The 113,016-nt window shown below is 69.4% G+C and carries 108 protein-coding genes, 1 tRNA gene, 1 pseudogene and 1 riboswitch (1 of these 111 only partly in view); of the genes and pseudogenes, 50 read left to right on the top strand and 60 right to left on the bottom strand.

Annotation, left to right across the window (positions count from 1 at the left end):
* Positions 1-1,772, top strand: the 3' portion of a protein-coding gene (locus tag PH203_RS12050; protein ID WP_289919688.1) for a glycosyltransferase family 2 protein. Its footprint begins 202 nt before the window's first position; 1,772 of the gene's 1,974 nt are visible here — the last part of the coding sequence; the start codon falls outside the window, past its left edge; it ends in the stop codon at positions 1,770-1,772.
* Positions 1,769-3,706: a galactose oxidase-like domain-containing protein gene (locus PH203_RS12045; protein ID WP_289919686.1), complete on the top strand. Its 1,938-nt coding sequence runs from the start codon at positions 1,769-1,771 to the stop codon at positions 3,704-3,706. The genes PH203_RS12050 and PH203_RS12045 overlap by 4 nt, the downstream gene beginning before the upstream one ends.
* 54 nt (positions 3,707-3,760) lie before the next feature.
* On the opposite strand, the gene PH203_RS12040 is transcribed toward PH203_RS12045, so the two are convergent.
* Positions 3,761-4,780 (bottom strand): glycoside hydrolase family 6 protein, encoded by a 1,020-nt coding sequence (locus PH203_RS12040; protein WP_289919684.1) that lies wholly within the window; start codon positions 4,778-4,780, stop codon positions 3,761-3,763.
* Positions 4,781-4,943: 163 nt separating this feature from the next.
* Here PH203_RS12040 and PH203_RS12035 point away from each other — a divergent pair, with 163 nt between their 5' ends.
* Positions 4,944-5,687, top strand: a complete 744-nt coding sequence (locus tag PH203_RS12035; protein ID WP_289919682.1) for a GAF and ANTAR domain-containing protein — start codon at positions 4,944-4,946, stop codon at positions 5,685-5,687.
* A gap of 287 nt (positions 5,688-5,974) precedes the next feature.
* Here the strand turns inward: PH203_RS12035 and PH203_RS12030 are convergent, their stop codons facing one another.
* Both PH203_RS12030 and PH203_RS12025 read right to left on the bottom strand, forming a co-directional pair.
* On the bottom strand, positions 5,975-6,628 hold the full coding sequence (locus PH203_RS12030) for a class F sortase (protein WP_289919681.1): 654 nt from the start codon (positions 6,626-6,628) through the stop codon (positions 5,975-5,977).
* Between the two features lies 1 nt (position 6,629).
* Positions 6,630-7,187, bottom strand: coding sequence for a hypothetical protein (locus PH203_RS12025; RefSeq protein ID WP_289919680.1), 558 nt, complete (start codon positions 7,185-7,187; stop codon positions 6,630-6,632).
* A 217-nt stretch (positions 7,188-7,404) separates the two neighbouring features.
* On the opposite strand from PH203_RS12025, the gene PH203_RS12020 reads away from it, so the two are divergent.
* The gene (locus PH203_RS12020) at positions 7,405-8,184 is read left to right on the top strand and encodes an HAD-IIA family hydrolase (RefSeq protein ID WP_289919678.1); all 780 of its coding nucleotides are present in this window, start codon (positions 7,405-7,407) and stop codon (positions 8,182-8,184) included.
* Here PH203_RS12020 and PH203_RS12015 read toward each other — a convergent pair.
* Complete coding sequence (locus PH203_RS12015; protein WP_289919676.1) at positions 8,150-8,899, bottom strand: hypothetical protein; 750 nt, start codon at positions 8,897-8,899, stop codon at positions 8,150-8,152. The two genes, PH203_RS12020 and PH203_RS12015, sit on opposite strands and share 35 nt — an antisense overlap.
* Before the next feature lie 133 nt (positions 8,900-9,032).
* Entirely contained in the window at positions 9,033-10,127 is a 1,095-nt protein-coding gene (locus PH203_RS12010; protein WP_289920205.1) for an ROK family transcriptional regulator, read from the bottom strand.
* A gap of 90 nt (positions 10,128-10,217) precedes the next feature.
* Between PH203_RS12010 and PH203_RS12005 the strand changes: the two genes are divergently transcribed.
* Positions 10,218-11,303, top strand: a complete 1,086-nt coding sequence (locus PH203_RS12005) for a Gfo/Idh/MocA family oxidoreductase (RefSeq protein WP_289919674.1) — start codon at positions 10,218-10,220, stop codon at positions 11,301-11,303.
* A 94-nt stretch (positions 11,304-11,397) separates the two neighbouring features.
* Positions 11,398-11,910: a heme-degrading domain-containing protein gene (locus tag PH203_RS12000; RefSeq protein ID WP_289919672.1), complete on the top strand. Its 513-nt coding sequence runs from the start codon at positions 11,398-11,400 to the stop codon at positions 11,908-11,910.
* A gap of 135 nt (positions 11,911-12,045) precedes the next feature.
* Here PH203_RS12000 and PH203_RS11995 read toward each other — a convergent pair whose 3' ends face one another.
* The 4 genes from PH203_RS11995 to PH203_RS11980 form a co-directional block, all read right to left on the bottom strand.
* Positions 12,046-12,903: a fumarylacetoacetate hydrolase family protein gene (locus PH203_RS11995; RefSeq protein WP_289919670.1), complete on the bottom strand. Its 858-nt coding sequence runs from the start codon at positions 12,901-12,903 to the stop codon at positions 12,046-12,048.
* Between the two features lie 140 nt (positions 12,904-13,043).
* A complete protein-coding gene (locus PH203_RS11990; RefSeq protein ID WP_289919668.1) occupies positions 13,044-13,757 on the bottom strand; it encodes a YidC/Oxa1 family membrane protein insertase in 714 nt (237 codons plus the stop codon).
* A gap of 129 nt (positions 13,758-13,886) precedes the next feature.
* A complete protein-coding gene (locus tag PH203_RS11985) occupies positions 13,887-14,189 on the bottom strand; it encodes a DUF6412 domain-containing protein (RefSeq protein WP_289919665.1) in 303 nt (100 codons plus the stop codon).
* Positions 14,190-14,268: 79 nt separating this feature from the next.
* Positions 14,269-14,796: a helix-turn-helix domain-containing protein gene (locus PH203_RS11980; RefSeq protein WP_289919663.1), complete on the bottom strand. Its 528-nt coding sequence runs from the start codon at positions 14,794-14,796 to the stop codon at positions 14,269-14,271.
* 68 nt (positions 14,797-14,864) lie between these two features.
* On the opposite strand from PH203_RS11980, the gene PH203_RS11975 reads away from it, so the two are divergent.
* Positions 14,865-16,259, top strand: coding sequence for an MFS transporter (locus tag PH203_RS11975; protein ID WP_289919660.1), 1,395 nt, complete (start codon positions 14,865-14,867; stop codon positions 16,257-16,259).
* 309 nt (positions 16,260-16,568) lie between these two features.
* Here PH203_RS11975 and PH203_RS11970 read toward each other — a convergent pair whose 3' ends face one another.
* Together PH203_RS11970 and PH203_RS11965 are read right to left on the bottom strand one after the other, a co-directional pair.
* Positions 16,569-17,108, bottom strand: a complete 540-nt coding sequence (locus tag PH203_RS11970) for a DUF1707 domain-containing protein (RefSeq protein WP_289919658.1) — start codon at positions 17,106-17,108, stop codon at positions 16,569-16,571.
* A gap of 82 nt (positions 17,109-17,190) precedes the next feature.
* Positions 17,191-18,018: a class E sortase gene (locus PH203_RS11965; RefSeq protein ID WP_289919655.1), complete on the bottom strand. Its 828-nt coding sequence runs from the start codon at positions 18,016-18,018 to the stop codon at positions 17,191-17,193.
* Between the two features lie 601 nt (positions 18,019-18,619).
* Between PH203_RS11965 and PH203_RS11960 the strand changes: the two genes are divergently transcribed.
* The gene (locus PH203_RS11960) at positions 18,620-20,092 is read left to right on the top strand and encodes a beta-1,6-galactanase (protein WP_289919651.1); all 1,473 of its coding nucleotides are present in this window, start codon (positions 18,620-18,622) and stop codon (positions 20,090-20,092) included.
* Between the two features lie 78 nt (positions 20,093-20,170).
* Here the strand turns inward: PH203_RS11960 and PH203_RS11955 are convergent, their stop codons facing one another.
* Positions 20,171-20,950: a hypothetical protein gene (locus PH203_RS11955; protein ID WP_289919647.1), complete on the bottom strand. Its 780-nt coding sequence runs from the start codon at positions 20,948-20,950 to the stop codon at positions 20,171-20,173.
* 192 nt (positions 20,951-21,142) lie between these two features.
* Here PH203_RS11955 and PH203_RS11950 point away from each other — a divergent pair, with 192 nt between their 5' ends.
* Complete coding sequence (locus PH203_RS11950) at positions 21,143-22,159, top strand: SEC-C domain-containing protein (RefSeq protein ID WP_289919645.1); 1,017 nt, start codon at positions 21,143-21,145, stop codon at positions 22,157-22,159.
* 156 nt (positions 22,160-22,315) lie between these two features.
* Positions 22,316-22,738, top strand: a complete 423-nt coding sequence (locus PH203_RS11945; RefSeq protein ID WP_289919644.1) for a DUF3592 domain-containing protein — start codon at positions 22,316-22,318, stop codon at positions 22,736-22,738.
* Between the two features lie 19 nt (positions 22,739-22,757).
* On the opposite strand, the gene PH203_RS11940 is transcribed toward PH203_RS11945, so the two are convergent.
* On the bottom strand, positions 22,758-24,098 hold the full coding sequence (locus PH203_RS11940; protein ID WP_289919642.1) for an HNH endonuclease signature motif containing protein: 1,341 nt from the start codon (positions 24,096-24,098) through the stop codon (positions 22,758-22,760).
* 734 nt (positions 24,099-24,832) lie between these two features.
* Between PH203_RS11940 and PH203_RS11935 the strand changes: the two genes are divergently transcribed.
* Genes PH203_RS11935 through PH203_RS11915 form a run of 5 tightly spaced genes read left to right on the top strand, consistent with a single transcriptional unit; the run spans position 24,833 to position 32,199 of the window.
* A complete protein-coding gene (locus PH203_RS11935) occupies positions 24,833-26,386 on the top strand; it encodes an ATP-binding protein (protein ID WP_289919641.1) in 1,554 nt (517 codons plus the stop codon).
* A 59-nt stretch (positions 26,387-26,445) separates the two neighbouring features.
* Complete coding sequence (locus PH203_RS11930; RefSeq protein WP_289919639.1) at positions 26,446-29,385, top strand: Z1 domain-containing protein; 2,940 nt, start codon at positions 26,446-26,448, stop codon at positions 29,383-29,385.
* A gap of 54 nt (positions 29,386-29,439) precedes the next feature.
* Positions 29,440-29,832: a very short patch repair endonuclease gene (locus PH203_RS11925; RefSeq protein ID WP_289920204.1), complete on the top strand. Its 393-nt coding sequence runs from the start codon at positions 29,440-29,442 to the stop codon at positions 29,830-29,832.
* Positions 29,825-30,826, top strand: coding sequence for a DNA cytosine methyltransferase (locus PH203_RS11920; protein WP_289919637.1), 1,002 nt, complete (start codon positions 29,825-29,827; stop codon positions 30,824-30,826). The genes PH203_RS11925 and PH203_RS11920 overlap by 8 nt, the downstream gene beginning before the upstream one ends.
* Positions 30,827-30,837: 11 nt before the next feature.
* Positions 30,838-32,199 (top strand): DNA cytosine methyltransferase, encoded by a 1,362-nt coding sequence (locus PH203_RS11915; RefSeq protein WP_289919631.1) that lies wholly within the window; start codon positions 30,838-30,840, stop codon positions 32,197-32,199.
* A 21-nt stretch (positions 32,200-32,220) separates the two neighbouring features.
* Here PH203_RS11915 and PH203_RS11910 read toward each other — a convergent pair whose 3' ends face one another.
* The 3 genes from PH203_RS11910 to PH203_RS11900 are packed head-to-tail and all read right to left on the bottom strand — an operon-like array spanning position 32,221 to position 36,272.
* Positions 32,221-33,105, bottom strand: coding sequence for a DUF6339 family protein (locus PH203_RS11910; RefSeq protein ID WP_289919629.1), 885 nt, complete (start codon positions 33,103-33,105; stop codon positions 32,221-32,223).
* Complete coding sequence (locus tag PH203_RS11905) at positions 33,102-34,100, bottom strand: hypothetical protein (RefSeq protein WP_289919627.1); 999 nt, start codon at positions 34,098-34,100, stop codon at positions 33,102-33,104. Before PH203_RS11905 ends, PH203_RS11910 begins: the two co-directional genes overlap by 4 nt.
* 3 nt (positions 34,101-34,103) lie before the next feature.
* Positions 34,104-36,272, bottom strand: a complete 2,169-nt coding sequence (locus PH203_RS11900) for a helix-turn-helix transcriptional regulator (protein ID WP_289919626.1) — start codon at positions 36,270-36,272, stop codon at positions 34,104-34,106.
* A 517-nt stretch (positions 36,273-36,789) separates the two neighbouring features.
* On the opposite strand from PH203_RS11900, the gene PH203_RS11895 reads away from it, so the two are divergent.
* The 5 genes from PH203_RS11895 (at position 36,790) to PH203_RS11875 (ending at position 48,904) form a co-directional block, all read left to right on the top strand.
* Complete coding sequence (locus PH203_RS11895) at positions 36,790-37,008, top strand: hypothetical protein (RefSeq protein WP_289919625.1); 219 nt, start codon at positions 36,790-36,792, stop codon at positions 37,006-37,008.
* 118 nt (positions 37,009-37,126) lie between these two features.
* Positions 37,127-41,896, top strand: coding sequence for a DEAD/DEAH box helicase (locus PH203_RS11890; protein WP_289919624.1), 4,770 nt, complete (start codon positions 37,127-37,129; stop codon positions 41,894-41,896).
* The gene (locus PH203_RS11885) at positions 41,893-43,797 is read left to right on the top strand and encodes a UvrD-helicase domain-containing protein (protein ID WP_289919622.1); all 1,905 of its coding nucleotides are present in this window, start codon (positions 41,893-41,895) and stop codon (positions 43,795-43,797) included. Before PH203_RS11890 ends, PH203_RS11885 begins: the two co-directional genes overlap by 4 nt.
* Positions 43,794-47,045 (top strand): helicase-related protein, encoded by a 3,252-nt coding sequence (locus PH203_RS11880; protein ID WP_289919620.1) that lies wholly within the window; start codon positions 43,794-43,796, stop codon positions 47,043-47,045. Before PH203_RS11885 ends, PH203_RS11880 begins: the two co-directional genes overlap by 4 nt.
* A complete protein-coding gene (locus PH203_RS11875) occupies positions 47,042-48,904 on the top strand; it encodes a DUF1998 domain-containing protein (RefSeq protein WP_289919618.1) in 1,863 nt (620 codons plus the stop codon). Before PH203_RS11880 ends, PH203_RS11875 begins: the two co-directional genes overlap by 4 nt.
* 80 nt (positions 48,905-48,984) lie before the next feature.
* Here the strand turns inward: PH203_RS11875 and PH203_RS11870 are convergent, their stop codons facing one another.
* A complete protein-coding gene (locus PH203_RS11870; RefSeq protein ID WP_289919616.1) occupies positions 48,985-49,614 on the bottom strand; it encodes an ATP-binding protein in 630 nt (209 codons plus the stop codon).
* A 216-nt stretch (positions 49,615-49,830) separates the two neighbouring features.
* Between PH203_RS11870 and PH203_RS11865 the strand changes: the two genes are divergently transcribed.
* From PH203_RS11865 to PH203_RS11855, 3 genes are all read left to right on the top strand, one after another.
* A complete protein-coding gene (locus PH203_RS11865; protein WP_289919614.1) occupies positions 49,831-50,676 on the top strand; it encodes a helix-turn-helix transcriptional regulator in 846 nt (281 codons plus the stop codon).
* Positions 50,677-50,880, top strand: a complete 204-nt coding sequence (locus PH203_RS11860) for a DUF397 domain-containing protein (RefSeq protein WP_289919611.1) — start codon at positions 50,677-50,679, stop codon at positions 50,878-50,880.
* A gap of 92 nt (positions 50,881-50,972) precedes the next feature.
* The gene (locus tag PH203_RS11855) at positions 50,973-51,449 is read left to right on the top strand and encodes a DUF4231 domain-containing protein (protein WP_289919609.1); all 477 of its coding nucleotides are present in this window, start codon (positions 50,973-50,975) and stop codon (positions 51,447-51,449) included.
* A gap of 185 nt (positions 51,450-51,634) precedes the next feature.
* Here PH203_RS11855 and PH203_RS11850 read toward each other — a convergent pair whose 3' ends face one another.
* Genes PH203_RS11850 through PH203_RS11840 form a run of 3 tightly spaced genes read right to left on the bottom strand, consistent with a single transcriptional unit; the run spans position 51,635 to position 53,522 of the window.
* Complete coding sequence (locus PH203_RS11850) at positions 51,635-52,093, bottom strand: DUF6069 family protein (RefSeq protein WP_289919608.1); 459 nt, start codon at positions 52,091-52,093, stop codon at positions 51,635-51,637.
* Positions 52,094-52,131: 38 nt separating this feature from the next.
* Positions 52,132-52,395, bottom strand: a complete 264-nt coding sequence (locus PH203_RS11845; protein WP_289919605.1) for a hypothetical protein — start codon at positions 52,393-52,395, stop codon at positions 52,132-52,134.
* A gap of 5 nt (positions 52,396-52,400) precedes the next feature.
* Entirely contained in the window at positions 52,401-53,522 is a 1,122-nt protein-coding gene (locus tag PH203_RS11840; protein ID WP_289919603.1) for an RNA polymerase subunit sigma-70, read from the bottom strand.
* A gap of 408 nt (positions 53,523-53,930) precedes the next feature.
* Between PH203_RS11840 and PH203_RS11835 the strand changes: the two genes are divergently transcribed.
* Together PH203_RS11835 and PH203_RS11830 are read left to right on the top strand one after the other, a co-directional pair.
* On the top strand, positions 53,931-54,428 hold the full coding sequence (locus tag PH203_RS11835; protein WP_289919602.1) for a peptidylprolyl isomerase: 498 nt from the start codon (positions 53,931-53,933) through the stop codon (positions 54,426-54,428).
* A gap of 169 nt (positions 54,429-54,597) precedes the next feature.
* Entirely contained in the window at positions 54,598-55,416 is an 819-nt protein-coding gene (locus tag PH203_RS11830; RefSeq protein ID WP_289919600.1) for a hypothetical protein, read from the top strand.
* 22 nt (positions 55,417-55,438) lie between these two features.
* Here PH203_RS11830 and PH203_RS11825 read toward each other — a convergent pair whose 3' ends face one another.
* On the bottom strand, positions 55,439-56,008 hold the full coding sequence (locus PH203_RS11825) for a GNAT family N-acetyltransferase (RefSeq protein WP_289919598.1): 570 nt from the start codon (positions 56,006-56,008) through the stop codon (positions 55,439-55,441).
* 32 nt (positions 56,009-56,040) lie between these two features.
* Positions 56,041-56,862 carry an alpha/beta hydrolase gene (locus tag PH203_RS11820; RefSeq protein WP_289919596.1) on the bottom strand — a complete coding sequence of 274 codons (822 nt, stop codon included), beginning with the start codon at positions 56,860-56,862 and terminating at the stop codon, positions 56,041-56,043.
* Positions 56,863-57,011: 149 nt separating this feature from the next.
* On the opposite strand from PH203_RS11820, the gene PH203_RS11815 reads away from it, so the two are divergent.
* From PH203_RS11815 to PH203_RS11805, 3 genes are all read left to right on the top strand, one after another.
* Positions 57,012-57,314: a hypothetical protein gene (locus PH203_RS11815; protein ID WP_289919593.1), complete on the top strand. Its 303-nt coding sequence runs from the start codon at positions 57,012-57,014 to the stop codon at positions 57,312-57,314.
* Between the two features lie 33 nt (positions 57,315-57,347).
* Positions 57,348-58,055, top strand: a complete 708-nt coding sequence (locus PH203_RS11810) for a hypothetical protein (protein WP_289919592.1) — start codon at positions 57,348-57,350, stop codon at positions 58,053-58,055.
* Between the two features lie 167 nt (positions 58,056-58,222).
* Complete coding sequence (locus PH203_RS11805; protein ID WP_289919590.1) at positions 58,223-59,452, top strand: GNAT family N-acetyltransferase; 1,230 nt, start codon at positions 58,223-58,225, stop codon at positions 59,450-59,452.
* 143 nt (positions 59,453-59,595) lie between these two features.
* On the opposite strand, the gene PH203_RS11800 is transcribed toward PH203_RS11805, so the two are convergent.
* Together PH203_RS11800 and PH203_RS11795 are read right to left on the bottom strand one after the other, a co-directional pair.
* Positions 59,596-61,158 (bottom strand): MFS transporter, encoded by a 1,563-nt coding sequence (locus PH203_RS11800; RefSeq protein ID WP_289919589.1) that lies wholly within the window; start codon positions 61,156-61,158, stop codon positions 59,596-59,598.
* 96 nt (positions 61,159-61,254) lie between these two features.
* Positions 61,255-62,631: a DUF445 domain-containing protein gene (locus PH203_RS11795; RefSeq protein ID WP_289919587.1), complete on the bottom strand. Its 1,377-nt coding sequence runs from the start codon at positions 62,629-62,631 to the stop codon at positions 61,255-61,257.
* Between PH203_RS11795 and PH203_RS11790 the strand changes: the two genes are divergently transcribed.
* Entirely contained in the window at positions 62,548-62,781 is a 234-nt protein-coding gene (locus PH203_RS11790) for a hypothetical protein (protein WP_289920233.1), read from the top strand. The genes PH203_RS11795 and PH203_RS11790 overlap by 84 nt on opposite strands.
* 63 nt (positions 62,782-62,844) lie before the next feature.
* Positions 62,845-64,179: an SGNH/GDSL hydrolase family protein gene (locus PH203_RS11785; protein WP_289919585.1), complete on the top strand. Its 1,335-nt coding sequence runs from the start codon at positions 62,845-62,847 to the stop codon at positions 64,177-64,179.
* Between the two features lie 144 nt (positions 64,180-64,323).
* Here PH203_RS11785 and PH203_RS11780 read toward each other — a convergent pair whose 3' ends face one another.
* From PH203_RS11780 to PH203_RS11765, 4 genes are all read right to left on the bottom strand, one after another.
* Complete coding sequence (locus PH203_RS11780; protein WP_289919583.1) at positions 64,324-65,127, bottom strand: DUF1707 domain-containing protein; 804 nt, start codon at positions 65,125-65,127, stop codon at positions 64,324-64,326.
* A gap of 33 nt (positions 65,128-65,160) precedes the next feature.
* Positions 65,161-66,129, bottom strand: a complete 969-nt coding sequence (locus PH203_RS11775; RefSeq protein ID WP_289919582.1) for an ATP-binding cassette domain-containing protein — start codon at positions 66,127-66,129, stop codon at positions 65,161-65,163.
* Positions 66,130-66,189: 60 nt separating this feature from the next.
* Positions 66,190-66,966, bottom strand: a complete 777-nt coding sequence (locus tag PH203_RS11770; RefSeq protein WP_354671242.1) for an ABC transporter permease — start codon at positions 66,964-66,966, stop codon at positions 66,190-66,192.
* 94 nt (positions 66,967-67,060) lie between these two features.
* Entirely contained in the window at positions 67,061-67,861 is an 801-nt protein-coding gene (locus tag PH203_RS11765; RefSeq protein ID WP_289919580.1) for an ABC-2 family transporter protein, read from the bottom strand.
* A 210-nt stretch (positions 67,862-68,071) separates the two neighbouring features.
* Here PH203_RS11765 and PH203_RS11760 point away from each other — a divergent pair, with 210 nt between their 5' ends.
* Positions 68,072-70,462: a transglycosylase domain-containing protein gene (locus PH203_RS11760; RefSeq protein ID WP_289919579.1), complete on the top strand. Its 2,391-nt coding sequence runs from the start codon at positions 68,072-68,074 to the stop codon at positions 70,460-70,462.
* Positions 70,463-70,476: 14 nt separating this feature from the next.
* Here the strand turns inward: PH203_RS11760 and PH203_RS11755 are convergent, their stop codons facing one another.
* The 3 genes from PH203_RS11755 to PH203_RS11745 all read right to left on the bottom strand — a co-directional run bounded on the left by PH203_RS11755 (position 70,477) and on the right by PH203_RS11745 (position 71,683).
* Positions 70,477-70,797 (bottom strand): multidrug efflux SMR transporter, encoded by a 321-nt coding sequence (locus tag PH203_RS11755; protein ID WP_289919576.1) that lies wholly within the window; start codon positions 70,795-70,797, stop codon positions 70,477-70,479.
* A gap of 32 nt (positions 70,798-70,829) precedes the next feature.
* Positions 70,830-70,900: riboswitch (guanidine-III (ykkC-III) riboswitch) on the bottom strand.
* Positions 70,901-70,952: 52 nt separating this feature from the next.
* Complete coding sequence (locus tag PH203_RS11750; RefSeq protein ID WP_289919573.1) at positions 70,953-71,309, bottom strand: co-chaperone GroES; 357 nt, start codon at positions 71,307-71,309, stop codon at positions 70,953-70,955.
* Between the two features lie 44 nt (positions 71,310-71,353).
* The gene (locus PH203_RS11745) at positions 71,354-71,683 is read right to left on the bottom strand and encodes a DUF3618 domain-containing protein (protein ID WP_289919571.1); all 330 of its coding nucleotides are present in this window, start codon (positions 71,681-71,683) and stop codon (positions 71,354-71,356) included.
* Between the two features lie 95 nt (positions 71,684-71,778).
* On the opposite strand from PH203_RS11745, the gene bcp reads away from it, so the two are divergent.
* The 4 genes and pseudogenes from bcp to PH203_RS11725 all read left to right on the top strand — a co-directional run bounded on the left by bcp (position 71,779) and on the right by PH203_RS11725 (position 73,729).
* Complete coding sequence (gene bcp / locus PH203_RS11740; RefSeq protein WP_289919570.1) at positions 71,779-72,246, top strand: thioredoxin-dependent thiol peroxidase; 468 nt, start codon at positions 71,779-71,781, stop codon at positions 72,244-72,246.
* 151 nt (positions 72,247-72,397) lie between these two features.
* On the top strand, positions 72,398-73,039 hold the full coding sequence (locus PH203_RS11735; protein ID WP_289919567.1) for an HNH endonuclease signature motif containing protein: 642 nt from the start codon (positions 72,398-72,400) through the stop codon (positions 73,037-73,039).
* Positions 73,036-73,663: pseudogene (locus tag PH203_RS11730) on the top strand (HNH endonuclease). The gene PH203_RS11735 and the pseudogene PH203_RS11730 overlap by 4 nt, the downstream one beginning before the upstream one ends.
* Positions 73,654-73,729: transfer RNA gene (locus tag PH203_RS11725), tRNA-Leu, on the top strand. The pseudogene PH203_RS11730 and the gene PH203_RS11725 overlap by 10 nt, the downstream one beginning before the upstream one ends.
* 44 nt (positions 73,730-73,773) lie before the next feature.
* Here PH203_RS11725 and rdgB read toward each other — a convergent pair.
* The 4 genes from rdgB to PH203_RS11705 form a co-directional block, all read right to left on the bottom strand.
* A complete protein-coding gene (rdgB, locus tag PH203_RS11720) occupies positions 73,774-74,376 on the bottom strand; it encodes an RdgB/HAM1 family non-canonical purine NTP pyrophosphatase (RefSeq protein ID WP_289919565.1) in 603 nt (200 codons plus the stop codon).
* Between the two features lie 65 nt (positions 74,377-74,441).
* Entirely contained in the window at positions 74,442-74,840 is a 399-nt protein-coding gene (locus PH203_RS11715) for a hypothetical protein (protein WP_289919564.1), read from the bottom strand.
* Between the two features lie 143 nt (positions 74,841-74,983).
* Positions 74,984-75,721 carry a ribonuclease PH gene (gene rph, locus PH203_RS11710; RefSeq protein WP_289919563.1) on the bottom strand — a complete coding sequence of 246 codons (738 nt, stop codon included), beginning with the start codon at positions 75,719-75,721 and terminating at the stop codon, positions 74,984-74,986.
* Between the two features lie 78 nt (positions 75,722-75,799).
* A complete protein-coding gene (locus tag PH203_RS11705; protein ID WP_073793892.1) occupies positions 75,800-76,033 on the bottom strand; it encodes a PTS glucose/sucrose transporter subunit IIB in 234 nt (77 codons plus the stop codon).
* A gap of 127 nt (positions 76,034-76,160) precedes the next feature.
* Here PH203_RS11705 and PH203_RS11700 point away from each other — a divergent pair, with 127 nt between their 5' ends.
* Positions 76,161-77,447, top strand: coding sequence for a PTS transporter subunit EIIC (locus PH203_RS11700; protein ID WP_289919557.1), 1,287 nt, complete (start codon positions 76,161-76,163; stop codon positions 77,445-77,447).
* A gap of 111 nt (positions 77,448-77,558) precedes the next feature.
* Positions 77,559-78,809 carry a PTS transporter subunit EIIC gene (locus tag PH203_RS11695; RefSeq protein WP_289919555.1) on the top strand — a complete coding sequence of 417 codons (1,251 nt, stop codon included), beginning with the start codon at positions 77,559-77,561 and terminating at the stop codon, positions 78,807-78,809.
* Between the two features lie 72 nt (positions 78,810-78,881).
* On the opposite strand, the gene PH203_RS11690 is transcribed toward PH203_RS11695, so the two are convergent.
* Positions 78,882-79,634, bottom strand: a complete 753-nt coding sequence (locus tag PH203_RS11690; protein WP_289919553.1) for an MBL fold metallo-hydrolase — start codon at positions 79,632-79,634, stop codon at positions 78,882-78,884.
* A gap of 231 nt (positions 79,635-79,865) precedes the next feature.
* Between PH203_RS11690 and PH203_RS11685 the strand changes: the two genes are divergently transcribed.
* Positions 79,866-80,294 (top strand): type II toxin-antitoxin system PemK/MazF family toxin, encoded by a 429-nt coding sequence (locus PH203_RS11685; protein ID WP_289919551.1) that lies wholly within the window; start codon positions 79,866-79,868, stop codon positions 80,292-80,294.
* A 4-nt stretch (positions 80,295-80,298) separates the two neighbouring features.
* Here PH203_RS11685 and PH203_RS11680 read toward each other — a convergent pair whose 3' ends face one another.
* From PH203_RS11680 to clpS, 8 genes are all read right to left on the bottom strand, one after another.
* Positions 80,299-81,249, bottom strand: coding sequence for a cysteine synthase (locus PH203_RS11680; RefSeq protein ID WP_289919549.1), 951 nt, complete (start codon positions 81,247-81,249; stop codon positions 80,299-80,301).
* A 5-nt stretch (positions 81,250-81,254) separates the two neighbouring features.
* Positions 81,255-81,533, bottom strand: a complete 279-nt coding sequence (locus PH203_RS11675; RefSeq protein ID WP_289919545.1) for a MoaD/ThiS family protein — start codon at positions 81,531-81,533, stop codon at positions 81,255-81,257.
* A 113-nt stretch (positions 81,534-81,646) separates the two neighbouring features.
* Positions 81,647-81,742 (bottom strand): putative leader peptide, encoded by a 96-nt coding sequence (locus PH203_RS49660; RefSeq protein WP_310736469.1) that lies wholly within the window; start codon positions 81,740-81,742, stop codon positions 81,647-81,649.
* Positions 81,743-81,844: 102 nt separating this feature from the next.
* The gene (locus tag PH203_RS11670; RefSeq protein ID WP_289919543.1) at positions 81,845-82,867 is read right to left on the bottom strand and encodes a LacI family DNA-binding transcriptional regulator; all 1,023 of its coding nucleotides are present in this window, start codon (positions 82,865-82,867) and stop codon (positions 81,845-81,847) included.
* Positions 82,868-82,934: 67 nt separating this feature from the next.
* Positions 82,935-83,357, bottom strand: a complete 423-nt coding sequence (locus PH203_RS11665; RefSeq protein WP_289919541.1) for a M67 family metallopeptidase — start codon at positions 83,355-83,357, stop codon at positions 82,935-82,937.
* Positions 83,358-83,534: 177 nt separating this feature from the next.
* Positions 83,535-84,950 (bottom strand): amino acid permease, encoded by a 1,416-nt coding sequence (locus PH203_RS11660; RefSeq protein ID WP_289919539.1) that lies wholly within the window; start codon positions 84,948-84,950, stop codon positions 83,535-83,537.
* A 345-nt stretch (positions 84,951-85,295) separates the two neighbouring features.
* Positions 85,296-85,898, bottom strand: a complete 603-nt coding sequence (locus tag PH203_RS11655) for a DUF2017 domain-containing protein (protein ID WP_289919538.1) — start codon at positions 85,896-85,898, stop codon at positions 85,296-85,298.
* 14 nt (positions 85,899-85,912) lie between these two features.
* Positions 85,913-86,230: an ATP-dependent Clp protease adapter ClpS gene (clpS, locus tag PH203_RS11650; RefSeq protein ID WP_095754611.1), complete on the bottom strand. Its 318-nt coding sequence runs from the start codon at positions 86,228-86,230 to the stop codon at positions 85,913-85,915.
* A 57-nt stretch (positions 86,231-86,287) separates the two neighbouring features.
* On the opposite strand from clpS, the gene PH203_RS11645 reads away from it, so the two are divergent.
* Both PH203_RS11645 and PH203_RS11640 read left to right on the top strand, forming a co-directional pair.
* Complete coding sequence (locus tag PH203_RS11645) at positions 86,288-87,634, top strand: nicotinate phosphoribosyltransferase (protein ID WP_289919531.1); 1,347 nt, start codon at positions 86,288-86,290, stop codon at positions 87,632-87,634.
* Positions 87,635-87,709: 75 nt separating this feature from the next.
* The gene (locus PH203_RS11640; RefSeq protein WP_289919528.1) at positions 87,710-88,300 is read left to right on the top strand and encodes an isochorismatase family protein; all 591 of its coding nucleotides are present in this window, start codon (positions 87,710-87,712) and stop codon (positions 88,298-88,300) included.
* Between the two features lie 36 nt (positions 88,301-88,336).
* Here PH203_RS11640 and PH203_RS11635 read toward each other — a convergent pair whose 3' ends face one another.
* Entirely contained in the window at positions 88,337-88,699 is a 363-nt protein-coding gene (locus tag PH203_RS11635; RefSeq protein WP_289919527.1) for a hypothetical protein, read from the bottom strand.
* Positions 88,700-88,821: 122 nt separating this feature from the next.
* Entirely contained in the window at positions 88,822-91,164 is a 2,343-nt protein-coding gene (locus PH203_RS11630; RefSeq protein ID WP_289919525.1) for an immune inhibitor A domain-containing protein, read from the bottom strand.
* 451 nt (positions 91,165-91,615) lie between these two features.
* On the opposite strand from PH203_RS11630, the gene PH203_RS11625 reads away from it, so the two are divergent.
* On the top strand, positions 91,616-91,885 hold the full coding sequence (locus tag PH203_RS11625) for a hypothetical protein (RefSeq protein ID WP_289919522.1): 270 nt from the start codon (positions 91,616-91,618) through the stop codon (positions 91,883-91,885).
* A gap of 22 nt (positions 91,886-91,907) precedes the next feature.
* On the opposite strand, the gene PH203_RS11620 is transcribed toward PH203_RS11625, so the two are convergent.
* Together PH203_RS11620 and PH203_RS11615 are read right to left on the bottom strand one after the other, a co-directional pair.
* Positions 91,908-92,561, bottom strand: coding sequence for an RDD family protein (locus PH203_RS11620; RefSeq protein WP_289919521.1), 654 nt, complete (start codon positions 92,559-92,561; stop codon positions 91,908-91,910).
* Positions 92,562-92,650: 89 nt separating this feature from the next.
* Positions 92,651-94,387, bottom strand: a complete 1,737-nt coding sequence (locus tag PH203_RS11615) for an RDD family protein (RefSeq protein ID WP_289919520.1) — start codon at positions 94,385-94,387, stop codon at positions 92,651-92,653.
* 224 nt (positions 94,388-94,611) lie between these two features.
* Here PH203_RS11615 and PH203_RS11610 point away from each other — a divergent pair, with 224 nt between their 5' ends.
* On the top strand, positions 94,612-95,085 hold the full coding sequence (locus PH203_RS11610; RefSeq protein WP_289919518.1) for an SsgA family sporulation/cell division regulator: 474 nt from the start codon (positions 94,612-94,614) through the stop codon (positions 95,083-95,085).
* Between the two features lie 64 nt (positions 95,086-95,149).
* Here the strand turns inward: PH203_RS11610 and PH203_RS11605 are convergent, their stop codons facing one another.
* The gene (locus PH203_RS11605; RefSeq protein WP_289919516.1) at positions 95,150-96,556 is read right to left on the bottom strand and encodes an FAD-linked oxidase C-terminal domain-containing protein; all 1,407 of its coding nucleotides are present in this window, start codon (positions 96,554-96,556) and stop codon (positions 95,150-95,152) included.
* Between the two features lie 92 nt (positions 96,557-96,648).
* Here PH203_RS11605 and PH203_RS11600 point away from each other — a divergent pair, with 92 nt between their 5' ends.
* On the top strand, positions 96,649-98,136 hold the full coding sequence (locus tag PH203_RS11600; protein WP_289919514.1) for a tetratricopeptide repeat protein: 1,488 nt from the start codon (positions 96,649-96,651) through the stop codon (positions 98,134-98,136).
* Between the two features lie 34 nt (positions 98,137-98,170).
* Here the strand turns inward: PH203_RS11600 and nthA are convergent, their stop codons facing one another.
* From nthA to hppD, 5 genes are all read right to left on the bottom strand, one after another.
* Positions 98,171-98,755 (bottom strand): nitrile hydratase subunit alpha, encoded by a 585-nt coding sequence (gene nthA / locus PH203_RS11595; protein ID WP_289919512.1) that lies wholly within the window; start codon positions 98,753-98,755, stop codon positions 98,171-98,173.
* A complete protein-coding gene (locus PH203_RS11590) occupies positions 98,745-99,113 on the bottom strand; it encodes an SH3-like domain-containing protein (RefSeq protein WP_289919510.1) in 369 nt (122 codons plus the stop codon). Before PH203_RS11590 ends, nthA begins: the two co-directional genes overlap by 11 nt.
* Positions 99,106-99,387 (bottom strand): SH3-like domain-containing protein, encoded by a 282-nt coding sequence (locus tag PH203_RS11585; RefSeq protein WP_289919508.1) that lies wholly within the window; start codon positions 99,385-99,387, stop codon positions 99,106-99,108. Before PH203_RS11585 ends, PH203_RS11590 begins: the two co-directional genes overlap by 8 nt.
* Before the next feature lie 23 nt (positions 99,388-99,410).
* Complete coding sequence (locus tag PH203_RS11580; protein ID WP_289919505.1) at positions 99,411-100,265, bottom strand: Teichoic acid biosynthesis protein C (Precursor); 855 nt, start codon at positions 100,263-100,265, stop codon at positions 99,411-99,413.
* Between the two features lie 130 nt (positions 100,266-100,395).
* Positions 100,396-101,541, bottom strand: a complete 1,146-nt coding sequence (hppD, locus tag PH203_RS11575; RefSeq protein ID WP_289919503.1) for a 4-hydroxyphenylpyruvate dioxygenase — start codon at positions 101,539-101,541, stop codon at positions 100,396-100,398.
* A gap of 126 nt (positions 101,542-101,667) precedes the next feature.
* Here hppD and PH203_RS11570 point away from each other — a divergent pair, with 126 nt between their 5' ends.
* From PH203_RS11570 to PH203_RS11540, 7 genes are all read left to right on the top strand, one after another.
* Positions 101,668-102,147, top strand: a complete 480-nt coding sequence (locus PH203_RS11570; protein WP_289919502.1) for an Lrp/AsnC family transcriptional regulator — start codon at positions 101,668-101,670, stop codon at positions 102,145-102,147.
* A 71-nt stretch (positions 102,148-102,218) separates the two neighbouring features.
* On the top strand, positions 102,219-102,866 hold the full coding sequence (locus PH203_RS11565; protein ID WP_289919500.1) for an ABC transporter permease: 648 nt from the start codon (positions 102,219-102,221) through the stop codon (positions 102,864-102,866).
* Complete coding sequence (locus PH203_RS11560) at positions 102,859-104,103, top strand: betaine/proline/choline family ABC transporter ATP-binding protein (protein WP_289919498.1); 1,245 nt, start codon at positions 102,859-102,861, stop codon at positions 104,101-104,103. Before PH203_RS11565 ends, PH203_RS11560 begins: the two co-directional genes overlap by 8 nt.
* An 83-nt stretch (positions 104,104-104,186) precedes the next feature.
* Positions 104,187-104,930, top strand: a complete 744-nt coding sequence (locus PH203_RS11555; RefSeq protein ID WP_289920202.1) for an ABC transporter permease — start codon at positions 104,187-104,189, stop codon at positions 104,928-104,930.
* Positions 104,931-104,971: 41 nt separating this feature from the next.
* A complete protein-coding gene (locus PH203_RS11550) occupies positions 104,972-105,931 on the top strand; it encodes a glycine betaine ABC transporter substrate-binding protein (protein WP_289919496.1) in 960 nt (319 codons plus the stop codon).
* Between the two features lie 61 nt (positions 105,932-105,992).
* Positions 105,993-106,571: a metalloregulator ArsR/SmtB family transcription factor gene (locus PH203_RS11545; RefSeq protein WP_289919494.1), complete on the top strand. Its 579-nt coding sequence runs from the start codon at positions 105,993-105,995 to the stop codon at positions 106,569-106,571.
* Between the two features lie 14 nt (positions 106,572-106,585).
* On the top strand, positions 106,586-106,765 hold the full coding sequence (locus tag PH203_RS11540; RefSeq protein WP_289919492.1) for a hypothetical protein: 180 nt from the start codon (positions 106,586-106,588) through the stop codon (positions 106,763-106,765).
* Positions 106,766-106,768: 3 nt separating this feature from the next.
* Here PH203_RS11540 and PH203_RS11535 read toward each other — a convergent pair whose 3' ends face one another.
* The 6 genes from PH203_RS11535 to PH203_RS11510 all read right to left on the bottom strand — a co-directional run bounded on the left by PH203_RS11535 (position 106,769) and on the right by PH203_RS11510 (position 112,791).
* Complete coding sequence (locus PH203_RS11535; RefSeq protein WP_289919490.1) at positions 106,769-107,560, bottom strand: S16 family serine protease; 792 nt, start codon at positions 107,558-107,560, stop codon at positions 106,769-106,771.
* Between the two features lie 269 nt (positions 107,561-107,829).
* Positions 107,830-108,471 carry a helix-turn-helix domain-containing protein gene (locus PH203_RS11530; RefSeq protein WP_289919486.1) on the bottom strand — a complete coding sequence of 214 codons (642 nt, stop codon included), beginning with the start codon at positions 108,469-108,471 and terminating at the stop codon, positions 107,830-107,832.
* 322 nt (positions 108,472-108,793) lie between these two features.
* Positions 108,794-110,590: a DEAD/DEAH box helicase gene (locus PH203_RS11525; RefSeq protein WP_289919484.1), complete on the bottom strand. Its 1,797-nt coding sequence runs from the start codon at positions 110,588-110,590 to the stop codon at positions 108,794-108,796.
* A gap of 142 nt (positions 110,591-110,732) precedes the next feature.
* Complete coding sequence (locus tag PH203_RS11520) at positions 110,733-111,101, bottom strand: Fic family protein (RefSeq protein WP_289919482.1); 369 nt, start codon at positions 111,099-111,101, stop codon at positions 110,733-110,735.
* Positions 111,101-111,298 (bottom strand): hypothetical protein, encoded by a 198-nt coding sequence (locus tag PH203_RS11515; protein WP_289919480.1) that lies wholly within the window; start codon positions 111,296-111,298, stop codon positions 111,101-111,103. Before PH203_RS11515 ends, PH203_RS11520 begins: the two co-directional genes overlap by 1 nt.
* A 32-nt stretch (positions 111,299-111,330) precedes the next feature.
* A complete protein-coding gene (locus PH203_RS11510; RefSeq protein WP_289919477.1) occupies positions 111,331-112,791 on the bottom strand; it encodes an MFS transporter in 1,461 nt (486 codons plus the stop codon).
* Positions 112,792-113,016: the final 225 nt, after the last annotated feature.

Genomic DNA, 113,016 nt, shown 5'->3' with positions numbered 1-113,016 from the left:
CGTTGATCTCGCAGGAGACGCACCGCATAAGGGTCGCCCTGATGCTGGCCGCCGCGCCGGTGCTCTCCCTGGTCCTGCTGTTCTGGCTGCTGCAGCCCGAGCACTGGACCGAGCGCGACTACCCGGCCTTCGACTGGCTGCCCGCGCTCGACATCGTGATGCTCGTCTCGATCGGCCTGATCGAGTTCTTCCGCTGCATGAACGTGCTGTCCAACGCGCACGCCACCCTGGTCGCCCGCGACCCCGTCCCGGTGGTGCCCGAGACCGGCACGAGAGTGGCCTTCCTGACCTCCTTCGTGCCCGGGAAGGAGCCGTTGGAGATGGTCACGAAGACCCTGGAGGCGGCGGTCAAGCTGCGCCACCGGGGCCTTCTGCATGTATGGCTGCTCGACGAGGGCGACGACCCCGAGGTCAAGGAGGTCTGCGCCCGGCTCGGCGTGCACCACTTCTCCCGCAAGGGCATCGCGAAGTGGAACCAGGCCAAGGGCCCGCACCGCGCCAAGACCAAGCACGGCAACTACAACGCCTGGCTCGACGCGCACGGCGACGACTACGACTACTTCGCCTCCGTCGACACCGACCATGTGCCGCTGCCCAACTACCTGGAGCGGATGCTCGGTTTCTTCCGCGACCCGAACGTCGGCTTCGTCATCGGCCCGCAGGTCTACGGCAACTACGACAACTTCGTCACCAAGGCCGCCGAGTCCCAGCAGTTCCTCTTCCACGCGCTCATCCAGCGCGCGGGCAACTACTACGGCGCCCCGATGTTCGTGGGTACGTCGAACGCCGTACGGATCAAGGCGCTCAAGCAGATCGGCGGCCTGTACGACTCGATCACCGAGGACATGGCCACCGGCTTCGAGATCCACCGCCACAAGAACCCGGCGACCGGCAAGAAGTGGCGCTCGGTGTACACCCCGGACGTGCTCGCGGTCGGTGAAGGGCCCAGCGCCTGGACCGACTTCTTCACCCAGCAGATGCGCTGGTCGCGAGGGACGTACGAGACGATCCTCAAGCAGTACTGGAAGGGCTGGTACTCGCTGCCTCCGGGCAAGCTCTTCAACTACACGATGATGATCATCTTCTACCCGATGTCCGCCCTCAACTGGATCCTCGCGGCGCTGAGTTGCGCGCTGTTCCTGGGCCTGGGCGCCTCGGGTGTGAACATCGACCCGACCGTGTGGCTGATGCTCTACGGCAACGCCTCCGCCCTCCAGATCGGCCTCTACGTCTGGAACCGCCGGCACAACGTCTCCCCGCACGAGCCGGAGGGCTCCGGCGGCGTCGCCGGCATGGTGATGTCCGCGCTCTCCGCGCCGCTCTACGCCAAGGCGCTGATCGACTCCGCCCTGCGCCGCAAGAGCAAGTTCGTGGTCACCCCCAAGGGCGACTCGGCCAGCCCCGACCGCTGGTTCGGCACCTTCCGCTACCACTGGTACTTCATCACGATCTTCGGCGCCTCGATCGCCGCCGGCTTCGTCTACGGCCACTCGCACCCTGCGATGATCATCTGGGCGACCTTCGCCATGCTGATCACCGCACTGCCGATCTTCGTCTGGCGGCACATGCTGCGCCAGGAGAAGAAGAAGCCCGCGGGTGAGGCGCAGCAGCAGGACCCGGTGGTCCCGGCCCAGACGCCGTACCAGCCGCAGCCGGCCGCGCCGCACAGCCCTGCCCAGAAACCGAGTTGGGCGGCCTCTCAGACCAGCGGCGGGGGCACCGACCAGACCATGCAAATCGCCCTGGGTGGACTTGGGGGACGTAAGGAATGAACGACCAGGCTGGACGCCGCCGTGCCCGTCGGCTCGCGATAGGCACGGTGGTGGTACTCGCGCTGGCCGGGATGAACGGTCCGTGGCTCTACCGCTTCGGCACCGAGAAATACCACCAGTACCAGATCAACAAGCCGGAGTACAAAGCCGAGAACGGCAAGTGGGAAGTCGTCGATTTCCCCGAGGAGTTCAGACAGAACACGATCCACGCGGCGCTGCTGCGCACCGGCAAGGTGCTGCTCGTCGCGGGGTCGGGCAACAACCAGGACAACTTCGACGCGAAGAAGTTCGACACCCGTATCTGGGACCCGGTCAAGGGCACCATCAAGAAGGTGCCCACGCCCAGCGACCTGTTCTGCACGGGCCACACCCAGCTGGCCAACGGCAATCTGCTGATCGCGGGCGGCACCAAGCGGTACGAGAAGCTCAAGGGCGATGTCACCAAGGCCGGCGGCCTGATGATCGTCCACAACGAGAACCCGGACAAGCCGATCACCCTGCCGGCGGGCACCAAGTTCACCGGCAAGGAGAACGGCCAGACCTTCGTGTCGAAGGACCCGGTCGTCGTGGAGCGGGCCACCAAGAAGTTCGACAAGAAGACCGGCAAGTTCCTGGGCAACGACCCGGGGCTCGGCCGTATCTACGTCGAGGCGCAGAAGTCCGGCGACAAGTACGAGACCGGCACCCAGGACAACTACCGCATCCAGGGACTGTCCGGCGCCGACGCGCGCAACACGTACGGCATCGCGCAGAAGCTCGCCCTCGACAAGAAGGACTTCCAAGGCATCAGGGACGCCTACGAGTTCGACCCGGTCGCCGAGAAGTACATCAAGGTCGACCCGATGAACGAGGCCCGCTGGTACCCGACGCTCACCACCCTGAGCGACGGAAAGATCCTCAGCGTCTCCGGGCTCGACGACATCGGCCAGCTGGTGCCGGGCAAGAACGAGATCTTCGACCCGAAGACCAAGACCTGGACGTACACCGAGAAGATCCGCCAGTTCCCGACCTACCCCGCGCTGTTCCTGATGCAGAACGGCAAGATCTTCTACTCGGGGTCCAACGCGGGCTACGGGCCGGACAACGTCGGCCGTGACCCCGGTGTCTGGGACGTCGACACCAACAAGTTCAGCAAGCTGCCCGGCATGAGCGATCCGAAGCTGCTGGAGACCTCCGGCACGGTGCTGCTCCCGCCGGCGCAGGACGAGAAGTACATGGTGGTCGGCGGCGGCGGGGTCGGCGAGTCCAAGAACTCCAGCAACAAGACCCGGATCATCGATCTGAAGGCGGACGAGCCGTCGTTCGCCGACGGGCCGACGCTGGAGAAGGGCACCCGGTACCCGAACATCTCGATCCTGCCCGACGACTCCGTCCTGGTGTCGGGCGGTTCGGAGGACTACCGCGGGCGCAGCGACTCCAACATCCTCCAGGCGCGGCTCTACCACCCGGAGACCAACACCTTCGAGCAGGTGGCGGATCCGCTGGTGGGCCGCAACTACCACTCCGGGTCCATCCTGCTGCCCGACGGCCGGGTGATGTTCTTCGGCTCCGACTCGCTCTACAGCGACAAGGCCAACACCAAGCCGGGCAAGTTCGAGCAGCGCATCGAGATCTACACCCCGCCGTATCTCTACCGGGACTCCCGGCCGTCGCTGTCCGGCGGTCCGCAGACCATCGAGCGCGGCGAGTCCGGGACGTTCACCTCGCAGCACGCCTCGACGGTCAAGAAGGTCCGGCTGATCCGGCCGAGCGCGGCGACGCATGTCACGGACGTGGACCAGCGGTCGATCGAGCTGGACTACAAGGTGTCCGGGGACAAGATCACGGTGACGGTGCCGAAGAACAGGAACCTGGTGCAGTCCGGGTGGTACATGCTGTTCGTGGGCGACGACCAGGGGACGCCGAGCGAGGCGCAGTGGGTCAGGGTTCCCTAGGCGGCCGGTAGTGCACGATTGAGGGCGTCCTCCGTCACGGAGGACGCCCTCAGGTCATTTACTGGCCTTGGCGAGGTTGAGCGCGTACTCCGCCCACCATTCGCCCGCCTTCGGCCCGCCCTTGCACTCGCCGTCCGACTCCCCCGGGCGCTTGACCCACACATACGCGTCGACCAGCGGGTCGGCCGTCTTCGTCGTCGGGGTCTCCCCCAGCGCGCGGCCCGGCGGGTTGCACCAGCGTTCGTCGGCCTTGCCGGCGGTGTAGGGGCCGTTGCCGTTGCGGCTGGTGTCGATCACGAAGGGCTTGTTGCCGACCTTCGCCGAGAGCTGCTTGCCGTAGGCGATGGAGTCCGGCGTGGAGTAGAAGTTGGAGACATTGACCGAGAAGCCGTCGGCCTTGTCGATGCCCGCCCACTGCAGCGGTTCGAAGATCTGGTCCGGATGGCCCCAGCCGGCGTTGCCCGCGTCCAGGTAGACCTTGGTGTTCTTCAGGGACTTGAGCTTCTCGACGGCCCCGGTGAGCAGGTCGTAGCGCTCCTCGTGGAACTCGCCCTGGGTGCAGCCGTCGACCAGGTGCAGTACGGCGTCCGGCTCCAGGATGACCGTCGCCGGGCGGTCCCCGATGCCCGCGGCCACCCCGTCGATCCAGCTCCGGTAGGCGTTGCCGTCGGCAGCGCCGCCCTGGGAGTACTGCCCGCAGTCGCGGTGCGGGATGTTGTAGAGGACCAGCAGGGCCGTACGGCCCGCCTTGTCGGCGGCCTCGGTGAAGCCGCGCGCCTCCGCCTCCGGGTTCTCGGTGCCGATCCACTGCCCGGTGGGCTGCTCGGCGATCTTGCGGATCTGTTCGGCGTCCGCGTCCTTGCCGGCCTTCTCGTACTCCGCGACCTGCTGGGCCGCGGTCCCGTCCGGATTGACCCAGAACGGGTCGGTCTCCTTGGGCTGTTGAGAGATCCTGGCGCCGGCCGAATCCTCCGGCTCGTCCTTGTCCCCGGAGGAAGAGCATCCCGCGATCAGCAGTGCCGCCCCCAGCACCATCGCGGACGTCCTCATCCCGGCCCCCCTCGTGCCGTACATCCCACTCCCCCTCGGGTGCAGCGATCCAAGTCTCAATCCTGACATACGTGTCGTGGGGCACACGAGATCGCCCGGGCCTTGTCGGAGAGCTGTTACAGCCCTCACGGTCTGGGTAGGCGCGCGTCTGGACGGGGCGGGCGGAGGGGGAAGGAAGTGCGCGGTCATGGACCACACCACCCGGGAGGTGCGGCTGGCGGCGGCGCTCGTTGAGGCGGCGGACACCCTGACCGACGGGTTCGACACCGCCGGGTACTTACGCCGGGTCTCCGACAACTGCGTGGCCCTGCTGGGCGCACGGGCCGCCGGGATCATGCTGATCGACGGCGGCCGGGCGGTCTCGCTCACCGCGAGCAGCCTCGGGGCGGACGTGGCCCTCGACCTGCTGGAGGCCCAGACCGGCGGCGGGCCCTGTCTGGACAGCTACGGCACCGGCAGGCCCGTGCCGCCCGTCTCGATCCGGGTCGCCCACGCGGACTCCCGCTGGCCCGACTTCACCGAACGGGCCCTGCGCCATGACATCGTCTCGACGTTCGCGGTCCCGCTGCGCCGCCGCGAGACGCTGCTGGGCGCGCTCAACGTGTTCGTCCCCACCCTGCCGCCCCTCAACGAGTCCGAGCTGCTGCTCGCCCAGGCTCTCGCCGACGCGGCCGCCGTCGGTCTGCAGAACCACCGCGCCTACGCCCAATACCGCACACTCTCCGCGCAGTTGCAGGAAGCGCTGTCCAGCCGGGTCCGCATCGAACAGGCCAAGGGCATGCTCGCCGAGCGCTGGGACACCACCGCCGACCAGGCGTTCGTCGCCCTGCGGCAGTTCGCGCGACGGCATCAGCTGCCGCTGGACCGGGTGGCGCGCGCGGTCATCGAACGCGTGCTGGACGACGCGCGGCTGCGGCCGGAAGGCGACTGAACGGCCGGTGGACCTTCGTGGAACAGGGCACCACCTGGGTGGATGACACAGAGCCACCAGCTTTCGACTTGGCGTCAAACAGCCTCTAGGCCCAGGAGCGCATCCGTTCTACAGTCTTCCTCAGAAGGCCCCAGCCCCCGGCCTGTCAGGTTCTACCAGGGCTGCCCAAACCTCCCGCGCAGGACGCCGGGTTACTCCCGCAGCCCGTGCGCGCGCGGTTGAGGACCAGCCCGGTCGACGGCTTCGGGGGGAGCGGGCCGTCGACCGGGCCAGGTGGGCGACCGCCCCTAGAGGCCGGTGCCGGTGAGATACGCGGACACGATCACATTCGCGGTGTAGCTGCGGCTGGCCCGGTCAAAGGTCCCGCCGCACGTGATGAGCCGCAGCTCGGCCCGTCCGCGCTCACGAGGCCCGTACGCCTGCCGGGCGTCGAAGTGCTCCCGGGTGACGACCTCGACGTCGTCGACGGTGAACTCCGCGACCCTGCCGTCGTCACGGATCACCCTGACCGTCTCGCCCGGTTTCACCATGCTGAGCTTGTAGAACACCGCGGGGCGGGTCTCGGTGTCGACATGGCCCACCATCAGCGCCGTCCCGGCGGCCCCGGGGCGCACCCCGGCGGCGTACCAGCCGACGACGCCCGCCTGGTCGTACGGCGGCGCATCGACGGCCCCTTCCCGGTCCAGGCCGCGGGCCACCACGGGGGCCTGCACGCCGAGTCCGGGGATGTCGATGCGCTGGGGCAGGGCGGGGGTCAACGGCTTGGTGGCGGGCGGGAGTTCGACCTCGGGCGGGCGGCCCACCGCCGCCACGTCGCCGGTGGTCGGTGCGGATATCCCGTGGCGTACGTCCGTCACTTCCCGGCCCCAGAGCCACAGGCCCAGCAGCAGTACCACCCAGGCCACCCCGGTGAGGAGCCGGCCTCTGCCCGGTGTGCGCACGTCAGCCGGTCCCGGTCCCGGTCCCGCGGTTCCTGCGTGCCCTGCGGAACAGGACGGCGGCGGCCGCCACCCCCGCCAGCACCAGGCCGGTCACCGCCTGACCCGTGCCGGGGCCGGCGGCGCGGGCGTCCACGGCGGCGAGATGCGGTGCCGTACCTCCGCCGCCCGCGTGGACGGGTGCGACGGGGGAGGTGTGCGGGGACGGGTTCGTGGCTGAGCCTGCGTCCCCGCCCACGACGGTGAGGGCGGCCTTGCGGGAGGTGTCGCCGCAGGTGATCTGGACGTCGTAGGAGCCCGCCCTGAGCTCGGTGCGGACCCGGGTCTCGCCGACGAGGGTGTCCTCGGCGCCGGTGAGGCGTGCGTCGGCGACGAACGCGGCGGAGACCGCGGTGGCGGTTCTGGTCGCGCAGCCGCTCACCCTCAGGGCGATGTCGGTGCCCGGGGCGGGGGACGACGGGGTGACCGCCACGCCGCCGCTGTCGGCCGCGTGTGCCGCCGGGGCGAGGCAGGCGGTGACGGCGAGCAGTCCTGTGCAGAGCGTGAGGCGTAGTGAACCCATCGTGAACCTCCAGATATGTGGAGGGTCTCCCGGGGGCGGCGGCCCCGCATCTTCTGGGGGCCGACGCTGCTCCGTACGGGTCGGGACCGTGGTCGCCGGCGGGTGCTCGGAGGGGCGGGTTGCGCCCCGGTCTCATCGAGATCGCGTGGAAGCGATCGGAGCAACCCGCCGCATACCATGGCCGTCCGGCAGATCGATCGTGTAGGAGTCCGCACCCATGACAGAGCACAAGCCCATCGAGTCGTGGCTGACCGACATGGACGGTGTCCTCATGCACGAGGGCGTTCCGATCCCCGGCGCGGATGCCTTCATCAAGAAGCTGCGCGACTCCGGCAAGCCCTTCCTCGTCCTCACGAACAACTCGATCTACACGGCTCGTGATCTGCATGCGCGCCTGAACCGCATAGGCCTCGAGGTCCCGGTCGAGAACATCTGGACCTCGGCTCTGGCCACCGCGAAGTTCGTCGACAGCCAGCGGCCGAACGGAACGGCCTATGTGATCGGCGAGGCCGGTCTCACGACCGCCCTGCACGAAGCGGGCTACATCCTCACCGACTCCGACCCTGATTTCGTGATTTTGGGCGAAACGCGCACTTATTCCTTCGAGGCCCTCACCAAGGCGATCCGGCTCATCAACAGCGGTGCGCGTTTCATCGCCACCAACCCGGACAACACCGGCCCCTCGCACGAAGGCGTCCTGCCCGCGACCGGCTCGGTGGCGGCGCTGATCACCAAGGCCACCGGCAAGGAACCGTACTTCGTCGGAAAGCCGAACCCGCTGATGATGCGCACCGGACTCAATGCCATCGGTGCGCACTCCGAGTCCAGCGCCATGATCGGCGACCGTATGGACACCGACGTACTGGCCGGCCTGGAAGCGGGGATGACCACCTTCCTCGTGCTGACGGGGCTCACGACCGAGGCGGACATGGACCGGTTCCCGTTCCGCCCGACCAAGGTGGTCAACTCGATCGCGGACCTCGTCGACCTCGTCTGACCCGGCCCGTCGCAGCGGACCTGCACAGAGCGGACGCTCCCGTGAGCAGGAGCGCGGCTGCCGCGGCGGCCAGCGTGCCGACGGGTGCGGTGAGGCCGGTGCGGGCGAGTTCCCCGGCTCCGTCGGCGTACCGGAGTCCGTCCTCGGCGACACCCGGCGCCTTGGGACCGGCGTCGACCGCGAACCGGTAGTCGTTGGACTGGCCCACCCAGTCCCCGTCGTCGTCATGACGCTGTACGACGGCGGCGTTGGCGGTGACCTCGTTCGCGACGGTGTCCGAGGTGAGGGCGAGGCGGATCCGCACGGTGCGGGTCTGGCGGGGGCCGACGGTCAGGCCGCTCGGAAACGCGCCGACGAGCTCGTCCTCGTCGGTGACCTCGAAGCGGACGGGGCGGGCGCGCGGGCCGTCGTAGAACTCGAGCTGGGGCTGGCCCGGTTCGAGGGCTCGCTCGCGGTCGACGAGCACGACGACCGGGTGGATGTCCTCGCAGGTCCGGTCCGTGGTGTTGGTCAGGTCGAGATACCAGGTGCCGTATCCGCCGCCGGCTTCGTAGGTGTCGGGGCCGCCGTGGATGCGGGTGGTGAGGGGGAAGGAGCGGGCGTCGGGGCCGGCACAGGCATGGGTGGGAGCGGGGGCCGCGTGGGCCGGCGCCGGGGGGAGGAGGAGGGCGGCTGCCGCGGCGAGGGTGACAGGAGCGGGCGTGAACAGTCGCATGAACACATGACCATGGCGGGTCGGGGCGCGATATCGGCGGCGCCATTCCGGGCGTACCCCCACCTGGCCCCGATCGGAGCACTCGCCGGTCAGGCCTCGGTCAGCCGCCGATCCGCCGCCGGTCAGCCGCCGATCAGCCGTCGCTCCGCCCGAACAGCGGCGCGAGCAGCAGCTGGGCGGCGCCCTCCGCAACCCCCCGGGCCCCGCCGGGAGCGACCCGCACGGGCACGGCACCCTCGCCCCGCGCCCGTTCGTCCAGCACCGCCCGGACCCCGCGCACGAAGATCTCCGGCATCGCGGCGACCGTACGGCCGCCCAGCAGCACGACGTCGATGTCGAGCAGCCCTACGAGATTGGCGGCCCCGGCGCCCAGGACCCGGGCCGCCTCCGTCACGTCTCCGCGCGCCACGGCCGCGAGACACAGCGCCTCGATGCAGCCCCGGTTCCCGCAACCGCACAGCGGCCCGTCCAGCTGGATCACCTGATGCCCGAACTCGCCCGCTCCGGTGCGGGCGCCCCGGTGGACGGTTCCACCGATGACCAGACCGGCGCCGAGGCCCGTACCGAGGTGCAGATACGCGAAGGAGCCGCCCTCGTCGCCCACGGCCAGGCGCAGGGCCGCCGCGTTGGTGTCCTTGTCCACCACGACCGGTACGGCCAGTCGTCGGGCCAGGGCGTCCCGGAGGGGGAAGCCGTCCCACTCCGGGAAGCCGGTGACGCGGTGCAGTACGCCGCGGTGGTGGTCGAGGGGGCCGGGCAGCGCGATTCCCAGGCCCAGGACGGAGCGTGGCCGCAGCTCCGCGAGCAGCGTCCCGGCGAGTACGGCCACCCCCTTCACCACGGCCTGCGCGCCCGAGCCGAGGTCCATCGGGACGCGGCGCTCCCCCACCACCGTCCCGTCCAGGTCCACCAGGACCGCCCGCAGCTCGTCCCGGTCCAGATGCACTCCCAGTGCGTGCCCCGCCTCCGGCACCAGGCGCAGTACCGTGCGCGGCTTGCCGCCCGTCGATGCCCGGCGGCCCGCCTCCGCCGCCAGGCCCTCCTCCCGGAGACGGGCGGTGATCTTGCTGACGGCCTGGGGGGTGAGGCCGGTGCGGTCGGCGAGTTCGAGGCGGCTGATGCCCTCCGGGCCCGCGGTGCGCAGCAGGTCCAGCACCAGGGCGGTGTTGTGGCTGCGCAGGGCCAGCAGGTTGGCGCCGCCGGGGGCGCTCCGCAGGGCGCTCGTCATCCCTGTGCCCGTCTCGCCGTTCGTCCTGTTCACGTGGTCCATTGTCGCCCGCGCTTGCACTTTGGCAACAGCGTTGCGAAAGTGGAGGGCATGACTGGTACGGCTGTTACCCCTCTCCGCGTGGGCCTCATCGGCTACGGCCTCGCGGGCTCCGTCTTCCACGCCCCGCTGATCGCCGCCACCGAGGGCCTCGTCCTCGACACGGTGGTCACCTCGAACCCCGAGCGCCAGGAGCAGGCCCGCGCCGAGTTCCCGGACGTGCGCGTCGCCGCCACGCCCGAGGAACTGTTCGAGCAGCGGGCCGGTGAGCTGGACCTCGTCGTCATCGCCTCGCCCAACAAGACGCATGTCGCGCTCGCGACCGCGGCTCTGAAGGCCGGCCTGGCCGTTGTGGTCGACAAGCCCGTCGCCGGTACCGCCGCCGAGGCCCGGGAGCTGGCCGCGCTCGCCGAGGAGCGGGGGCTGCTCCTCTCCGTCTTCCAGAACCGGCGCTGGGACAGCGACTTCCTGACGCTGCGGAAGCTTCTCGCCGAGGGCGAGCTGGGCGACGTATGGCGCTTCGAGTCGCGTTTCGAGCGGTGGCGGCCGCAGCCCAAGGGCGGATGGCGGGAGTCCGGGGATCCGGCAGAGATCGGAGGTCTGCTGTACGACCTCGGGAGCCATCTCGTGGATCAGGCGCTCGTCCTCTTCGGACCCGTGACGGCTGTCTACGCCGAGTCGGACATCCGGCGGCCGGGGGCTTCCGTCGACGACGACACGTTCATCGCGCTCACGCATGCGAGCGGGGTGCGGACCCAGCTGTACGCCACCGCCACCACCGCCCAACTCGGGCCCCGTTTCCGGGTGCTGGGCTCGCAGGCCGGCTATGTGAAGTACGGGCTCGACCCGCAGGAGCCGGCACTGAAGGACGGTGAGCGGCCGGCCGCCGGCAAGGAGTGGGGGCTTGAGCCCGAGTCCATGTGGGGTCGGATCGGGGCCGGTGAGTCGCCGCTCACGGGTGGCGGGCGGCCCGTTCCGACCCTTCCGGGCGACTACCCCGCTTACTATGCGGCCGTGGCGAAAGCCCTGCTCGACGGCGGTCCCAACCCGGTGACCGCACTGGAGGCGGCCGCCGCCCTCGACGTACTGGAGGCGGCCCGCCGTTCGGCCCGCGAGGGAGTGGTGGTGACGCTGTGACGCCGGACGCCCGTGAAGCTGTGGCGCCGGACGCCCGGCAATCCCCAGTTCCGGATCATCATCTGGCCCCGAGAGAACGTGTGGTGGTGACGCTGTGACGCACAGTGGTGAGTTGACTCCGAAGTTCCACCCGGAACTGACCCCGCCGATCGAGGAGTTGGAGGCTCAGGAACGCCGCCTGGTCTTCCGCCAGTTCACGCACGAGGACGCGTGGAACCTGGGGTCCCTGCTGGTGGACATGGCCCGTGAGCGCCAGGCGCCCGTCGCCATCGACATCCACCGCTCCGGCCAGCAGCTCTTCCATGCGGCCCTGCCGGGCTCCGCCCCGGACAACGACGCCTGGATCAACCGCAAGCGCCGGGTCGTCGAGCGCTACGGCTCCGCCTCGTATCTGGTCGGCGCCCGTTTCCGCGCCAAGGGCACGACCTTCGAGGAGTCCTCCCGCCTCGACCCCGACGAGTACGCGGCCCACGGCGGCTCCTTCCCGATCACGGTGGAGGGCGTGGGGGTGGTGGGCTCGGTGACGGTGAGCGGGCTGCCGCAGCTGCAGGACCACAAGTTCGTGGTGGAGGCGCTGGAAGAGTTCCTGACCAAGCAGACCAGGTAGCACTGCACCTACCTAGGGGCGCGGGGCTGTATCGATGTGCGGCTACCACCGCGTGAGCGCGACCAGCCACGCACGGCCCGCGGCCGGTCGCGCTCACGCACAAGCCGCAGTTCCCCGGCTCTCCCAGCGGAGCGGCTACGCGTCCTTGAACTCCTGCCGCTGACGGCCGAGTCCCTCGATCTCCAGCTCCACCACATCCCCCGCCCGCAGGTACGGCTTCGGCTCGGGCCGCCCCATGGCCACCCCCGCCGGTGTCCCCGTGTTGATCACGTCACCGGGGTAGAGGGTCATGAACTGGCTGACGTACCGCACCACTTCCGCCACCGGGAAGATCTGCTCGGCCGTGGTCCCGTCCTGCTTCAGCTCGCCGTTGACCCAGAGCCTGAGGGACAGGTTCTGGGGATCCGGCACCTCGTCCGCCGTGACGAGCCAGGGCCCCAGCGGGTTGAACGTCTCGCAGTTCTTGCCCTTGTCCCAGGTCCCGCCCCGCTCGATCTGGAACTCCCGCTCGGACACGTCGTGCGCCACCGCGTACCCGGCGACATGCGCGAGCGCCTCCTCGTGGGACTCCAGGTAGCGGGCCGTACGTCCGATGACGACCGCCAGCTCGACCTCCCAGTCGGTCTTCACCGACCTGCGCGGGACGAGCACGGTGTCGTCCGGGCCCACGACCGTGTCCGCGGCCTTGAAGAAGACGACGGGCTCGGCGGGCGGCTCGGCGCCGGTCTCGCGGGCGTGGTCGTGGTAGTTCAGGCCGATGCACACGATCTTGCCGATGCGGGCGAGCGGCGGTCCGACACGCAGGCCGGTGGCGTCCAGCGCGGGCAGTTCGCCGCTCTCCGCGGCCGTGCGGATCCGCCCGAGCGCAAAGTCGTCGGCGAGCAGCGCTCCGTCGATGTCCGGGACGAGACCGCTCAGGTCCCGCAGCGTCCCTTCGGCGTCGAGCAGTGCGGGCGTCTCCGCTCCCGCCGTACCGACTCGCAACAGCTTCATGATCACAATCTCCCTCGATCGCGCGGCGCCATCCCATGGGTGCAGCCATCGGATGACTGGTCGATCGTCCAAGCTCGGCGTCCAGTCCGCAATACCCGGTTCACGGACTGGACCGGTGCCCTCCGGGAGACGGCGACGGCTCAGCGGTACAGGACCGCCCGCTCCACCGCGCTCCACGTCGTACTGGTCACGACGTACAGCGCGGCCGCCAGCGGTACCACCGCCACGGTGAAGAGGGTGAAGAAGGACATGAACGGCATGGCCTTGGTCATCGCCCCCATCCCGGGCACGGGCTGCCCGTCGGCCACGGGTACCGCCGGGTTCGCGGCCATCATCCGCTTCGTACGGCGGAAGTTGAAGGCGGCGACCGTCGCGACGAGCGCGAACAGGGCGACGTAGACCAGTCCCGCGCCGCCGAGGAGGCCGCCGTGGGCGAGCGCGTCCGCCCAGTGGTCGCCGAGGGGGGCGGCGAAGAGCTCGTGGGTCAGCAGTTCGTTCGCGCGGCCGCCGATCGTGGTGTTGGAGAACAGGTGGTAGAGGAGGAAGAAGGCGGGCAGCTGGAACAGGCTGGGCAGGCAGCCGGACAGCGGTGACACCTTCTCCTCGGCATGCAGTTCCAGTACGGCCTTCTGCAGCTTCTCGGGGTTCTTCGCGTGCTTCTTCCGCAGTTCGGCGATCTTCGGCTGGAGTGCCGTGCGGGCCTTCTGGCCGCGCGCCGCCGCCCGGGACAGGGGGTGCACGAGGAGTCGTACGAACGCGGTGAACAGGACGATCGCGCCGGCCGCGGCGGAAGCGCCGAGCAGCGGGTGGAGGAGGTCGGCGAGCTGCTCGACCAGGTTGGCGAAAACGGACATGGGTGAGCCCTCCGGGGGTCTCGTCGGTGCCGGGGTGCCGGGAGTCCGGATACGTCGATCCACGTCGATCCGGGACGGGTGTGGCGGCATGACGACCCGCGCGGGGGCAGGGTGAGTGAGCCGGATGCCCTACGCGGTGGCCGTCAAGAGGGCGTGTCCGGGGGCGCGGGGCCTGGTGCGGCCCCTGGCGTCGGGATCGCGCTGCGGCAGGAAGGCCGTACGGCGGGCGCGGTCGCGGATGGCCGTACGGACCCGGGTGGGCGGTACGGCGGGGGCGCAGCGCGCGACGAGGAGCGAGCAGGCGGCGAAGGCGGAGCCGGCCGCGGCGGTCGCCGCGAGGGCGACGGCGGCGGAGAGGCTGCCGGTGTCGAGGACGGCGATCTGGAGGAACAGCAGGAGGAGGGGCACGACGGTGCGCGGGCCGCGGATCATCGGCCACCCCTCCCCTCGCTCACCGGACGGCATCTGTGAGGACGGCATCCGTGATTCGTGTGATTCGTACTGCTGTCGGTTATACCTGATCCGTCATGACCGGCTCCAGCAGCCGCTTGGGCTTCAGCAGCGCCCGGCCGACCGGATCCGCCGGGTCCGGATCGAGTCCGGGGCCGGGTTCCATGAGGACGTCGGCGGGGGGTACGAAGGTGGCGCAGGCGGGGCATTCGCCGTACGGGCCGAGTTCGGTGCCGCACTCCGCGTGCCGGAAGACACGCACCACCGCCCTGTCGTAGTGCACGCGGCCCCAGCGGCCGAGCGAGCGGAGGACGGGCCACAGCTCGGTGCCGCGTTCGGTGATGACGTACTCGTCGCGGGGCGGGGACTCCTGGTAGCGGCGCTTTTCGAGGATGCCCTCCTCGGTGAGCATCTGGAGGCGGGCGGCGAGGACGGCCCGGGGGATGCCGAGGTGGGTGAGGAAGTCGTTGTAGCGCCGTACGCCGTAGAGCGCGTCGCGGACGACGAGGAGCGTCCAGCGCTCGCCGACGATCTCCAGCGCGCGGGCGATCGAGCACTCCTGTGTCGCGTAGTCCTTGCCCAGTGCCATGTCCTCCACCTCAGCCAGCTTGCGACAGGTTAGTTCAATGACCGAACCGACCTGCTACGGTACTCCACATGACTAGGTTCAATGAACGAACCCTCCCCGAGGTGCGTAGTACGCCACCCGGGCAGAAGCCGGTACGGGCAACCGCGACCCTCGCCCTGACCAGCGCCGCCACCGCCGTGGCCCTCATGACGTACACCGCGCCGATGGTCACGCTCCCCGACATCGCCGCCGCCCTGCACACCCCGCTCTCCGCGCAGGCCTGGCTCCTCAACGGCACCCCGCTCGGCCTCGCCGCCCTCCTGCTGGTGGCCGGCAGCCTCGCCGACGACTACGGCCGCCGCCGGATCTTCGTCGCCGGCACCCTCGCCCTCGGCCTCACCACGATCCTCGGCGCCTTCACCTCCACGACCTGGCTGTTCACCCTGGCTCGCATCACCCAGGGCGCCGCCAGCGCGGCCCTCCTCGCCAGCAGCCTCGGCCTCCTCGTCCACGCTTTCCCGACCCCGGCCGGACGGCTGCGGGCGACCGGCGTGTGGGGCGCGTTCGTCAGCGGCGGTATCGCGGTGGGGCCGCTCGTCGTCGGCGCGATACCGGACTGGCGGGTGGCATACGTCGTTCTCGGCGCCGCCGCTCTCGTCGTCGGCGCCCTGTCGGTGCGGGCCCTGTCCGAGTCCCGCGCCCCGCGCGACGGCCGCCCCGACCTCGCGGGCGCCGTCACGTTCGGGCTGGCCCTGGTCTCCCTGGTCGCCGCGCTGACCCTGGGCCGGGACGGCTGGCTGCGGGCGCCCGTGGGGCTGTTGCTGCTGGCCACCGTCGCCCTGCTGGCCCTCTTCGTCGCCGTCGAACGGCGTACCGCGACGCCGATGATCGACCTCGGGCTGCTGCGCCGTCCCGGTTTCCTCGCCTCCTCCTCCGGCGGACTGTTCACGGGCCTCGCGGTGATCGGCCTGTTCAGCTTCCTGCCCGCCCTGCTCCAGAACACCCTGGGCATGTCCGCGATGGACACGGCCTGGCTGTTCCTGCTGTGGTCCGGGCTGTCCTTCGCGGTGGCGCTGCAGGCACGCCGACTGTCGGGACGGGTGGCCCCGCGGCACCAACTCGCCCTCGGTTTCCTGCTGCACGCGGCCGGAGTCCTCGCCATGCTGGGCGCGCTCGACGCGGGCTCCTGGACACGACTGCTGCCGGGCCTCGTGGTCGCGGGCGTGGGCAGCGGCCTGCTGAACGCCGCGCTGCCCCTGCTCGCCGTCGAGTCGGTACCGGCTCAACGGGCGGCCATGGGGTCGGGCGCACAGCAGACCTTCCGGTACATCGGATCGTGCGCGGGGGTGGCCCTGACCATCGCCGTCGCCACGTCGTCGGGGGCGGGGCTGGCGCGGGGTGCGGATGTGGCGATGGGGGTTTCGGCGGGGCTCGCGGTGGTGGCGGGGGTGTTGGTGGGGGTGCTGCGGGAGAAGGTGGCCTAGAGGGGCCGGGGAAGATCCGGGGGAAGATCCGGAGGCGGGTCGAGGTGGGTCCCTCTGGGGTTCGGGAGCGGTCGGGAGTCGTGCGTGGTCTTCCAGGCCGACCTCGGAGCACGGCCCTCTGCGGTCCCCTTCTCCTCCTGGCAGCCCACGGCAGTCACGGGCGGTCCCAGGGCAATCCTGAGGAGCGGCCCTCGACGGCTCGTTCCGGATGTCGGCGGCCCACGCCAGTCACGGGCGGCGACCCAAGGCGGTCCTACGGCAGGGAGCTCAACCCGGCGATGGCCGCCCGGAGTCGCCGGCTCACGTCAGTCACCAGCGCCGTTCGACGATCTTCGCGTGCAGGAGCGTGCCGGCGAGTTCGATGCGCGGACGCGACTCGGCCGCGGTGTTCCTGGGGCGGATCCTGACCTCGGCGTAGGTGAGGTTGAGCCCGTCCGTGTCGATCACGATGTCCCGCGCGCCGACGATGACCAGCTTGCCGTGCACCATGTCCGTCTGGATGCGCAGGACGTCCGAGGTGATCGCCGCGTGGGTGAAGTCGAGGGTGACGCGGCACAGTTGCGTGCGCAGCTCGATGCGTGCGGGCACCGACCAGACCCCCCGCCGTACGAACTTGCCGCCGTGCTGCTCGACCACGAGCACGTCCTTGCCCCGGACCGCGGGCGGGACCGGCAGATCGGCGGTGAGCTCCGCCAGCTCGCCGAGCGTCCGGGCCGACAGCGCGCTCTCCAGCCGGCTGTCGAGTTCCTCGGCGTCGAGACGGCCGTCCCCGGCGGCGACCCGCAGCACCTCCACGACACGGTCCCGGTCCTCGTGCGAGGCCCGCAGATGGGGCAGGTCGTCCGGCATGCGGCCACGTTAGCGACACCGCGCGGGGGCCGACCAGCCGTCGGCGACCGCTGCCGGCCGTTCCCGGCGGGCGCATGTGTGTCTAGCGGGGCCGCATCGACGTGAGCTTGCCCCAGACCACCAGCCGGTACCGGGACGTGTACTCCGGTGTGCAGGTGGTGAGCGTGAGGTAGTAGCCGGGCTGGCCGTACCCGCGGGAGGGGTGGACCGTCGAGCGGGGGATCTCGCTCAGCACTCCCGAGTCGCGGGCCGAGGTCTGGGCGAGGGTCTTGTCCACGGCGTACGTGTAGACGGCGTCCCTGGTCTCGACCTCGATGGTGTCCCGGGGCGCGAGCCGGTTGAGGTACCGGAAGGGCTCGCCGTGGGTGTTGCGATGCCCGGCGAGCGCGAAGTTGCCTGCCTGGCCCGGCTGTTGGGTGCCGGGGTAGTGGCCGACGTATCCCTTGTTGAGGACGTCCCTTTTCCCGATGCCCTCGGCCACGGGGACACGGAGGCCGAGACGGGGGATGGTGAGGATGGCGTAGGCCCGGGACCAACTGGGCTGCGTCCGGCGGGTGGTGGCCGACCGGCCGTCCGGTGAGGTGCCCGTGCGGGAGGTCTCCTCGGACGCGGCCCCGGGATCGGGAGCTTCGGGATCGAGGGCTTCGGGATCAACGGCTTCAGGATCGGAGCCCTCGGGCCCGGAGACGGCATGTGAGCCGCCCGCCCCGCTCCCCCACTCCCGCTCTAGCGCCTCCACCTGGCGCTCGGCGCCCCGCCTCGCCTCCTGATTGGTCCACCACAGCTGGTGCACGACGAGGAGCAGCAGCAACACCCCTGCGGTGACGAGGAGTTCGCCCCCGGTCCACAGCACGCGCCGCCGACGGGCGTTCCGGCGCCGGGTGCTGTGCTGCACGACGGGGACCCTCATGGCCGTACACCGCCCTCCGCCCGTGCACGCCGAACCTCACCGGGCCGCACCATAAGCGCTGCCCCCTCAAGTCACCAGAGCTGCGACGGGACGCCGTCGGGACCCTCAGGACGGTCGCGGATGCGAAGGCAGTGGTGGCGCCCCTCGTGGCAACCGTGCCGTACTGACACCGCGGGCCTGGATGCTTCCTGGCGGCCTCGGTCTCGATGATCGGCCTCCCGGGCGCCGGGATCGCCGCGACGCTGCCGGGCGGCGGCGGTGGCGATGCCCTCGCTGCCGGAGAAATGCGTCAGATCCGTGCACCGGATGAAAGACCCGCGGCCCGCGACCCGCAACCCCGGCCCGCCCCGGCCGGTCGGTTGGCCGGCCGGCCGGCCGTCACCAACCACCACCCCTTCTCATAACCGTTGGAGAAATAGAAATCCGGATAGAAAGAAAGCGCTGTCACACCTCTCGACAACCCCACGCACCACACCCGATGCTTCGTGATGGCACGCGGGGGAGGCGAGGGCGAGCCACTACGTCTTCAGCTCGACTTCAGCTCGACTCCCTGTTCAGGGACAGGGAGTCGGGCCCCACGGAGAGGCGGAGAAGGACAGCCATGATCCGACGCAGAACGCTGCTGACAGCCGCAGGAGGCACCCTCCTCGGCAGCGCGCTGGCGACGGGCACCGCACGCGCGGACGCCACGATCGCCGTCAACCCCGGCACGTCATACGGCACTTGGGAGGGCTGGGGCACCTCCCTCGCCTGGTGGGCCAACGTCTTCGGTGCCCGGGACGACTTCGCCGACCTGTTCTTCACCACCAGGTCGACGACGTACAACGGCACTTCGCTCCCCGGCCTCGGCATGAACATCGCCCGCTACAACCTGGGCGCGTGCAGCTGGAACACGGTGAGCGGCGAGTCGATGGTGACCTCCGCCAACATCCCCGCCTTCAAGCAGATCGAGGGCTACTGGCAGGACTGGAACAACGAGGACCCCGCCTCCTCCGCCTGGGACTGGACCGCGGACGCCACCCAGCGCGCGATGCTGACCAAGGCGGTGGCGCGCGGAGCGACGACCGAGCTGTTCGCCAACTCGCCGATGTGGTGGATGTGCCTGAACCACAACCCCTCCGGCGCCTCCGACGGCGGCAACAACCTCCAGTCCTGGAACTACCGCCAGCACGCCTCCCACCTCGCCGCCGTCGCCCTGTACGCCAGGAACAACTGGGGCGTGAACTTCGCGACCGTCGACCCCTTCAACGAGCCCTCGTCGTCCTGGTGGACCGCCACCGGCACCCAGGAGGGCTGCCACATGGACGCGACGGTCCAGGCGGCCGTACTGCCCTACCTGCGCAGCGAGTTGAACAACCGCGGCCTGTCGGGCGTCCGGATCTCGGCCTCGGACGAGACGAGTTACGACCTCGCCCGCACCACCTGGAACTCCTTCAGCGCCACGACCAAGGGGTACGTCAACCAGGTCAACGTCCACGGCTACCAGGGCTCGGGCGGCCGCCGCGACCTGCTCTACACGGACGTCGTCACCACTTCCGGCAAGAAGCTGTGGAACTCCGAGACCGGCGACAGCGACGGCACCGGCTACACCATGGCCTTCAACCTCCTCTACGACTTCCGCTGGCTGCACCCGACGGCCTGGGTCTACTGGCAGGTCATGGACCCGACCGCGGGCTGGGGCGTGATCAAGTACGACGCGAGCACCCTGCAGGCAGGCGCGATCGAGCGGAAGTACTACGTGCTGGCCCAGTTCAGCCGCCACATCCGCCCCGGCATGCGCATCCTGGACACCGGCGTCAGCTATGCGACGGCGGCATACGACGCGACGGCGAAGCGCCTGGTCATCGTGGCCCTCAACACCTCGACCTCGGCCCAGACCCTGACCTTCAACCTCTCCAACTTCACCACGGTGACCGGCGGGACGGGCGGCCTGGTCCCCCGCTGGAACACGGTGACGACGGGCGGGGACGCGTACCGGTCGTACTCGGACACGTATCTGAGCGGGAAGTCGGTGGCGGTGCCGTTCGCGGCGAAGGCGGTGCAGACGATCCAGATCGACGGGGTGACGATCTAGCCCGGTCAGCCTCGTCTCCGGTCGGAGCGCTCGGGGACCTGACCCCCGGCCGCTCCGACCGGCACCACGAAGGTCCGCTCACCCATCGGCCCCGGGCACCGCACCCTCCTGCCGGTGGTGCTTGTACAACTGCCAGGCCGTGACCCCCACGATCGCCACGAGAACACCGGGCACGACCCAGTACGGAACACCGATCCACACGGACACCAGCGCCACGACGAGACCGGCGATCCCCGTGACGATCAGCAGCGTCCTGCCCAGCGGCCGCCAGGTGAGGGGCGCGACATCGCGAGGCCGGACGATCCGCACCGCACCGAACCAGAGCCCCAGAGCGGCGACCAGTTCCAGGAACGTGCCGACGCCGACCCCGAACTGCGGCTCGTCACGAGGCGCGTCGGAGGTGTTCTGCCGCAACTCCCCCTTGCCGACCGTCATGACCTGCCCCCGCCAGACGGTGCCGGTCACCCGGTCCCCCGGCACGAGCCGCTCGAGCACCGGGTCCGGGTCACCGAAGGACACGGTCCCGTTCCAGACGGAAGAGCTCAGGGTCGCCGTATAGCTGGAACCCTTCCCCCGCTTGTCGTTCTTCGTCCGCTCGACGACAAAGGCAACGGTGAGCACACAGTCCTCCGCTGCCTCCGCCCTCGCTCCCGCCTCCGTCTCCGTCTCCGTCTCCGCCGGACCGAGGCACGGCTCGGCGGCCAGATAGTCCTGACGCCGCTCCATGTCGGAGGGCACCCAGACGGAGAGCACGAGATACCCGCCGAGAGCCGGCACCAGCGACAACAGGACGAGCAGCAACCCGGCACCCCGCACCCGCGCCGCAGACCGCGGCTCCGTGCCTGAAACTCCCGTCACTGCCACGCCGCACCCCCGAGCCCGTACGTCATCGTCGTACCCCCCCGTGTCATGCCCGCGCCCAATGCCTGCACCCTACAGAGACCGGCTCGGCCCCGACCGAGCACGAGACCGGACCGGACTCCCCCTCCCCGAACGTCCTGGCCTGCGTATATCTCTCCTCTGTCAGCCAACGGCAGTACGGTGTCCCCCATGCGCCCCGACACGCCTGCCGAGAACGTCGACCACACCGCCGAAGCGGCACGCCTGGAGCGAACCGCCGGCCTGTATCCCGAGGACGCCGAAGCCCTGCTCCTGCAGGCCGCGGCCCACCTGGAACTCTCCGGCGACCGCCCCGCGGCAACCGCCCTCTACGACCGCCTCCTGGCAACGCAGACCGGCCTGGAGAACCCCTATCTGGTACGGGCCCTCAAGGCCTCCAACCTCTGGGAGTACGGCCACGAGGCGGAGGCCCGCGCCATCATCGACGGCGTCCGGGCGGCATCCCCCCAGGACCCGGCACCCTGGGTGATCGTCGCCGAGGCCCTGGAGGCGCACGACGAGCTGGAAGCGGCCCAGGAGACCTTCACGGAGGGCGCCCGAGCACTCCTGACGGAGGGCACTGAAGCCCCGTACTCCACCCACCCCCTCCTCTTCGGCCGCCACCGCGTCCGCCGCATGCTCGGCGTCGGCCACGACGAGTGGGACATGCTGGCGGACACCCTCCACACCTCCCCCGTCCCCCTGGACGAACTCCACGACCCCAAGCGAGTCTGGTCCCTGGGCTCCGACAACCCGGCGGAACTGGCGGCGGAGATCTCCCGCATCCGCGCGGAACTGGGCACCTACCGCGAGGCCCTGTCCCGCCCCTTCCCGGTGGCGGTCCTCCACTGGCCCGCAGAAGAACTGACAGAACTGGTCACGGCCTACCCGTCCCTGTCCGAGGAGTACCCCTCCCACGACCAGCACCTCACGACGATAGAGGCCTCCCTACGGGAACTCGCCGCCTCCGGCACCCCCAACCTGGGCATCGTCACAGGCACGGTCCCCTCCTACGAGGCCTTCGCCGCCTCAGAGGGCGCCTCCCCGGCGGACGGGGCACTGCTCCCGCAGTACGCGACGACGCTGGCGGCCCGAGGCCGGGCGGTGGCGTGGCCGCCGCAGCGGGGGGCGGTGTGCTGGTGCGGGTCGGGGCGGGTTTATGGGGAGTGCCATGGGGTGGGGGTGTAGCGGCGGGCTCGACAGGGGGCGGTGGCTGAGGTCGGTCGGTGGGGTCGGTCGGGGAGACCGGTCGGTGGGGTTGGACGCTGAGACCGGCCGGTCGGTGAAACCGGATGGTGGGGCTGGCCGCTGAGATCGGTGGCCAGCGGGGGGAGGGGACCGCACATGTCCCAGCCGGGTCTGACAGTCGCGTTACTGTTCGCCGCCCTCTGGCTGGGCACCGGCCTGAAGATCATCCACGTGGCCCTCCACAACCACCGGGGCCTTCGCCTCCTGGGCGTCCCGGGCACCCGCGCCAAGGGCGAGGTAGTCCGGGGCCCCCGCCGCGAGGGCCCCACGCTCCACCCCGCCCAGGTCCGCTACCAGGCAGGCCCGAGGGCCCAGACCTACCGCCGGGCTCCACTCAACGCGGAGTACGTACTCGACCTGGAGGTCGGCCTCCAGGTCACGGTCCGCTACGACCCGGAGGACCCCCGCCGCATGGTGGTGACGGGCACACACAAAACAGCCGGCCCGGTCTCCAGCCTGTGGAGCGGGGTGGGCCTGTGCCTCTTCGGCGTCGTCCTGGCGATATGGGCGTTTGTGTGACGCGAAGGCCCTTCCGGGCTCACTCCCGATAAACGGGCGGGGTGTTCGCGTATGTGTGCCCGGTCGGGGAGGTCCAACTCGCAATCCCACTATGGGGATCCCGGGTGACTCGCCACCCCGGATGATGAGTCTTGAGCCGATGATGCCTACGACACAACGGCTGCAGATTCTCCGGGGTGGTCTGTCCACCACGCTCCGGATGCCGATGATCAAACGGCTGCACATGATCCAGATCGCACCGATGGGCGGGCATCCGACAGCTGGGGAAGGCGCAGTACTGATCCCGGGAAAGAACATGCCGCTCCGTCTCAGCGGTGGGCCGATAGCTGGTCGGATCGGTCTTCACCAGCAACCCGGTCTCAGGCTGGGTCAACAACCGCCGCCACACACTCCCCGGCGCGAAGGCCAACTCCCGTGCCTGTCCAGCGGCGATGGGCCCGTACCCCTTGAGCTCAGCAGGCCCGTCCTCCGCCCCCGACAAGATGTCGAAGGGAACGGTCACCTGCACCACCACCGAGGAACGCCCACCCCGAGCCTCCCCGGCAACCGAAGCCCCAGGCTGATTGACGACCAGGTCGAACAGGGCATCGGCCCGCTTCTGCTCCAGAGTCCGACCGTCCCGCTCGTACCCCAGCGCACGCGCATCCACGGCCTGCTCCATGAGCGCGGCCTGCTGAGCGGGCAACACCGCACCGAACAACGCCATGCCGTCTTCGTCCGGTCGATGCGTGACCCTCCGCTCCCGCACCCTCACTTGATGCCGCGCTTCAGCCCCCTGCGGATCGGCACGATGAATCGCCCGACGCAACGCAGCCCGAGTCTGCCCGACCGCCAACGAAGGCATCTTCTCTACAAGAACGGCCTCAACCTGCCCAGCCACATCGTCGTCCACCACGTCCAGCTGCTCGGCCACAACCATGGCCTGCAGATAGGAAATCCGCCCCTCCCCCAACAACCGCGTCGTCGCCTCATGCCGCCCCACGAGCGACGTCGCGGTATTCAGCCGCTGCGCAGCGGTCTGATTGGCCAGCCTCAACGCACAGGCAACCTCTTCAACGGCCCCATCCCAGGAGGCCGAGAAGACATCACTGAGAGTCCCACCCGCATCAAGGACCACAGCCTCGGGAGTCTCGGTGGAGGCAGCGACAGCAGCCAGCACCTCAACTTGCTTGGCCTGCAACCAGGCAAGGTGCTGCTCGATCACGACGAGCGCATCAATACGCCCCCGCGCACTCATCCGTCCCGGATCAAGCCCATCAAGCTCAGCCGCAGTCAGAGCACTTGGCGACCGCTCCTGCAACGAAGCAACCCACTCATCCGAAGGACCACCGAAGCCCCCCACACCCTCAAGGTTGCTCACCCCAACCACAGACACACCACTCACCCCCCAACCAGATCAACACACCCATTATCGCTCACTCAGAGTGATAATCCCAGGTCAATCCCACACACGAACGAGTGAATCACCCCCGAACAACCACCCGCCCGCCCACCCCGACCCGCAGCCCCACCACCAACCGCCACCCGCCGAACACACCCGGCGCGCCCCCACCCCCAACCCGCAAGCCGCTAAACCAACCCGGCGTGCAGGCGAGACGAGACCGCGCCCACCCAACCCCGGACCACACCCCAACCAACCCCACCCCCAACCCACCTGGGGGCCACCCATCCCCCCAGGCCGCCCGCTCGCTTCTACCCCGTGATTCCACGGCCCGGGTCAAGGGTGGTCCGCAGGACCATCGCCGAAGGCGACGCGACCGCAGGGAGCGCCCTTGATGCGGGCCGCGGAATCACGACACTGGCAAGGAAGCGGGCGACCCAACGGCAACCACAACAAGGACAGAGGCATCCGCGCCTACTACCACCCCCAGCGCTCCACACCATCCAGACCTGGGCATCGCCGCCCGACCGCTCCGCAACTCACGCGGCGCACCCCACGCACCACAATGCGCAAGCCAGATAAGGGATTTATCGACCCACTTCAACGTTCTACCTCCTCCTATGTCCCACCTTTGCAGTACGGTCACATCCACCGTCCTTATCAAGGGGCTGACGTCTTCGGAACGGCCCTGACCTGTGCATTTCGAGGAACCAATGCCTTACGAGCCCGGCACCGTCTGGCAGTACGACGTCCCCACCACGGGCAGCACGCATCTGCCTCCGGACGCCGGCTACGGCAGAGCACTGACCAACCAGGGTTACGGCTTCGAAGTCGCCGTAGCGGACCTGATCGACAACTCGATCGACGCGGGTGCGGACAAGGTCGTCGTGCACTTCCTGCGTGACGCCGAGCGGATCCTCACCCTGCTGATCATCGATAACGGCAAAGGCATGGACGAGGCCGGCCTGGACGACGCGATGACGGTCGGAAGACGCCGCGCCTACGGCGACCACGCCCTCGGCATGTACGGCACCGGCCTGAAGGCCGCGTCCCTCTCCAACGCTTCCTCCCTCACCGTGGTCAGCCGCACGAAGCGCAGCCGCGCCGCGGGCCGCCGCCTGACCGCGAAGGGGATCGAGGACAGCTTCCGCTGTGACACGGTCGATCCCCGCTACGCCCAGGATCTCGTCGACCGGTACGACGGCATCATCGAGTGGCACGGCACGGTCGTACGGTGGGACCAGGTACGCGCCTTCGAGACCGTGGCGCCGGGCCAGAGCGACCAGTTCCTGTCCCAGGCGATCGCCCGCCTGGAAACCCACCTCGGCCTCTACCTCCACCGCTTCCTGCAGCGCGGTCTCCAACTGGACATCGCGGTGTGGGACGTGAGCAGCAGCGCGGACGAGCTCGGCGAAGAAGTGGACCACATCGCCGTGGAAGCACTGGATCCCTTCGGGTACAAGGTGCCCGGAAGGAAGGGATATCCGCGACAGTTCACGGCGCCCGTGGAGGGCATCGGGGACACGCGTCTGACCGCCCACATCTGGCCGGCCAAGTCGAAGCAGGCGGGCTTCCGGCAGATCGGCGCGCTCGCGGAACGCCAGGGTTTCTACTTCTACCGGAACGACCGCCTGGTCCAGGCAGGCGGCTGGAACGGCCTGCGCAACCCCGAAGGGCACCTCGCACTGGCCCGGGTCGCTGTGGATCTCCCCGCACACGAGAACAGCGTCCTGAGCCTCGACGTGAAGAAGGAACGGGTCACGGTCACCCCGGCTTTCACGCTCGGCGTGGACAAGGCGGTGGACTCCGAGGGCAACACCTTCCATCAGTTCCTCGGTGACGCCGAGGCCGCCTACCGGGACGGTTCAAGGCGCACCGAGATCGTCCGCAAGCCGGTCACGCCTCCCGGCAAGGGAATCGATCCGAAGGTCAAGCGGGTGATCAAGGAGGAACTGCCGGAGAAGGGAGGCGAGGAACCGATCACGTTCACCTGGGCAGCGCTTCCCCGCGATCGCTTCTTCGACCTCGACCGCGAGAACAACACCGTCATCCTCAACAAGGACTACCGCGAGGACTTCAACGACGGCAGACGCGGCGGCGCGAACGACGCTCCGGTCTCGAAAACCCTGCTGTACCTGCTTCTTGAGGACTGTTTCGGACTCGGACGCTGGGAGCGGAGCCGCCAGGACCGCGTGGACTACTGGAACACCATCCTTGTGGCTGCCGCGGAGGCACATCGCCTACGGCGCAAGCAGACGTTCTGCTGACCGCCGCACGGCACCCTCCCCGACTCCCCTCCCCGCAGACCGCTGATTGAGGCCCACCGATGAGCTACACCCCGGCCGACGTTCTCTTGGACATTCATGCCTCCGCCCTCGCGGGCATGGCCAGCAGCCCGAAGCATTTCGAACGCTGGGCCGCACTGGCCGCCGACGAGGACTACCCGGACGCCGATCTCAGCGAAGAACGCTTTCACGAGGGTCTGGTGAGCGTGGACGAGGCTCTCATCACCCTCTGGAGCCGTCATCTCACCGCATGGGACTTCGCGGAAGACCCTCAGTGGGCACTCGGCACCCCCACCCGCACCGACGAACGACGGGCGGTCGTGTACGACCGTCTGCGCTTCGGCAGCGACCTGCGGAAGGCTCTGGACAACGCGGTCCCCGTGGCAAAGCTCCCCGGCCCCACCGTGATCACCCGCGAGTTCACCCCCTGGTACACGCCGGAGCGCACGGCTGCCCGCTCCTTCTACTGGAAGTCGTACGAGGGGAAGCTGCGCGCCAAAGGCTGGCCCGAGGCAGCGATAGCCAGCCTGGACGAGGCAAGCCGAGCCGTCGTCGAACGTCTCTCCGACCCCGAACAGCCCGCCGCCCGACAGGCGAAGGGCCTGGTCGTGGGCTACGTCCAGTCGGGCAAGACAGCGAACTTCACCGGAGTCACCGCCAAGGCGATCGACGCCGGCTACCGCCTGGTCATCGTCCTCGGCGGAACCCTGAACCTCCTTCGCGCACAGACCCAGCGCCGCCTCGACATGGAACTGATCGGCCAGGAGAACATCCTGCGCGGCGCCGACATCACCGACCTGGACTCCCTCGTCGGCATCGACTACGTCAGAGACGACGACGCCGACTGGCCCGACTTCGTCCGACACGGCGGGCGCCCCTCCGCCCTGGGCTCCTTCGACATCGAGCGCCTGACGACCCGGGACAACGACTACAAGAGCCTGGCCCAGGGCATCCGAGCGCTGGAGTTCGAGAAGCGCGAACACACCCGCCCGTTGCACGATCCGGCCAACCTCCACCACACCGCGGCGCGCGTCCTGGTGGTGAAGAAGAACAAGTCCGTCCTCACCAAGCTCGTCAAGGACCTCAAGCAGATCCACGGCCTGCTCGGCGAACTCCCGGCCCTGATCATCGACGACGAGTCCGACCAGGCTTCCGTGAACACGCGGGACCCGAAGAAGTGGGAGGCGGGCAAAACCGACCGCACCGCGATCAACGGGCTGATCTCCCAGCTGCTACGGCTGCTGCCGCGGGCGCAGTACGTGGGCTATACGGCAACTCCGTTTGCCAATGTCTTCGTCGATCCCGGCGACGAAGAGGACATCTTCCCCCGCGACTTCCTCATCTCCCTTCCCCGCCCGAGCGGCTACATGGGCGTCCAGGACTTTCACGACCTGGACGACGACGGGCAGGGACAGGCCGAGGCGACCCACGTCCGCGGCATCTACGACTCCACCGGCGACCGACTCCAGGAGGCCCTGGACGCCTTCGTGCTCACCGGAGCCCTCAAGCTCTACCGAGCCGACCGCGGTGTTCCCGAAGGGCCGTTCCGTCACCACACGATGCTCGTGCACGAATCGGTCAGGATGGCCGAGCAAGCTGCGCTCGCCCTGCGCATCAGCACGATGTGGCACAGCGCTGGATACAAGGGGACGGAAGGCCACACCCGCCTCGCCGCCCTTCTCGAGAAGGACTTCCGCACCTACGCGGACGACACCGTGCCCACTCCGGAGACGTACGCGGACCTCAAGCCGTACGTCTCCCGCGCCCACCAGCTCATCTCCAAGGGCGGCACGCCGGTCATCGTCGTCAACGGCGACAGTGAACGCGACTACGACCAGCCCGACCTCGACTTCGACCGCACCCCGCACGTCTGGAAGATCCTCGTCGGCGGCACCAAGCTCTCCCGCGGCTTCACCGTCGAGGGCCTGACGATCTCGTACTACCGCCGCACGACCCAGCAGGCGGACACCCTGATGCAGATGGGCCGCTGGTTCGGCTTCCGGCCCGGGTACCGGGATCTCGTACGGCTGTACATCGGACGCGAAGAAACGCTCGGCCGCAGTCGCAACGCCAAGACCGTCGACCTGTACGAGGCCTTCGAGGCCATCTGCCGTGACGAGGAGCTCTTCCGCGAGGAGCTGGCACGGTACGCGCCACTGGTGGACGGCCGGCCTCAAGTGACGCCCGCGCAGATCCCGCCGCTGGTGGCGCAGCATCTGTCGTGGGTGAAGCCGTCGGCCCGGAACAAGATGTTCAACGCGGAGCTGGTGGAGGTTCGGTCGCCCGGAACTTGGGTGGAGCCCACGGCCTACCCTGAGCTCCCCGCGGAACTGGCCCACAACACGGAGGCATGGGAGCCGGTGCTGGCTGCCCTGGGAGACACCCCGGTTCGACTGGCGGTCGGGAACGAGGCGGGGTACGAGGCGCGGGTGGGGGCCGTCTCCCACGAGACGCTGATGCAGGTGCTGTGTGACCTGCGGTGGTCCGTCCCGAGTCAGTTCTCGCCGCACCTTGAGTTCCTGTTGCGAGCGGGGCAGCAGCCGGCGACGATCGACGACTGGTTCGTGATCACGCCTCTGCAGTCCGCCGCCGGTCGCCGCGAGGCGGGCATCCTGGGGCAGGGCCTGTTCACCCCGGCCCGACGAACGCGTCGTCGTGGTCCGCTGTTCGGCGCGATCAGCGAGCCGAAGCATCGCGCCGCCGCACTGCGGATCGCGGGAGCCGTCACGACGACGGGGACCGCGGCGGTCGAGGAGAACGTCCGTCCCCGCCGGGGCGCTCTGATGCTCTACCCGGTGGTGGAGTCCGAGCTCCGGCTCACCGCGGACGGGGCGGTGGATCCGCGCGACCTGATCATGGCCTTCTCCTTCGTCGCGCCGAAGTCGTCGGTCGGGCCGGCCAGCCCGCTGGTCCGGTTCCGCGCGATCGACTCGGGCCGGCAGGATGCAATCGTCATCGATCTAGACGACGCACGTCCCTGAGGCGCGACAGCATTGAACGACCTGAGACCTTCTTCGCCCGGCGTCTCCGCACGCATGTCCCGGCAGGTCAGCAAGGACACCGCGGCGGAGCTGGCCGTACGCCGCCTGCTGCACGCGGCCGGCCTCCGCTACCGCGTGGAGTACCGGGTGCCGGGCATGGCGCGGCGCCGGATCGACGTGGCGTTCCCCGGGGTGAAGGTGGCGGTCCTGATCGACGGGTGCTTCTGGCACGGCTGCCCCGTGCACGCGACTCATCCAAGGGCCAACGCGGAGTGGTGGCGTCAGAAGCTGGAGCGCAACATGGCCCGGGACATCGAGACCACCGAGCATCTTCGAGCCGAGGGGTGGGAGGTCTTGCGGTTCTGGGAGCACGAAGCACCGCAGGACGTGGCCGACGAGGTGCGCAGAGTCGTGACACAACGGAAGAACGGGGTGGGCAATGGGTGATCTGACATTCGTCGACGTATGCGCTGGAGCGGGTGGGCTGGCCATCGGTCTGGAACGGGCGGGGTTCACCCCGACCCTGCTACTGGACGAGGACGAGGACGCCTGCCGCACCCTCTCGACCAACCGACCGGATTGGAACGTGTTACAGGCCGACCTTGTCGACTTCGACCCGAGCGAGCATCCCGAGAGTCAGGACGTCGACCTGCTCTCGGCCGGGCTGCCACGAGTGAAATCCAACGCCACGATCACCCGGACCGAGACCGGCCGGGAGGAGCAGCTGCTGAGAGCCGCGGTCTATCTCGTGCATGCGGTCCGTCCCCGAGCCCTGCTTCTGGAGAACGTGCCCGGCCTGGCCGATTCGGACAAGTTCCAGGATTTTCGTGACTTCGCCCGCGCCGAACTGGAGCACCTCGGCTACGAGTTCAGCTGGTTCGTCCTCAACGCCGCGGACTTCGGCGTACCGCAGGACCGCAAGCAGGGCGTTCTGGTCGCCATCCAACGCCAGTGGTTCGCCGGCTTCCACCCGCCCGTGCCGACTGTGACCGAGCATGTGTCCGTCGGCGAGGCTCTGGGCCCTTCGATGCGATCCCTCGGCTGGCCGGACGCCGACCGGTGGGCAGCTCAGGCGACCTCGGTCGCGCCGACGCTGGTCGGCGGTTCGAAGAACCGCGGAGGAGCCGACCTCGGCCCAAGGGGGACGAAGCGGAAGTGGGAGACGATGGGCGTCAACGCGCACTCCCTCGGGAACGAGCTTCCGGGGCCGGAATTCCGGTGGCACCCGGAACTGGGCAGGGACGGCATGGTGCAGGTGACCGTGGACCAGGCCGCCGTCCTCCAGGGGTTCCCGGACTACTGGACGGTCACGGGCCGAAAGACACCTCGTTACCGACAGATCGGTCATGCGTCCCCTCCGCCGGTCGGAGAGGCGCTGGGTCTGGCCATCGCCGAGGCGCTCGATCGGAATCCGGATCCGGCGATCTTCGCGGCCGGCTAGACTTCCACCTCATGACCAGCACGGCGCCCCATCAGTCCATCCTCGACAAGCCCTTTGTCCTGGATCTCTTCGCGGGACCTGGGGGCCTGGACGTCGCCGGACACGCGCTCGACATCCCGAGCCTCGGCATCGAGTGGGACAAGAGCGCCTGCCTCACACGCTACGCGGCCGGGCTGGACACCCTGCACGCCGACGTGAGTGCCGTGCGCAGGGATTCCTTCGAGTCACTGCCGCCGGAGATCAACGTGCTCGCCGGTGGGCCTCCTTGCCAGACGTACTCGGTGGCGGGGCACGGCGCCGGGCGCAAGAACCTGGAAAAGGTCAAGGGGTACATCGAGAGGCTGACCGCGGGCGAGTCCGACGAGGCGATCGACGAGGATCTGAAGACCCTCAGCGACCCGCGCACCGCACTGGTCCTCGAACCGCTCCGGTACGCCATCCAGGCAACCAGGAGCCCGAACCGGGAGAACCGGCCCTACGACGTCATCGTCCTGGAACAGGTCCCCGCGGTCGAGGAGCTCTGGCACCACTACGCCAAGGTGCTGCACGAGACAGGGCTCCCCGACGGCACGAAGTACAAGGTCGTTGTGGGCGTCCTCAACACCGAGACCTACGGGGTGCCCCAGAAGCGGTCCCGCGCCGTACTGATCGCCCGGCGTGAAGGCCTCGACGCGCCTTCACTCCCCGCGCCTACCCACCGTGCCTACGACGCGAAGGGATGGAACCGGCAGGTCGACGACGGCGAACCTTCGGACCAGGCCCGGCAGCCGACTCTCGACGAGGGGTTGGCAGCGGAGCGACGGGAGACCGTGGACGAGGATCTGCAGCCCTGGAGGTCGATGGGTGACGTGCTCGCCGACCCGGTGGGCATGCACCCGGGCCGGGCCACGCCGTTCCTGGTCCGGTCGAACTACGGCAGCTCCGGAGTCCCGGGCAGGCGCGGGGTCCGTAGCGACCGGCAGCCCGCGTTCACCGTCACAGGTCGCATCTCCCGCTTCGTGGTCTTCCAGCACCTCAACGAGAACGTCGTCTACGAGGGCCCGCGGTTCAGCATGAACGAGGCGGGCATGCTGCAGAGCTTCCCGCCGGATTATCCCTGGTCCGGCAAGGCGCAGGCTCAGCAGGTGGGCAACGCCGTGCCGCCCCTGTTCGGCGCGCACCTGCTGAGCGCCGCGCTCGGACTCCCCGCGCCGGACCTGAAGGTCCTGCGGGAGCCGTGGCAGCCGGCCACGGAGGAGAAACGGGCCAAGCTGAGAAGCCACGGCTGCGGGGCCCCCGACGACTGCACCGCCCAATGCCCTCGTTCCGAGGACCAGGTGCCGCCTCCTTCTTCCGAGCGCCCTCGTAAGGGCAAGAAGGCACAGGCGAAGTAGTTCCGCGAGCACGGCGCCAGGTCAGTCCGCAGCCTTCTTGCCCCTGACTGGCGCAGTCTCGAACAGCTCGGCGAAGTAGTCAGTGATCGCGGTTACGGAATCTTCCGGGACGGGATCCTCGTCGGGGCCCTCGGGAAGTCCGTGGCGTCCAACGGGCGGCGCCGATCCCTGCTCGGCGATCGCGATCCAGTCCCGCAGACGAGAAGGATCCCTGGGCTCGTCCTGGGCGAGGACGTCGTAGATCAGAGTCGCTCCAGCCGCGTTGATCGCGATGCTGAGGCCGACAGCCTCACGTGTTGTGGAGATCAGTCCGCGCTTAACGAGTTGGACCATTGCCTGAGCGGTGGGGCGGTGGTCGATCAGGTCCATCCGCAGAATGGTGTGGATGAGCTCCTGGTTCCCGCAGGCAACCTCGACCGGTCCGTAGTCCGGTCCGTTACGGAAGAGCTCGGCCGCCCACCACAGACGGGAAAAGCACTGCCTGTCCGCGGGACCTCGGAAGCGCTCCGCAGCGATGCGCGCCGGTCCGCCCGTTTTCGGCGGCTTCGGTGGATGACGCCAAGCGACATAGTCGGGAGCCACCGCCAAGGCGATGTGGTTCCACAGACGCTTGTCTGCCGCCTCTCGCCGCGTCAGGCGCAACGTGGCATGGAGCCGCGGCGCAAGCCACGCGTCGGCTCGGGTGCGGTCCTCCCGGAACTCGAACATGGCGTCTTCCACCAGGCTCCGGACCGGTTCGACCAACCACCTGGCGTCCTCCTCGGGAAGCGGCTCGACGACCTTGGCGAGGTCGATCCCCTCGTGCACCTCTTCCGCTCTGAGCAGCTCCTCCGTGAGGAACGTGTCGGCATCCGAGGTGGCGAGCAGCGCCAGCCGTCCCGGTACGTGGTTCGGTGCGGAGATCACGTCTCACTCTCTCGGTTCATCTGTTCGAGACTGCGAATGGCGTAGGCGAGTGCCCTGCTGGCATCGGCACGGCGGGCCGCCGCGTAGTGGATACGAGTCTGAAGCTCCGCCCAGCCCGACTCGCCGGTGCGGCGACGATGCACCTGTCGCAAGGCTTCCTCGACATGTACTCCGGGGATAACGTCCGGGAGCATCTCCCGCAGCACCTCTCCCTGCCAGTCGGTCGGGAAGATCGGGCCGCCGCCGGGCTCCACCTCCAGATCACCGATGGCACCATGGAACACCGCGGTCCAGACATCGGTGGCCATCTGAGTGACGAGCAGATCGCGCACCTTGCTGTCGACACCCGAGCCGTTGCTGTCCAGCAGCCCCATGACTCCCTCGACGTCGGTGTTCACGAAGACGGTGGGGACCCTGGCCGAGACGTCCACGACCCAAGGGACGTCGGAGCAGGCCCGCAACATCTGTCGAGCACTCTTCGTGAACGAGGCCCTCTGGACGTCCAGTCGGAGTCCGTCGACCGGTTCGTCCGAAACCGTGTCGACGGTCCAGCTCCGGTCAGTCTCGGCGATCGACCGTCCTGGTACGCCTTCCACCGTCCCCACGGCCTGGACAGTGAGGGAAGCCCTACCTGCGTGATCGTCACGAAGCACCTTGAGGGAGCCGGACCAGTCAAGGCCGTCCTCCGTATCACGCGCAAGGTCCACCGACGTACGCACGTTGGTCTCGCCGTCCGTGAGCACGGCGAGGACGCGTAGGTCGGACCAGGCAACGTCCGGTGCGTTGGCCCCGGGCGGGAGTGTCGCCGAGAGGCCGATGGTGGCGCTCACCCAGTCGGTGTGGCCCGCGATGCCCAATGCGACCGCCTGCTGCTGGGTCGAGTAGGCGCTGGTCTCCAGCGAATCACGGGTGCCGTCGGGAAGGTTGAGGGCGACCAAGGCCACCCTGAGCGTGATCGGTCGGCTGAGCCTCTTGTACGGATAGAACTTCCTCACGTGTCACTCCCCCTTGCCGGCGCGGAGCTCGACGACGAGGCGCGTGAACATGGTTCTGACCGGATGGCTGGTGACGTCGGTGGCCCCTCGGAACTTCGCCCGTCGGGCACCGGGGGTGAAGCGCAGGACCGTTCCGTCCACCTCGCACCCCTCGATCGCCACGAGCTCCGCCCACTTCAGCCGCGGCCGGCCTCCGGACCGCACGTCCACCTCCGCGACCGGCACCATCGGAACGATCTCGTCGCCGCCGCGCGGAATGCTCACCTCGGTGTCGATCCGCCACTCCCCGTCGTCTCCGATCGTCGCGTGGAGGTCGGTCAGCTCCGGAACGACCGGCCCGGTGGGCACCTTGGCTCTGGGCTTCTTCTTCACTGTCAACGCCTTGCGCAGGGCTTCACCGCCTTCTCGGCCGCCACGTTTCGGCTGCCGCGCGACAAGATCCCTGACCGCCTTGTTCACCTCATAGGTGAGGGCGCTGATCCGCCGATACGCGGACGGCGACCAACGCAGGGTCAGCTCCTCCGTCTGTCCCCAACGGTCGTGCTCGGGCGGTTCCGCGGCGCGCAGGAACTCCTCGGCTTCCTGCGCGAAGGGGGCCGACTCCCCTACAGCCTCCCCCACCAGGAGAACAGCCTGAAACGGGTTGGTACCGAGCGGCAGGTTGGGGACTCCGGCTCTCTTGACGGTCATGCGGTTGCCTCGCAGCGAGTGCACCCGGTTCCTCGGGCCGTCCTTCTTCTGATCGGCATCGGTGAGAGCCTCGGTGACCAACAGGACCGCTTCATGCGTCCCGAGATTCCCTCGGGCACCTCCGAGCAGAGGCACCTTCAACGGCACGCTTCGCGCCGCCACCTGCCCGGCCTCGGTGAGCCGCTCCACCGTGGCGCCGTCGTAGTACGCCCGCAGGGCGCGAGTCCGGGAGGGCTGCTCAACCGATGGGTCCACCCGCACTTCCGGCACGACCACTTCGTCGTCGTTGCGCATGGCACGGACATAGATCTCCAGGCGAGGCGGCCTTCCGCCTCCCCCTGTCATCGCAGCCCAGAAGTCACGCCCCAGAGCCTCGACCAGACGCCGGTGCATCCTGCGGATGTCCCGGGTGTCCTCGTCACCTTCTTCTTCGGAGTCCATGGGTTCGTCATCCGCATCGGATGCCTTCTCGTCGAGGCTGGCCACGTCGTGCGCGCCGACGATGAGGAACGAGGTACCGGGTTCGTCCTTCTCCCGTGTCAAGCGCAGACGGGCCACCGTCTCCTCGTCCGCCCACCAGGAGCGGGCGACTTCAGCGCCCGGTGAGTCGGGATCGGGGCGACCGAACCAAGCGGGGCCCGCGAAGGCCTGGCCGTCGATCTCCCGCCACGGGAGCTCCAGACGGCCGATGAGTCGACGCTCTTGTCGCCCCTCATGCGGCTCGGACAGGGTGGAGTTGATCAGCACGAGCCCGAGGGCGCTGGTGGCCCACAGGGTCGCCTTGCCCAGGCCGTACGAACCACCCGCGCTGTGACCCGACTTGAGGCTTTCCAGTTGCCGCCTGACCACGGCGGCGAACTTGCCGTCCGCATAGTCGTCGCCGGTGAGTCCCGAAGCGTTGTAGTCGTCGACCCGCAGAAGAACCAGACGGTCCCTTGCAAGCATGTCACGCACCCCGGCGTCCACGACTCGCCCGACCTTCTGGTTGCCCGCCGTCTCTGAGACAGCGGAGTAGTGCGGGAGAAGATCCTCCCAGAGGATCGCCTTGCGGAAATCCTTCAGGGCATCGCCGGTCAGCTCGTGCAGGGTGTAGCAGACCCGGACCGGGCGGCCGTTGTCCAGCCGCTCGTCGAGGCTGTTCTGGCAGGTCTCGCGGGCGAGCACCTGTACGTCGGCGTCGAAGGCGAAGGCGGCGGCATTACCCAGGTCGCGACCGCCGTCGGGGTAGCCACGTCGGTGGTGCCAGAAGAGCGGGAGGCCGGCCTGGGTGTCGGTGGTGCGGGTGTGCACCGTGCCGAGGTCCGTGCCGAGAGCCTTGGCGATATCGACCATGACGGTCGGGCGAGGCGTCGACCTTCCGGTGATCCACGCGGAGACGGCCGCCCGCGTCAGACCGAGCTCCTCGGCAAGTTCAGCCTGTGTCTTCCCCGCCAGCTTGAGCTGCCGGGACAGCCAGGGCCCGAACTCCTCGCCTGTCTCCACGCGCCACCCGTTCTTCCCTTGGAGTCACATGCGGAGCTTGTGCCGCACACCATGAGGCTAATTTGACAGACTCTGGCGCGTCAACCAAAAGTTGATCGGGCTGGACGGACTCGAACGCCTTGAACTCTTGCCCGACTTGCCCTAAATCACCCATCTCGCACCACTACACCTCGCCCCCGACGAGTCTCGACAAGCGGAACGGCCAACTCCCTTAATAGGGACGGGAGTTCGACTTGCGCGTCAGAGTGACTACCGCTAACTTCGGTGACGATGGCGTGTCTCATCTCGCTCGCGACCTCGAAATCGGGGAAGGCGGGCGGCCGAGGGTGAAGTGCGTCCAAATTCAGCCCCGGACCCTGCGCAGAAACAATTCCCCAAAAATCATTGACACTCGAACAGAGTCACCCGGTAGCGTGATTTCCGGAAAAATCAGCTCAGCCACGAACAATTACTTCTAATTTTTCACGGGGGCACGTGCACCTGAAACCCCTGTGCGATCAGGGCATATCGAACAGGGGTGGACCACTTCATGGACGAGAACTGTCACAGCGATCTCCTGCACTCGTCTCGGGACTTGAGTTCGTTCTACCTGGAAATTCACACGGCCAAGAGCAAGGTCGAGATCGTGAAGATTCTCTACGGATACAACCTGTCAGAAGAGGCCTTCACGGAGGGGTTCCCTGACTTGGCCAAGGTTGTCCAGGATCTGCCGGACGACGCCTCCACCACGACCTGACCAGCCAAGTCACGCCACGGATCCAGGTCTCACAAGTGCGGGCCGGTTGTACGAAGCCGGCGGCCGGCCCGCCACTCACGATTTCGTCGAACCTCGACAACCCAGGAGCGCAGAAGCAGTGTCGTCTTCGTCCTCTCCGGTGATCCAAACTGTTCTCGAACAATCCTCCCGCGTCCTGCAGACCTACGCCGTTGACCCTGGACTCGTGGCCGAACACGCCAATGGCGAGCGACGTATCACGCAGGGCGGATATGGCGATCGGCAGCTTTTCGAACTCGTCCAGAACGCAGCGGACGAAATCGCTGATGAGCCAGGCGGTCGAGTTCACGTGGTCCTCACGGAGTCGCATCTCTACTGCGCGAACGAAGGAACTCCGGTCACGCCGGGGGGCGCCGAGACCATCCTTCGGATGAGCATGTCGAAGAAGCGCGGAGGTCAGATCGGTCGATTCGGTGTCGGCGTGAAATCTGTTCTCGTGGTGACCGACGCACCGGAATTCTTCAGCCGCACCGGAAGCTTCGGATTCGACCGCGCCTGGTCGTACGCGCAGATCAGTGCCGTCCCCGGTGTCACGGAGCGGTACGGGCCCGCGTTCGACGCACCCGTCCTGCGCATGGCCCGCCCCCTGGACGAGGCGACGGAGCGCGCGGCCGACCCCGTCCTGAACGAACTGCTGACTTGGGCGACGACGGTCGTCCGCCTCCCCCTGCTGCCGAAGGCCGACATCCGGCTGGGCAAGGACATGCACGGCGGCCGCGGCAAGGACCACGGCGAGCCCCGTGAGGAGTTCCCGGTCGGCTTCCAGCTCTTCTCGCCGCACGTCGCGAAGGTCGTGCTGGAGGATCGCCGGCCCCGTCCCCTGGCCCGCCGGGTGCTCACCGCCCAGCGGAGCGGCGACCTGCACACCGTGGTCGAGGAGCGAACCGGCAAGGCCACCGCGACCGATCGGTGGCGCGTGTTCACCACCACCCACGAGCCCGGCCCGGCGGCCCGCGCGGACGCCGGCGAACTGCACGACCGGCTTTCGCTCGATCTCGCCTGGGCTGTCCCTACCTTGGAGAAGGATCCCGACAGCGGTCTGTACGTCAGCTCAAGCTCGCGAGCGCGTGGACGCGGCAAGTTCTGGTCCTTCTTCCCCACCAAGTACGAGATGTCCCTGAGTGGCGTCCTCAACGGCGCGTGGAAGACGAACGAGGACCGCCAGAACCTCCTCGACTCCTCTCCGTTCAACCAGGAGATGATCCGGGTGGCGGCGCAGCTGGTGGTCGACTCGTTGCCCGCCCTGGCCCCCGCCGAGGATCCCGGCGCCTACCTCCCGCTGCTGCCTGGCCGTGCGAAGGAGTCCATCAGCTGGGCCGACGACTTCCTGACCCGGGAGATCTGGAGCCGCGCCGCAACCGGGCCGTCGCTGCCCGACCAGGACGGTGTCCTGCGCGCCCCGACCGAGCTGCGGGTCCACCCGCGCCCTGACAAAGACCTGAAGAGTCTGCTCCGTTGGCTGCGGATGTGGCACGAGTGCCCTGGCCGTCCCTCGAACTGGTTGCACCCGAGCGTCGAGGTCGACACGCTGCGCTCCGGAAAGGTCGTCCACGTCCTGGAAGCGGCCGGGCACGAGCGAGCCGATGTCCGCGAGTGGCTGGAGGCCCTGGTCGAGAGCGGCACCGTCGAGGCGTCGAAAGCGGCCGTCCGCATCCTGGCGGACATGATCGATGTCGGTTCCCCCCTCGCCGAGCAGGCCCGCAAGGCCCACATTGTGCTCACCGAGGAACACGGACTCGTCCCCCCGGTGCCCGGCAAGGTGTTCCGCCGCGTCGAACAGGGCGGCCTGCGCGAGTCCACCGTGTATGTGGTCGACGAACTCGCCGAGGACCCCTCGGTGGCCCACGCACTCAACCTCCTCGGCATCCAGGAGGCCCACGCCGAGGGTCGGTTCGTCAGTGTGCTCGACCAGGGGTTCGACCACTACGCCCCGTCGGACTGGGAGCGGTTCTGGGAGTTGTTCCGCCAGGCGGGTGTCCGTCGCCTTGCCCAGCGGGTGCTGGACCGGGTCCCCACCCCTCGCTCGACGCTCCGTGTCCGCACGGCCGGTGGACGGTTCCGGCCGATCGAGGACTGTATGCTGCCGGGCCCTGTGGTGAACGCCGAGCGGGACCCGAGCGTCGCCGTCGACATGGGGTTCCACTCGGACGACGTGTCCTTCTTCGCCCAGGTCGGTCTACGGGAACGACCGGTCAGCGGCGTGCGGCCCGAGGCGGACGAGGAGTGGTTCGAGGAGTACCGCGAAGCGGTTCACGCCGCCTACCTGCGCAGTCTGGCCGCCGACACACCGCGTCCCTCGTTGAATCGGACGAAGTTCGAGGGCGCTGCGATCGGCGGTCCCCTCCACATCTTCCGCTCGCTGTCCGAGAAGTCCCGTGCGGCCTTCCTGCAGGCGCTGCCCGACGACGCCGTGGTGGACAACTGGACGCTCCAGGTCGGCGCGCAGACGAGCACCCGGCAGGCGGTGATCTCACCGATCCGCTGGATGCTCAAGAAGCACGGCACGGTCTCCACCTCCCAGGGGATCAAGCCGCTCAAGGAAGCCGTTGGCCCCCAACTCACCGCCTACCGCGATGTGTTGCCCGTCGCCGACATCTCACCCGAGAAGGCCCGCAAGCTACGGCTCCCGACCACCGTCGACGAGGTTCCCGCAGACCGCTGGGACGCCCTCCTCGACGAGGTGTCCCACAGCGAGGACGACTCCTTCGTCGGCGCCACCTATGTGATGCTGACGCGCTTCGGCGCGGACTTCCCCGAGGACTCGCTCACACGCTGCCGGATCGGCGACACGTGGGGCACCCGTCCCGACGACGAGATCACCCTCGCCGTCGGCGCCGCCGAGTATCGGGCGCTCCGAGCCGAGCACCTCCCGGCGCTGCTCGTGCCGACCGTCGAGGACGCCGAGCTGATGGTCGAGAAGTGGGGGATGCTCCGCTACTCCGACGTGATCAGCAAGGAGACCCGCGAGGTCCCGGAAGGCGACCCCGTACCGCTGGTCGAGCTGTTCCCCGCTCTGCGGCAGCGCCTCAACAGCGGCAACCGGAACAGCACGGTGCAGCGGTGCACCGAGCTGGAGGAGGTCACCCGTACGCCCAACGGCACGCACGCCTCTCCCCTGGACGCCGTGCGACAGGACAGCACGGTCAAGGTCCGTGTGCCTCTGGAGGCGGAGCCGATGCTGCGGCTGATCGACCGTGAGCTCGGCCTCGGCCTGGGCGCGGCCGGCTGCCGCGCGGTGCTGGAGCACCAGGATCGCATGGCCCGCGACAGCGAGCTCAAGGCGGCACAGGCGGCGGTACGCAAGGCGGACGACGTGGTGGCCAAGGTCGAGCTGCTGATCGGGGCGGACGCTCTCCGGGCCGGGCTCCCGGAGGGGCTGATGGAGGCCGAGCTGCAGGCGACCGACGGTGTGGAGCCGTCCGGTCGTCGGATCGCCCAGATGGCGTTCAACGCGCACGGCGACGGTGTGCTTCAGCAGCACGCCCGGGACATCCAGGCCCGCTTCCCCAACGCGCCTGTGGCGTACGGGGGTTCGTCGGCCGCCATCGCCTTCGTGTCGGACCTGAGGCTGCCCGTCGCGTTCGCCGGTTCGAGGACTCCGTCCCCACCTCCCTTCGAGACCGTCGAGGGGCCTCGGGACTTCCCGAGCCTCCACGACTACCAGGAGGACCTGGTCCGGAACATCTCCACCATGCTCGACCGGCTGGCCCCTCAGCGCGGCATGCTGTCCCTGCCCACCGGCGCCGGCAAGACCCGGGTCACCGCCGAGGCCGTGATCCGCTGGGTCAAGCGGGTCGGCGATCTCAAGGGTCCGGTGCTGTGGATCGCGCAGACCGAGGAGCTGTGCGAACAGGCCGTGCAGAGCTGGAAGTTCGTCTGGAGCAAGGTCGGTGCGGAGCGCCCCCTGGCCATCAGCAGGCTCTGGAGCAGCAACGAGGTCGGTGACGTCGTCGACCATCCCCACCTCGTGGTCGCCACCGACGCCAAGCTGGAGCGCTGCCTGGGCATCGAGCAGTACGCGTGGCTACGGCAGTCGGCTCTGGTGATCGTGGACGAGGCGCACACGGCGATCTCCAAGCGGTACACCGAGATCCTGGGCCGGTTGGGGCTCACCCAGTACGAGACCGGCCGTCACCTGCTCGGGCTGACCGCCACCCCGTTCCGCAACACCAACGAGGACGAGACCCGCCGTCTGGTCAATCGCTTCGGCAACCGGCGGCTCGACCAGGGGGTCTTCCCGTCCGGCGATCCGTACCGCGACCTCCAGGACTGGGGCATGCTCGCCCAGGTCGAGCACCGCACCCTGGAAGGGGGACGGATCGAACTGACCCGGGACGAGAAGACACACGCCGACCGCATGGCGATGCTCTCCCGCGCCGCTGAGCAGCGACTCGCCGACGACCACGCGCGCAGCCGACGGATCGTGGACTCGGTGGCCGAGCTGCCGGACGACTGGCCGACGTTGCTGTTCGCCACCTCCGTCGACCACGCCAAGTACCTGGCAGCCATGCTCAACGACCGAGGGGTCCCGTCGGCCGCGGTGGACTCGACGACCAGTGCGCAGGATCGCCGTACTCGCATCGAGAAGTTCCGAAACGGACGCATTCGTGTGCTCACCAACTACGGTGTGCTCACCCAGGGATTCGACGCGCCGGCCACTCGTGCCGTGGTCGTGGCCCGGCCGGTCTACAGCACCAACGTGTACCAGCAGATGATCGGTCGGGGACTGCGCGGACCACGGAACGGCGGCAAGGACAGCTGCCTGATCCTCAACGTCAGCGACAACATCGAGAACTTCGACACCCAGCTCGCCTTCACCCAGTTCGAGCACCTCTGGAGCCGTCCGTGACCGACGTCTACCTCGACAGTCCCCCGCTCACCGACGAGCAGCGGGCCGTGGTCGAGCAGCCCTGGGACGCGCGTGTCCTGGTCACCGCGGGCGCGGGGGCGGGGAAGACGCACACGTTGGTGCGCAGGCTCGACGCGCTGTGCGGTCACGAGGACCCCGACGAGGCACTGGAGGCCGCCGAGATCCTGGTGCTCACCTTCTCCAGGGCGGCGGCCCGCGAGCTGCGTGAGCGGATCGCGCGGCACGGGGAGCGGGCGCGTCGAGTGCGTGCCCAGACGTTCGACGCCTGGGCGTACGGGGTGCTGGTCCAGGCATACCCGGACGGCGAGTGGGGCACGGTCGGCTTCGACGAGCGGATCACCGCCGCGGCCCAGGCGGTCGAGAAGGGGGCGCTGGAGGCCGGCGACGCCGTCCCGCCCGCTCATGTCGTGATCGACGAGGTGCAGGATCTGCTGGGCGGGCGCCGGGAGCTGGTGGAGACCCTGCTCGATCGGTACCAGGACAGTTGCGGCTTCACCGTCGTCGGCGATGCTGCCCAGTCCGTCTACGGCTTCCAGATCGCCGACCCGGCGGAGCGTGCCGACGAGACCGGTCGGTTCTTCGACTGGCTGCGCTGCTCGTACCCGGACGACCTGGTGGAACTGAGTCTCACTCGGAACTTCCGTGCCACCACCGCGGAGGCCCGGATCGCCCTGACCCGCGGTCCGCGGCTCCAGCGGGTCAGCGACGCGGACGAGGCGGCGGCCCTCTACACGGAGCTTCGCGACCTCCTCGTGGATCCGGCGAACGGAACCGGCGACCTCACCGACCCGTTCACGCTGGACGGTTTGCGGAATCTCACCGACACCTGCGCGATCCTCACCCGCGACAACCGCCAGGCGCTGGTGGTCTCCGGCCTGCTCCACGAGCACGGCGTCGAGCATCGGCTGCGGCGCCCCCTCGAAGAGCGGCCGGTGCCGTACTGGGTGGCCGAGTTGTTGCGCCGCACGGAGGCGACCGGCCTCACCGCGGACCGGTTCCGCTCTCTGCTCGCGGAGATCCCGCTGCCGTACGAGCCGGACGCGAGCACCTTGTGGACGGTGCTGCGGCGGGCGACTCGCTCGACCGGGCGCACCGTGCTCGATCTGGAGCGGCTGCGGCGTCTGGTCGCCGACGGCAGGTTCCCCGACGAGGCGGCCGATCCCGAGACCGCGCGGATCGTCGTCTCCACCGTGCACCGGGCCAAAGGCCTTGAGTTCGACCGTGTGATCGTGCTGACCCCGCCGACCGTCGCCGAACTGCACAAGCAGTACAAGGAGGAGGTGGACCTGCCCGCAGAGGTCCGCGCCCTGTACGTGGCGATGACACGCGTCCGCCAGGATCTCTATCACGCGAGCCCCCCCGAGCTGCCGATCGTCAAGAAAGCCGGCGGCAGAAGGAACGGCCGTCGGTACGTGGGTGGTTGGCGGCCGTACGACCGTTTTGGGATCGTCGCCGAGGCGGGCGACATCTGTCGGGACAACCCACCCGGCCACGAGAGCGACGCGGCGGCGACACAGACGTATCTCCTGGAACAGGTCCGTACCGGTGCGGAAGCCGTGCTGCGAAGGCGCCACGACCTGCCGATGGGTGAGTTCCAGAGCCCGCCGTACGCCCTGACGCACGACGGACGGGAGATCGGTGAGGCCTCGGAGCGGTTCCGCGAGGGGCTGTTCCAGGTGCAGAAGGTGAACCGGACGTGGGATCCGTGGTGGCCCGACGAGATCCACGGTCTGCGTGTCGACGTCCTGGAGACGGTGTCGGGCAGTACCGCCGCCGGCGTCAACGCCGGTCTGGGCGACCGGGGTGTGTGGATCGTCCCCCGGATCACCGGCATCGGAAGGTATCGAAGGGCCGAGAACGACGAGGAGCAGGGCGCATGACGCAGGAAGCAGGTCAGCATTCCGAGCACTATCGGGTCCGGGACGAGGAGCTCCTGGTGGGGCTCCGCCGCGAGCTCTTCGGCCCGGCGCCCGAGGCCGAGCCGAAGGACCGGGACGAGGTACTGACCCAGGAGGCACCGATCGACCGCTACCTCACCGGTGTCCTCTACCCGCGTGCGGCGAGTACCGCGGCGGCGGCGCAGCTGCGGGCGGACGAAGAGGAGCAGGACGGCCTGGACATCGCCCCGCAGCGCACCGGTGACAACATCGAGGAGTCCGGCACGGCCCAGGAGGTGGGTGCCGCCGGATCCCGCCGCCCCTCGTCCATGGGGCTCACCTTCGCGGTCGCTCCCGACACCGAGGCGATCGTCGTCTCGGCGCGCGCCGCCGTCTACGAGCCCACCGACGCGGACGGCCGGCCGATCTCCGCTCGCCGGGCCGAGGCCCGCACCACTTCCGACCAGCGGGAGCAGTGGCGCCGCAAGGAACTCGCGCTGCCGGAGCAGCGGATCGACGTGAACACGCCCGATCCCAAGTGGCAGGAGGATCTCGCCCCGGGAGTCGCGCTGCGCGCCAACGTCCGCCGCCCCGACCCGTCCACCGGCACGGTCACGATCACGGTCACCCTGGTCAACACCCACCGTGTCGGCGAGCGGGAGCTTCAGGACGCGTTCTCCCTGTTCCAGTGCGGTCTCACGATCCGCGCCGCCGACGGTTCGAGCGCCTTCGTCGAGCGTCCGGCCCCGGCCGCGGCTCATGACCCCGAGGTCGCCACCAGCCGGCTGCTGCACCGCCACGCCCCGACCTTCGCTGTCGGTCACGGCTGCGCCGCCGAGTGGGACTGGACGCCGCCGCCGGTCGGCGTGACCGACACCGTCGTGGCCGCTGTCACCGAGGTGCGGAGCGAGTTCGTGCCGACCGTCGAAGTACTGCTCACCGACTCCAACCCGGAGATCGACGACTCCACCCTGTCCATGCTCGGCCTCGCCGACGGCTCCGACGCCGAGATCCTGGCCGCCCTACGAACACTCGCCGACGGCTACGAGCGCTGGATCGACCGCAAGGAGACCGAAGCGGACGCCCTGGCCGGCGAGATGCACGAGAAGCCCGCCCGGGACCAGGTGGAAGCCTGTCGCGAGGCACTCGGGCGCATCCGTACAGGCATCGAACTCCTCGAGTCCAAGCCCGACTTGATGCGGGCGTTCCGGCTCGCCAACCACGCGATGGCCGACCAGCGCGCGCGCAGCGCGTGGGTCAAGAAGGGTCGGATCGGCTCCCCCGACCCGACCGCCGGTCGCTGGCGCCCCTTCCAGATCGCGTTCCTGCTCCTCTGCCTGGCCGGGATCGACGACCCCGAGCACGAGGACCGGGGCATCTCCGACCTGCTCTGGTTTCCCACCGGTGGCGGCAAGACGGAGGCGTACCTCGGTCTGATCGCCCTGACCTCGTTCCTTCGCCGCATCCGCAAGAAGGAGAGCGGTGGCGGCGTCACCGTGCTCATGCGCTACACGCTCCGGCTGCTCACTCTCCAGCAGTTCGAGCGGGCCGCGATCCTGATCTGCGCCATGGAGCACATGCGGCGTGCCAGGCCCGAGCTGGGCCACGAGGAGTTCTCCATCGGCATGTGGGTGGGCCGCTCGGCGACCCCCAACACCCTGGCGGAGGCCGAGAGGAGGCTCGCCGAACTCCGTGGCGACCTCGACAAGCGCCTCGCCACCGAGAACCCCGTCCAACTGCATGCCTGCCCCTGGTGCGGCACTCGCCTCGACGCCCGCGCCTACGAGGTCGACGAGGACGCCAAGCGCATGCACGTCCGCTGCCCCGGTGGCGACTGCGCCTTCGTCGACGGCCTGCCGATCCACCTGATCGACGAGGCCGTGTACGACGCCCGCCCCACGTTGGTGATCGCCACCGTCGACAAGTTCGCCTCGATGCCCTGGCGGCCCGCGACCGCGGCGCTCTTCAACCGCGACGACCCGAGCGACCGCACCCCGCCCCCGGAGCTGATCGTCCAGGACGAACTCCACCTGATCTCCGGTCCCTTGGGCACGCTCACCGGCCTCTACGAGACCGCGGTGGACGCGCTCGCCGACCGCCCCAAGGTGATCGCGTCCACGGCGACCATCCGCCGCGCCGCCGACCAGGGCCGCCACCTCTTCGCCCGAGACGTCCGCCAGTTCCCGCCCGCGGGCCTGGACTCCCGAGACTCCTGGTTCGCCGTGGAGACCCCGCGTGAGGAGAAGGCGAGCCGCCGCTACGTCGGGCTGCTGGCGCCCGGCACCAGTCAGTCCACCCTCTTGATCCGTACGTACGCCACCCTGCTGCACCGAGCCAAACAGGCTCGGACCGAGGAGGAGGTGCGCGATGCGTACTGGAGCCTCGTCGGCTATTTCAACAGCCTCCGGCTGCTGTCGGCGGCCGAACTCCAGGTCCACGACGACGTGGTGGCGTATCTGGCGGTGCTCGCACAACGCGAGGGCGTGACAGCCCGCGATGTGGCCAACTACTCGGAGCTGACGAGCCGGGTCGACGCCAGCGAGATTCCCACCCGCCTCAAGCGCATCGAGAAGAAGCGGCCCGACGAGGACGCCGTGGACGTCCTCCTCGCCACCAACATGATCGCGGTCGGGGTGGACGTGGACCGGCTCGGACTGATGGCCGTCATGGGTCAACCGCAGACCACGGCCGAGTACATCCAGGCCACCAGCCGCGTCGGTCGCGCCCACCCCGGACTGGTCGCCGTCATGCTCAACGCGACCCGATCCCGCGACCGGTCCCACTACGAGAACTTCCTGCACTTCCATTCCGCGCTCTACCGCGAGGTCGAGTCCACGTCCGTCACCCCCTTCTCCGCCCGCGCCCGCGAGCGTGGGCTCCACGCGGTGATCGTCGCCCTTGCCCGCATCCTCGTCCCGGCCGCTCGCGCCAACGACTCCGCGGGTCGGGTCGAGTCCTACGAGCACCTCCTCCGCGAAGAAGTCAGGCCCATCCTGCTGAACCGGGTCCAGGACGTCACTCCTGAGGAAGTCGACGCGGTGGGCCGCGCCTTCGACGAATTCGTCGAGTGGTGGCGCGACGAGGCCGACACGCACGGCGGCCTCCTCTTCGAACCTGTCAGGGGCAGTCGCACCCCCTCGCTCCTGAAGTCGTACGACGACGAGTCCGAGGACGCCGACGCCTGGCGCACCCTATGGAGCCTGCGTGATGTCGACGCCGAGTCCGCTCTGTTCATGGAGGCAACCCGATGACCCCGCCCCCCGCGCGTCGCCGCCGGACCGGCGCTGACGGCGCCGCGCCCGCCCGCAACCTGCCGCGGCGCGGCACGGTTCGTCGGGCTCAGGCGATCACCACGTACGGCGTCGGCTCGCTCGTCGCCGTGGACCAGGAGTCCTTCATCGTCTCCGGCCTGGACGGCGCAGACGCGCACTGGAGCAGCGACGAGTCCCCCCTGATCCATGAACGGCGCCTCGCCCGTCTTCTCGGTGTCCAGCACTTCCGGCTGCCTCCCGCGTCCGAGGACACCAGCAGGGACGGCATCCGAGTGCGTCGTTTCCCTCTCATGCACTCCTGCCCCGCGTGCGGCGACCTGCGCCGACACCGCGACTTCAATCCGCCTGCCGGCCGGAGCGTCTGCGGCACCTGCGAGGTCGACCTCGTACCCTCCCGTTTCGTGATCGCCTGCGAGGCCGGGCACCTCGACGACTTCCCGTACTGGCACTGGGTCCATCGCGCTTCCGGAGGTGGTGCCACTACCGCCGGGCAGTGCGGAGGAACGCTCAAGATGCGTACCTCCGGCCATAGTTCCTCACTCCGCTCGATCCTCGTGTCCTGTACTTGCGGGGTGCCAGAGGTCTCCATGGAGGGCTCGTTCCGCAAGAGCGCGCTCAAGGATCTGGGCCTGCGTTGCCGTGGCACTCGCCCGTGGCTCGGTACCTCCGCTCCCGCCCAGGTCTGCGGCATGACGCCGCGGACGCTCCAGCGCGGTTCCTCGGCCGTGTGGCAGCCGGTGTTGAAGTCGGCGCTCTCCATCCCGCCGTGGAGCGACGGGCGCGCCGATCCGCTCGCCGAGCACTGGGAGGAGCTGCGCAAGCTCAACTCCCGAGCGGAGGTCGAGATGTGCCTGAAGTTCGCCTTCAAGGGCGAGAGTCCGGTCCCGATCGACGAGGTGATGGCGCTCCTGGACGCGGAACGAGAAGAGGACCCGAGCAGCGAGGACGGTCCCACCTTCGACCACCGATACCGAGCGCTGCGCAACAAGGAGTACGACCGGCTCTGCGCGGGCAACGACGAGCGCGAGCGGTCGCGGGACGAGCAGTTCATCTGCGAGACCCCGCTGGGCGACACGAGCGTGCTCCGTCCTCTCGGCGTGTCGGGCCCGATGCTGGTGAAGAAGCTCCGCGAGGTGCGCGCTCTCAAAGCGTTCACCCGGCTCGCAGACCCCGACGCGACGACCGAACCCCACGAGGTCCCACTCTCCGACTCCCCTCTGCAGTGGCTCCCCGCGATGGAGGTGCGTGGCGAGGGGGTCTTCCTCCGCCTGGACGAGGAACGGCTCGGTTCCTGGGAGAAGGCCGTCGCCGTCGCCGCTCGGGTCGAGCGGATGCGCACGGCTCACCAGCGGGTGATGGAACAGCGTGCCGGGGATCCAAGTCGCGTCCCGCCGTCCCCGGCAACGCCTCGCATGGTGCTCCTGCACACGCTGGCACATGTCCTCATCAACGAGTGGAGCCTGGAGGCCGGCTACCCCGCCGCCGCCCTGCGCGAGCGCCTGTACGCGGCCGACGACATGGCGGGCGTGCTCGTCTACACCGCGACGAGCGACTCGGCGGGCAGCCTCGGCGGGCTCGTCGCCCAGGGCGAACCGGAGCTTCTCGACCGGACGATCCGCTCGGCCGTCAGGCGTGCCGAGTGGTGCTCCTCCGACCCACTCTGTGTCGAGTCCGAGGCGTCCGGCACCGGCGGAACGAACCTGGCCGCCTGCCACGCCTGCGTGATGCTCCCGGAGACGAGCTGTGAGCACAACAACATCCTGTTGGACCGTGCGCTGCTCGTCGGCACCCCGGACGACCCTGACCTGGGTTTCTTCGCGGGAACGCTGAACCACTGAGGCCTGAACGGCGGCAGGGCGCCGAGGCGGACGGGCACGGTGACGGGGATTGGTACGGCAGCTGAGGCTGCCTGCCGGTCTCACGTCTCCGTCTGGGCGTCGAAACGTCGTTGAGCCCGGTCGAGGATGTCGTCGGGATCAAGGCCACGGGCAGCAGTCCAGTGCAGCAGGTCCGCGATCAGTTCAACCGCCGACTCCTCGATCCCAATACTTCGCGAAATCCCCAGAAGCCCAGCGCTACAGCTAGGCCCCCGATAGGCCTCAAGCGCCTCAGCAGCACGCTCAATGCGTCGGCAAGCCTGGCCAGGGACGACCGGGATCTCGCACCAGACCGCCTTTCCCGCTGCCGTCATGACCGTGCCCCAGTCCACCGCCAGCGTGGAGAGCAAGTGGAGTCCCCGACCGCACTCCTCATCGCAGCCCGCAGTCTTGAGCGACGGCATCTCCCGGCTCTTGTCATGGACTTCAAGCCGGAGCCGCTCCCCCGTCCGCTCAAGAATCAGAGTCGCTGAGGTGCCCTCACCCACGTGCTTGACGACGTTCGTCGCCAGCTCGGTGACGAGCAGCTCTGTTTCGTCAGCGGCAGCAGTCACACCCCACCGGCCGAGTTGCTTTGCGGCCGCTCTCCGGAGCAGGCGCACTTCAGCCGGCGCTGCCTCGAAGGGCAACACACAGCGGAGTCGGGGTTCGGCGTCCTCGTAGCCAGGCATGGCCAGTCCTCCCTCCCAAGCCACACAAGTGCTGCGCCTGCCGTGTCCGAACGGCAACACTGCGTAGCGGTCTGCGAGCGAGCATGGCACAGAGAAGTCTCACTATGTAACTTCTCATAAAAATCCATCGGGTGAATCTGATGGTGGCTCCGCCTCTCAGCTGCCTAGCCTGAGGAGGATCTGGGGCCGGCAGCCCGGCCCGCTCGAAGGAGACGCATGTCGGAACGGACCACAACCCGCCGCCGTCAACTCGGCGCGATGATGCGCAAGTTGCGCGCCCGCAGGGGAATGACCCTTGAGGAGGCCGGGCAGCTCGTCGGCGTTTCCAAGGCGACGGTCAGCCGGTACGAAACGCAAGCCGGGCCAGTCAAGTGGGTCATCGTCGATGCGCTCTGCCGTGAGTACGGCGCGACTGACACCGAACGCAAGGCCGTTGTCGGACTCGCCAAAGACGCCAAGCAGCAAGGCTGGTGGAGTTCCTTCGCCGACTCCATCCCCGAGAGCATGAACCTGCTGCTGACACTCGAGGACGAGGCCGTACGGGAGAGCCACTTCTCCTGCGTCTACGTGCCTGGCCTGCTGCAAACGCGCGCCTACAGCACCGCGCTGCAGAAGGCGAACGAAGTCCCCCTGGAACCAGCGGAGATCGAGCGTCTGGTCGACATCCGCATGAAGCGTCAGGAGATCCTCGCCCGCCCAAAGCCACTGCACCTATGGGCGATCCTTGACGAGTCCGTGATCCGTCGTGTCGTCGGATCGCCCCAGACCACGAAGGAGCAGCTCGGCCGCCTCCTTGAGGCCAACGAGTCCCCTCACATAACGCTGCAGGTTCTGCCCTTCTCGAAAGGGGCTCACGCTGCGGCGCTTGGAAGCTTCGTCATCATCGGCGGAGCTGAGCCGACGCTCGACGTGGTCTACGTCGACTTCCACACCGGCTCCCTCTTCCTGGAGAAGGACGAAGAGCTGGACCGATACAGACTTGCGTTCGAGTACCTCCGGGCACAAGCGTTGGACATGGAGGCGTCCTCCGTCATGATCCAACGCGCCCGCAAGGAGCTCTGAATGCCTACGGCTGCTCAGCCCGTCCCCGAACCCGCCTGGTTCAAGTCGTCGTACAGCGGCGGCAACACGACCGAATGCGTCGAGGCGGCTTTCACTCCGAGCGGGGTTCTCGTCCGGGACTCGAAGTGCCCCCCACGCGGACATCTCGCGATATCCGCGGAGGCGTGGGCCGGCTTCGTGGCCCAGGAACGCCGCGTCTGCTGAGGGGCAGGTACTTGAGAGCGCGCTGACGGCTCGGCCAGGGGGTTCGTTCTGGCGAGGGCGTACGCGGGATTATTCGACACGGGGGTGGCGAGATGGCAGAGAACCCACAACCTCCGGCCGGCCTACCGCCAGCCGAGCTGGCCCGCTGGGTTCAAGGTCAGCTCACAGCCGGGATGGAGTGGTCAGAGATCCGCAGGGCCCGCTTCCGTCGGTCCGCCTCGGTGGTCAAGGTGCTTGGCCTGGCCTTGTCGATCGCCTCAACAGTGATCTTGGGTCTACAAGATCTCAATTTCTGGGCCGGTCTGGCGTTCTCCCTAGGGGCCGTTGGAGTCGCTGTAAGCGCGGTCGAACCGTTCTTCAACTGGAGAGCTCGATGGTTACTCATGGAAGAGTCGGAGGTCAGACTCCGCCGCATCAGGGACGAGCTCGACTACTTTCTCGCCCGAACAGCTCCTGACCTCATACGAGTTGAGGATGTCGATCCCTTCTTCCACCGAGCACAAGAAGTCTGGACCGACATCAGCCGTCGCTGGCTCGATCAGCGCCATACAGAGCGACGGGAAGGCTGATACGTATCCAGCCACTGTGCTTCAGGTTCCACGGCATCGGCGTCAGCCGCGGCGCGCCGCTACAGCCGCCGTATATGTCTTCCGAGTCAGATCTTCAGGCACCCGGCTCTGATGGAGGCGCAGAACCCGGTGGGCACGTCAGCGCGCTCACGCCCGCCTGGACCGCCCATCGCCCCGTAACCCGGCTACCAACCCGTCCGCTTGCGCAGACTCCACCCCACCCCAGGAATCATCACCCCCGCAGCAACAAGATGCAGCCCGATCAAAGCCCCCACCGTCGCACCGTCTCCCCCCGACAGCACAGGCGGGACCAACGACACCGCCGTCAGCGACACCGTCGTCCACACGAACCGTTCCGCGGGCCGAGTGCTCCACCGGAGCAGGGCTACGGCGATGACGACGCCCACCACCGAGAAGGAGCCGCTCACCACCGCGAACCCGGCCAACGGGATCGTCTCGCCGCCCTCCGGGACCTCGAAGTCGATGCCGACGGCCTGGGCGAGCGCGGCGGCAAGAGTGGTGGCCGATGTGGCCGCGAGGGTGGCGAGGAAGCCGGTGACTGCGAGCATGCGGAATCGGTGAGGGCGGCTGCGGCGGGCCGATGCCGGATCTGCGACGACCCCGCTGTCCTTCATGCCGGTCATGCCATTCCTTCCCCATTCGACGTCATTCGACGTCTGACTTACGGCTGTGTATCGACAGGCACGCGATGTTCCTGGCCCGGGGTCACCACCCGCACCCTCGCCGTCCAACGCCCGGGATTCCGCAGCGCCCGCACCCCGGTCCCCCGCAGCCAGAACCCCGCGCCGCGCCCCAGAACCGGCCCGGGCTCGCCGTCGCGCAGCTCCAGCTGGACGCGCCCGCGGGTGACGATGCCGTACGCGTCGTGCCAGTCCGCCGGGATCACCGTGAGACGCGAGCCGCCGCGCAGCACAAGCGTCCGCACCCCGACTACTCCGTGCTGTCCGCCGGGAGGCGTTCCGGCAGGTCCAGGCGTGGGAACTGGTCGTCGTGGAAGGTGGTGATCTCGGTGATCGCGCCGTCGGTGATGCGCAGGACGTCGATGGTCAGGGGCAGGTAGGCGTTCTCCTGCGGCTGCCAGAGGTAGAAGGCGACGGCGGGCTGGCGGTTGGCGGAGGTGAGGACGGGGCGCAGGCCCTTCATGTCCTCGAAGCCGCTCTCGGTCCAGTAGTCGACGACCGTGTCGCGGCCGACGTAGAGGCCCGGGGTGGGCGGCATCGACGTGCGGACGTCGTCGCGGAGCATCGCGGTCAGGGCCGGGATGTCCGTGGCGACGCTGGCGTCGGTGTAGCGGCGCACCAGTTCGCGTGTGCCGGCGTCTTCCTCGCCGCCGGTCCAGTCCTGGCGCTCGGCGGGCAGGCGTTCCCGCAGGCCGGCGCGGGCGCGTTGCAGGGCGCTGTTCACGGAGTTGACGGAGTCTCCGAGGAGCTGTGCGACCTCCTTCGCCGGCCAGCCGAGGACGTCCCGCAGGATCAGTACGGCCCGGGGGCGCGGCGCGAGGTGCTGGACGGCGACCAGGTACGCCAGTTCGATCGTCTCCCGGGCGACAGCGAGGGTCTCGGGCTCGTCCGTCTCGCCCGCGGGCAGTTCGTCGAGCAGGCGGTCCGGGTAGGGCTGGAGCCACGGCACCTCGCCGCCTGTCGCGGGTTCCGGGCGGCGTTTGGCGAGCAGGTCCAGGCAGGCGTTGGTGGCGATGCGGTACAGCCAGGCCCGGAACGTCGACCGTCCCCCGAAGGTCTCCCGCCGCCGCCAGGCCCGTAGGAACGTCTCCTGCACGGTGTCCTCGGCGTCCTCGAACGACCCGAGCATCCGGTAGCAGTGCACGTGCAGCTCCCGCCGGTGCCGCTCCGCCAGGCCCGAGAACGTCGGCTCGTCGACCTCGGCCAGGCCGCTTCCCTCCAGGCCGCTTCCCTCCAGGCCGCCGCTCTGCAGACGGCTTCCGTCCAGGCTGCTTCCCTCCAAACGGACTCCGTCCAGGCCGCCGCCGCTCTCCACACCGCCGCCGTCCAAGCCGCTTCCGCCCGGCTCCCCCCGGCTCATGTCCGTACTCATCACGTCGTCGTCCTTCCGCCTCGTCATGTCCCGTCGGAGGGCTGTCGTAGGTATGACGGGAACGGGCGCGACAACTCATCACCAGGGTCGTTCGGGGCGGAGGCCGCCTGGGGTCCGGGCCGGTGGTTCTACGGCTCGTCGAGACGCCGGAGCGCGGGCTCGGCATCGCGGAACGCGAGTGGTCTGCCCGGCTCGCCGCCCGTCAGGGGCCCCGGTGACCGATGCCACGCCCCGCAACAGCCCACGCCACGCCCCGCGACAACCCACGCCACGATCCACCGTGGCCCATGCCACGCGGGACCGTTTCCGGCGTCGGCACGACACCTCCCGGCAGGCATCACCGCAGGTCACCCCACTCACACCCACCACCTGTCCGGCACCCCGAGCCGGACAGTGCAGGATAGACTCATGACAACCAAGGTCTACTTCGACATCACGATCAACGGCGAGCCCGCGGGCCGTATCAACTTCAACCTCTTCGACGACGTCGTCCCGAAGACGGCGGAGAACTTCCGCGCGCTGGCCACCGGCGAGAAGGGCTTCGGTTTCGCCGGGTCCTCGTTCCACCGGGTCATCCCGGACTTCATGCTTCAGGGCGGCGACTTCACCGCCGGCAACGGTACGGGCGGCAAGAGCATCTACGGCGAGAAGTTCGCCGACGAGAACTTCAAGCTCAAGCACGACCGTCCGGGCCTGCTGTCCATGGCCAACGCCGGCCCGAACACCAACGGCTCGCAGTTCTTCGTCACCACGATCGTGACGGACTGGCTGGACGGCAAGCACGTCGTGTTCGGCGAGGTCGCCGACGAGGCCAGCATGGCGGTCGTGAAGAAGATCGAGTCGCTCGGCTCGCGCAGCGGTGCGACCTCGGCGAAGATCACCATCGCCGAGTCCGGTCAGCTCTGACCTCTGCGATCCCTGTGAACGGCCGGTGCGGTGTCGATCGCCCCGGCCGTCGCGTATTCCGCGCGCGCATCTCGCAGCTCGTCGTCGGAGGCGGGAACTCCTTTTAACCCGGCTCGCTTTGAGTAGCAGTACTCATGCTCGGCCCTTTGATCACGCCGATGCTTCAGGCATGAGACGACGACTTACCAGATCCGCCGGGAAGCACAGCGTTTTCGGTCGTACGACGTTGGCGGCGCTGTGTGTGCTGGGACTTGCCGCCTGTGGGAGCGAGCAGGCGGGCGACAGGGCAGCGGGAGACAGGGCGGCGGCCGCCCAAGCCCACAGCCGGGTCGCGACCTCACCCCCCGCCACAGCGCCCGACTCCAACCTCGCCTCCGACTCCAACCCCGCCCCCGACTCCGCCTCCGCCTCCGCCTCCGAGGAAACCGAAGGCCTCGCGCCCCTCGCCTACATGGAACTCCTCCTCGACATCGCCGAGCCCTGTCTGCCCTCGGACCTGCCCACCTCGTTGCCGTCGGAGGAGTTGGCGGAACTGGAGAAGGTGGAGGAGAGGGAACTCGGCGGCACGGTCCCGCCCGAGGAGCCCGCTCCGGTGCCCCTGCCGGACGAACCGGTGCCGAGCAGTGAGCCCCGCGACCCCGAGAAGGCCGCGCAGGAGACGGAACTGAGTTCCGTGGAGAAGTGCGAGGCCCCTCTCCACGCCGAGCGCGTCACTGCCGCCCTCGAGAAGACCCCCGACCCGACCCCGGCACAGGTCGCCGAGACCCTGCGCGGCCTCGGTTACATCGACGACGCCGTCCACGGACCCCAACGCGCCGACGACGCCGACACCGACACCGGCGCCGGCGCCGTCGAGTTCATCCTCGACCTGCGCATGTTCGACAGCGGGCTATGCCTGTCAGGCAGCACCACCGGCACCAGGACGACGATCGAGGCGTACGGCGGCTCCCCGGAGGTCGAGTGCGCGGACGTACGACGCACGAGCTGACCGGCGCGAGCGGCGGAAGAGCTCAGCTCCCCTGAACTTCCCAGTCGGCGCGGGTGAGTTGATACTCCACCTCTCCCGCCTCCGATCCCTCGATCATCTCCGGCCAGTCGCCGTGGAAGTTCCGTACGAAGGTCAGTCCCGCCTTCTCCATCACGCGCCGGGACCGGAGGTTCACGGACATCGTGTTCGCGGTGACCCGCTCGACGCCCAGTTCCGCGAACCCCTTGTCGATCAGCGCCCGGCAGGCCTCGGTGGCGTAACCCCGGCCCCAGGCGGCCTTGTTGAGCCGGTACCCCAGCTCCACGGTCTCGGTGCTGTGCTCCTCCAGCGGCCGGAACTCGAACCAGCCCAGGAAGACCCCCGTGTCCTTCTCCTCCGCCGCCCAGAAGCCACGGGTGCCGAGGCACGGGTAGTCGTGGAGGAAGTGCGGGAGGGTACGGGTGCGGATGGCGTCGAGGGAGGTCGGCTTGCCGCCGTTGAGGTAGCGCATGACGTCGGCGTCGTTGTCCAGCGCGAACAGGGCGGCGGAATCGGAGTCTGCCTCGGTGAAGGCGCGCAGCCGCAGCCGATCGGTGGTCAGGAAGACATGCATGGCGCGCTCCTCGTCATCGTCCGGCGGATGCGTCAGCGGCCATTTGTCTCACACTCCCGATCCAGGAGCCGCACGAACTCGTCCATCGCGACCGCCAGTTGTTCCGGCTGCTCCAGGTGTACGTCATGTCCGGCTCCCGGTACGACGGTCACCCGCACGTCCGGGCGCAGCGCCCGCATGTCCGCCGCCTCCGTCGGACGCATGGTGCCGTTCCCGCCCTGCACCACGAGTGTCGGGCAGGTGATCCGGGACCACTCCTGCCAATAGGCGTTCTCGGCCAGTTCGGCCAGCGACTCCACCATCCGGTCCGGGTCGAAGCGCGGATACCAGCCGTCCGCCCGCTGCTCCAGCCCTCGCGCCCACGCCTCGTGCCCCAGAAACCTCTCGGCCTCCGCCACCGACCCGAACGGTGTCGGCCAGCTCTCCAGCCATCCCGCGATCTGCCCCGGCACCTCCGGACTGGGCCCGGCCGGCCCCGCCTCCACGAGGACCAGCCCGGCCACCAGCTCCGGCCGTCGCGACGCCAGCAGCATCGCCGTATGCCCGCCCAGGGACTGCCCGACCAGCGTCACGGCACCCAGCCCCAGCCCCTCGATCAGGGCCGCCGCGTCATCGACGTACGCCGCTCTGGTCACCGTCGGCGGGCGGCGGGTGCTGGCGCCGTGGGCGCGGGCGTCGTAGGTCACGACGCGGAAACCGGATGCGAGGAGGTGCGGGGTGAGGGCGTCCCACTCGCCCATGTGTCCGGCGAGGCCGTGGAGGAGGACGGCGGTGCGGGAGGCGGGGTTGGAGTGGGGGCGGGGGTGGTCGCGGTAGGCGAGACGGGTGCCGTCGGGCGTGGCGATGTGACGCAAGGTGTCCCCCGTTGGTCGAACGTATCCCCGGTTCAGGAGATCACGCCGGGAAGGTTAGCCTCGGGACATATCGAACGGGCATGGGCAGCACGGGACAGCAACTCGGGACAGCAGCTCGGGACAGGCAGCTCGGAATGGGCGGAGGAGACATGGCGAAGGTTCCCAGCGCGGTGGTCGCGGCGGGTGGGCTCGTCGGGGGGTACGGCGTGGCCCGGTGGACCAGGAAGCGGCAGTTGGGCGGGGTCGTGCTCGCCGCCGCCGGGGCCGCGGCGGCGCAGCAGTGGCGGCGGCAGGCGGGCGGGAAGGCGGCGGGGGCGTTGACGGCGGCGTATGTCGCGGCGTTCGCGGGGTCGCATCCGCTGGCGAAGAAGGTGGGCGCCTGGCCGGCCGTGTTCGGGGTGGCCGGGGCGGTGGCCCTGGCTTCGTGGGCGGTGGCAGATCGGCAGGGCTGAGGGACGGGCGGTGGGGGACACGCGGGGGCGGGCTTGAGGCTCGGCATCACCGAGCACCGGGTGCGGCTCGGTGCGGAGGAGTACCGGGTGCTGCGCACCGCCGGGCTGCGCCGGGCCCGCTGCTACGACGCCGGGCGTTGGGTGGAGGTGTGGGTGGACCGGGCCGCCGCGGCCGAACTGGCGGCGGCCTGGCTGCTGGCCGCGCGGTCGCCGCGTTCGCTGGTGCATCTCCCCTTGCGCGGGCGCGGTGAGCGGCCGCGGATCGGGCGGCCGCTTCCTGAGCCGCATCAGGCCCGTGACCTGCTGCTCGTGCATCACTCACGGCAGTTTCCGACGTCCCGGTGGAAGGAGGTGCGGGGGCGGCTCGGGCACGGGAGTCCGCGCACCGTCGAGTTCCGGGCGGCCGATTTCCCCTCAGGGGCGGACCGGGCCGGGCCCGAGAGCCTGCACGCCGGGTTCCATGACCGGCTGCGGCTGACCATCGCCGCCGGGACGCTGGTGCTGACCGGGAGCGCACTCGCCTTCGCGGACGTCGCCGCGGACTTCCTCGACCTGGCCGACACCGGTCCCGCCGAACACCGCCGACGGCAGGGGAACGGCGGGCACGCGTGCGTCGAACTCCGGCCGTCGTCGGGGCTGTTGGACCGCTCGATGCCCGCGATGCATGTCGAGTACTGCCCGGACTGGGAGCCCGTACCGGCCACCGCCGGACCAGCCACCGCCGGACCAGCCACTGCCTGACTGGCCACGGTCTGACCGGTCACCGCCTGACCGGCCGGGCGGGTGGGCCCCGCCGTAATCCGCTTGACCCTGGCCCGGGTTGACGTTGCACTGTGGCGGGGCGCCGCCGGGCCATGGTGCCCGTACGGATGCCGGGGTGCCGGCAACAGGGGAAGGCAGCGGCAGCGATGGAGATCCGTCCCACGACCGACCAGGACCTCGACGTCTTCATCGACACGATGCATGCCGCGTTCGGGATGTTCCCGGAGACTCCGGCCGAGGACGGCGGCGGGGTCTGGTGGGCGGCGTTCGAGGTGGACCGCGGGCTGCTCGCGACGGCGGAGGACGGGCGGCCCGTGGGTACCGCGGCGGCGTACTCCTTCGAGCTCACGCTGCCCGGTGAGGTCGTCGTCCCGGTCGGCGGGGTGACCGCGGTCGGCGTGCTGCCCTCGCACCGGCGGCAGGGGGTTCTCGGCGCGATGATGCGGCGTCAGCTCGGCGAGCTGCGGGACCGCGGTGAGTGTCTCTCCGTGCTGCTGGCCTCCGAGGCGCTGATCTACCGCAGGTTCGGCTACGGGCCGGCGACCTACACCCAGAAGCTGACCGTGCCGCGGCATCGGGGCGCCCTCGCCCTTCCCCGGGCGGGCGGGGAGGAAGAAGCCCCCGCGGACGACGGCACGATCGAGGTGGTGCGACGGGCCGACTGCGGGCAGGTCCTGGAGGAGGTCTACGACCGGTACCGCCGCGCCCAGCCCGGCGCGCTGTCCCGGCCGCATCGCTGGTGGGAGAGGCGCGCGGGGCAGCCGCCGATCGCTCCGGCGCAGCGGTACATCGCCGTGCACCGGGATGCCGATGGTGTTCCGGACGGGTACGCCAGCTATACGGTCGGCGACCCCGACCGAACCCTGACGGTCGACGAGACGATCGCCGCCGACGACGCCGTCTTCACGGCCCTGGCCGGGTATCTGCTCCGGCACGACCTGGTCAAGCAGATCGTGTTCAAGCACCTCCCGCCCGGGCATCCGCTGCCCTGGCAGTTGGAAGACTTCCGTGGCGGGGAGGTGAGCGGCCACACGGACTGGCTCTGGGTACGGCTCCTCGACATCCCACGGGCACTGACCGCACGCGGCTGGGTCACGGACGGCGAGCTCGTCCTCGACGTCGACGACCCGTTCCTCGGCGAGCACGGCCGCTGGCTGCTCACCGTCGCGAACGGCAAGGCCGACTGCGTCCCGACGGACCGCGATCCCGACCTCTCCCTGGACGTGTCCGACCTGGGCTCGATCTACCTCGGCGGCACCACCCCGAGCACCCTCGTACGCGCCGGCCACATCCGGGCCCACCACCCGGAGGCGGCGACCGTCGCCGACGCCCTGTTCCGCGCGGAACGGCCCCCGCACTGCCTGCACTGGTTCTAGTCGGTACGGGGGCGGAGTCGGTACGGAGTCGGAGTCGATACGGGGTCGGGGCCGGAGACGGTCACCCCACGGCCGCCTCCCCGCTCCCCGCCCGACCTCACCGCCCCGCCCGACTCACCGCCCCCAAGCCATCTCAAGCCATCTCAAGCCGTAGCCGCCCGAGCCCCGGCGGACCCGTCCCCCTTCCCCTTACGCGCCCCCGCACCCGCCCCCGTCCCCGTCCCCGCGCCCGTCTTCACCACCGCCGAAGCCGCCGCAGTCAGCGGCCGGGCGATGTCCTCCAGCGACCGGCGTTCCGCCCGTACCGCCAGTGCCGCGGCCACCAGTCCCGCCGCGCACATCAGCGCGGCGCCGACCTGGAAGGCGAGCACGGTGTCGCCGACGCGGCCCGTCCCGGTCAGGTCCGCGAAGAGCATCGGTCCGCTGATGCCGCCCGCCGCGGTGCCCAGTGCGTAGAAGAAGGCGATGGACATGGCCCGGGTCTCCATCGGGAAGATCTCCGACACCGTCAGATACGCGCTCGACGCCCCCGCCGAGGCGAAGAACAGCACCGCGCACCAACAGGCCGTCAGCGTCCCCGCGTCCAGGGCCCCCCGGTCGAACAGCCAGGCCGTGCCGAAGAGCAGCAGCCCGGACAGCAGATAGGTCGACGAGATCATCACCCGCCGCCCGACCGTGTCGAACAGCTTCCCCAGCAGCAGCGGGCCCATGAAGTTGCCGATGGCGATCACCGCGAAGTAGTAACCCGTACTGCCCGTGGGGACGTCGTAGAACTTCGTCAGGATCGCGCCGAAGCCGAAGGTGATGGCGTTGTACAGGAACGCCTGCCCGATGAAGAGCGCGAACCCCAGCACCGCCCGCCGCCGGTACTTCGAGAACACGGTCCGGGCGATCTCCAGGAACGTCACGCTCCGCCGCTGGTGGATCGTGAGCTCGGCGTCCGGCGACGGCTCCGGCAGCCGCTCCCCCCGCTCCGCCTCGACCTGCCGTTCGATGCCGGAGACGATCCGTTCCGCCTCCTCCTCGCGGCCGTGGATCAGCAGCCACCTCGGGCTCTCCGGTACATGACGTCGTACGAGGAGTATCACCAGTGCCAGCACCGCGCCCAGTGCGAACGTCAGGCGCCAGCCCACGTCCTTGGCCAGTACGGACGTGTCCAGTGCGACGATCGACAGCAGCGAGCCGCCCACCGCGCCCAGCCAGAAGCTGCCGTTGATCATCAGGTCGACCCGGCCCCGGTACTGCGCCGGGATCAGCTCGTCGATGGCCGAGTTGATCGCCGCGTACTCGCCGCCGATCCCGAACCCGGTCAGGAACCGGAAGGCGAAGAACCACCAGGTGGAGAAGGAGACGGCGGTGAGTGCCGTCGCCGCGAGATACACGGCCAGCGTGATCATGAACAGCTTCTTGCGGCCCCATTTGTCCGTCAGCCGGCCCCAGAAGAGTGCCCCCGCGCACGCCCCCGCCACATACAGCGCCGCCGCGAGGCCGGTCACCTCGCCGGAGGTGATCGGCAGTCCGCTGCCCGGCTCCGACAACCTCCCCGCGATGTTGCCGACGACCGTCACCTCCAGGCCGTCGAGGATCCACACGGTGCCCAGTCCGACGACGATGGACCAGTGCCAGCGCGACCATGGGAGACGGTCGAGTCGCGCGGGGATGTTCGATGTCACGGTCCGGCCGGTCTCGGCCTCGGCGGTGGTCATGGGCTCCCTCCTCATCGAGCGGAACTCCGGAACGAGTGAGAAAACGCGTGAGAAAACGCGTGAGAACTCGTGCCGGGTGCCCAGGAGGGGCGGGGCCTACGCCCCCAGCGCCCGCGACAGCGTGTAGATCAGCAGCCCCGCGAGCGAGCCCACCACCGTGCCGTTGATCCGGATGAACTGCAGGTCCCGCCCGATGTTCGCCTCGATCTTCTTCGTGGTGTGCTCGGCGTCCCAGCTCGCCACCGTGTCCGTGATCAGCGAGGTGACCTCGCGGCGGTACGTCGTCACCACGTACACCGCCGCGCCCTCGACCCAGCCGTCCACCTTGGCCTGCAGCCGGGGCTCGACCGCCATCCGCGCCCCCAGCGACAGCAGCGACGCCCGCACCCGCAGCCGCAGCTCACTGCGCTCGTCCTCGGCCGCGGCCACGATCATCGACCGTACGGCGGTCCAGGCGGACGCGATCAGGTCCTGGACCTCGCCGCGCCCGAGCACCTCGCCCTTGAGCCGCTCGACCCGCGCGCGTGTGTCGGTGTCGGACTGGAGGTCGGAGGCGAAGTCGGTCAGGAAGCGGTCGAGCGCGCCTCGGGCCGGGTGCGAGGGCATGTCCCGCATCTCCGTCACGAACCGCAGCAGCTCCTTGTAGACGCGCTCGCCGACCCGCTTGTCCACGAACCGCGGGGTCCATCCGGGTGCACCGCCCTGGACTGCGCCCATGACCTGCTCGTCGTGCAGGACCAGCCAGTCGTGCGCCCGCGTCACGACCAGGTCCACGACCCGCTTGTGTCCGCCGTCCGCGACGACCTTCTCCAGCATCTTCCCGATGCCCGGCGCGATCTCCTGCGCGTCGGCCCGACGGGTGATCGCCTCCCCGACCACCGCCTGCACATCGGAGTCACGCAGCACGGTCAGCGCGCCGCGCAGGGCGGCCGACAGCTCGGCCGTCACCCGGTCGGCGTGCTCGGGTTCCGCCAGCCACGCACCCAGCCGGCTGCCGATGCCGACCGCCCGCAGCCGCTGCCGTACGACGTCCTCGGAGAGGAAGTTCTCCCCGACGAACTCGCCCAGCGAGACGCCCAACTGGTCCTTCTTGGTCGGGATGATCGCCGTGTGCGGGATGGGCAGGCCGAGCGGCCGCCGGAACAGGGCCGTCACCGCGAACCAGTCGGCCAGCGCGCCGACCATGCCGGCCTCCGCGGCCGCGGCGACATAGCCCGTCCACGCGCCCGCGCCCTCGTGCGAGGCCCACTTGGCGAGGACGTACACCACCGCCACGAACAGCAGCAGCCCGGCCGCCGTGAGCTTCATCCGGCGTACGCCGCGCTGCTTCTCCTCGTCCGCTGCGCTGAACGCGGTCATCGCACGGTTAACCCTGGCGGCCGGGCGGGCATGCTGCTCCACGTCAGTGGTATCCGATTCGCCTGGTTTCGTGTGTTCCATCCACTCCACCCGTTCGTGATCCCTTACACACATTGTCCCTTCCTGACCGACTCCCGGAACGGAACAGGAGTTCCCGGCGTCTGTCAGGTCGACGTGATCGACATGTTCGACGTGATCGCCGTGATCGACGTGTTCGACGTGCTCGACGGCAGGGGGGCCGGTCAACTCCCCCTCATCTCATGACGCATCATGAGATGATCACATCGGAGCCCCGGGCTCCCGTCCGCCCGAGGAGAACCGCACCGCATGACCAGGCAGCGTGGTTGTGCCCTGCTTTCGGGGATCGTCGCCCTGATCGTGGCGCTCTCCGCCGCCCTGTACGTCGGTGTCGCCGCCGACGACGGCAGCGGCCGGCGGAACACCGTCGTCCAGGGGCCCGCCCCGCACAACTCCGCCGCCCCCGCCTCCACCGGCACCTGGGTCGGCGCCTGGTCCACCTCCCCTGCGGCCGCCGAGCCCAGGACGGAGACCGAGGGCATGGCGGGCCGCTCCGTGCGCAACATCGTGCACGCCTCCGCCGGAGGTACGAGTGCCCGCGTCACGCTGTCCAACCTCTACGGCCAGTCGCCGCTGACCGTCACCCATGCGTCGATCGCCCTCGCCGCGGCGAAGGACACGGCCGCGGCGGCCGCCGACACCATGCGGCGCCTCACCTTCGGCGGCAACACGACAGTCGTGATCCCCGCGGGCGGCCAGGTGACGAGCGACGCGGTACGCGTCACGATCGCGTACGGCAGTGACGTCCTCGTCACCACCTACTCCCCCACCCGGTCGGGGCCGGTCACCTACCACCGGCACGCCCGCCAGGTCTCGTACCTCGCCGACGGGGACCTCACCGAGGACGTGACGGGGACGGCGTACACGGAGGAAACCCCCTCCTGGCGCTACCTCACCGCCCTGGACGTGCTGAGCAACGAGGCCGACGGCACGGTCGTCGTCCTCGGCGACTCGCTCACCGACGGCATCACCTCCACCGAGGGCGCCAACCGCCGCTGGACCGACGTCCTTTCGGACCGGCTGCGCAGCGCGATCGAGTCCGGCGCCGACCTGCCCCGCTACAGCGTCGTCAACCAGGGCATCAGCGGCAACCGCGTCCTCACCAGCGGCCTCGGGCGCCCCGCCGAGAACCCGAGCGGCCTCGACCGCTTCGCACGGGACGTGCTCGGCCGCCCCAACGTCAAGGTCGTCGTCATCGACCTCGGCGTCAACGACATCCTCCGCAACCCCGCCCTCGCCGACCCCGACCAGATCCTCGACGGCCTGCGCACCATGGTCCGCCAGGCCCACGCCCGCGGCATCAAGGTCATCGGCGCCACCCTGATGCCCTTCCAGGGCCACCGGGGCTACACCGACGCCCGCGAGGACGTCCGCCAGCAGATCAACGCGACGATCCGCGACGGGCACGTGTACGACGCGGTCGCCGACTTCGACAAGGCGATCAGAGACCCGTACAACCCGAGAAGGCTGCGGTCGGACTACGACTCGGGCGACCATCTGCACCCGAGCGACAAGGGGTACGCACAGATGGGGGAAGCGCTGAACCTGGAGGACTTGAAGGGCTCGGCCCCGGCGGAGCTGTGATCGGCCTCAGCCGAGCAGTCTGCGGACAGGCGTGCCGCTAGGGGCGGCACGGGTGGGCGCTGGGGGTCCCCCCTCTGGGGGAGGCACCCCGCCGGCGCCGGGCCGCGCGACCCACCCGGCCCCAGCCCCCCACGCCGCCCCGCCTCAGTACTCGTCGTGCCGATCCCGACGATCCCGCCCGTCATGCCGGTCCCGCATCAGATCCCGATGCCCCTCCAGCAGCCGCCGATGCGCATCCTGCACGTCCTCACGGAACGACTCGTGCAACTCCCGCATGGACGACTTACGGTCCAGCTTCTCCTGCCTGCGCTCCGCCCGAAGCCGCTGCCGCTCCGCCTTCGTCAGCTTCCGCTCGATCCCGACCCCGCCCCAGAAGGCGAACCCGGTGACGACCACCCGCGGCGCCCCCGGATCCCCCAGCACCCCGTCCTCGCGCTGGTCGAACCCGCCCATGATCCCGATCCCGCGCACCACGACCTCGACCCCCGGCGGCACGATCACATTCACCCCGCCCATGATCGCGACGCAGTTGATCTCGACCTCACGGTCCGCGAAGTTCGCCTCGCGCAGATCGATCTCCCCGCCGCCCCAGAACGCAAAGCAGTTGAACCGCTTCGGCACGGTCCAGCGCCCCTTGCGCTGAAACCCCGACATCACGGCGACGGCCCAGGTCGACGACCCCTCGCCACCGGTGATCCGGGAGGCCCAACTCCCGTCGGCCACCGGCTCCTTGACGAGGTTGACGGCAGGCCCGGCGCCCGGCGCCGTCGGCAGGTCGCGGGTGATCGGCGTCAGTTCCCCGTACGTCCGCGCCTTGTACGTCGCGTCCAGCCGTTCCTCGAACTCCTCCATGTCGAGACGGCCCTCCGCGAGGGCGTCCCGCAGGATCTCGGCGACTCGCTCACGATCGGCATCTGAGGCACGAAGTTCAGGGAGTTCGTCGGTCATACACAGAAGCCTACGAGTTCCCACCCATCCGCACTATGCAGTCGCTCTGTCTGCATACATCTTGGCGATCACCATCTCGATATCCGGCTCCCGCACCGACAGATCCACCAACGGATACTCCGCCGCGATCCGCGCCACCAACGGCGCCGCGGACTCCCCCGCAGGGAACGCCAGCCACTGCCGCGGCCCTTCCACCTTCACCACCCGTGCCGCAGGGCCCACCTCGATCGGCGGGAGCTCCCGCTCCAGGTCGACCACCAGCGTCCGCTCGCTCTCCCCCGCCTCGTGGAGCCCGGCGAGCGGACCGTCGTACATCAGACGCCCGTGGTCGATGACCATCACCCGGGAGCAGAGCTGCTCGATGTCCTGGAGGTCATGGGTGGTCAGCAGCACCGTCGTACCGCTCTCGGCGTTCAACTCCCGCAGGAATCCCCGCACCTTGGCCTTGGAGATGACGTCGAGCCCGATCGTCGGCTCGTCGAGGTACAGCACCTCGGGGTCGTGCAGCAGGGCCGCCGCGATGTCGCCCCGCATCCGCTGCCCGAGGGAGAGTTGACGGACCGGGACGTCCAACAGGTCGGAGAGTTCCAGGAGTTCGACGCAGCGGTCGAGGTTCTCGCGGTAACGGGCGTCGGGGATGCGGTACATGCGGTGCATCAGCCGGTACGAGTCGATGAGCGGCAAGTCCCACCACAGCGTGGTCCGCTGCCCAAACACCACCCCGATCCGGTGCGCGAGCCGGCCGCGTTCGCGGGACGGGTCGATGCCCGCCACCCGCAGCCGGCCGCCGCTCGGGGTGAGGATGCCGGTGAGCATCTTGATCGTGGTGGACTTGCCGGCGCCGTTGGGCCCGATGTAGCCGACCATCTCGCCGCGGGCCACGCTGAAGGAGATCGAGTCGACGGCCCGCACCTGCCGCCGCTCCCGCTTCATGAATCCGGTCTTCTTGCGCACGTCGAAGACCTTCTCGACGCGGTCGAGCTCGATGAATCCGTCAGCCATGACCCCTACCGTGCCCCTCAGCTCCCAGACCCCTGCCGTGTCCCTCAGCCACCATGCCCCTCAGCTCCCCGTGCTCTGATACGAGCGAAGCCCCGCCCGCCAGGCCGCCCCCGCCGCCGCACAGCACCCCGCGGCCACCAGCGGCGGCAGGAACGCCACCCACTGCGGCAGCCCGAGCGGGATCGGCAGTCCCAGCACATAGGTCGCGGGCAGCCAGTTGACGAAGGCCAGCGGCAGGACGAACGTCACCCCGCGCACCATCTCCGTCGCGAACACCGTCGGCGGGTACTGCAGCATCGTCGTACCGCCGTAGGTGAACGCGTTCTGCACCTCGGAGGCATCCTTCGCCACGAACTGGAAGGCCGCGCCCGCGATGAACACCGCGCCGAAGATCCCGGCGCCGCTGACGATCATCACCGGCATCAGCAGCAGCTTCGCCGGGGTCCAGTCGATGTCGACGGTGGCCAGCGCGTACCCCAGCACCAGCACGCCCTGGGTGATCCGGCCGAGACGGCGCAGCCCGAACTGGTCCGCCGCCATCTGCGCCAGCACCGGCGCGGGCCGCACCAGCAGCGTGTCGAGCGTGCCGTCGCGCACCCGGCGTCCGAGCTTCTCCATCGAGCCCAGCGTGAGATCGGCGAGACCGAACGCGACGCTGGACAGGCCGTACAGGAAGGCGACTTGGGGCAGGCCGTAGCCGCCGAGCCCGTCGACGCGCGAGAACATCAGCATGATCGCGACGAAGTCCAGCGAGGTCGCCGTGAAGTTTCCGAGCGTGGTCATGAAGAAGGAGAAGCGGTACGTCATCGTGGAGCGGATCCACATCGCGGAGATCATGCGGTAGGCACGGAACCCCTCGACAACCCTGCCGATCCCCGCCCCGCGCCCCACCTCCTCGGCCACCTTGCTCGCCTCGATCGCCTCGATCGACTCAGCCACCCTGCACCACCACCCGCCGCGTAGCCGCCCCCTGCACCGCCCGCCCCGCCGCCAGCAGCAGCACCGCCCACATCGCCTGGAAGGCGTACGTGCCGAGCGGATCGGCGTGTCCCATCAGCACATCCGCGGGCGCCTGGAGCAGCGAGGACCACGGCAGGACCCGTACGACCTCGCCGAGCGCGCCCGGGAAGACGTTCAGCGGCAGGATCATGCCCGAGCAGAACCAGCCGACGAACATCACCATCTGCGCCACCCCGGAGCCGTCGAGGAGCCAGAACGCGCTCAGCGCCACGAGATACCGGATCGCGAAGCTGACCAGCATCGCGAGGAGGACCGCGACCAGGAAGGCGGCCCACGTCGACACCTCCGTCGGCAGGGCCAGGTCGAAGACCAGTGCGCCGAAGACGAAGGGGACCACCCCGCGGCCGAGCAGTTCGAAGCCCGCCCGGCCCAAGTCGGCGGCGAGCCACCACAGTTGGAGGTCGGCCGGGCGGTACAGGTCGACCGCGATGTCACCCGTGCGGATGCGTTCCATCAGCTCGGTCTCGACACCTCCGCCGCCGGTGGCGACCGTCTTGAACAGCGACTGGCCGATCCACACATAGGTGACGGCCTGCGCCAGGTCGTAGCCGCCCAGATGCGGCCGCTCGTCCCACAGCGCGGTGTAGGTGTAGACGAGGATCAGGCCGAAAACGGTGTTGGTGAACACCCCGGCGGCGGTGGCGGCCCGGTAGGTCGCGTACCGTCTGAACCCGCCCGCCGCGACGGCCACGTACAACCGCCCCGAACCCACGCCACAGCCCTCCTCGGTCCGCCCTGGCACCAAAGCGCGAGAGCCTAGCCCCCGGTGGTGACGCACGCCACCCATTTTCGGGGCAGACGCGCGCCGGTCGCCGGGAACGGAACGCATGGTGCGACAGTCTTCATCCGGGGACGCAGAACACGTACGAGGACGTACGGCGTTGTACGACGTAAAAGCGTGAAACAGGAGTCCGTGCACGACATGAGTGACGAGCCGCAGCCGCAGCAGCCGAACCAGGGCTGGGCGCCCAGAGAACCCTTGGCGGCCGCGGAGCCCGGCGGTCAGAGCGGTCAGGGCGGCAAGAAGCCGAAGCGGACCGGGTGGCGGCGGATCATCCCCACCTGGCGCATGGTGCTCGGCACCTTCGTCCTCGGGATACTGCTGGTGATCGGCCTGTTCTTCCTCGGCTACTCGCTGGTGAAGATCCCGCCGGCCAACGCGCTCGCCACCAAGCAGTCCAACGTCTATCTGTACGCGGACGGCAGCCAGCTCGCCCGCGACGGCGAGGTCAACCGCGAGAACGTCACCCTCTCCCAGATCTCGATCAACGCCCAGCACGCCGTACTGGCCGCCGAGGACCGGGACTTCTACTCCGAGTCGGCGATCGACCCCAAGGCGATGGTGCGCGCCGCCTGGAACACCGCCACCGGCAAGGGCACCCAGTCCGGCTCCACGATCACCCAGCAGTACGTGAAGAACTACTACCTGGCGCAGGAGCAGACCGTCACCCGCAAGGTGAAGGAGTTCTTCATCTCCATCAAGCTGGACCGGGAGAAGTCCAAGGACGAGATCCTGGAGGGCTACCTCAACACCAGCTACTTCGGCCGCAATTCCTACGGCATCCAGGCCGCCGCCCAGGCCTACTACGGCAAGGACGCCACCAAGCTCACGGCGGGCGAGGGCGCCTATCTCGCCGCACTGCTCAACGCGCCGAGCGAGTACGACGTCGTCGCCCACCCGCAGAACAAGCCGGCCGCCGTGGCCCGCTGGAACTACGTCCTGGACGGCATGGTCAAGGAGGGCTGGCTGAAGCAGTCCGAGCGGGCCGGCCTGAAGTTCCCGATGCCGAAGGAGGCCACCGTCTCCACCGGGATGTCCGGGCAGCGCGGCTATCTCGTCAACGCGGTCAACGACTACCTGGCCGAGAACAAGATCCTCAGCGCCGACGAGCTCGACGCCGGCGGCTACCGCATCATCACCACCATCCAGAAGAAGAGGCAGGACGACTTCGTCGACGCCGTCAACGACCAGCTGATGGACAAGCTCGACAAGAAGGCCCGCAAGGTCGACACCTACGTCCGCGCGGGCGGCGCCGCCGTCGACCCGAAGACCGGGCAGGTCGTGGCGATGTACGGCGGCATCGACTACGTCAAGCAGTACACGAACAACGCCACCCGCCGGGACTTCCAGGTCGGCTCCACCTTCAAGCCGTTCGTGTTCACCTCGGCCGTCCAGAACGAGTCCGTCACCCAGGACGGCCGCCCCATCACCCCGAACACGGTCTACGACGGCACCAACAAGCGCCCCGTGCAGGGCTGGACCGGCGGCAGCTACGACCCGGCCAACGAGGACGACGTGAACTACGGGAACATCACCGTGCGCACCGCCACCGACAAGTCGGTGAACTCGGTGTACGCGCAGATGGCCGTGGACGTGGGCTCCGACAAGGTCAGGGACACCGCGATCGCCCTCGGCATCCCCGGCGACACCCCCGACCTGACCGCCTCGCCCTCCATCGCGCTCGGTGTGAACACCGCCAGCGTGCTCGACATGGCGGAGGCGTACGCCACGCTCGCCAACCACGGCAAGCACGGCACGTACACGATCGTCAAGAGCATCACCAAGGACGGCAAGGACGTCATCGACCTGCCGAAGCGCACGACCTCCCAGGCCGTGACCCGCGAGGCCGCCGACACCACGACCTCGATCCTGCAGAGCGTCGTGGAGAACGGCACCGCCACCGCCGCCCAGGCCGCGGGCCGCCCGGCCGCCGGCAAGACCGGCACCGCAGAGGAGGACCAGGCCGCCTGGTTCGCGGGCTACACCCCCGACCTCGCCACGGTCGTCTCGGTGATGGGCCAGGACCCGACGACCGCCGCACACAAGTCCCTGTACGGCGTCATGGGCCTGCAGCGCATCAACGGCGGCGGGGCGCCCACCGAGATCTGGGCCCAGTTCACCAAGGCCGCCCTGAAGGGCAAGCCCGCCGCCGAGTTCGACCTGGAGCTCCAGGAGGGCGCGGACCAGGTCTACACCCCGCCCGTCGAGCCCTCCACCGAGCCCCCGCAGGACACGGCGGGGCAGGACAGCGGCGGCACGACGGACGGCGGCCAGGACACGGCCGGCCAGACCGACGGCGGGACGACCGGCGACCCGACGACCGGCGGGACCACGGGTGACACCACGACCGGCGGCACCACCGGCGGCGACACCACCACGACGGGCGGCACGACCGGCGACCCGACCACGACGGGCGGCACCACGGGGGACACGACCACCGGCGGTACGACCGGCGACACGACCACCGGTGGCACGACGACGGGTCCGACGGGCGGTACGACGGCGGGCGGCGGCCCGCCGACGACGGGATAGCGCCTGCTGATGAGCTAATGACCGCTGGTCGCCTTCAGCCCCACCACGGCGACCAGCAGCAGGCACACGAAGAAGATCCGGGCGGCGGTGGCCGGCTCCCCCAGCACCACCATGCCGAGCACCGCCGCCCCGGCCGCGCCGATGCCGACCCATACGCCGTAGGCGGTACCGATGGGAAGGGTGCGGGCGGCGTGCGACAGCAACAGCATGCTGGCGACGATCCCGGCCCCGGTGAGCAGGCTGGGAAGGGGCCGGGTGAAACCGTCGGTGTATCGCATCCCGATCGACCAGCCGACTTCGAGCAGACCGGCGACGACGAGCAGAACCCAGGCCATGACAGGCACCTCCGAGAGACTTTCCTGAACGGGGTGCGTCGTCTTGTCAGGCGTCCCGGTACGGCGCGTCTCGTCGGGCTGGCACCTTCAAAACTAGCAAAGAAACAGGAAGAGGGCTGGTGACACCGGCCACCAGCCCTCTCCCCACCGTTGAATCAGAGGTACAACCCGGTCGAGTCCTCGGACCCCTCGAACCGGTCCGCGGCCACGGCGTGCAGGTCGCGCTCCCGCATGAGCACGTAGGCGACGCCCCGCACCTCGACCTCGGCACGGTCCTCGGGGTCGTACAGAACCCGGTCCCCCGGTTCGACGGTCCGTACGTTCTGTCCGACCGCGACGACATCGGCCCAGGCCAGCCGTCGCCCGACGGCCGCGGTGGCGGGGATGAGGATGCCGCCCCCGGAACGCCGCTCGCCCTCACCGACGTCCTGCCGCACGAGTACTCGGTCGTGCAGCATCCGGATGGGCAGCTTGTCGTGCTGGTCGCTGTGCTCGTTTCTGTTGGCGCTCACGGCTGAGAACCTACCTGCCTGAAGGGGGTGCGTACGCGCCCGGGTCAGCCCTTGCGACGCCGGGACCCCAGGGCGAGGAGCCCCACGAGCCCGACGGCGACGAGCGCGACGGGAACGATGCGCTCCAGACGCGGGGCGCCTTCGTCGTCGACGAACTGGGCCCTGGTGTTGCTCACGGCCCGGTTGACACCGACGTAGGCTCGTCCGAGCGTGTGATCGATGTTCGACACGACCTTGGCCTTGGCGTCACCGACGATGGTCCTGGGGTGAACCCGTACCCCGATCTCGTCGAGAGTCTCGGCCAGCACTTCGCGGCGGCGCTTGATGTCCGCCTCGATCTGCGCCGGGGTTCTGGTGTCCGACGTGTCCGCCACCGTACGGCCTCCGAGGTGTCTGCTGATGCTGTTCTGGACAGTCTGTCAGTTCGCCGGGCGGCTGCACTGTCAGCACCCCCGGTTAGGCTGGCCCGATGAGCGAGCGACTCCAGCCCGGGGACGTAGCCCCCGCCTTCACCCTCCCCGACGCCGACGGCAACGAGGTGTCCCTCTCGGACCACAAGGGCCGCAAGGTCATCGTCTACTTCTACCCCGCGGCCCTCACCCCCGGCTGCACGAAGCAGGCGTGCGACTTCACGGACAACCTGGAACTCCTGGCCGGCGCCGGTTACGACGTCATCGGCATCTCCCCGGACAAGCCGGAGAAGCTGGCGAAGTTCCGCGACAAGGAATCCCTGCGGATCACCCTGCTCGCCGACGAGGACAAGCAGGTCCTCGACGCCTACGCCGCCTTCGGCGAGAAGAAGAACTACGGCAAGACCTACATGGGCGTCATCCGCTCCACGATCGTCGTGGACGAGGAGGGCAAGGTGGAGCGGGCGCTGTACAACGTGCGTGCGACGGGCCACGTGGCGAAGATCATCAAGGACCTGGGCATCTGAGCGGTCCTTCCCCTCCACTTCAGCGGTCTGAGCGGCCCACACCGGGATCACCTGGTGCGGGCCGCTTCACTTTTCGGGCGGGACTGTCCGATAAGCGGTTCGTTACTCCGTACGGGCCACGAACGTGTGGCCGTGATCGGAGGGGAACTGCATGGGGGCCAGCGCGTATCCGAGGGAGCGGCTTGAAGAGGCGGCTCGGGGGGCTCGGACGTTGTCGGAGGCGTGTCGGAGGTTGGGGGTGGATCCGAAGAGTTCGACGCGGCGGTACGTCTTCGAGCGGATGAAGAGGCTCGGGGTGGAGGTCTCGCACTTCGAGCGGGAGGGGGTGAAATGGACGCGGGAGCTGCTGCAGGAGGCGGTCTCGGCGTCGACGAACATGTGCGAGGTACTTCGGCGTCTCGGGCTTGAGGTGGTCGGCGGCCACCACACGCACATCAGCCGCCGGATCAAGGCGTACGGCATCGACGTCTCGCACTTCCGGGTGCCGACGCAACGGGGCGAGTCGTTGCGTCGCCGAACGCCAGCCGAACTGCTCGTCGAGCAGCCCGCAGGCGGCGCCCGGCGCATCCAGAGCGATCGCCTCAGGCGGGCGATGACTGAGATGGGCGTGGCGGAGTGCTGCGCCATGTGCGGGATCGAAGGTGTATGGCTCGGGGAGCCGCTCCCTCTGGAGATCGACCACATCGACGGCGACTGGCGGAACAACCAGGTCGAGAACCTGCGGTTTCTGTGCCCCAACTGCCACTCGACGACGGACAGTTACCGCGGTCGCGGCAAAGGCAGGGAGTCATGAACAGCAGCGTGCAATACACCCGGGAACGACTGGCCAAGGCCGCCGCGCGGTGCGCCGACATCGACGAGGTCATCGCGTTCTTCGGCACCCAACCATACGGCTGTCTTCGCGGGTACCTAACGAAGCGATTCGACCACTTCGGCATCGACATCTCGCACTTTCGGCCTTGCGGTAGGCGAGCCCGGCCCACAAGCGACGAGTTGCGAACCGCAGTCGCCGAGTCAGCTTCCCTCGCAGAGGTACTGCGCCGCCTGGGTCGGCCAAGCAACAGCGGGCAGCGCGTGACGGTCGGCAAATCAGCGTGGTAAGCGCGGCACCAATGCCAAACGCCCTGAGGACGTACTGATCCGGCATGACGGCAGACACCGGACGAAGACCTTGCAGCTCCGGCGGGCGCTCCGCGAAGTCGGCGTACCCGAGGAGTGCGCTGGGTGCGGGGTCGGCCCCGAGTGGCTCGGCAAGCCCATGACGCTGGAGGTCGATCACATCAACGGGGACTGGAGCGACGACCGGCGGCAGAACCTGCGGTTGCTCTGCCCCAACTGCCATGCGATCACGAGCACCTGGTGCAGGGGAGGCAGCAGGCCGCGACCGAGTACCAGTAAGCTGTACGTGGGGCCGTAGCCCAATTTGGCAGGAGGCACCACTTTTAGGTAGTGGACAGTGCGAGTTCGAGTCTCGTCGGCCCCACGTTCAGGGCGCGGCTCCCCACGGGGCCGCGCCCTTCGCCGTCGTCAGCCCAACAGCTCCCGCACCACCGGCACCAACCCCCGGAACGCCTGCCCGCGGTGGCTGATCGCGTTCTTCTCCTCGGCCGTCAGTTCGGCGCACGTCCGGGTGTCGCCGTCCGGTTGGAGGATGGGGTCGTAGCCGAAGCCGTTCGTGCCCACGGGAGCGTGGCGCAGTACGCCCCTCAGGCGGCCCTCGACGACCCGTTCCGTGCCGTCCGGAAGGGCAAGCGCCGCCGCGCAGGCGAAGTGGGCGCCCCGGTGTTCGTCGGCGATGTCCGAGAGCTGGGCCAGGAGCAGCTCGAGGTTGGCCTTGTCGTCGCCGTGCTTGCCTGCCCAGCGGGCCGAGAAGATGCCCGGGGCGCCGTTCAGGACGTCCACGCACAGGCCCGAGTCGTCGGCCACCGCCGGGAGGCCGGTCGCCTGGGCCAGGGCGTGGGCCTTCAGGAGGGCGTTCTCGGCGAAGGTGACGCCCGTTTCTTTGACGTCGGGGATGTCCGGGTACGCGTCCGCGCCGACGAGGTCGTGGTCGAGGCCTGCGTCGGCGAGGATCGCGTGGAGTTCGGTGACTTTGCCGGCGTTGCGGGTGGCGAGGATGAGGCGGGTCATGCCCCTCAGTATCCCGGGCATGCATCCCGGGGATCCTGGGGATCCCCGGGCCGTCCCACCGACTGTTACGACGTGCAGACCTTCGTCAACTCGCCCGCCGCGTCCGTGATCGGGCTGAGGTCGGGTGTCTCGTCGCCGTTCTCGACGGCCGTGCGGACGTTCCTGACGGCCTGCTGGAGGTCGTCGACGGCCTGGTTGACGTCGGTGTTGTCGGTCTTGTCGCCGATCTCGTCGAGGTTCTTGTCGATGGAGTCGAGGGACTCGTCGATCTGCGTCGGATCGTTGGCGGCGTTCTCGACGGCCTGCTGGAGATCGGTCACGCTGTCGGCGACGGCCTCGGCGGTCTGGACGCAGTCCAGGGCCTTGTTGACCGCGTCGCAGCCGGTCGTGAGTCCCACCGTCAGTCCGACGGCCGCCACGACTGCGGCGATGGCGGTACCTCGACGGCGTCGGCTCTCGGCCATGGTGATGGTCCCTCCCTTGTTCAGCCCCAAGGGCCCCCGTGCAGTGGCCGGGCGCACAGCGGTGTGCCGTACGCCCGTATCCATGGTGACGCGAGGGAGGGCGGCCGGGTTGCCCGCTCCAGCCGCTTTCCTTGGTCCGTCTTTTACTTTTCGAGGACGGTATCAAGGGCCTTGCGCTGGTGGACAGCGAGTTCGTCGCAGCCCAGAACCGCCAGGTCCAGAAGGGAGTTGAGCTCGTCGCGGGCGAAGGGCTCGGCCTCGGCGGTGCCCTGGACCTCGACGAAGCGGCCGTCGCCGGTGCAGACCACGTTCATGTCGGTCTCGGCGCGGACGTCCTCCTCGTAGCAGAGGTCCAGGAGCGGGACGCCGCCGACGATGCCCACCGAGACGGCCGCGACGGTGCCCGTGAGGGGCTGGCGGCCGGCCTTGATCAGCTTCTTGCCCTGGGCCCAGGAGACCGCGTCCGCGAGGGCCACGTAGGCGCCGGTGATCGCCGCGGTGCGGGTGCCGCCGTCGGCCTGGAGGACGTCGCAGTCGAGCACGATGGTGTTCTCGCCGAGGGCCTTGTAGTCGATGACCGCGCGCAGGGAGCGGCCGATAAGGCGGCTGATCTCGTGGGTGCGGCCGCCGATCTTGCCGCGTACGGATTCGCGGTCGCCGCGGGTGTTGGTGGCGCGGGGCAGCATGGAGTACTCGGCGGTGACCCAGCCCTCGCCGCTGCCCTTGCGCCAGCGGGGGACGCCTTCGGTGACGGAGGCGGTGCAGAAGACCTTGGTGTCGCCGAAGGAGACGAGGACGGAGCCCTCGGCGTGCTTGCTCCAGCCGCGTTCGATGGTGATCGGGCGGAGTTGTTCGGGGGTGCGGCCGTCGATTCGAGACATGGCGTTGAGCCTAGCCGTACATGCGGAAGGGGCTCCTCCCGCGGTGGGAAGAGCCCGTTCCAGGAATGAGCGCGGGGCTCACATCATGTCTTCGATGTCCGCGGCGATCGGGTCGGCGTCGGTGCCGATGACGACCTGGATGGCGGTGCCCATCTTGACGACGCCGTGGGCGCCGGCGGCCTTGAGGGCGGCGTCGTCGACCTTGCTGGGGTCGATGACCTCGGTGCGCAGGCGGGTGATGCAGCCCTCGACCTCTTCGATGTTCTCGATGCCGCCGAGCCCGGCGACGATCTTCTCTGCCTTGGTGGCCATGTCGGTCTCCTCACGCACAGTTGGCCCAACTTCGCGAGCGATTGCGCCGTACGTACCGAAAGATGACGTCACAGCAACCCAATCGTCCGTAACTGGTCTACACCACCTGACAGGCGGTCGCCAACTCATGAGTTCCGACACCGAGATCTCTTCCGCACGCCGGCGGTGGCAGTCGACGTTCCAGGGTCTGCAGAAGATGGGCCGCAGCCTGCAGCTTCCCATCGCCGTGCTGCCCGCCGCGGGGATCCTGAACCGGCTGGGGCAGCCGGATGTGTTCGGGGACGACGGGCTGGGCTGGACGAATGTCGCCAAGGTGATGGCGGGGGCGGGCGGCGCGCTGCTGGACAGTTCGCTCGGGCTGCCGCTGCTGTTCTGTGTGGGTGTCGCCATCGGCATGGCGAAGAAGGCGGACGGTTCGACGGCGCTGGCGGCGGTCGCCGGGTTCCTCGTCTACTACAACGTGCTGCGGCAGTTCCCGGAGGACTGCGCGGCGGGGGCGAAGGTGGTGGCGGCCGGCTGCCAGGCGGCGGACGGGACGGTCAGCGCCTTCAGCTACCAGAACCCGGGGGTGTTCGGCGGCATCGTGATGGGGCTGCTGGCGGCCTTCTTCTGGGCGCGCTATCACCGTACGAAGCTGGTGGACTGGCTCGGCTTCTTCAACGGCCGCCGCCTGGTGCCGATCATCATGGCGTTCGTGGCGATCGCGTTCGCGGCGCTGTGTCTGTGGATCTGGCCGCCGATCGGCGACGGTCTGGAGAACTTCAGCGACTGGCTGAGCGACGCGGGCGCGTGGGGCGCGGGCATCTTCGGTGTCGCGAACCGGGCGTTGCTGGTGATCGGGCTGCACCAGTTCCTGAACGTGCCCATCTGGTTCCAGTTCGGCACGTACACCAAGCCGGACGGCACGGAAGTGCACGGCGACATCAGCATGTTCCTGGCGGGCGACCCGGATGCGGGTCAGTTCACGTCCGGGTTCTTCCCGATCATGATGTTCGCGCTGCCCGCGGCGGCCCTGGCGATCACGCACTGCGCCAAGCCGAACCGCCGCAAGGAAGTCGGCGGTCTGATGCTCTCGGTCGCGCTGACGTCGTTCGTCACGGGTATCACCGAGCCGATCGAGTACTCGTTCCTGTTCATCGCGCCGCTGCTGTACGCGGTCCACGCGCTGCTGACGGGTGTGTCGATGGCGGTGACATGGGGGCTGGGGGTCCATGACGGGTTCAGCTTCTCGGCCGGACTGATCGACTACATCATCAACTGGAATCTCGCGACGAAACCCTGGGCGATCATTCCGATCGGCCTGTGCTTCGCGGTCGTCTATTACGCGATCTTCCGTTTCGCGATCACGAGGTTCGATCTGAAGACCCCGGGCAGGGAGCCGGAGGAAGAGGTCGAGGACGTCACGAAGGTCTGACGGTACGTAGCCCTCCGGTTGCGGAATTGACGGGTTCCTTATATCGGCCTCCATCGTGTAGAACAGGTCTACACCACTGAGTGGTGTAGACCACCACCCGATGGAGGACGTATGAGCACCGCCACCGATACGGCGGCCCCCGCGAAGAGGCGGGGATCCGGTCTGTTCCAGGGCCTGCAGAAGGTCGGCCGCAGCCTGCAGCTGCCCATCGCCGTGTTGCCGGCGGCGGGCCTGATGGTGAGGCTCGGCCAGCCCGACGTGTTCGGGGCCGACGGCCTCGGCTGGGACAAGGTCGCCCTGGTCTTCGACAAGGCAGGCGGTGCCATCACCGGCAGCCTCCCCCTGCTGTTCTGCATCGGCGTCGCCATCGGCTTCGCCAAGAAGTCCGACGGCTCGACCGCCCTCGCCGCTCTGGTGGGCTTCCTGGTCTACAGCAAGGTCCTGGAAGCCTTCCCGGTCACCGAGGCCAAGATCCAGGCGGGCGCGGACATAGCCGCGACCTACAACAACCCGGGTGTACTCGGCGGCATCATCATGGGTCTGCTCTCCGCCGTCCTGTGGCAGCGATACCACCGCAAGAAGCTCGTGGACTGGCTCGGCTTCTTCAACGGCCGCCGCCTCGTCCCGATCATCATGGCCTTCGTCGGCGTCTTCGTCGGTGTCTTCTTCGGGCTGATCTGGGAGCCGATCGGCGAGGGCATCGGAAGCTTCGGCGAGTGGATGACCGGTCTGGGTTCGTTCGGTTCCGCGCTCTTCGGCGCCATCAACCGCGCGCTCATCCCGATCGGCATGCACCAGTTCGTGAACACGGTGGCGTGGTTCCAGCTCGGCGACTTCACGAACGCCGCCGGCGAGGTCGTGCACGGCGACTACAGCCGCTTCCTGGCCGGTGACCCGAGCGCCGGAATGTTCATGTCCGGCTTCTTCCCGATCATGATGTTCGGCCTGCCCGCCGCCGCGCTCGCCATCGCGCACACCGCTCGTCCTGAGCGCCGCAAGGCCGTGACGGGCATGATGATCTCGCTCGCGCTGACGTCGTTCGTGACCGGTGTGACCGAGCCGATCGAGTTCTCGTTCATGTTCATCGCCCCGATCCTCTACGTCATCCACGCGGTGCTCACCGCCATATCCATGGCTGTCACCTGGGGCCTGGGCGTCCACGCCGGCTTCAACTTCTCCGCAGGCTTCATCGATTACGCCCTGAACTGGAACCTGGCCACCAAGCCCTGGCTGATCATCCCGATCGGCCTGGTCTTCGCCGCGATCTACTACGTCGTCTTCCGCTTCGCCATCACCAAGTTCAACCTCCCCACCCCGGGCCGCGAGCCCGAGGAGGAGATCGAGGACCTCACGAAGGCGTGAGCGAACCGTCCTGGACATGACCGAGGCCCCCGGAGCTGTACGGCTCCGGGGGCCTCGGTCATGTCGTGGGACTCAGATCTCGTACGACACCCTCGGCGCCGCCAGCTCCACCGGGCCGTCGTACACCGCACGCGCGTCGGTGAGGTTGACCTGCGGGTCGGTCCACGGGGGGATGTGGGTGAGGACCAGGCGGCGGGCGCCCGCCCGGGTCGCCGTCTCGCCCGCCTCGCGGCCGTTGAGGTGCAGGTCGGGGATGTCTTCCTTGCCGTGCGTGAAGGCGGCCTCGCACAGGAACAGGTCGGTGTCCCGGGCGAGTTCGTCCAGGGCCGGGGTGATGCCGGTGTCGCCGGAGTAGGTGAGCGACTTGCCGCCGTGTTCGATGCGGATGCCGTACGCCTCGACCGGGTGCGCCACGCGCTCGGTGTGGACGGTGAACGGGCCGATCTCGAAGGTGGACGGCTTGACCGTGTGGAAGTCGAAGACCTCGCTCATGGAGGAGGCGGTGGGGGTGTCCGCGTAAGCGGTGGTGAGACGGTGTTCGGTGCCTTCGGGGCCGTAGACCGGGATCGGGTCGCAGCGGCCGCCGTCATGGCGGTAGTAGCGCGCGACGAAGTACGCGCACATGTCGATGCAGTGGTCGGCGTGCAGATGGCTGAGGAAGATCGCGTCGAGGTCGTAGAGACCGCAGTGGCGCTGCAGCTCGCCCAGGGCACCGTTGCCCATGTCGAGAAGCAGCCGGAAGCCGTCGGCCTCTACGAGGTAGCTCGAGCAGGCCGATTCCGCGGACGGGAACGACCCCGAGCAGCCGACGACGGTGAGCTTCATAAAGCAGAAACCTCCGCTGGCGGGAAATCCAGAGAATCCAGCAAGATCGGGAATGGGACTCGGGGGTCGTGCGGTCCGTTGAGCGTAAGGCGCAAAACCCCTCGTCGCTCCTCCGCCAAGGGCTGTTGTGGGCGAACTCACCTGTGGTGTCACCGGTTCGGCTGGACCAGGGGCGCGTGAGGCGCGAGAGAAGGCGCGCGCTGGGCATCGCGCGCCGGTAACGTCGTCCCTATGGACACGTCCTGGTGGCTGGCGCTCGCGGCGGTGGTACTGCTCGCACTGGTCGCCACGCTCGTGGACGGCTGGGGGCGGGGGTCCTCCGGGCGGTGGAGCCGGGCGCGGGTGGCGGTACGGCCGCGGCCGACGGAGATCTGGTGGGCGAGCGTGCCCTTCGAGGACGGGCCCGGCGCGAAGGACCGGCCGTGTCTCGTGCTGGCCGTGCACGGAAAGAGGGTGCGCGTCGCGAAGATCACGAGCCGCTATCACGACGAGCGGTCCGGAGTGATCCCGTTGCCGCCGGGTTCCGTCGGCGATGCGCAGGGCCGGGCGAGTTATCTGGAGACCGACGAGCTGCGTGAGGTGCCGGTGTGGGACTTCCGCAGGAAGGTCGGGGTGGTGGACCCGGTCCTCTGGGACCAGGTCCGGCACCTGACGTCCTAGCGCCTCACGCCCAGAGCTGGCCCTGCAGCGTCTCGATCGCTTCCTCGGTCGTGGCCGCCGTGTAGACGCCCGTCGACAGGTACTTCCAGCCGCCGTCGGCCACCACGAACACGATGTCGGCGCTCTCCCCCGCCTTCAGCGCCTTGTTGCCGACGCCGATCGCCGCGTGCAGCGCCGCGCCCGTGGAGACGCCCGCGAAGATGCCCTCCTGCTGGAGGAGTTCGCGGGTGCGGGTGACCGCGTCCGCCGAGCCGACGGAGAAGCGGGTGGTGAGGACCGAGGCGTCGTAGAGCTCGGGTACGAAGCCCTCGTCGAGGTTGCGGAGCCCGTAGACCAGGTCGTCGTAGCGCGGTTCCGCGGCGACGATCCTGACGTCCGGCTTGTGCTCGCGCAGATAGCGGCCGACGCCCATCAGCGTGCCCGTCGTGCCCAGGCCCGCCACGAAGTGGGTGATGGAGGGGAGGTCGGTGAGGATCTCCGGGCCGGTGGTGGCGTAGTGGGCGCCCGCGTTGTCCGGGTTGCCGTACTGGTAGAGCATCACCCAGTCGGGGTGCTCGGCGGAGAGCTCCTTGGCGACGCGTACGGCGGTGTTGGAGCCGCCCGCGGCCGGGGAGGAGATGATCTCGGCGCCCCACATGCCGAGGAGGTCCCGGCGTTCCTGGGAGGTGTTCTCGGGCATCACGCAGACCATGCGGTAGCCCTTGAGCTTGGCCGCCATGGCCAGGGAGATGCCGGTGTTGCCGCTGGTCGGCTCCAGGATCGTGCAGCCGGGGGTCAGGCGGCCGTCCTTCTCCGCCTGCTCGATCATGTGCAGGGCCGGGCGGTCCTTGACCGAGCCGGTGGGGTTGCGGTCCTCCAGCTTGGCCCAGATGCGCACGTCGTCGGACGGCGACAGCCGCGGCAGGCGCACCAGAGGGGTGTTGCCCACCGCGGCCAGCGGGGAGTCGTAGCGCATGGGGATCAGGCCATGCCGCCGGCGACGGCCGGCAGGATCGTGACGTTGTCGCCGTCGGCGAGCTTGGTGTTGATGCCCTCCAGGAAGCGGACGTCCTCGTCGTTCAGGTAGACGTTGACGAAGCGGCGCAGCTCGCCGCCGTCCACGATGCGGGCCTGGATGCCCGCGTGCCGGGTCTCGAGGTCGGTGAAGAGCTCGGCGAGGGTGTCCCCGTTGCCCTCCACAGCCTTCTGACCGTCGGTGTAGGTGCGGAGGATGGTGGGGATGCGGACCTCGATGGCCATGGCTCAGGGCTCCTGTCGGAAGTGTCTGGTCGGTGGGCGCGCGGCAGCGCCGGCATGCGGGTGGTGCGGGTGAGAGCGCCGCGGCTCACGGCCGTACGGCGGCAGGGGCAGCGTCAACAGATGGCGCTGGCGAGCCTGCACAGGTCGACGTGCAGCCGCGCCACGAGCAGCATGCCCGGCGTCTTCTCGCTCACGTCGTCAAAAACCATGGGCTCATCGTATCGATTCCCGTCCCGGGTCCCGGAATGTGATCCCACATGGTGGACGGATTCCGGCCGAGGGGTGAGACCGTACAGTTCAGGCCGTACCGCTCAGGCGGAGTCGCGCAGCACCAACCGGGTCGGCACGACCACCGAGCTCGGCTCCGCGGGGCCCTCGAACAGCAGCCGGGCCATCAGCCGGCCCATCTCCCCCACGTCCTGGTGGACGGTGGTCAGCGGCGGGTCGGTCGCCTCGGCGATCTCCGCGAGGTCGTCGAAGCCCACGACGGCCACGTCCTCGGGGACCCGGCGGCCGCGTGCGTGCAGGACCTCCAGGGCACCGGACGCCATCAGGTCCGAGGCGGCGAACACCGCGTCCAGGCCGGGGCGCCGGTCGAGCAGCGCGGTCATGGCGGCGACGGCGCCCTGCCGGGTGTAGTCGGCGCGTTCGACGAGGGCGGGCGGGGCGTCCGGGAGGACGTCCCGGTATCCGGCCAGCCGTTCGGCGGCGGACTGTTCCTGGTCGTACGGGCCGGTGATCGTCGCGATGTGCTCGCGGCCCAGCGAGACGAGGTGGTGGACGGCCTGCCGGGCGCCGCCCCGGTTGTCGCCGTCGACGTAGGCGTGGCCGCGCACGGTGTCGCCGTCGCGCAGGAGGGGGCGGCCGCCGAAGACGGCGGGCAGACCGAGCCGGGCGATCATGTCGTGGAGGCGGCCGCCGGGGTGCAGGGAGAAGAGGATCGCGCCGTCGACATGGCCGCCGCCGAGGTAGTCGGCCACGCGCGCGTGGTCGTCCGGCTCGTCGATGAACAGCAGGACGGCCTGGGCGCCGTGGCATGCGAGCTCCCGGCGGATTCCGCGCAGGAGGCAGTCGAAGTAGGGGTCGAGGAAGAGCCGGTTGTCGGGCTGGTCCGCGACGACGGCGACGGCGTTCGTGCGGTGGGTGACGAGCTGGCGGGCGGCCTGATTGGGGACGTATCCCAGCTCGGCGATGACCTGCCGGACCTGCTCGACGACCTCGGCCCGCACCTTCGGCTCGCCGTTGATGACCCGCGAGACCGTGGATCTCGACACCCCCGACCGACGTGCGACGTCCTCGATCGTGGGGCGCTGTCCGTGCGGTCGTCGCGTCAACACCGTCTCCGATGGGGCGAGTTGGTCGGGCGTACGCGATCAGTATGCCGCCCGGCCGCCACTGCGCTCAGTACGCCGCCACGATCGTGACCTCTTCCTCCGTGATCTCGCCGTCCACGATGCGGAACGAGCGGAACTGGAAGTCGCCGAGGCCGTCGGTGTCGGCGGTGGAGACGAGGACGTAGTGGGCGCCGGGCTCGTTGGCGTACGAGACGTCGGTGCGGGAGGGGTAGGCCTCGGTGGCGGTGTGGGAGTGGTAGATGACCACCGGCTCCTCGTCGCGGTCGTCCATCTCGCGGTAGAGCTTGAGCAGGTCGCCGGAGTCGAACTCGTAGAACGTGGGCGACATGGCCGCGTTCAGCATCGGGATGAACCGCTCGGGCCGGTCCGAGCCCGCCGGGCCGGCTACAACGCCGCACGCCTCGTCGGGGTGGTCCTTGCGCGCGTGCGCGACGATCTGGTCGACGAGGGCCTGGGTGATGGTCAGCATGCGGCCAGGATAAGCAGAAGGCCGTTCCGTACCGAAGGTTGGTACGGAACGGCCCACATGCCGGACACCTGAGCGACAATGACAGGGGACACCACGAGAACTCCCTGCACTGGACGTCCTTAAGGGGCGCGGGGAACTGCGCGACAAGCCACAGCGAACCCGCAGTCGAAGGACGACCTAACCCGCCTTCTCGAACTCCGCCTCGCGCCGCTCGGCGATCCCCGGATTACGGCTCTTCAGCACGACCCAGCCGATACCGAGCGCGCACGCCCAGCCCGCCATCACATACAGGCAGACCCGGGAGTCGGCGTCGTACGCGATGAGGCCCGTGACGAAGAGCAGGAACGCGATCGCCACGTACGAGCACTTCGCGCCGCCCGGCGCCGGGAAGGACGAGGCGGGCAGGCGCCCCGCGTCCACCGCGCGGCGGTACAGCACATGGCTGATCAGGATCATCAGCCAGGTCCAGATGCCGGCCGCGGTCGCGATGGAGACGACGTAGCCGAAGGCCTTCTCCGGGACGATGTAGTTGAGGATCACGCCGATGCCCATGAAGGCGACCGAGACCGCGATGCCGAAGGCCGGCGTCCTGGTGGAGGACAGCTTCTTGAAGACGGCCGGAGCCTCGCCGCTCTCCGCCAGGTTCCGCAGCATGCGGCCCGTGGAGTACATACCGGAGTTGCAGGAGGACAGCGCGGCGGTGAGGACCACGAAGTTCACGATGCCCGCGCCGGCCGGGATGCCGATCTTGGCGAAGGCCGCGACGAAGGGGCTGACGCCCTCGCCGAACTCGGTCCACTTCACCACGCACAGGATGACGGTGAGCGCGCCGACGTAGAACAGCGCGATACGCCACGGGAGGGTGTTGATCGCCTTGGGGAGGGTCTTCTCCGGGTTCTCCGACTCACCGGCCGTGACGCCGACCAGCTCGACCGCGAGGTAGGCGAACATGACGCCCTGCAGGGTCATCAGGGACGAGCCGATGCCCTTGGGGAAGAAGCCGTCGAAGGCCCACAGGTTGGAGACCGCGGCGGTGTCGCCGGCGGAGCTGAAGCCGAAGGTCAGGACGCCGAGGCCGATCACGATCATGCCGATGAGGGCGGTGACCTTGACCATCGAGAACCAGAACTCGAGCTCGCCGAAGACCTTCACGGAGATCAGGTTGACCCCGAAGAGGATCACCAGGAAGACCAGGGCCGTGACCCACTGCGGGACGTCGGGGAACCAGTAGTTGACGTAGATCGCGGCGGCCGTGAGCTCGGCCATGCCGGTGACCACCCACATCAGCCAGTACGTCCAGCCGGTGAAGTAGCCGAAGAACGGGCCGAGGAACTCGCGGGAGTACTCCGCGAAGGAGCCCGAGACCGGGCGGTAGAGCAGCAGCTCTCCGAGCGCCCGCATGATGAAGAAGATGATCACGCCCGCGAGGGCGTACATGAAGATCAGGCTGGGTCCGGCCTTGGCTATGTTCGCCCCGGCTCCCAGGAAGAGGCCGACGCCGATGGCGCCGCCGATGGCGATCATCTGGACCTGGCGACTGCCGAGGCCACGCTCGTAACCCTCTTCGGAGGTGTCGACCTGAGCGGAGGTCATATGTGTGGTGCGCCTTTCTCCATACCGAACCGGGCCTCTCGTCGGCCTCGGATCGGTTCTCGATCCCCCCGGATTGATGGAGCTTTCTGCCTGGCCGGCGGTTACCGGCTCGGTGGCGCACCCGAGCGAACATACGGGTGGTGTTCGTCGGGCGGTCGTGAAGATTTATCACGGCGGAAACCGTGATCGCCTGAGCGATAAGTGATGCACAACACAGGGAGAAGCGGACAAAAAACACCCTGGCGGCCATACACGGCCGCCAGGGTGACACGATCGTTATCCGGATTTGAGCGTCCGCTGAGCGAACACAAAATCGTCACAGACCGCCACAAACCACCACAGCAACTACGGCATCAGGGTCGTCACGAGCGTCTCCTGAAGCCCGCCCAGCCACAGATACGCCATCACCATGGGCTTGCGCGGATCCTCGTCGGGGAGCCGGTAGAGCAGGTCCGTGTCGTCCTCGTCGGCGATGTCGAGCCGGGAGCCGATCGCGAGGCGCAGGTCGTTGAGGGCGCCGAGCCACTGTCTCGACTCCTCGACGGACAGCTTCAGGACCGCCCCGCCGTCGTCCACCGGGCTCAGCGCATCCAGGGAGCGGATCACCGCGAGGGCGCTGTCGCGCTTGCCGGCCCTCAGGTCGTTCTCGGTGTAGCGGCGGAACTCCGAGGAGTATGCCCGCTGCTCCTCGGCCTCCTTCGCCTCCGGAGTGCCCTCGGGGTCGCTGTACGCATCCGGGAAGAGGCGCCTCAGCACCGGGTCGGCGGGCGGCTCGCTCGGGCCCTCGGCGAAGAGTTCGGCGAGCGGGTCGTCGGAGGCGTCCTCGGCGGGGCCCGGGCCGATGAGTTCCAGGAGCTGGACGGCCAGCGACCGGATGATGGAGATCTCGACGTCGTCGAGGGCGACGGCCGCGCCGCCGCCGGGGATCGGTTCGAAGTGTCCAGGCATGAAGGTGAGTTCAGCTACTTCCGGTCCTGCTGGAGGGTGGCCCACAGACCGTAGCCGTGCATGGCCTGCACGTCGCGCTCCATCTCCTCGCGGGTTCCGCTGGAGACGACCGCCCGGCCCTTGTGGTGAACGTCGAGCATGAGTTTGGTGGCCTTGTCCTTCGAGTACCCGAAGTACGTCTGGAAGACATAGGTCACGTAGCTCATGAGGTTGACCGGGTCGTTGTGAACGATGGTGACCCAGGGGACGTCCGGCTCGGGGACGGCGAAGACCTCTTCCGCCGACTCGGTTCGTTCGATCTCTACGGGAGCGGGTGACGTCACATGGCCCATGCTGCCACGCCCGGCAGAAATCGTCACACCGACGAAAAGGGAGTACCATCCCGTCCCATGAACACAGCGGACCTTGGGCTGCCGGTGGATGTTCCCTCGACGGCGCTCTTCACTGACCAGTACGAGCTCACGATGCTGCAGGCCGCGCTGAAGGCCGGTACCGCGGAGCGGCACAGCGTCTTCGAGGTCTTCACCCGGCGGCTTCCCCACGGGCGCCGCTACGGCGTCGTCGCGGGCACCGGGCGGGTCCTGGACGCCGTCGAGAACTTCCGCTTCGACGCGGACGTGCTCCGCTTCCTGGGCGAACGGGACATCGTCGACGCGGAGACCCTGGACTGGCTCGCCTCCTACCGGTTCTCCGGTGACATCTGGGGCTATCCGGAGGGCGAGGTCTACTTCCCGGGCTCGCCGATCATGCGGGTCGAGGGCAGCTTCGCCGAGTGCGTGCTCCTGGAGACCGTGATCCTCTCGATCCTCAACCACGACTCCGCGATCGCCGCGGCCGCCTCCCGGATGGCCTCGGCCGCCGGCGGCCGCCCGCTGATCGAGATGGGCGCCCGCCGCACCCACGAGCTCGCGGCCGTCGCCGCCTCCCGCGCCGCCTACCTCGGCGGCTTCGCCTCCACCTCCGACCTCGCCGCCGGTTTCCGCTACAACATCCCGACCGTCGGCACCTCCGCTCACGCCTTCACCCTGCTCCACGACCGGGAGCGGGACGCCTTCCAGGCCCAGGTGAACTCCCTCGGCCGGAACACCACGCTGCTCGTCGACACCTACGACGTGGCGGAGGCCGTCCGTACGGCGGTGGAGGTCGCCGGGCCCGAACTGGGCGCGGTCCGTATCGACTCCGGCGACCTGCTGCTCGTCGCGCACCGGGTGCGGCAGCAGCTGGACGAGCTGGGCGCCCGGGACACGAAGATCATCGTGACCTCGGACCTCGACGAGTACGCCATCGCCTCGCTCGCGGCGGCACCCGTGGACGCCTACGGCGTCGGTACGCAGCTGGTGACCGGCTCGGGGCACCCGACCTGCTCGATGGTCTACAAGCTCGTCGCCCGCGCCGAGTCGGCCGATCCGAAGGCCCCGCTCGTGCCGGTCGCGAAGAAGTCCTCCGGCGGCAAGACCTCCATCGGCGGCCGCAAGTGGGCGGCCCGCAGGCCGGACGCGGACGGGATCGCGGAGGCCGAGGTCGTGGGCACCGGGGCGGTCCCGGCCGAGCTCGCCGACCACCAGCTGCTCGTCGAGCTCGTGAAGAGCGGGGACGTCGTGGCGCGCGAGCCCCTGGACGTCGTACGGGACCGGCACACGGCCGCGCGGGACGGGCTGCCGCTGTCCGCCACGCAGCTGTCGCGCGGGGAACCCGTCATTCCGACGGAGTACGTCCAGGGGCGCTCGGGTAGCTAAAAGCGGTGCGCCCTCCCGCAGTGCCGCCGAAGTCTCTAGGCTCGTAATTTCACACTTAGTCGAAGGACACCCACCATGCGCCGCGCCTTGATCGTCGTCGACGTACAGAACGACTTCTGCGAAGGGGGCTCTCTCGCGGTGGCCGGGGGTGCCGATGTGGCCGCCGCCGTCACCGAGCTGATCGGGCAGGCGGCCGGTTCCGGGTACCAGCACGTGGTGGCCACCCGCGACCACCACATCGCGCCCGGCGGCCACTTCGCCGACAACCCCGACTTCGCCCACTCCTGGCCCGCGCACTGCGTCGCCGGGACCGAGGGCGTCGGCTTCCACCCGAACTTCGCCCCCGCGGTCGCCTCCGGCGCGATCGACGCCGTCTTCGACAAGGGCGCGTACTCGGCGGCCTACAGCGGCTTCGAGGGCACCGACGAGAACGGCGTCGCACTGGCCGACTGGCTGCGGTCCCGGGAGGTCGTCGAGGTGGACGTGGTGGGCATCGCCACCGACCACTGCGTACGGGCCACCGCGCTGGACGCCGTGCGCGAGGGGTTCCGTACGCAGGTGCTGCTCGACCTGACCGCGGGCGTGGCCGAGGAGACCACCGAGCGGGCGCTGGAGGAGCTGCGGCAGGCCGGTGTGGAGCTCTCCGGGAAGCCGGTCGTGGCCTGAGCCGGAGGACGCTCCACGGGGGCCCTGCGGGGCTCCCTACGCCGGTGCCGCCGGTCTGCGCATCAACGCCCTGATCGGGTGCCACAGCTCCTGGGCGAGTTCCGCGCCCGGCACCACGACAGCGTTGTCCACGACAGCGTTGTCAGGGGCCGTACGCCATATGAGGCCGTCCGGGTGGTGGAGCACCGCGGTGATCTCGTCCGGGGTCGGCGGGGAGCCGTTGCCGCGGAGGTAGACCGCTCGCAGGCCCAGATTGCGGAGCCTGGTCAGGGCTCGGGCGCGGTTCTGGGCGTGGACGAGGACACGGACGCAGCCCGTGCCGTCGGCGGTGGGTCTGGGCAGGTTCAGCGCCACCACCACGCTGCCTGTCGGCAGCTTGCAGAAACCTCCTGCGGCCATGCGGTCACACCCCCGTGTGCCTCGGTGTCAATAAGAAAGTCATCAGCACGCACCTAAACACGATCGGCGGCGACCCGCCAGGGGGTCGCCGCCGATTACCTTCTGACCTGCACAAACGTGAACTACTTCACCGCGGGGCCCACCACGAGCGTGATCGTGGAGCCGTCGAGGGCCTCCTTGACGATCTTGATCTTGGTGTTGGTGTCAGTGACCCGGACGCCCGCGAAGGGGGTCGTCTCGTCGTAGTAGGTGCTGGTGTGGTCGTTGAAGACCGGGACACCCCGCGACGACGGGATCTTGATCTCCACGTCCGCCTTGTGCAGCGTCATGCCGTCCGTGCGGTACAGGCTGAACGGCGAGTCGTAGGACTGGAGGCGGCTGGACATCGGTGTGCCGTCGGACCACTTCAGGGCCGTCGGGTGGGAGTCGATCGGCAGGACGAGACCGGTGCCCGGGTGGGCGCTGGTGTTGTTGTCCGCCTGGGAGGTGTCCCACTTCCAGATCAACAGGCCGTTCTGGTAGGCGTAGTGCTCGACCCAGCTCGGACGGGTCGTCGAGAAGCCGAAGTTGTACGGGCCGACCTTCAACGTCTTGTCGTACGACACGTACTGGCGGTTCTCGGCGATGTAGTACTGCGCGTAGTCGTCCGTGATGGTCGCGCCGACCCGGGAGAAGCCGCTCGCGGTCCAGGCCGCGTCCGCGGTCTCGGCGTCGTCGGCGAACAGGGCGGCGCCGTCGGCCGTCACGGAGATCTGGTCGGCCGTGAAGCCCTTCTCGGCCACACCGCCGTCGGTGGAGTAGCGGAAGCGCAGGTCGATCTTCTGGCCGGCGTAGGCGTCCAGCGGGAACGACAGCTTCTTGTTGGCGTCCGAGAAGCCGGTGAGGGCGGGCTGGCCGCTGGCGTCACGGGTGATGGCCGCGCCGTCGGCGGTGCCGTCGACCGCCTTCCAGGTCGCGCCGCCGTCGGTGGAGACCTCGGTGTACAGGTAGTCGTAGTCGGCCTCGATGGCCCACCAGCCGTCGAGCGTCAGCGTGGCCGCGGACTTGCCGGTCAGGTCGACGGACCGGGTCAGCGTGTTCTTCAGGCCGTCGCCGCTGCCGCTCCACCACTGGGTGGCGCCCTGCGCGGGGGGCACGATCTCGGTCGTGACCTCCTTCTCGGGCAGTTCGACGACCAGCGCCTGCTTGTTCTTGGTGTTGTACTCCGCCAGCCCCAGCTTGTGCGCGGACTTGGTCGCGGCCTTCGCCACGTCGTAGTCGAGCCAGCCCAGCTGGAGCTTGTCCCAGGCGGTCATGTCGCCGGGCAGGTCACCGATGGCGTCCTTGCCCGTGCCGAGCCAGGAACCGGAGGACATCAGGGTCCAGAAGCCGGTGGAGTTGTCACCGCCGCCGGAGGTGTCGTAGTGGTCCGGCAGACCGAGGTCGTGGCCGTACTCGTGGGCGAAGACGCCGAGTCCGCCGTTCTCCGGCTGGATGGTGTAGTCGCCGACCCAGATGCCGGTGTCGCCGATCTGGGTGCCGCCGAGCAGGTTGCCGGACGGGCCGGTGGAGCCGGCGTCGGTGCCGAACGCGTACCAGCGGTGCGCCCAGATGGCGTCCTCGCCCTGGGCGCCGCCGCCCGCGGACTCGTCCTCACCGGCGTGCACGATCTGGAAGTGGTCGATGTAGCCGTCGGACTCGTTGAAGTCGCCGTCGCCGTCGAAGTCGTAGCGGTCCCACTGGTCGAACTCGGCGATGTCCGCCTTGATCTCCGCGTCGGTGCGCCCCGCTGCCTGCTGCTGGGCGACCCAGGCCGCGACGCCGTCCTGGACCGCGTTCCAGGCGCAGGTGCCACAGGAGTTCGAGCCGTAACGGGCCTCGTTGTAGGGGACCTTGACCCAGTCGGTGACCTCGCCCTCGACCGAGTAGCGGCCCGAGGACTGCTTCTCGTAGTAGGTCTTCATCGACGCGGTGCCGTCGCCGAAGTAGAGGTCCTCGAAGTGGGCCTTGTTGTAGTCCGCCTGCCACGCCGTGGAGTTGTCCTGGGCGCGGTCCGGCTGGGCTATCTCGTTGTGGGCGGGGCCCGGGGTGCCGCCGTAGCGGCTGTCGATCTGGTCGCCGAACTCGACGAGGATCGTGAAGATCTTGTCGGTGCGCTCGCGGCCCAGTTCGACGTACTTGCTGTCGCCCTTGCGGCTCTTGAGCGCGACGACCTGCGAGCCGTTCCGCTCCGTCACCTTGGCGTCGCCGGATATGACCTGCTTCAGCGCCTCTTCGCGCTGCGCCTCCTGGGTCTTGGAGAGCGGGCCGTCGAAGTCGTGCTGCCGCTCCGTCTTCGCCGGCTGCGGATCGGTCCGGTTCGAGGCGGCCGGCTGAGGTGCGGCGGTGCCGGCCTCGGCGACGGCGAACGTGGAGAACGTCGCGGTCGCGGCGGCCAGCGCGACGGTGGTCGCCGCCGCTCTGAACGTCCAGGTCCTACTGGTCACTTGAGGTCCTCCCCCGCGTTCGGACGCGCGGGGGGCAGGAGGGGTCCTGCTCATGGAGGGGGCCGCGCGCGCGTGATCAACGCGTGTAGTCAAGTGACGTCATTTGACTAGAGGTTCAGAAGAAAAGACAGATCTTGACTTGGACGTGACAAGTGCACTATGCGGAAGCGGAATCCGCTTTACGAACATCTCGTGAAGTCCTTGAGTAGCGTCCTGGGTGGTGTCTCGGGCGGGTCTTGAGCAACCCTCGACCGGCGCTCGGACCTGTCCACTTGGTGGACGGTATGACTCCGTGCGCCCCCCATGCACCGGTACTGTTCGTTAGGTCACGCTTACCGTTCGTTCCGCTCGGGCATGCACGCGATTAGAGTCGTTCGGCGGAACGCCCGAAATCCGGCGGAAAGCCAGGCCGACACCCCCGTGGACCCCCACTTCCGAGGACACGATTGCCATGCCTCGTCCGACTGCCGCACAGCTCGCCTACGGTTCGTTCACCGTGATCTTCTCGACGCTCGCCATGCTGCTGCTGTCACAGACGAGTTCGGGTCTGGGGATCGCGGTCATCGCCGTCTGCGCCCTCGCCCTCGGGCTCCTCGTCGCCATGACAGTGCCCCTGCCCAAGTCCCGTGTGGTCGCGGTACGCAAGCCCGCCGACGAGACGGCCGAGACGACCGAGGAGCCCGTGCCGGCCGTGGCCACGGGCTCCAAGACCGCCGCCTGACGGTCGCCTACGACGGTGGTGCTCAGCGGGTGCTGACCACCACCGTCTTCGCCGCCTTGTCGTGCAGGCCCTGCTTGTAGGGCTTGTCGAAGTAGCTCCAGCCGCCCGAGATCGCGGTCCAGATGCAGGCGCAGCAGAAGGCGAACGGGATCCACAGCACCGCCGAACGCGTCAGCGCGGTCTGCACGGAGGGCGTGGCGCCGTTCTCCAGGTTCGCCACCCGCATACCGAGCCACTTCTTGCCGAGCGTCTGCCCGGAGCGGCTGATCATGACGGTGTCGTAGGCCATGTAGAGCACGGCCGTGATGAGCGACTGCGTGAGGGACTTGCCGTACTCGACCTTGTCCGGGTCCATGTCGTACTCGTTGACGCCGAAGGCCCAGGTGAGCAGCGCGACGACGATGAGCACGAGCAGCAGGTCGATGATCCGGGCGAGTGTGCGCTTGCCGCTGTCGGCGAGCGGGGGCATGCCGGCGAGCGGGTCATTGGGGTACGAGCCGCCGCCGTACGGATCCCCGCCGCCGTAGGGACCTCCGCCGCCGTAGGGACTGCCTCCGTACGGCGGCGGCTGACTGCCGTACGGGGAACCCTCGTCGCCCGGGGGCGGGGGCTGCTTCCTGAACGGGTCGTCTTCCGGCGGCTGCCCGCCGGCGCCGGGGGGCGGTTCACTGCTCATGGCCCGAGTCGACCGCGAACCCCCCGGCTCCGCATCCGGCGAGCGGCCGTCCGGGGTACGGAATCCTGTGGCCTCTTCGCCGTATCCGGCTATCCCGCGACGAACGTATGTGCGGCCTTGTCGTGCCAGCACTGGCGCCACGGCTTGTCGAACAGGCCCCATACGACGCCCACGACACCGACCGCGAGGAGTCCGGGGACGCTGTAGACGAGCCAGCGGCGCAGGGCCGCGCCGAAGGACGGGGGTTCGCCGCCCTCGATGTCCCGCACCTCAAGGCCCAGCAGCTTCTTGCCGAGGGTGCGGCCCCACTTGGCGGTGGGCAGCGCCTCGTAGAGAACGCCGAAGAGGAGGAGCACGGCGAGGACGATGCCGAGGTAGGCCGACGTGGTGCCGTCGAGGAGCCAGACGGTGACGGTCTCGCCGGAGAGCTTGGCCGCGTCGATCTTCTCGTTGACGTGGTCGAGCGCCTTGGTGCCGAGGGGGACGGCGGCGGCCGCGGTGACACCGACGAGGACGAGCGTGTCGAGGAGCCGGGCGGTGAGCCGCTTGCCGAGCCCTGCCGGACGTGCGGCGGCCTGGCGGCGGGCGGCGGCCTGGAAGATGTCGTCGACCGGGGGCTTCCAGGGGGCGACGGGCTGGTCCTCACCCGGGGCTCCGGCCAGCCGGTGCACCTGCTGGGCCCAGGAGGGCTGACCGCCGCCGGCGCCGCTGCTCATGGGGGTGGGCTGGGCGGGAACGGAGGGGGCGGGCGCCTGGGCCTGCGCGGCGGCGGCACGCTCGGCGGCGGCCATGCCCGCGCCGAAGCCGGGGGCGCCGGGAGCTCCGGGCGCCGGCTGCGGGCCCGCCGGACCGCCGGTGACGCTGCCCGCGCCGGGCGCCGCCTGGGGGCCGAAGCCCGGCCCCGCCGCCCTGTCGGACCGTGCGCCACCCGTGCCCCCGCCCTGCGCCCCACCCTGCTGTGGCGTGCGCTGGGAGACCGCCCGGAAGGTCATGGTGCCCTCGTCGGAGACGGGGCCACCGGGGGCGGGGACGCCAGGAGTTGCGCCGCCCGCGGGCCGCCCGGCGGCGGAGGCGGCGGCACCGAAGGCCGGGCCGCCGGGGGCGCCTGAGCCGGGGGCGCCATGCGTGCCTGAGCCGGGGGCCCCTGGAGTGCCTGAGCCGGGGGCGCCGGAGGGCGAGCCGCCGGACGCCGGGCCGCCGGAACCGCCGGGGCCGGAAGCGGAGTTGCCGCCGGGCCCCGCAGCGCCGGAAGCCCCGGAAGCTCCGGGGCCGTTGAACGCCGGGCCGCCGGAAGCGCCCGCGCCGCCCGCGCCCGCCGTGCCCGGAGCCGCCGTACCCGCCGCCCCTCCCCCGGCCGTCGGCCTGCGGAAGACGAAGGTGTTGCCGGAGGCCGCGCCGCCGGAGTCCGCGGGCGGGATCGTCGCCGTGCCGTCGCCGGTCGTCGTGTCGGACGGGATACGGGGGTCGGTGCCGGCCGCCGCGCCCCAGGAGACCCGGCGGTCCTGGTCGCCGCCGAAGCCGGACTGACGGGAGCGGTCGGCGGCCCAGGCGGAGGCGGGTTCCGGACGGTTGCCGTGCTGGGAGTCCACGGAGGGCGGCTGCGGGTCCTCGTCGAAGAAGTGCGGGCCCGTCTCCTCCACCGGGGAGGGGGCCGGTCCCGAGCCCGGTGGGGGTGTGAGCGGTTCACCGTCCGACGGGGCCGGGCGGCTCGTACCCGGTACCCAGGCGGCACCGTTCCAGTACCGGACATATCCAGGAATGGACGGGTCCGGGTAAAACCCTTCGCGGGGCCTGTCGTCGCCGGGGGCCGGGGTTGGGGCGCTCATGTCCGTCGTCCCGTATCTGCTCGGGGGTCAATATGGGGGGCTCCACATCTATCAGACCGGCGCAACCCCCACCGCCAGTCCCACGGGACCCACTCCTTTTGGGCAACGTCCGACCGACGTCGTGAACCCCCTGGAAAAAAAGTTCTCCGAACCCGCGTAATGCTTCCGCCGCCACCGCCTCTCTCCACTCGTACGAGACAGCACGTGAGAGAGGAACGCCCGACATGCACACCGTGGTAGAGCGTGAGCTGGAGCTCAAACTCATCCTGTCGCCCGAGCGCAGCATCCCGGTCCCGGCCCGGCTCAGCTACCGCACCGACGACCCCTACGCCGTCCACATCGCCTTCCACATCAGCTCCGACCACCCCGTGAACTGGACGTTCGCCCGCGAGCTGCTGGTGGAGGGGGTGTTCCGGCCGTGCGGTCACGGGGACGTACGGGTGTGGCCGACGAAGGTCGACGGCCGCAGCGTCGTCCTGATGGCGCTGAGTTCGCCGGACGGGGACGCCCTCCTGGAGGCGCCCGCCGCCCAGGTGTCCGCCTGGCTGGAGCGGACGCTGCGGGTGGTGCCCCCGGGGTCTGAGGGCGGGCAGCTCGGGATCGACGACGCCCTGGCGGAGCTGCTCGCCCCGACGCCCGCCGACGACCTGTGGCTGCGCGACCCGTGGCCGAGCGACGAGTCGAAGGACGGGGAGTGAGCCGACGGACGGGAGTGAACCGACGGACGGGACTGAGCCGACGGGCGCCCTCGGACGGCGGGGTTCAGAACAGCTTGCCCGGGTTCAGGAGCCCCAGCGGGTCGAAGACCTGCTTGATCTGCCGCTGCATCTCCACCCCCACCGGGCCGATCTCGCGCGCCAGCCACTCCTTCTTCAGTACGCCCACCCCGTGCTCGCCGGTGATCGTGCCGCCGAGTTCCAGGCCGAGGGCCATGATCTCGTCGAAGGACTCGCGGGCGCGCCGGGACTCCTCGGGGTCGGCGGCGTCGAAGCAGACGGTGGGGTGGGTGTTGCCGTCCCCGGCGTGGGCGACGACGCCGATGGTGAGCTGGTGCTTCTCGGCGATCCGCTCGGTGCCCTCGAGCAGTTCGGCGAGGCGGGAGCGGGGCACGCACACGTCGTCGATCATCGTCGTGCCCTTGACCGCTTCCAGGGCGGTGAGCGACAGCCGGCGTGCCTGGAGGAGCAGTTCGGACTCGGCCACGTCGTCGGCCGGTACGACCTGTGTGGCGCCCGCCGCCTCGCACAGCGCGCCGAGGGCCGCGAGGTCGGCGGCCGGGTCGGTGGTGTCGAACGCGGCGAGCAGCAGGGCCTCGGTGGACTCCGGGAGGCCCATGTGGGCGAGGTCGTTGACGGCCTTCACCGTCGTACGGTCCATCAGTTCGAGGAGGGACGGGACGTGTCCGCCTTCCATGATCCGGCACACCGCGTCGCAGGCGGCGGCGCCGGAGGCGAACTCGGCGGCCAGCACCAGCTGCTCGGGCGGCTGCGGGCGCAGGGCGAGGACCGCCTGGACGACGATACCGAGGGAGCCTTCCGAGCCGACGAACAGACGGGTCAGGTCGTACCCGGCGACGCCCTTGGCGGTGCGCCGCCCGGTGGACATCAGACGGCCGTCCGCCAGGACGACCTCCAGGCCGAGGACGTACTCGGCCGTCACCCCGTACTTCACACAGCACAGGCCGCCGGAGGCCGTGCCGATGTTGCCGCCGATGGTGCACATCTCCCAGCTGGAAGGGTCCGGCGGATAGTAGAGGCCGTGTTCGCCCACCGCGCGGGAGAGGGTGGCGTTGATGACGCCGGGCTCGACCACCGCGATCCGGTCGACGGGGTTGATCTCCAGGATGCGGTCCATCTTCGTCAGGGACAGCACGATGCAGCCGTCGGTGGCGTTGGCGCCGCCGGACAGGCCCGTGCGGGCGCCCTGCGGGACGACGGGGACGCGGAGTTCGGTGGCGGTGCGCATGACGTGCTGGACCTGCTCGACGGTGCGCGGCAGGACGACGACCGCGGGGGCGCCGGCCGGGCAGAAGCTGGCCATGTCGTTGGCGTAGGAGGCCGTGACGTCCGGGTCGGTCAGGACGGCCTCGGCGGGGAGGCCGACGAGCAGGCGGTCGACCAGGTTGCCGGTCGCTTCGTCGCGAGGCGCTTCGATACGGCTCATGATCACAGCGTCGCACCCGGGGCCATCGGTGTGAACCCCGTCTGCGCCGACCGTCGGATGCCGGGGTGTGGTCGTCGTATTGACGCATGGTGAGCGCCATGGAGAACCAGAGCGCCACGGAGCCCGTCGTGGAGGACCAGAGCGCCACGGAGAACTTCGAGGAGGCGGCCCCCCGGCGTTCGCGCACCGGGCAGCGGCTGCTGGCCGCCGCCGTCACCGGGTGTCTGGTGCTCGGCGGCACGCTGATGGTGCTGCCGTGGCGGCCGCCCGCCCCCCGGGCGCCCGCGCCGCCGGCCCCCGGGGCACAGGCGCAGGCGGCTCTCACCGTGGGGGCGCCGGCCGCGCTGCCCGATCTGGCGGTGCTGATCAGCGAGCGGGAGACGCATCTGCGCAGGCATCCGCGGGACGCCGAGTCGTGGGCGGTGCTCGGGGCGGCGTATGTGGAGCAGGGGCGGCGGACGGCGGAGTCGGCGTACTACCCGAAGGCCGGCGATGCGTTGCGTACGTCGTTGAAGGTGCGGGCGAAGGGGGAGCCCGTGAGCGTGGCGGCGCTCGGCGGGCTGGCCGCGCTGGCGAACGCGCGGCGGGACTTCCGGACGGCGAAGCGGTACGGCGAGGCCGCGCTGAAGCTGGAACCGAAGCGCTGGACGACGTATCCGCTGCTGATCGACGCCTATACCGGGCTCGGCGACTGGAAGGCGACCGGGCGGACCCTGGAGAGGCTGCAGGAGCTGCACGGCGGGCCGGCCGTGCTGGCGCGGGCCGGGGGCGTGTACCGGGACCGGGGCTGGCGCGAGGACGCGATGGCGCAGCTGTCCGACGCGGCGGCGGGGGCCCGGGCGCCGGCCGAGCGGGCGGCGTATCTGGAGCGGGTGGGGCAGCTGGCGTGGGAGCGCGGGGAGCGCGAGGTGGCGCTGCGGCACTTCCGGGAGGCGGTGCGGATCGACCCCGACCAGCGGGCCGCGCAGGCCGGGCAGGGGCGGGCGCTGGCGGCACTGGGGCGGACCTCGCAGGCGCTGAGCGCGTACCGGGTGGCGCTCACCAATCAGCCGGACCCGCAGTACGCCCTGGAACTCGGGGAGTTGTACGAGTCGCTGGGGCTGCGGCAGACGGCCGGGGTGCAGTACGAGCTGGTGCGGGCGCGGGTGCGGCACGCCGAGTCGGGCGGGGTGGACGGGCGGTTGGTGCTCGGGCAGCTGGAGGCGGACCACGGGTCGCCGGAGACGGCCGTACGGCTGTTGCGGGAGGAGTGGCGGCGGCAGCCGGGGATCGCGGTGGCCGATGCGCTGGGCTGGGCGCTGCACCGGGCCGGGGAGGACGAGGAGGCCCTGCGGTTCGCGGTGCGGGCGACGGACAAGGTGCACGGGGGTGGGGTGCGCAGTGCGCTGTACGCCTATCACCGGGGCATGATCGAGCGGGAGTTGGGGCTGAACGGGCCGGCCCGCAGGCACCTTCAGGAGGCGCTGCGGATCAACCCGTACTTCTCGCGGCTGCATGTGCCGTCGGCCCAGCGGGCGTTGACGGCCCTGGGCGAGCCGTCCGCCGACGACGTACCGGTGATGGACGCCAAGCCGACGCGGGGGTGAGCGGGCGGTGAGCCCGGGGGCCCCGGGGGGTGCTTCAGACGGCCGCGGTGCCGATCAGGGCGTTACGGGTGACCAGGGCCGCCAGTTCGTCCTCTCCCAGCGCCTCGGTCCCCTCGGGGCGGCGGGGCAGCACCATGTAGCGGGACTCGGCGCTGGAGTCCCATACGGTGATGCCGACGGCGTCGGGCAGTTCGAGGCCGAACTCCCGCAGTACGGCCCGGGGTTCACGGACCACCCGCGAGCGGTACGCCTCCGACTTGTACCAGCTCGGGGACGGGCCGAGCAGGCGGAGCGGGTAGCAGGAGCAGAGGGTGCAGACGATGACGTTGTGGGTGGAGGCGGTGTTCTCGACGACGCGCAGGCGTTGGTACGAGCCGTCCATGTAGCCCAGCTCCTGCACCGCGGCGGTCCCGTCGGTCAGCAGCCGCTCCTTGTACGCCTCGTCGGTCCAGGCGCGGGCGACGACCTTCGCCCCGTTCGCCGGGGACGAGGAGGCGAGGAACGCGTCGATCGCCTCGTCCACCTTCTCGCCGGTGATCAGGCCCCGCTCCTCCAGCAGGGTCTCGAGCCGGCGCACCCGGCGGGCGATCACGGCATCGGTGTGGTGGTCACCGCTCATCGGCCGGCTCCTCGTTGTCGTCGTCCGCTTCCAGATAGCTTTCCCACAGGTCCAGTACGACGTGATGGTCGCCCTCGCCCCACAGGTCACGGGCCTCGAAGCGGACCGCGTAGATCTGCTCGACGGGGGCGTCGCCGCGGCCCTGTGCGCTGATGTCGGGGAGTTCGTCCGGGCCCTCGGGCTCCACGATCACGCCCCGCTTGCCGCGCGCGTACCGGGGCAGCCGGGTGTGGTGCGGCGGGTCGTGGAGGAAGGTGCGCACGCGGGTGCCGGGCGGGAAGCGGTCCGTGCCCGGGGTGGAGGGGTACGTGCCCGGGGTGGAGCCGCCCGTGCCCGGGGTGGAGCGGTCGTCAGTCATCCAGCTCACCCGGCTCGATCACGCCCTTGCGCTCCAGCAGGGCGCAGATCGCGGTGAACCAGCGCTCGTAGTACGACGCCGCCAGATAGTCCGCCGGCGGCATCGACTCGATGGCGTCCCGGAACTCGTTGGTGTTGAACACCCCTTGTCCGCGCAGGGTGTTGAAGAGGCCGACGACCCGGGCCTCCCAGTCCGCGTGGAAGGGCTCGGTGTCGTCGGTGGTGTCGATCGCGCCGAACCCGACGGTGCCGCCGACGTCGTTGATCCTGGCCATGCGGCCAGACTACGTCGGTCCGCTCAGGCGAGCGGCTTGCGGTAGAGGGAGAACCTGCGCTCCCCCGCGGCCCCGGACGCGAAGCCCAGGAACAGCCCCGCCTCGCCCTTGGCGCGGACGGCGACGCCCTCCGGTTCGCGGAAGACCAGGGAGCGGCCGGCCTCGGTGCGCAGCCGCTGGACCAGCTCGCCGGTGGTGATGTCGATGCTGGAGACGTAGGCGTTGCCGAACCTGGCGGGCGGGTTGGCCTCGGCGTCGTAGGCCGTTCCGGCGAGCTGGTAGATGTGGTCGCCGTAGAGGGCGTACCCCTGGAAGGGGATCCTCTGGTCGGGGTGGGCCTCGGGCTGGGCGATGTCGGCGACCGGGTCGGCGTAGTCGCGGGCGACGAAGGCGTCCAGGTCCCAGACGCGGTACCGGGGCTTGCCCTTGACGCGGTAGCGGACGGCGATGCGCTTCGAGGCCATGCAGACCGAGGGCTGGTTGTTGATGGACGCCGGTATGGGCTTGCGGATGTTGACGTCCGCGCCGGTGCGGGTGGCCCCGTCGGCGAACCGGAAGCGGGTGACGCCCTGGCCGTAGCCGCCCTTGGCGTCGGCCTCGGTCCAGATCCAGACCTTGCCGTCGGCGGCGTTCTGCACGCCCATGCTGACGCCGTGCCCGAATCCCTGGAGCTTCATGCTGCCGAGCAACTCGCCCTCGTAGTCGAGCTTGTTGAGGCGCAGATGGCCCGACTCGCCGCCGCCGGGCCGGACCTGGAGGACGTACAGGTGCTTGTGCACCTCGTCGAAGGCGAAGGACTGCAGGACCGTGCCCTCGGCGAGAGCCTTCTCCTTCAGCCAGCGCTTGGCGGATACGTCGAGGGCGATGCGGTCGGTCACGTTCGCTGTCCCCTGGTTCCTGTGGACGTCCGGGTGACGCCCACGGGACCAGAGAGTGTCAACTCACGTTCACCGGTTTCAAGGTTCGGCGAAAGCGCTTGTGGATTCACGTGACATTCACAGATGGCGTTCACAGGTTGCCGCGTCGGGCCTGCTCGCGCTCGATCGCCTCGAAGAGGGCCTTGAAGTTGCCCTTGCCGAAGCCCATCGAGCCGTGTCGCTCGATGAGTTCGAAGAACACGGTCGGCTTGTCCTGGACCGGCTTGGTGAAGATCTGCAGGAGGTAGCCGTCCTCGTCGCGGTCGGCGAGGATCTTCAGCTCGCGCAGGGTGTCGACGGGGACGCGGGTGTCGCCGACCCATTCGCCGAGGGTGTCGTAGTAGGAGTCGGGGGTGTCGAGGAACTGGACTCCGGCCGCGCGCATGGTCCTCACGGTCTCGACGATGTCGCCCGTGTTCAGCGCGATGTGCTGGACGCCTGCGCCGCCGTAGAACTCCAGGTACTCGTCGATCTGGGACTTCTTCTTGGCGATGGCGGGCTCGTTGATCGGGAACTTGACCTTGAGCGTGCCGTCCGCGACGACCTTCGACATCAGCGCGCTGTACTCGGTGGCGATGTCGTCGCCCACGAACTCCTTCATGTTCGTGAAGCCCATGACCTTGTTGTAGAAGCCGACCCACTCGTTCATCCGGCCGAGCTCGACGTTGCCGACGCAGTGGTCGATGGCCTGGAAGGTGCGGTGGGCGGGCGGCTCGACGAGCGGGGATGCCGCCGTGAAGCCCGGGAGGTAGGGGCCTTCGTAGCCGCTGCGGTCGACGAGGGTGTGGCGGGTCTCGCCGTAGGTGGCGATCGCGGCGAGTACGACGGTGCCGTGCTCGTCCTTCAGCTCGCAGGGCTCGGCGACCGAGCGGGCGCCGTGCTCCAGGGCGTAGGCGTAGGCGCGGCGGGCGTCCGGGACCTCGATGGCGAGGTCGATCACGCCGTCGCCGTGCTCGGCCACATGCCGGGCGAGGAAGTGGCCCCAGGTGGTGGCGGGCTTGATGACCGAGGTGAGGACGAAGCGGGCGGAGCCGTTCTCGAGGACGTACGACGCGGTCTCGCGGCTGCCGTTCTCCGGTCCGGAGTAGGCCACGAGCCGCATGCCGAAGGCGGTGGAGTAGTAGTGCGCCGCCTGCTTGGCGTTGCCCACGGCGAAGACGACCGCGTCCATTCCCTTGACCGGGAAGGGGTCGGCCCGCCGGGCGGTGTCGGGAGCGTGGTGTGTGGTCTGCGTCACAGCAGCAGCCTTCTCCGCGGGCACAAGGTGCGCAATAGTTCGCGCTCCAGGTGTGCAATATGACCAGTGCACGGCTCGTTTTCACGGGCCCTCTGTACAGGATGACCACGGGGAAGGGCGGCTCTCATGGGGATCGACGGACTGGACGGACGGATCATCGTGCTGCTGGCGCGGGAACCTCGGATCGGGGTGCTGGAGATGTCCCGGCGACTGGGGGTGGCACGCGGGACCGTGCAGGCGCGGCTCGACCGGCTTCAGTCGAATGGCGTCATCCGGGGATTCGGACCTCAGGTGGACCCGGCGGCGCTCGGCTATCCGGTGACGGCCTTCGCGACGCTGCAGATCCGGCAGGGGCAAGGGGCGGACGTACGGGCGCACTTGGCGACCGTGCCGGAGGTGCTGGAGCTGCACACGACCACCGGCAGCGGGGACATGCTGTGCCGGCTGGTGGCGCGGTCGAACGCGGATCTCCAGCGGGTGATCGACCTGGTTGTCGGTTTTGATGGCATTGTCCGGGCCGCCACGGCGATCGTGATGGAGAACCCGGTTCCGCTGCGGATCATCCCGCTGGTGGAGCAGGCGGCCGAGGACCAGGAGAGGGACTAGCCGGACTCGGCTTGACCTGTATGGACCCAGCTGGACCTGGCTGGACTCAGCTGCCGTGAGGTGACCTTCGCGTGACGTTCTGGGAGTACCTGGGCAACCGCCATCAGCAGCTGCTCTCGGATGCCTACCAACACGCGAGCGCCGTCTTCCAGTGCATGGCCGTGGCGACGGTGATCGGGGTCCTGATCGGTGTGATCACCTACCGCAGCGACTGGGCGGGCAGCCTCGCCACGACGGCCACCTCGACCGTTCTGACCATTCCGTCGCTCGCCATGATCGGTCTGCTCATCCCGATCGTGGGGCTCGGCGTACCGCCCACGGTGATCGCGCTGACCCTGTACGGCCTGCTGCCGATCGTGCGGAACGCGATCGTGGGCCTGCGCGGGGTCGACCCGTCACTGGTGGACGCGGCCCGCGGGATCGGGATGTCCCGGCTGATGCGGCTCGTACGGGTCGAGCTGCCGCTGGCCTGGCCGCCGATCCTGACCGGTATCCGGGTCTCCACGCAGATGCTGATGGGCATCGCGGCCATCGCCGCCTACGCCTCCGGGCCCGGCCTCGGCAATGAGATCTTCCGCGGGATCGCCTCGCTGGGCAGCAAGAACGCGCTGAACCAGGTGCTCTCGGGGACGCTCGGGATCATCGTGCTGGCCCTGCTGTTCGACGCCGCGTACGTCCTGATCGGGCGGCTGACGATTCCGAGGGGGATCCGTGTCTGAGACGTCCACCGCCGCCTCCGGCGCGTCCATCGAGCTGGAGAACCTGACCAAGAGGTATCCCGGCAATCCGCAGCCGTCCGTCGACAACGTCAACATGGAGATCAAGGCGGGCGAGATCGTCATCTTCGTCGGCCCGTCCGGATGCGGTAAGTCGACGACGCTCAAGATGATCAACAGGCTGATCGAACCGACCGGCGGCCGGATCCGCATCGGCGGCGAGGACGTGACGGACATCGACCCGGTCAAGCTGCGCCGCAAGGTGGGCTACGCGATCCAGTCGGCCGGTCTGTTCCCGCACATGACGGTCGCGCAGAACATCGCACTCGTGCCGAGGATGGTCGGCTGGGGGAAGGCACGGATCAAGTCCCGGGTCGAGGAGCTCCTTGACCTGGTGGGCCTGGACCCCGGCGAGTTCCACGGCCGCTATCCGCGCCAGCTGTCGGGCGGCCAGCAGCAACGGGTGGGCGTGGCGAGGGCGTTGGCGGCGGACCCGCCGGTGCTGCTGATGGACGAGCCGTTCGGGGCGGTCGACCCGATCACCCGTGACCATCTCCAGGAGGAGCTGATCAGGCTCCAGCACGAGCTGCACAAGACGATCGTCTTCGTCACGCACGACTTCGACGAGGCGATCAAGCTCGGTGACCGTATCGCCGTACTGCGCGAACGCTCGCACATCGCGCAGTTCGACACCCCGGAGGCGATCCTCACCAACCCGGCGGACGACTTCGTGTCGGGGTTCGTGGGCGCGGGGGCGGCGCTGAAGCGGCTGAACCTCACCCGCGTACGGGATGTGGAGATCACCGACTACCCGGTGGTGACCGTCGACGACCCGCTCCAGGAGATCTTCAACAAGCTCCGGGACAGCGGCACGAACGAGATCCTGCTCCTCGACAAGCGGCGACGCCCCTACAAGTGGCTGCGGCGGGGCGACCTGATGCGGGCCAAGGGCTCACTGGCGCGGGCGGGCACGCTGGTCAGCGACACGGTGACACGGGACGCGACCCTGCGGGACGCGCTGGAAGCGGTGCTGACGGACAACGCGGGGCGGGTCGCGGTCACCGGGCGGCGCGGGGAGTACGACGGGGTCGTCGACATGGAGACGCTCATGAACTCCGTGCACGAGCTGCTGGAGGCCGACCGGCTGGACGCGATGGAGCACCAGCACGACCTGGAGGAGGCGCGGGCCGCCCAGACGCACGCCGAGCAGGAGGGCGACGGAGGGGGGAAGAAGGCGTGAGCGCCCCCGAGGTGGAGGAGAGGGAAGGCCTGTTCGAACTGGACGGGCTGGAGGAGCGGGAGCCGCCGGCCCCGCAGGTCTCGATGAAGCGGCGGATCACCTGGCAGAAGCTGACTCTTCTGCCGGCCGTGCTGGTGGCGGTGGTGCTGGCGACCTGGCTGTGGTTCCAGCAGGCGGACCTGGACTCGATCTCCGAGAACGCGCTGTCCAACGGGCAGGTGCCGAAGGCGCTTTGGCAGCATGTGAAGCTGACGGTGATCTCGACCTTCTTCGTGCTGATCATCGCGATCCCGCTGGGGATCCTGCTGACCCGGCGGATGTTCCGCCCGGCGGCCCCGGTGGCGATGGCGGTCGCCAACATGGGCCAGGCGACCCCGGCGATCGGCCTGCTGGCCCTGCTGGTGATCTGGCTGGGCACGGGCATGAAGGCGGCGCTGATCGGCATCATCATCTACGCCGTGCTGCCCGTGCTGTCGAACACGATCGCGGGCCTGAGGGCGAACGACCCGACACTCCTCGAGGCGGCTCGCGGCATCGGCATGTCCCCGCTGGGCGTCCTGTCGCGCGTCGAACTCCCGCTGGCGGTCCCGCTGATCCTGGCGGGTGTGCGGACGGCACTGGTCCTGAACGTCGGCACGGCGACCCTGGCGACCTTCGGGGGCGGCGGAGGTCTGGGCGTCCTGATCACGACCGGCATCACCAACCAGCGCATGCCGGTGCTGATGCTGGGTTCGATCCTCACGGTGGTGCTGGCGCTGCTGGTGGACTGGCTGGCGTCGCTGGCGGAACTGCTGTTGCGGCCGCGGGGGTTGGAGGCGGGGTCGTGAGGGGCGTCGGCGTTGCGGCCGCGGGGATCGCAGGCGGGCGCGTGAGACGCGTCGGCGTTGTGGTGGGGGTGCTGGTCCTGGCCTCGGCCTGTGGCCTGACGAGCGGTTCCCCGATGGTCGACGACGTGGAGCCGGGGTCGATCGGGCGGGGCGAGCCGTTGAAGGGCGCGAGTCTGACGGTGACGTCGAAGGAGTTCACCGAGCAGCTGATCCTCGGCGCGATGATGGGGATCGCGTTCGAGGCGGCGGGCGCGGACGTGCTCGACCGCACCGGGATCCAGGGCTCGGTCGGGGCGCGGGAGGCGGTCAAGTCCGGTGACGCGGACGGGATGTACGAGTACACGGGCACCGCCTGGATCACCTACCAGGGCAACAGCGAACCGATCGCCGATCCGCGGGCCCAGTGGGCGGCGGTCCGGAAGGCGGACCTGAGGAACGGGCTGACGTGGCTGGCCCCGGCGGCCCTGAACAACACCTACGCGCTCGCGATGAACCGGTCCAACCACAAGAAGTACGGCACGAAGACCCTGTCGGACGTGGCGGCGCTGTCCGCGTCGGACCCCGGCGCGGTGACCCTGTGCGTGGAGAGCGAGTTCGCCAACCGCGCGGACGGGCTGCCGGGCATGGAGAAGGCGTACGGCATGAGCGTCCCGGCCGGGAACATCACCCAGATGGACACCGGGATCATCTACACCCAGGCCGCGAAGGGCAGTTGCACCTACGGCGAGGTCTTCACCACCGACGGCCGCATCAAGTCCATGAACCTCGCGGTGATGCGGGACGACCGGAAATTCTTCCCCAACTACAACGCGGCCCCCGAGATCAACTCCAGGACCCTGAAGGAGTGGCCGGCGATCGAGGAGGTCCTCGACCCGATCACTCGGCGGCTGAACAACGCGGTGGCGCAGGAGTTGAACGCGAAGGTGGATGTGGAGGGGGAGGATCCGCACCAGGTGGCGTTGGAGTGGATGAAGGAGGAGGGGTTCGTGAAAGAGGGGTAGGGGGCGGGGACTTCCAAAGAATCCGTTGCAAAGAGATTCTTGCAAAGGTACCTTTGCATGCATGGTCGAGGAACCGAAGCTCCATGAGCTCGACGCCCGCACACTCCGCGGACTCGCTCACCCCCTGCGGATGCAGCTCCTGTCCGCCCTGCGCCGCGGCGGGCCCGCCACCGCCTCCCAACTCGCCGAAAAGCTGGGCGAGTCGAGCGGCGCCACCAGCTACCACCTGCGCCAACTCGCCGCGTACGGCTTCGTCGAGGACGCGCCGGAGCACGGCAAGGGACGGGAGCGATGGTGGCGGGCGGCGCACCAGGGGGTGCGGTTCGACGAGTCGCTGCTCCGGGACGCGGATCCGGCAGTACGGGGCGCGGCATCGGTATTCATGCACGAGGTCGCGACCTCTCACGCCCAGGAGCTCTCGACGTACATCGGCACCCGGCACGAGTGGTCCGACGACTGGGTCAGCGCCTCGGACGTGAGTGACTTCACGCTTCATCTCACGCCCGACCGCGCAAGCGAGCTCAACGGGAAGATCCATGAGCTCATCAACAGCTATTGCGCCCACGAGGCCCCGGAAGGCACCCCGGGCGCCGAACAGGTACGCCTCCACACGCACGTCTTCCCCATCACCTCCGACTGAGAGGCTCCGCCCCGATGCACCCCGAGATCCATCTCACCCTGCACCACATACGCGCCGCCGAACTGCAGACCGAAGCCCGCACCGCTCAAGCCAGGCCCGCCCGCGCTCTCCGCACCCGCCTCGGCTGGACCCTCGTAGAACTCGGCCTGCGCCTGGCCACCCCAAGGCCGATGACCTTGTCCCCTAGCAGCTAGCAGCTAGCAGCTAGGGACCGTCCCCTTCCCGCTCTCCAGCGCCACCAGCGAGTCCACCGCCCCCTTGAGCGTGGTCACCGGAATCAGCCGCAACCCCTTCGGCAACTCCGCCTGGGCGTCGCCGCACTCGTCCTCGGGCACCAGAAAGACCGTGGCCCCGTCCCGCTTGGCGGCCTGCGTCTTCAACGACACGCCGCCCACCGCACCCACCGCACCGTCCGCGTCGATCGTCCCGGTACCGGCGATGACCCGCCCGCCCGTGAGGTCGCCGCCAACGCCGTCGCCGTTCAGCTTGTCGATGATGCCGAGGGTGAAGAGGAGACCGGCGCTGGGGCCGCCGACGTCGGACAGCTTCAGGGAGACCTTGACCTTGGAGGGGCTGAGGTCGAGGTAGTTCAGGGCGGCCTCGGTCGCCGCGTCCTGGGACTCCTTCATCTGCTCGGTGTTGTGCTGCTCGATCTCCTTGGTGGACTGTCCGCTGGGGTAGACGGAGTCCTTCGGCATGACCGCCCGGTCCGTGTCGAACCACGCGTCGATCACGTCACCGAGGAAGACACGGGTGTCGGGATTGGTCGCCTCGATGGTCGTCATACGGAGCTGGCCGGTCGTGGGCCGGGTCGGGGCGCCCGTGATCGTGATCACCTGGGCACCCTGGTTCTTGCCCAGGACGTCCGCCGTCATCCCCGGCTGCGTCAGCGAGAACGGCAGCGGCGCGAACGCCGCCGTGGCGAGCAGGGCCACGACGGGCAGAGCGCAGACGGCGACGGCCTGGGGGCGCGTGAGGCGAGAGAGCACGGGATCAATCTAACGCGACGACCACTTCCGGCCAGGGCCCGGTCGGCGCGCGAGCAACTCCGGCCAGGAAGGCGGGCCATCGAGGCGGCACCCACCCGGCAGGCGGCGCTCCCAAGCCTGCCGAGCCTCCAAAGTCTGCCTAACCTGCGGGCATGCGTGCCGCCTGGGGCGGCACGGGTGGGCACTGGGGGTCCCCCTCTGGGGGAGGCACCCCGCCAGCGCGGGCGAGGGACACCCACCCGACCTCAGCCCCGCCCCCGGCCCACAACTCACCGCAGCGCTTCGGCAACCTCCCGAGCCGCGTCCACGACCCGCGGCCCCACCCGCTCCGGCACCGCATCGGCCAGCATCACCACACCGACGCTGCCCTCCACCCCCGTGACCCCGAGCAGCGGCGCGGCGGCCCCGCTGGCCCCCGCCTCCAGCTCCCCCTGCGTCAGGGTGTACCCGGGTTCCCGAAGCGGCTGAGTACGAGCGGACAGAATCGCCCTCCCCGCGGCCCCCCGATCCAGCGGATGCCGGAACCCGGCCCGATAGGCCACGTGATAGTCCGTCCACGACGGCTCGACCACGGCGACGGCCAGCGCCTCCGCCCCGTCGACCAGCGTGAGATGAGCCGTGGCCCCTATGTCCTCGGCCAGCGAACGCAGCGCGGGCAACGCGGCCTCACGAACCAGCGGATGCACCTGGCGGCCGAGCCGCAGCACACCCAGCCCGACCCGAGCACGTCCGCCCAGATCACGCCGTACGAGTGCGTGTTGTTCCAGCGTGGCAAGCAACCGGTACACGACGGTCCGGTTCACACCCAGTTTGTTGGATAGCTCGGTGACGGTCAGCCCATGGTCCGTATCGGCCAGGAGCTTGAGGACACGCAGTCCTCGGTCGAGCGTCTGAGAGGTCTCCGCGGTCACGACGCCCACTCCTCCAAGTGGTGAGTTCGGCGGCCCTGTCGCGGGGTTGCGTCATCGAGTCCCGTCGGCGACGCGCTTCAGAGGCCGCCGATCGGCCGGCGGCCCGGGGCAGTCCGGACCGCGTCGCTTCACGGCTGCGCTCCGCGGCGGCGCTGCCACGGGGCGTATGCGTAGCGGGACTGTAGCGATGCCGGTTCGCTGAGCGGAAGGCTCCGTCCAGAATCCGGTCAGTGGCCGGTACGGACCACTCCGATTTGTCCTGATATATACGGCGCTCGGCGTGCACCGCACGCCCCCCGGCGCCCGGAGTCACTCACCGGAGTCACTTCATCCGGGTGGCCCACTCCTGCACCTTGGCGATCCGCTGCCGCAGCTGCCCCGCCGTCGCCTCCGCGCTCGGCGGCCCCCCGCACACCCGCCGCAGCTCGGTGTGGATGACACCGTGCGGCTTGCCGCTCTGATGGACGTACGCGCTGACCATGGTGTTCAGCTGCTTCCGCAGCTCCATCATCTCCTTGTGCGAGACGACGGGCCGCCGCTCGGCGGGCAGCTCAAGGAGGTCCGCCTCGGAGTCCGGCTTCTTACGGCTGTGCGCGATCTGCCGGGCCTGGCGCTTCTGGAGGAGAAGCTGTACCTGATCGGGTTCGAGGAGCCCCGGAATGCCGAGGTAGTCCTGCTCCTCCTCGCTCCCCGGGTGGGCCTGCATCCCGAACTCGGCGCCGTCGTAGAGCACCCGGTCGAAGACGGCGTCGGACTCCAGCGCCTCGAAGGAGAACTCCTCCTGCTCGCCGGTGTCCTCGTCCTGCTCCTTGTTCGCCTCCTCCATCTCCTTCTCGGACTCGGCGTACGGGTCCTCCTCGCCCTCCTTCTTCGGCTTGTCGAGGGCGTGGTCCCGTTCCACCTCCATCTCGTTGGCGAAGGTGAGGAGGTCGGGGACGGTCGGCAGGAACACGGACGCGGTCTCGCCGCGCCGCCGGGACCGTACGAAACGCCCGACGGCCTGGGCGAAGAAGAGCGGCGTGGAGATCGTCGTGGCGTACACCCCCACCGCCAGCCGCGGCACGTCGACGCCCTCCGACACCATCCGCACCGCGACCATCCACCGGTCGTTGCTCTCGCTGAACTCGTCGATCCGCTTGGACGCGCCCGCGTCGTCGGAGAGCACGAGGGTCGCCTTGGTCCCGGTGATCTCCCGGATCAGCTTGGCGTAGGCGCGCGCGGAGTCCTGGTCGGAGGCGATGACGAGGGCACCGGCATCCGGGATGGCCTTCCGTACCTCGGTGAGCCGCTGATCGGCGGCCCGCAGCACGCTCGGCATCCACTCACCGCGCGGATCGAGCGCCGTACGCCAGGCCTGCGAGATGGCGTCCTTGGTCATGGGCTCACCGAGCCGCGCGGCGATCTCGTCCCCCGCCTTGGTCCGCCAGCGCATGTTGCCGCTGTAGGAGAGGAAGATGACGGGCCGCACAACATGGTCGGCGAGCGCGTTGCCGTACCCGTAGGTGTAATCGGCGGCCGACCTCCGGATTCCCGCGTTGTCCTCCTCGTAGGTCACGAAGGGGATGGGGTTGGTGTCGGACCGGAACGGCGTACCGGTGAGCGCGAGCCGGCGGGTGGCGGGCTCGAAGGCTTCGAGGCAGGCCTCGCCCCACGACTTGGAGTCACCGGCGTGGTGGATCTCGTCGAGGATGACGAGGGTCTTGCGCTGCTCGACACGGTTGCGGTGCAGCATGGGCCGCACGCCCACACCCGCATACGTCACGGCGACCCCGTGATAGTCCTTCCCGAGCGGCCCCGCGCTGTACTCGGGGTCCAGCTTGATCCCTATCCGCGCGGCCGCTTCCGCCCACTGCTTCTTCAGATGCTCGGTCGGCGCGACCACGGTCACCTGCTGCACGACATGGTGGTGCAGCAGCCAGGACGCGAGGGTGAGGGCGAAGGTCGTCTTGCCTGCGCCGGGGGTCGCGACCGCGAGGAAGTCGCGTGGCTGCTCCTGGACGTACTTCTCCATCGCCCCCTGCTGCCAGGCACGCAGCTTGCTGGCGGTACCCCAGGGGGCACGGCCGGGGAAGGCCGGAGAGAGGTGGTGGGAGGTGGTGGAGGCGGCGGTGGTAGTCACGGTCTCCGTTGGGGGTCGGGCGGCTCGGCTGATAGTCCGGGAAGTCGGGCTACGTATGACAACCGGGCCACCCTACCGGCGGCCCGGGGACGTCAACGTGCGGACGGGGCCGGGTCGCCCGTGGGTGGGACCGAGGTCACAGTCAGCGAGCGAAGCGCGGCAGATGGGCCGCGATCTTGGGCACGTCCAAGGCGCCCTGACAGACGTCCAGGACGAACCGCTCGGCATCGTCCACATCGAAGTCCGGGTCGAGAGGGTGTCCGTTCATGTGCAGGAAAACCCAGGTCGCGTACCAGGCGATGCGCTTGTTCCCGTCGACGAGCGCACGGTTCCGGGCCAGCGACTCCATCAGTGCGGCAGCCTTCTGCCATACGTCCGGATAGGCGTCCTGCCCGAACACACTGGACTGCGGACGCGCCAGGGCCGAGTCCAGCAGCCCGTAGTCACGCACCTCATCCGCCCCGAGCCGCTTCGCCAGGTTCAGCAGCTCGGGCAACGTGAGGTAGTGCATCAGGCGAGCCTCCGGTTCAGCTCGGCGCTGGCCTTCAGCACATGATCGGCGGCCTCGTTGAACAGCCGTGAGTGTTCGTTTATGGCCGCGATCACCGCGTCGTGGGCGAAGGCCTGCATGCTGCGCCCTTCCGCCGCCGCACGCTCACGCAGGGCGTCGAGCTCTTCTTCCGAGAAACGCAGGTTCAGTCCAGCCATACCTTGACGGTACTACGTGGTACCACTCGGTGTCATTGTCGATCGGCCCGCAGCCGCGTCGTCACCCAAGCCCCCACCAACGCCACCCCCGCCATCGGCAGGAACACCGCCGCGAAGGCCGCCGGATGCGACCCGCCGCCGGACGCCTCCGTCGCCGCATGGCTCACCGCCCCACCGCCCAGCGCCGCGAAGGCGGCACCCCCGGCGGCCAGCAGGACGACGTTGGCGAGGGCGTCGGAGATCTGGAGGGCGGCGGAGTTGGAACCGGCCTCCTCGGGCGCGGAGAGCTGCAGCAGAAGCACGCTGGTGGAAGCGATCACCAGGCCCATCCCGAAGCACCCGAACGCCCAGACGACGGCGACGGTCCAGGCCGGCACGGAGTCGATGAGCACGCTCGGCGCGGCGGCGATGGAAGCCGCCACCAGCACCATCCCGAACGTCATCAGCCGCTCCCGGTACGGCCCCACCCGCGGCCGCGACTGCACCCACGACCCCAGCGCCCATGTCAGCCCGCCCGCCGCGAGCGAGAACCCGGCGAGCGTCGGCGACAACCCCCGCTGGGTGACCAGCATCAGCGGCACGAACGACTCGGCCGCGATGAAGGACCCGGCGGCAACCCCGCGCAGCAGCACGACGGACGGCAGCCCGCGCACCGCCCGGTACGTCCCGCGCGGCAGCAGCCCGAGAACGGCCGGCACGAGCAGTGCGACACCCGCGACACCGGGGACCAGCGAGAACCAGCGCAGGTCCTGGGCGGCGTACTGCAGCAAGCCGGCACCGAGCGAGATCCCGAGGGCGAGCCGGATACGCCGCCGGTCGAAGGAGGAATTCCCCTCGTCTCCGCCGTCGACCGGCCCGGAGGCCAGCCGTCGTATCTGCGGCAGCGCGAGCGCCAGCGGGAAGACCACCAGCACCGGGATCCCGACGAACACCCACCGCCAGCCGAGCTGCTCGGTCACCGACCCCGCCGCCAACGGCCCCACGATCGACGGCACGACCCACCCCGCCGCGAAGGCCGCCATGATCGCGGGCCGCAACCGCTCGGGATAGGCCCGCCCGACCACGACGTACAACGCGACGATGACCAGCCCGCCCCCCAGCCCCTGCACGGCCCGCCCGAGGATGAACACCCACATGACCCCTGCGGTCCCGGACAGCATCAGCCCGGCGCCGAAGAACCCGATCCCGGCACTCAACGCCCCGAGCGGCCCCCGCCGATCGGCCCACTGCCCGGCCAGCACCATCCCGAACAACGACGTCGTGAAGTACCCGGAGAACGCGAACGCATACAGCGACACCCCCTCCAGCTCCCGCGCCGCCACCGGCATCGCCGTCCCCACCGCAGTCGCCTCGAAGGCGATCAACAGCACGACCGACACGATCCCCACACTGAGCGCCCGATAGGACCGGCTCAGCACCCCCTCCTCACCGACGGGGACCAGGTCGGAGACGGTGTCGGCAACATCGGCATCACGCGGTTCGAGGGCTGTCATGGTCGCCAGAGTAAGGGCCGTACAGCACCTTGACCCCTGTCGGGAGACGGTCCGAGGCCAGGACCTTGGTCGTAGGACCGGAGGCGGACGCGACAATTCATGAACGGCGTATGGCAGTCCCATTGCAGCCCCCGCGATTCCCTTGAGCCCCTCCCGCCCGCCGCCCTACGGTCGATTCACCGAGCTCGGCACGGAGCCAACACCTCCGAACCGACCCGGCCGTGT

The organism is Streptomyces sp. S.PB5 (assembly GCF_030403745.1).
GTDB lineage: Bacteria > Actinomycetota > Actinomycetes > Streptomycetales > Streptomycetaceae > Streptomyces.
This window is presented reverse-complemented; position numbering and strand designations above follow the sequence as displayed.

Coding starts and splice junctions, on each gene's coding strand:
- PH203_RS12045 (WP_289919686.1), top strand. CDS start 1,769: ATGAACGACCAGGCTGGACGCCGCCGTGCCCGTCGGCTCGCGATAGGC.
- PH203_RS12040 (WP_289919684.1), bottom strand. CDS start 4,780: ATGTACGGCACGAGGGGGGCCGGGATGAGGACGTCCGCGATGGTGCTG.
- PH203_RS12035 (WP_289919682.1), top strand. CDS start 4,944: ATGGACCACACCACCCGGGAGGTGCGGCTGGCGGCGGCGCTCGTTGAG.
- PH203_RS12025 (WP_289919680.1), bottom strand. CDS start 7,187: ATGGGTTCACTACGCCTCACGCTCTGCACAGGACTGCTCGCCGTCACC.
- PH203_RS12020 (WP_289919678.1), top strand. CDS start 7,405: ATGACAGAGCACAAGCCCATCGAGTCGTGGCTGACCGACATGGACGGT.
- PH203_RS12015 (WP_289919676.1), bottom strand. CDS start 8,899: ATGCGACTGTTCACGCCCGCTCCTGTCACCCTCGCCGCGGCAGCCGCC.
- PH203_RS12010 (WP_289920205.1), bottom strand. CDS start 10,127: ATGACGAGCGCCCTGCGGAGCGCCCCCGGCGGCGCCAACCTGCTGGCC.
- PH203_RS12005 (WP_289919674.1), top strand. CDS start 10,218: ATGACTGGTACGGCTGTTACCCCTCTCCGCGTGGGCCTCATCGGCTAC.
- PH203_RS11995 (WP_289919670.1), bottom strand. CDS start 12,903: ATGAAGCTGTTGCGAGTCGGTACGGCGGGAGCGGAGACGCCCGCACTG.
- PH203_RS11990 (WP_289919668.1), bottom strand. CDS start 13,757: ATGTCCGTTTTCGCCAACCTGGTCGAGCAGCTCGCCGACCTCCTCCAC.
- PH203_RS11985 (WP_289919665.1), bottom strand. CDS start 14,189: ATGATCCGCGGCCCGCGCACCGTCGTGCCCCTCCTCCTGCTGTTCCTC.
- PH203_RS11980 (WP_289919663.1), bottom strand. CDS start 14,796: ATGGCACTGGGCAAGGACTACGCGACACAGGAGTGCTCGATCGCCCGC.
- PH203_RS11975 (WP_289919660.1), top strand. CDS start 14,865: ATGACTAGGTTCAATGAACGAACCCTCCCCGAGGTGCGTAGTACGCCA.
- PH203_RS11970 (WP_289919658.1), bottom strand. CDS start 17,108: ATGCCGGACGACCTGCCCCATCTGCGGGCCTCGCACGAGGACCGGGAC.
- PH203_RS11965 (WP_289919655.1), bottom strand. CDS start 18,018: ATGAGGGTCCCCGTCGTGCAGCACAGCACCCGGCGCCGGAACGCCCGT.
- PH203_RS11960 (WP_289919651.1), top strand. CDS start 18,620: ATGATCCGACGCAGAACGCTGCTGACAGCCGCAGGAGGCACCCTCCTC.
- PH203_RS11950 (WP_289919645.1), top strand. CDS start 21,143: ATGCGCCCCGACACGCCTGCCGAGAACGTCGACCACACCGCCGAAGCG.
- PH203_RS11945 (WP_289919644.1), top strand. CDS start 22,316: ATGTCCCAGCCGGGTCTGACAGTCGCGTTACTGTTCGCCGCCCTCTGG.
- PH203_RS11935 (WP_289919641.1), top strand. CDS start 24,833: ATGCCTTACGAGCCCGGCACCGTCTGGCAGTACGACGTCCCCACCACG.
- PH203_RS11930 (WP_289919639.1), top strand. CDS start 26,446: ATGAGCTACACCCCGGCCGACGTTCTCTTGGACATTCATGCCTCCGCC.
- PH203_RS11925 (WP_289920204.1), top strand. CDS start 29,440: ATGTCCCGGCAGGTCAGCAAGGACACCGCGGCGGAGCTGGCCGTACGC.
- PH203_RS11920 (WP_289919637.1), top strand. CDS start 29,825: ATGGGTGATCTGACATTCGTCGACGTATGCGCTGGAGCGGGTGGGCTG.
- PH203_RS11915 (WP_289919631.1), top strand. CDS start 30,838: ATGACCAGCACGGCGCCCCATCAGTCCATCCTCGACAAGCCCTTTGTC.
- PH203_RS11880 (WP_289919620.1), top strand. CDS start 43,794: ATGACGCAGGAAGCAGGTCAGCATTCCGAGCACTATCGGGTCCGGGAC.
- PH203_RS11875 (WP_289919618.1), top strand. CDS start 47,042: ATGACCCCGCCCCCCGCGCGTCGCCGCCGGACCGGCGCTGACGGCGCC.
- PH203_RS11870 (WP_289919616.1), bottom strand. CDS start 49,614: ATGCCTGGCTACGAGGACGCCGAACCCCGACTCCGCTGTGTGTTGCCC.
- PH203_RS11865 (WP_289919614.1), top strand. CDS start 49,831: ATGTCGGAACGGACCACAACCCGCCGCCGTCAACTCGGCGCGATGATG.
- PH203_RS11860 (WP_289919611.1), top strand. CDS start 50,677: ATGCCTACGGCTGCTCAGCCCGTCCCCGAACCCGCCTGGTTCAAGTCG.
- PH203_RS11855 (WP_289919609.1), top strand. CDS start 50,973: ATGGCAGAGAACCCACAACCTCCGGCCGGCCTACCGCCAGCCGAGCTG.
- PH203_RS11850 (WP_289919608.1), bottom strand. CDS start 52,093: ATGACCGGCATGAAGGACAGCGGGGTCGTCGCAGATCCGGCATCGGCC.
- PH203_RS11840 (WP_289919603.1), bottom strand. CDS start 53,522: ATGAGTACGGACATGAGCCGGGGGGAGCCGGGCGGAAGCGGCTTGGAC.
- PH203_RS11835 (WP_289919602.1), top strand. CDS start 53,931: ATGACAACCAAGGTCTACTTCGACATCACGATCAACGGCGAGCCCGCG.
- PH203_RS11830 (WP_289919600.1), top strand. CDS start 54,598: ATGAGACGACGACTTACCAGATCCGCCGGGAAGCACAGCGTTTTCGGT.
- PH203_RS11825 (WP_289919598.1), bottom strand. CDS start 56,008: ATGCATGTCTTCCTGACCACCGATCGGCTGCGGCTGCGCGCCTTCACC.
- PH203_RS11815 (WP_289919593.1), top strand. CDS start 57,012: ATGGCGAAGGTTCCCAGCGCGGTGGTCGCGGCGGGTGGGCTCGTCGGG.
- PH203_RS11805 (WP_289919590.1), top strand. CDS start 58,223: ATGGAGATCCGTCCCACGACCGACCAGGACCTCGACGTCTTCATCGAC.
- PH203_RS11800 (WP_289919589.1), bottom strand. CDS start 61,158: ATGACCACCGCCGAGGCCGAGACCGGCCGGACCGTGACATCGAACATC.
- PH203_RS11790 (WP_289920233.1), top strand. CDS start 62,548: ATGCTGCTCCACGTCAGTGGTATCCGATTCGCCTGGTTTCGTGTGTTC.
- PH203_RS11795 (WP_289919587.1), bottom strand. CDS start 62,631: ATGTGTGTAAGGGATCACGAACGGGTGGAGTGGATGGAACACACGAAA.
- PH203_RS11785 (WP_289919585.1), top strand. CDS start 62,845: ATGACCAGGCAGCGTGGTTGTGCCCTGCTTTCGGGGATCGTCGCCCTG.
- PH203_RS11780 (WP_289919583.1), bottom strand. CDS start 65,127: ATGACCGACGAACTCCCTGAACTTCGTGCCTCAGATGCCGATCGTGAG.
- PH203_RS11775 (WP_289919582.1), bottom strand. CDS start 66,129: ATGGCTGACGGATTCATCGAGCTCGACCGCGTCGAGAAGGTCTTCGAC.
- PH203_RS11770 (WP_354671242.1), bottom strand. CDS start 66,966: ATGATCTCCGCGATGTGGATCCGCTCCACGATGACGTACCGCTTCTCC.
- PH203_RS11760 (WP_289919579.1), top strand. CDS start 68,072: ATGAGTGACGAGCCGCAGCCGCAGCAGCCGAACCAGGGCTGGGCGCCC.
- PH203_RS11755 (WP_289919576.1), bottom strand. CDS start 70,797: ATGGCCTGGGTTCTGCTCGTCGTCGCCGGTCTGCTCGAAGTCGGCTGG.
- bcp (WP_289919570.1), top strand. CDS start 71,779: ATGAGCGAGCGACTCCAGCCCGGGGACGTAGCCCCCGCCTTCACCCTC.
- PH203_RS11735 (WP_289919567.1), top strand. CDS start 72,398: ATGGGGGCCAGCGCGTATCCGAGGGAGCGGCTTGAAGAGGCGGCTCGG.
- rdgB (WP_289919565.1), bottom strand. CDS start 74,376: ATGACCCGCCTCATCCTCGCCACCCGCAACGCCGGCAAAGTCACCGAA.
- PH203_RS11715 (WP_289919564.1), bottom strand. CDS start 74,840: ATGGCCGAGAGCCGACGCCGTCGAGGTACCGCCATCGCCGCAGTCGTG.
- rph (WP_289919563.1), bottom strand. CDS start 75,721: ATGTCTCGAATCGACGGCCGCACCCCCGAACAACTCCGCCCGATCACC.
- PH203_RS11705 (WP_073793892.1), bottom strand. CDS start 76,033: ATGGCCACCAAGGCAGAGAAGATCGTCGCCGGGCTCGGCGGCATCGAG.
- PH203_RS11700 (WP_289919557.1), top strand. CDS start 76,161: ATGAGTTCCGACACCGAGATCTCTTCCGCACGCCGGCGGTGGCAGTCG.
- PH203_RS11695 (WP_289919555.1), top strand. CDS start 77,559: ATGAGCACCGCCACCGATACGGCGGCCCCCGCGAAGAGGCGGGGATCC.
- PH203_RS11690 (WP_289919553.1), bottom strand. CDS start 79,634: ATGAAGCTCACCGTCGTCGGCTGCTCGGGGTCGTTCCCGTCCGCGGAA.
- PH203_RS11685 (WP_289919551.1), top strand. CDS start 79,866: ATGGACACGTCCTGGTGGCTGGCGCTCGCGGCGGTGGTACTGCTCGCA.
- PH203_RS11680 (WP_289919549.1), bottom strand. CDS start 81,249: ATGCGCTACGACTCCCCGCTGGCCGCGGTGGGCAACACCCCTCTGGTG.
- PH203_RS11675 (WP_289919545.1), bottom strand. CDS start 81,533: ATGGCCATCGAGGTCCGCATCCCCACCATCCTCCGCACCTACACCGAC.
- PH203_RS49660 (WP_310736469.1), bottom strand. CDS start 81,742: ATGGTTTTTGACGACGTGAGCGAGAAGACGCCGGGCATGCTGCTCGTG.
- PH203_RS11665 (WP_289919541.1), bottom strand. CDS start 83,357: ATGCTGACCATCACCCAGGCCCTCGTCGACCAGATCGTCGCGCACGCG.
- PH203_RS11660 (WP_289919539.1), bottom strand. CDS start 84,950: ATGACCTCCGCTCAGGTCGACACCTCCGAAGAGGGTTACGAGCGTGGC.
- PH203_RS11655 (WP_289919538.1), bottom strand. CDS start 85,898: ATGCCTGGACACTTCGAACCGATCCCCGGCGGCGGCGCGGCCGTCGCC.
- clpS (WP_095754611.1), bottom strand. CDS start 86,230: ATGGGCCATGTGACGTCACCCGCTCCCGTAGAGATCGAACGAACCGAG.
- PH203_RS11645 (WP_289919531.1), top strand. CDS start 86,288: ATGAACACAGCGGACCTTGGGCTGCCGGTGGATGTTCCCTCGACGGCG.
- PH203_RS11640 (WP_289919528.1), top strand. CDS start 87,710: ATGCGCCGCGCCTTGATCGTCGTCGACGTACAGAACGACTTCTGCGAA.
- PH203_RS11635 (WP_289919527.1), bottom strand. CDS start 88,699: ATGGCCGCAGGAGGTTTCTGCAAGCTGCCGACAGGCAGCGTGGTGGTG.
- PH203_RS11625 (WP_289919522.1), top strand. CDS start 91,616: ATGCCTCGTCCGACTGCCGCACAGCTCGCCTACGGTTCGTTCACCGTG.
- PH203_RS11620 (WP_289919521.1), bottom strand. CDS start 92,561: ATGAGCAGTGAACCGCCCCCCGGCGCCGGCGGGCAGCCGCCGGAAGAC.
- PH203_RS11615 (WP_289919520.1), bottom strand. CDS start 94,387: ATGAGCGCCCCAACCCCGGCCCCCGGCGACGACAGGCCCCGCGAAGGG.
- PH203_RS11610 (WP_289919518.1), top strand. CDS start 94,612: ATGCACACCGTGGTAGAGCGTGAGCTGGAGCTCAAACTCATCCTGTCG.
- PH203_RS11600 (WP_289919514.1), top strand. CDS start 96,649: ATGGAGAACCAGAGCGCCACGGAGCCCGTCGTGGAGGACCAGAGCGCC.
- nthA (WP_289919512.1), bottom strand. CDS start 98,755: ATGAGCGGTGACCACCACACCGATGCCGTGATCGCCCGCCGGGTGCGC.
- PH203_RS11590 (WP_289919510.1), bottom strand. CDS start 99,113: ATGACTGACGACCGCTCCACCCCGGGCACGGGCGGCTCCACCCCGGGC.
- PH203_RS11585 (WP_289919508.1), bottom strand. CDS start 99,387: ATGGCCAGGATCAACGACGTCGGCGGCACCGTCGGGTTCGGCGCGATC.
- PH203_RS11570 (WP_289919502.1), top strand. CDS start 101,668: ATGGGGATCGACGGACTGGACGGACGGATCATCGTGCTGCTGGCGCGG.
- PH203_RS11555 (WP_289920202.1), top strand. CDS start 104,187: ATGAAGCGGCGGATCACCTGGCAGAAGCTGACTCTTCTGCCGGCCGTG.
- PH203_RS11545 (WP_289919494.1), top strand. CDS start 105,993: ATGGTCGAGGAACCGAAGCTCCATGAGCTCGACGCCCGCACACTCCGC.
- PH203_RS11540 (WP_289919492.1), top strand. CDS start 106,586: ATGCACCCCGAGATCCATCTCACCCTGCACCACATACGCGCCGCCGAA.
- PH203_RS11520 (WP_289919482.1), bottom strand. CDS start 111,101: ATGCACTACCTCACGTTGCCCGAGCTGCTGAACCTGGCGAAGCGGCTC.
- PH203_RS11515 (WP_289919480.1), bottom strand. CDS start 111,298: ATGGCTGGACTGAACCTGCGTTTCTCGGAAGAAGAGCTCGACGCCCTG.
- PH203_RS11510 (WP_289919477.1), bottom strand. CDS start 112,791: ATGACAGCCCTCGAACCGCGTGATGCCGATGTTGCCGACACCGTCTCC.